Annotated in this window: 107 protein-coding genes and 1 pseudogene (2 of these 108 only partly in view); 65 read left to right on the forward strand and 43 right to left on the reverse strand. The window is 66.9% G+C overall.

Features of this window, described 5'->3' with window-relative positions:
• A protein-coding gene (locus ACFU4Z_RS10640; protein WP_379061298.1) for a GPP34 family phosphoprotein crosses the window boundary here: on the reverse strand, window positions 1-516 show its 5' portion. The gene continues 174 nt to the left of window position 1, outside the view; the window shows 516 of its 690 coding nt (coding positions 1-516); its start codon is at window positions 514-516; its stop codon lies beyond the left edge, outside the window.
• A gap of 180 nt (window positions 517-696) precedes the next feature.
• Window positions 697-1251, reverse strand: coding sequence for a hypothetical protein (locus tag ACFU4Z_RS10645; RefSeq protein WP_379061300.1), 555 nt, complete (start codon window positions 1249-1251; stop codon window positions 697-699).
• Between the two features lie 172 nt (window positions 1252-1423).
• Here ACFU4Z_RS10645 and ACFU4Z_RS10650 point away from each other — a divergent pair, with 172 nt between their 5' ends.
• Window positions 1424-2035: a hypothetical protein gene (locus ACFU4Z_RS10650; protein ID WP_379061302.1), complete on the forward strand. Its 612-nt coding sequence runs from the start codon at window positions 1424-1426 to the stop codon at window positions 2033-2035.
• An 85-nt stretch (window positions 2036-2120) separates the two neighbouring features.
• Here the strand turns inward: ACFU4Z_RS10650 and ACFU4Z_RS10655 are convergent, their stop codons facing one another.
• Window positions 2121-3050 carry an SMP-30/gluconolactonase/LRE family protein gene (locus ACFU4Z_RS10655; protein WP_379061304.1) on the reverse strand — a complete coding sequence of 310 codons (930 nt, stop codon included), beginning with the start codon at window positions 3048-3050 and terminating at the stop codon, window positions 2121-2123.
• 156 nt (window positions 3051-3206) lie between these two features.
• On the opposite strand from ACFU4Z_RS10655, the gene ACFU4Z_RS10660 reads away from it, so the two are divergent.
• The 6 genes from ACFU4Z_RS10660 to ACFU4Z_RS10685 all read left to right on the forward strand — a co-directional run bounded on the left by ACFU4Z_RS10660 (window position 3207) and on the right by ACFU4Z_RS10685 (window position 11112).
• Entirely contained in the window at window positions 3207-6344 is a 3138-nt protein-coding gene (locus ACFU4Z_RS10660; protein ID WP_379061306.1) for a BTAD domain-containing putative transcriptional regulator, read from the forward strand.
• Between the two features lie 122 nt (window positions 6345-6466).
• The gene (locus tag ACFU4Z_RS10665; protein WP_379061308.1) at window positions 6467-7831 is read left to right on the forward strand and encodes a glutamine synthetase family protein; all 1365 of its coding nucleotides are present in this window, start codon (window positions 6467-6469) and stop codon (window positions 7829-7831) included.
• Window positions 7812-8567 (forward strand): gamma-glutamyl-gamma-aminobutyrate hydrolase family protein, encoded by a 756-nt coding sequence (locus ACFU4Z_RS10670; protein ID WP_379061311.1) that lies wholly within the window; start codon window positions 7812-7814, stop codon window positions 8565-8567. Before ACFU4Z_RS10665 ends, ACFU4Z_RS10670 begins: the two co-directional genes overlap by 20 nt.
• Window positions 8568-8676: 109 nt before the next feature.
• Entirely contained in the window at window positions 8677-10038 is a 1362-nt protein-coding gene (locus ACFU4Z_RS10675) for an aldehyde dehydrogenase family protein (RefSeq protein ID WP_379061313.1), read from the forward strand.
• Between the two features lie 27 nt (window positions 10039-10065).
• The gene (locus tag ACFU4Z_RS10680) at window positions 10066-10830 is read left to right on the forward strand and encodes a 3-oxoacyl-ACP reductase (RefSeq protein WP_379061315.1); all 765 of its coding nucleotides are present in this window, start codon (window positions 10066-10068) and stop codon (window positions 10828-10830) included.
• A gap of 117 nt (window positions 10831-10947) precedes the next feature.
• Window positions 10948-11112, forward strand: coding sequence for a hypothetical protein (locus tag ACFU4Z_RS10685; protein WP_328404588.1), 165 nt, complete (start codon window positions 10948-10950; stop codon window positions 11110-11112).
• A 22-nt stretch (window positions 11113-11134) separates the two neighbouring features.
• On the opposite strand, the gene ACFU4Z_RS10690 is transcribed toward ACFU4Z_RS10685, so the two are convergent.
• Window positions 11135-11530 (reverse strand): ankyrin repeat domain-containing protein, encoded by a 396-nt coding sequence (locus ACFU4Z_RS10690; protein WP_379061319.1) that lies wholly within the window; start codon window positions 11528-11530, stop codon window positions 11135-11137.
• Window positions 11531-11625: 95 nt separating this feature from the next.
• Window positions 11626-12345 carry an SDR family oxidoreductase gene (locus tag ACFU4Z_RS10695; RefSeq protein ID WP_379061321.1) on the reverse strand — a complete coding sequence of 240 codons (720 nt, stop codon included), beginning with the start codon at window positions 12343-12345 and terminating at the stop codon, window positions 11626-11628.
• 73 nt (window positions 12346-12418) lie between these two features.
• Between ACFU4Z_RS10695 and ACFU4Z_RS10700 the strand changes: the two genes are divergently transcribed.
• From ACFU4Z_RS10700 to ACFU4Z_RS10730, 7 genes are all read left to right on the forward strand, one after another.
• Window positions 12419-13006 carry a TetR/AcrR family transcriptional regulator gene (locus ACFU4Z_RS10700; protein WP_379061323.1) on the forward strand — a complete coding sequence of 196 codons (588 nt, stop codon included), beginning with the start codon at window positions 12419-12421 and terminating at the stop codon, window positions 13004-13006.
• Window positions 13007-13040: 34 nt separating this feature from the next.
• Complete coding sequence (locus ACFU4Z_RS10705; protein WP_379061325.1) at window positions 13041-13697, forward strand: TMEM175 family protein; 657 nt, start codon at window positions 13041-13043, stop codon at window positions 13695-13697.
• An 84-nt stretch (window positions 13698-13781) separates the two neighbouring features.
• Window positions 13782-14969 (forward strand): sensor histidine kinase, encoded by a 1188-nt coding sequence (locus ACFU4Z_RS10710; RefSeq protein ID WP_379061327.1) that lies wholly within the window; start codon window positions 13782-13784, stop codon window positions 14967-14969.
• A gap of 2 nt (window positions 14970-14971) precedes the next feature.
• Window positions 14972-15631 carry a response regulator gene (locus ACFU4Z_RS10715; RefSeq protein ID WP_379061330.1) on the forward strand — a complete coding sequence of 220 codons (660 nt, stop codon included), beginning with the start codon at window positions 14972-14974 and terminating at the stop codon, window positions 15629-15631.
• 90 nt (window positions 15632-15721) lie between these two features.
• Window positions 15722-17155 carry a hypothetical protein gene (locus ACFU4Z_RS10720; RefSeq protein WP_379061332.1) on the forward strand — a complete coding sequence of 478 codons (1434 nt, stop codon included), beginning with the start codon at window positions 15722-15724 and terminating at the stop codon, window positions 17153-17155.
• A gap of 221 nt (window positions 17156-17376) precedes the next feature.
• Window positions 17377-18756: an MFS transporter gene (locus ACFU4Z_RS10725; RefSeq protein ID WP_379061334.1), complete on the forward strand. Its 1380-nt coding sequence runs from the start codon at window positions 17377-17379 to the stop codon at window positions 18754-18756.
• 132 nt (window positions 18757-18888) lie between these two features.
• Entirely contained in the window at window positions 18889-19785 is an 897-nt protein-coding gene (locus ACFU4Z_RS10730; RefSeq protein ID WP_379061337.1) for a TIGR03619 family F420-dependent LLM class oxidoreductase, read from the forward strand.
• Here ACFU4Z_RS10730 and ACFU4Z_RS10735 read toward each other — a convergent pair.
• Both ACFU4Z_RS10735 and ACFU4Z_RS10740 read right to left on the reverse strand, forming a co-directional pair.
• Window positions 19724-19933, reverse strand: coding sequence for a DUF6886 family protein (locus ACFU4Z_RS10735; protein WP_379061339.1), 210 nt, complete (start codon window positions 19931-19933; stop codon window positions 19724-19726). The genes ACFU4Z_RS10730 and ACFU4Z_RS10735 overlap by 62 nt on opposite strands.
• A 4-nt stretch (window positions 19934-19937) precedes the next feature.
• Window positions 19938-20360, reverse strand: a complete 423-nt coding sequence (locus ACFU4Z_RS10740) for a hypothetical protein (RefSeq protein ID WP_379061341.1) — start codon at window positions 20358-20360, stop codon at window positions 19938-19940.
• 175 nt (window positions 20361-20535) lie between these two features.
• On the opposite strand from ACFU4Z_RS10740, the gene ACFU4Z_RS10745 reads away from it, so the two are divergent.
• Window positions 20536-21687 carry an MAB_1171c family putative transporter gene (locus ACFU4Z_RS10745; protein ID WP_379061344.1) on the forward strand — a complete coding sequence of 384 codons (1152 nt, stop codon included), beginning with the start codon at window positions 20536-20538 and terminating at the stop codon, window positions 21685-21687.
• A gap of 108 nt (window positions 21688-21795) precedes the next feature.
• Here the strand turns inward: ACFU4Z_RS10745 and ACFU4Z_RS10750 are convergent.
• Window positions 21796-22971 (reverse strand): annotated as a pseudogene (locus ACFU4Z_RS10750) (transcription termination factor Rho, short form); the annotation flags it as partial.
• Between the two features lie 360 nt (window positions 22972-23331).
• Here ACFU4Z_RS10750 and ACFU4Z_RS10755 point away from each other — a divergent pair.
• Window positions 23332-24189 (forward strand): cyclopropane mycolic acid synthase family methyltransferase, encoded by an 858-nt coding sequence (locus ACFU4Z_RS10755; RefSeq protein ID WP_379061346.1) that lies wholly within the window; start codon window positions 23332-23334, stop codon window positions 24187-24189.
• 27 nt (window positions 24190-24216) lie between these two features.
• Here the strand turns inward: ACFU4Z_RS10755 and ACFU4Z_RS10760 are convergent, their stop codons facing one another.
• The 5 genes from ACFU4Z_RS10760 to ACFU4Z_RS10780 all read right to left on the reverse strand — a co-directional run bounded on the left by ACFU4Z_RS10760 (window position 24217) and on the right by ACFU4Z_RS10780 (window position 28117).
• Entirely contained in the window at window positions 24217-24618 is a 402-nt protein-coding gene (locus ACFU4Z_RS10760; RefSeq protein WP_379061348.1) for a PaaI family thioesterase, read from the reverse strand.
• A 5-nt stretch (window positions 24619-24623) separates the two neighbouring features.
• Window positions 24624-25835, reverse strand: a complete 1212-nt coding sequence (locus ACFU4Z_RS10765; RefSeq protein WP_379061350.1) for an MFS transporter — start codon at window positions 25833-25835, stop codon at window positions 24624-24626.
• A gap of 153 nt (window positions 25836-25988) precedes the next feature.
• Window positions 25989-26669 carry a hypothetical protein gene (locus tag ACFU4Z_RS10770; protein WP_379061352.1) on the reverse strand — a complete coding sequence of 227 codons (681 nt, stop codon included), beginning with the start codon at window positions 26667-26669 and terminating at the stop codon, window positions 25989-25991.
• A 272-nt stretch (window positions 26670-26941) separates the two neighbouring features.
• Window positions 26942-27691, reverse strand: a complete 750-nt coding sequence (locus ACFU4Z_RS10775) for an SDR family oxidoreductase (protein ID WP_379061354.1) — start codon at window positions 27689-27691, stop codon at window positions 26942-26944.
• Window positions 27692-27745: 54 nt separating this feature from the next.
• The gene (locus ACFU4Z_RS10780) at window positions 27746-28117 is read right to left on the reverse strand and encodes a hypothetical protein (protein WP_379061356.1); all 372 of its coding nucleotides are present in this window, start codon (window positions 28115-28117) and stop codon (window positions 27746-27748) included.
• Window positions 28118-28343: 226 nt separating this feature from the next.
• Here ACFU4Z_RS10780 and ACFU4Z_RS10785 point away from each other — a divergent pair, with 226 nt between their 5' ends.
• From ACFU4Z_RS10785 to ACFU4Z_RS10795, 3 genes are all read left to right on the forward strand, one after another.
• Complete coding sequence (locus ACFU4Z_RS10785) at window positions 28344-28919, forward strand: sigma-70 family RNA polymerase sigma factor (protein ID WP_379061358.1); 576 nt, start codon at window positions 28344-28346, stop codon at window positions 28917-28919.
• A gap of 197 nt (window positions 28920-29116) precedes the next feature.
• Window positions 29117-30448 carry an N-acetylmuramoyl-L-alanine amidase gene (locus ACFU4Z_RS10790; protein ID WP_379061360.1) on the forward strand — a complete coding sequence of 444 codons (1332 nt, stop codon included), beginning with the start codon at window positions 29117-29119 and terminating at the stop codon, window positions 30446-30448.
• A 96-nt stretch (window positions 30449-30544) separates the two neighbouring features.
• Window positions 30545-31597, forward strand: coding sequence for a CobW family GTP-binding protein (locus tag ACFU4Z_RS10795; RefSeq protein WP_379061362.1), 1053 nt, complete (start codon window positions 30545-30547; stop codon window positions 31595-31597).
• Window positions 31598-31789: 192 nt separating this feature from the next.
• On the opposite strand, the gene ACFU4Z_RS10800 is transcribed toward ACFU4Z_RS10795, so the two are convergent.
• From ACFU4Z_RS10800 to glp, 3 genes are all read right to left on the reverse strand, one after another.
• A complete protein-coding gene (locus tag ACFU4Z_RS10800) occupies window positions 31790-32227 on the reverse strand; it encodes a molybdenum cofactor biosynthesis protein MoaE (RefSeq protein WP_379061364.1) in 438 nt (145 codons plus the stop codon).
• Window positions 32214-33296 (reverse strand): bifunctional molybdenum cofactor biosynthesis protein MoaC/MoaB, encoded by a 1083-nt coding sequence (gene moaCB / locus ACFU4Z_RS10805; RefSeq protein WP_379061366.1) that lies wholly within the window; start codon window positions 33294-33296, stop codon window positions 32214-32216. The genes ACFU4Z_RS10800 and moaCB overlap by 14 nt, the downstream gene beginning before the upstream one ends.
• A gap of 78 nt (window positions 33297-33374) precedes the next feature.
• A complete protein-coding gene (glp, locus tag ACFU4Z_RS10810) occupies window positions 33375-34580 on the reverse strand; it encodes a gephyrin-like molybdotransferase Glp (protein WP_379061368.1) in 1206 nt (401 codons plus the stop codon).
• A 139-nt stretch (window positions 34581-34719) separates the two neighbouring features.
• On the opposite strand from glp, the gene moaA reads away from it, so the two are divergent.
• Window positions 34720-35778 (forward strand): GTP 3',8-cyclase MoaA, encoded by a 1059-nt coding sequence (gene moaA / locus ACFU4Z_RS10815; protein ID WP_379061370.1) that lies wholly within the window; start codon window positions 34720-34722, stop codon window positions 35776-35778.
• The gene (locus tag ACFU4Z_RS10820) at window positions 35771-36013 is read left to right on the forward strand and encodes a MoaD/ThiS family protein (RefSeq protein WP_379061372.1); all 243 of its coding nucleotides are present in this window, start codon (window positions 35771-35773) and stop codon (window positions 36011-36013) included. The genes moaA and ACFU4Z_RS10820 overlap by 8 nt, the downstream gene beginning before the upstream one ends.
• Window positions 36014-36252: 239 nt before the next feature.
• On the opposite strand, the gene nadE is transcribed toward ACFU4Z_RS10820, so the two are convergent.
• Window positions 36253-37077 (reverse strand): ammonia-dependent NAD(+) synthetase, encoded by an 825-nt coding sequence (gene nadE / locus ACFU4Z_RS10825; protein WP_379061375.1) that lies wholly within the window; start codon window positions 37075-37077, stop codon window positions 36253-36255.
• A 6-nt stretch (window positions 37078-37083) separates the two neighbouring features.
• Complete coding sequence (locus tag ACFU4Z_RS10830; RefSeq protein ID WP_379061676.1) at window positions 37084-37710, reverse strand: TetR/AcrR family transcriptional regulator; 627 nt, start codon at window positions 37708-37710, stop codon at window positions 37084-37086.
• A 131-nt stretch (window positions 37711-37841) separates the two neighbouring features.
• On the opposite strand from ACFU4Z_RS10830, the gene ACFU4Z_RS10835 reads away from it, so the two are divergent.
• From ACFU4Z_RS10835 to eccCb, 6 genes are all read left to right on the forward strand, one after another.
• Window positions 37842-38411 carry an NAD(P)H-dependent oxidoreductase gene (locus ACFU4Z_RS10835; RefSeq protein WP_379061377.1) on the forward strand — a complete coding sequence of 190 codons (570 nt, stop codon included), beginning with the start codon at window positions 37842-37844 and terminating at the stop codon, window positions 38409-38411.
• Window positions 38412-38810: 399 nt separating this feature from the next.
• The gene (nrdH, locus tag ACFU4Z_RS10840) at window positions 38811-39044 is read left to right on the forward strand and encodes a glutaredoxin-like protein NrdH (RefSeq protein ID WP_328404509.1); all 234 of its coding nucleotides are present in this window, start codon (window positions 38811-38813) and stop codon (window positions 39042-39044) included.
• Window positions 39045-39094: 50 nt separating this feature from the next.
• The gene (nrdI, locus tag ACFU4Z_RS10845) at window positions 39095-39556 is read left to right on the forward strand and encodes a class Ib ribonucleoside-diphosphate reductase assembly flavoprotein NrdI (protein WP_379061380.1); all 462 of its coding nucleotides are present in this window, start codon (window positions 39095-39097) and stop codon (window positions 39554-39556) included.
• A gap of 38 nt (window positions 39557-39594) precedes the next feature.
• Window positions 39595-41700, forward strand: a complete 2106-nt coding sequence (gene nrdE, locus ACFU4Z_RS10850) for a class 1b ribonucleoside-diphosphate reductase subunit alpha (RefSeq protein WP_379061382.1) — start codon at window positions 39595-39597, stop codon at window positions 41698-41700.
• A gap of 146 nt (window positions 41701-41846) precedes the next feature.
• Window positions 41847-42218, forward strand: a complete 372-nt coding sequence (locus tag ACFU4Z_RS10855; protein WP_379061384.1) for a hypothetical protein — start codon at window positions 41847-41849, stop codon at window positions 42216-42218.
• A complete protein-coding gene (gene eccCb, locus ACFU4Z_RS10860; RefSeq protein WP_379061386.1) occupies window positions 42211-46566 on the forward strand; it encodes a type VII secretion protein EccCb in 4356 nt (1451 codons plus the stop codon). Before ACFU4Z_RS10855 ends, eccCb begins: the two co-directional genes overlap by 8 nt.
• 49 nt (window positions 46567-46615) lie before the next feature.
• Here eccCb and ACFU4Z_RS10865 read toward each other — a convergent pair whose 3' ends face one another.
• The 10 genes from ACFU4Z_RS10865 to ACFU4Z_RS10910 form a co-directional block, all read right to left on the reverse strand.
• Window positions 46616-47608: an LLM class F420-dependent oxidoreductase gene (locus ACFU4Z_RS10865; RefSeq protein WP_379061678.1), complete on the reverse strand. Its 993-nt coding sequence runs from the start codon at window positions 47606-47608 to the stop codon at window positions 46616-46618.
• A 254-nt stretch (window positions 47609-47862) separates the two neighbouring features.
• The gene (locus ACFU4Z_RS10870) at window positions 47863-48804 is read right to left on the reverse strand and encodes a TauD/TfdA dioxygenase family protein (RefSeq protein WP_379061388.1); all 942 of its coding nucleotides are present in this window, start codon (window positions 48802-48804) and stop codon (window positions 47863-47865) included.
• Between the two features lie 112 nt (window positions 48805-48916).
• Window positions 48917-49243, reverse strand: a complete 327-nt coding sequence (locus tag ACFU4Z_RS10875; protein ID WP_379061390.1) for a 4Fe-4S binding protein — start codon at window positions 49241-49243, stop codon at window positions 48917-48919.
• The gene (locus ACFU4Z_RS10880; RefSeq protein ID WP_379061392.1) at window positions 49240-50826 is read right to left on the reverse strand and encodes an FAD-dependent oxidoreductase; all 1587 of its coding nucleotides are present in this window, start codon (window positions 50824-50826) and stop codon (window positions 49240-49242) included. The genes ACFU4Z_RS10875 and ACFU4Z_RS10880 overlap by 4 nt, the downstream gene beginning before the upstream one ends.
• Window positions 50823-52112: an MFS transporter gene (locus tag ACFU4Z_RS10885; protein ID WP_379061395.1), complete on the reverse strand. Its 1290-nt coding sequence runs from the start codon at window positions 52110-52112 to the stop codon at window positions 50823-50825. Before ACFU4Z_RS10885 ends, ACFU4Z_RS10880 begins: the two co-directional genes overlap by 4 nt.
• Window positions 52109-53455, reverse strand: a complete 1347-nt coding sequence (locus ACFU4Z_RS10890; RefSeq protein ID WP_379061397.1) for an LLM class flavin-dependent oxidoreductase — start codon at window positions 53453-53455, stop codon at window positions 52109-52111. Before ACFU4Z_RS10890 ends, ACFU4Z_RS10885 begins: the two co-directional genes overlap by 4 nt.
• 38 nt (window positions 53456-53493) lie before the next feature.
• On the reverse strand, window positions 53494-54384 hold the full coding sequence (locus tag ACFU4Z_RS10895) for an ABC transporter permease (protein WP_379061399.1): 891 nt from the start codon (window positions 54382-54384) through the stop codon (window positions 53494-53496).
• Entirely contained in the window at window positions 54377-55207 is an 831-nt protein-coding gene (locus tag ACFU4Z_RS10900; protein ID WP_379061401.1) for an ABC transporter ATP-binding protein, read from the reverse strand. Before ACFU4Z_RS10900 ends, ACFU4Z_RS10895 begins: the two co-directional genes overlap by 8 nt.
• A complete protein-coding gene (locus tag ACFU4Z_RS10905; RefSeq protein WP_379061403.1) occupies window positions 55204-56286 on the reverse strand; it encodes an ABC transporter substrate-binding protein in 1083 nt (360 codons plus the stop codon). Before ACFU4Z_RS10905 ends, ACFU4Z_RS10900 begins: the two co-directional genes overlap by 4 nt.
• A gap of 388 nt (window positions 56287-56674) precedes the next feature.
• Window positions 56675-57397, reverse strand: coding sequence for an IclR family transcriptional regulator (locus ACFU4Z_RS10910; RefSeq protein WP_379061405.1), 723 nt, complete (start codon window positions 57395-57397; stop codon window positions 56675-56677).
• Window positions 57398-57795: 398 nt separating this feature from the next.
• Between ACFU4Z_RS10910 and mgtE the strand changes: the two genes are divergently transcribed.
• Both mgtE and ACFU4Z_RS10920 read left to right on the forward strand, forming a co-directional pair.
• On the forward strand, window positions 57796-59190 hold the full coding sequence (mgtE, locus tag ACFU4Z_RS10915; RefSeq protein WP_379061407.1) for a magnesium transporter: 1395 nt from the start codon (window positions 57796-57798) through the stop codon (window positions 59188-59190).
• Window positions 59191-59343: 153 nt separating this feature from the next.
• Window positions 59344-59829: a hypothetical protein gene (locus ACFU4Z_RS10920; RefSeq protein ID WP_379061409.1), complete on the forward strand. Its 486-nt coding sequence runs from the start codon at window positions 59344-59346 to the stop codon at window positions 59827-59829.
• A 62-nt stretch (window positions 59830-59891) separates the two neighbouring features.
• On the opposite strand, the gene nrdF is transcribed toward ACFU4Z_RS10920, so the two are convergent.
• Window positions 59892-60854: a class 1b ribonucleoside-diphosphate reductase subunit beta gene (nrdF, locus tag ACFU4Z_RS10925; RefSeq protein ID WP_379061411.1), complete on the reverse strand. Its 963-nt coding sequence runs from the start codon at window positions 60852-60854 to the stop codon at window positions 59892-59894.
• Between the two features lie 418 nt (window positions 60855-61272).
• On the opposite strand from nrdF, the gene ACFU4Z_RS10930 reads away from it, so the two are divergent.
• Window positions 61273-63393 (forward strand): MMPL family transporter, encoded by a 2121-nt coding sequence (locus tag ACFU4Z_RS10930; protein ID WP_379061414.1) that lies wholly within the window; start codon window positions 61273-61275, stop codon window positions 63391-63393.
• Window positions 63394-63510: 117 nt separating this feature from the next.
• A complete protein-coding gene (locus ACFU4Z_RS10935; RefSeq protein WP_379061416.1) occupies window positions 63511-63909 on the forward strand; it encodes a hypothetical protein in 399 nt (132 codons plus the stop codon).
• A gap of 74 nt (window positions 63910-63983) precedes the next feature.
• Here the strand turns inward: ACFU4Z_RS10935 and ACFU4Z_RS10940 are convergent, their stop codons facing one another.
• The 3 genes from ACFU4Z_RS10940 to ACFU4Z_RS10950 form a co-directional block, all read right to left on the reverse strand.
• On the reverse strand, window positions 63984-64919 hold the full coding sequence (locus tag ACFU4Z_RS10940; RefSeq protein ID WP_379061418.1) for a dioxygenase: 936 nt from the start codon (window positions 64917-64919) through the stop codon (window positions 63984-63986).
• A gap of 213 nt (window positions 64920-65132) precedes the next feature.
• A complete protein-coding gene (locus ACFU4Z_RS10945) occupies window positions 65133-66215 on the reverse strand; it encodes an ABC transporter substrate-binding protein (protein WP_379061420.1) in 1083 nt (360 codons plus the stop codon).
• A gap of 115 nt (window positions 66216-66330) precedes the next feature.
• Entirely contained in the window at window positions 66331-67137 is an 807-nt protein-coding gene (locus ACFU4Z_RS10950) for a VOC family protein (RefSeq protein ID WP_379061422.1), read from the reverse strand.
• A gap of 284 nt (window positions 67138-67421) precedes the next feature.
• Here ACFU4Z_RS10950 and ctaD point away from each other — a divergent pair, with 284 nt between their 5' ends.
• The 9 genes from ctaD to ACFU4Z_RS10995 all read left to right on the forward strand — a co-directional run bounded on the left by ctaD (window position 67422) and on the right by ACFU4Z_RS10995 (window position 77515).
• Complete coding sequence (gene ctaD / locus ACFU4Z_RS10955; protein WP_379061424.1) at window positions 67422-69164, forward strand: cytochrome c oxidase subunit I; 1743 nt, start codon at window positions 67422-67424, stop codon at window positions 69162-69164.
• Window positions 69165-69353: 189 nt separating this feature from the next.
• Window positions 69354-70577 carry a phosphoserine phosphatase SerB gene (gene serB, locus ACFU4Z_RS10960; RefSeq protein WP_379061426.1) on the forward strand — a complete coding sequence of 408 codons (1224 nt, stop codon included), beginning with the start codon at window positions 69354-69356 and terminating at the stop codon, window positions 70575-70577.
• Between the two features lie 157 nt (window positions 70578-70734).
• Window positions 70735-71184 carry a protease inhibitor I42 family protein gene (locus ACFU4Z_RS10965; protein WP_379061428.1) on the forward strand — a complete coding sequence of 150 codons (450 nt, stop codon included), beginning with the start codon at window positions 70735-70737 and terminating at the stop codon, window positions 71182-71184.
• Window positions 71184-71972: a peptidyl-tRNA hydrolase gene (locus ACFU4Z_RS10970; RefSeq protein WP_379061431.1), complete on the forward strand. Its 789-nt coding sequence runs from the start codon at window positions 71184-71186 to the stop codon at window positions 71970-71972. The genes ACFU4Z_RS10965 and ACFU4Z_RS10970 overlap by 1 nt, the downstream gene beginning before the upstream one ends.
• A 477-nt stretch (window positions 71973-72449) precedes the next feature.
• Window positions 72450-73286, forward strand: a complete 837-nt coding sequence (locus ACFU4Z_RS10975; protein WP_364902322.1) for an ABC transporter ATP-binding protein — start codon at window positions 72450-72452, stop codon at window positions 73284-73286.
• A gap of 254 nt (window positions 73287-73540) precedes the next feature.
• On the forward strand, window positions 73541-74380 hold the full coding sequence (locus ACFU4Z_RS10980; protein ID WP_379061434.1) for an NUDIX hydrolase: 840 nt from the start codon (window positions 73541-73543) through the stop codon (window positions 74378-74380).
• 34 nt (window positions 74381-74414) lie between these two features.
• Window positions 74415-75191, forward strand: a complete 777-nt coding sequence (locus ACFU4Z_RS10985; protein ID WP_379061436.1) for an enoyl-CoA hydratase-related protein — start codon at window positions 74415-74417, stop codon at window positions 75189-75191.
• A 177-nt stretch (window positions 75192-75368) separates the two neighbouring features.
• Window positions 75369-76346 (forward strand): class I SAM-dependent methyltransferase, encoded by a 978-nt coding sequence (locus tag ACFU4Z_RS10990; RefSeq protein ID WP_379061438.1) that lies wholly within the window; start codon window positions 75369-75371, stop codon window positions 76344-76346.
• Window positions 76346-77515, forward strand: coding sequence for a class I SAM-dependent methyltransferase (locus tag ACFU4Z_RS10995; protein WP_379061440.1), 1170 nt, complete (start codon window positions 76346-76348; stop codon window positions 77513-77515). Before ACFU4Z_RS10990 ends, ACFU4Z_RS10995 begins: the two co-directional genes overlap by 1 nt.
• Before the next feature lie 70 nt (window positions 77516-77585).
• On the opposite strand, the gene ACFU4Z_RS11000 is transcribed toward ACFU4Z_RS10995, so the two are convergent.
• Window positions 77586-78932, reverse strand: coding sequence for a PQQ-binding-like beta-propeller repeat protein (locus ACFU4Z_RS11000; protein WP_379061443.1), 1347 nt, complete (start codon window positions 78930-78932; stop codon window positions 77586-77588).
• Between the two features lie 269 nt (window positions 78933-79201).
• Here ACFU4Z_RS11000 and ACFU4Z_RS11005 point away from each other — a divergent pair, with 269 nt between their 5' ends.
• Both ACFU4Z_RS11005 and ACFU4Z_RS11010 read left to right on the forward strand, forming a co-directional pair.
• Complete coding sequence (locus ACFU4Z_RS11005; protein ID WP_379061445.1) at window positions 79202-79951, forward strand: acyltransferase; 750 nt, start codon at window positions 79202-79204, stop codon at window positions 79949-79951.
• Between the two features lie 76 nt (window positions 79952-80027).
• Entirely contained in the window at window positions 80028-80573 is a 546-nt protein-coding gene (locus ACFU4Z_RS11010; RefSeq protein ID WP_379061447.1) for a DUF1697 domain-containing protein, read from the forward strand.
• A gap of 9 nt (window positions 80574-80582) precedes the next feature.
• Here the strand turns inward: ACFU4Z_RS11010 and ACFU4Z_RS11015 are convergent, their stop codons facing one another.
• Genes ACFU4Z_RS11015 through ACFU4Z_RS11025 form a run of 3 tightly spaced genes read right to left on the reverse strand, consistent with a single transcriptional unit; the run spans window position 80583 to window position 84255 of the window.
• A complete protein-coding gene (locus ACFU4Z_RS11015) occupies window positions 80583-81845 on the reverse strand; it encodes a glycosyltransferase family 4 protein (RefSeq protein ID WP_379061449.1) in 1263 nt (420 codons plus the stop codon).
• Window positions 81842-83446 (reverse strand): 1,4-alpha-glucan branching protein domain-containing protein, encoded by a 1605-nt coding sequence (locus tag ACFU4Z_RS11020; RefSeq protein WP_379061451.1) that lies wholly within the window; start codon window positions 83444-83446, stop codon window positions 81842-81844. The genes ACFU4Z_RS11015 and ACFU4Z_RS11020 overlap by 4 nt, the downstream gene beginning before the upstream one ends.
• Window positions 83443-84255, reverse strand: coding sequence for a class I SAM-dependent methyltransferase (locus ACFU4Z_RS11025; RefSeq protein ID WP_379061453.1), 813 nt, complete (start codon window positions 84253-84255; stop codon window positions 83443-83445). The genes ACFU4Z_RS11020 and ACFU4Z_RS11025 overlap by 4 nt, the downstream gene beginning before the upstream one ends.
• A gap of 189 nt (window positions 84256-84444) precedes the next feature.
• Between ACFU4Z_RS11025 and ACFU4Z_RS11030 the strand changes: the two genes are divergently transcribed.
• From ACFU4Z_RS11030 to ACFU4Z_RS11055, 6 genes are all read left to right on the forward strand, one after another.
• Window positions 84445-85230, forward strand: a complete 786-nt coding sequence (locus ACFU4Z_RS11030) for an electron transfer flavoprotein subunit beta/FixA family protein (protein WP_379061455.1) — start codon at window positions 84445-84447, stop codon at window positions 85228-85230.
• Window positions 85231-85266: 36 nt separating this feature from the next.
• A complete protein-coding gene (locus ACFU4Z_RS11035) occupies window positions 85267-86223 on the forward strand; it encodes an electron transfer flavoprotein subunit alpha/FixB family protein (protein ID WP_379061457.1) in 957 nt (318 codons plus the stop codon).
• Between the two features lie 283 nt (window positions 86224-86506).
• The gene (locus tag ACFU4Z_RS11040; RefSeq protein WP_379061459.1) at window positions 86507-86971 is read left to right on the forward strand and encodes a hypothetical protein; all 465 of its coding nucleotides are present in this window, start codon (window positions 86507-86509) and stop codon (window positions 86969-86971) included.
• A 167-nt stretch (window positions 86972-87138) separates the two neighbouring features.
• Window positions 87139-87756 carry a PadR family transcriptional regulator gene (locus ACFU4Z_RS11045; RefSeq protein WP_379061461.1) on the forward strand — a complete coding sequence of 206 codons (618 nt, stop codon included), beginning with the start codon at window positions 87139-87141 and terminating at the stop codon, window positions 87754-87756.
• Between the two features lie 56 nt (window positions 87757-87812).
• Window positions 87813-88835: an ATP-binding cassette domain-containing protein gene (locus ACFU4Z_RS11050; RefSeq protein ID WP_379061463.1), complete on the forward strand. Its 1023-nt coding sequence runs from the start codon at window positions 87813-87815 to the stop codon at window positions 88833-88835.
• A complete protein-coding gene (locus ACFU4Z_RS11055; RefSeq protein WP_379061466.1) occupies window positions 88832-89593 on the forward strand; it encodes an ABC transporter permease in 762 nt (253 codons plus the stop codon). Before ACFU4Z_RS11050 ends, ACFU4Z_RS11055 begins: the two co-directional genes overlap by 4 nt.
• Window positions 89594-89751: 158 nt before the next feature.
• On the opposite strand, the gene ACFU4Z_RS11060 is transcribed toward ACFU4Z_RS11055, so the two are convergent.
• Window positions 89752-90450 (reverse strand): MHYT domain-containing protein, encoded by a 699-nt coding sequence (locus ACFU4Z_RS11060; protein WP_379061469.1) that lies wholly within the window; start codon window positions 90448-90450, stop codon window positions 89752-89754.
• Between the two features lie 13 nt (window positions 90451-90463).
• Between ACFU4Z_RS11060 and ACFU4Z_RS11065 the strand changes: the two genes are divergently transcribed.
• On the forward strand, window positions 90464-90592 hold the full coding sequence (locus ACFU4Z_RS11065; RefSeq protein WP_379061471.1) for a hypothetical protein: 129 nt from the start codon (window positions 90464-90466) through the stop codon (window positions 90590-90592).
• Window positions 90593-91196: 604 nt separating this feature from the next.
• Here ACFU4Z_RS11065 and ACFU4Z_RS11070 read toward each other — a convergent pair.
• A complete protein-coding gene (locus ACFU4Z_RS11070) occupies window positions 91197-92315 on the reverse strand; it encodes a LuxR C-terminal-related transcriptional regulator (RefSeq protein ID WP_379061473.1) in 1119 nt (372 codons plus the stop codon).
• 153 nt (window positions 92316-92468) lie between these two features.
• Here ACFU4Z_RS11070 and ACFU4Z_RS11075 point away from each other — a divergent pair, with 153 nt between their 5' ends.
• Window positions 92469-93923 (forward strand): FAD/NAD(P)-binding protein, encoded by a 1455-nt coding sequence (locus tag ACFU4Z_RS11075; protein WP_379061475.1) that lies wholly within the window; start codon window positions 92469-92471, stop codon window positions 93921-93923.
• Window positions 93924-93977: 54 nt separating this feature from the next.
• Here ACFU4Z_RS11075 and ACFU4Z_RS11080 read toward each other — a convergent pair whose 3' ends face one another.
• Window positions 93978-94835: a LysR substrate-binding domain-containing protein gene (locus ACFU4Z_RS11080; RefSeq protein ID WP_379061477.1), complete on the reverse strand. Its 858-nt coding sequence runs from the start codon at window positions 94833-94835 to the stop codon at window positions 93978-93980.
• A 111-nt stretch (window positions 94836-94946) separates the two neighbouring features.
• Here ACFU4Z_RS11080 and ACFU4Z_RS11085 point away from each other — a divergent pair, with 111 nt between their 5' ends.
• The 4 genes from ACFU4Z_RS11085 to ACFU4Z_RS11100 all read left to right on the forward strand — a co-directional run bounded on the left by ACFU4Z_RS11085 (window position 94947) and on the right by ACFU4Z_RS11100 (window position 99426).
• Window positions 94947-96212 carry an NAD(P)/FAD-dependent oxidoreductase gene (locus tag ACFU4Z_RS11085; protein WP_379061479.1) on the forward strand — a complete coding sequence of 422 codons (1266 nt, stop codon included), beginning with the start codon at window positions 94947-94949 and terminating at the stop codon, window positions 96210-96212.
• Window positions 96213-96439: 227 nt separating this feature from the next.
• A complete protein-coding gene (locus ACFU4Z_RS11090; RefSeq protein WP_379061481.1) occupies window positions 96440-97267 on the forward strand; it encodes a GNAT family N-acetyltransferase in 828 nt (275 codons plus the stop codon).
• A 5-nt stretch (window positions 97268-97272) separates the two neighbouring features.
• Window positions 97273-98343 (forward strand): lysophospholipid acyltransferase family protein, encoded by a 1071-nt coding sequence (locus ACFU4Z_RS11095; RefSeq protein WP_379061483.1) that lies wholly within the window; start codon window positions 97273-97275, stop codon window positions 98341-98343.
• A 363-nt stretch (window positions 98344-98706) separates the two neighbouring features.
• Entirely contained in the window at window positions 98707-99426 is a 720-nt protein-coding gene (locus tag ACFU4Z_RS11100; protein ID WP_379061486.1) for an FHA domain-containing protein, read from the forward strand.
• A gap of 67 nt (window positions 99427-99493) precedes the next feature.
• Here the strand turns inward: ACFU4Z_RS11100 and ACFU4Z_RS11105 are convergent, their stop codons facing one another.
• On the reverse strand, window positions 99494-100156 hold the full coding sequence (locus ACFU4Z_RS11105) for a serine protease (protein ID WP_379061489.1): 663 nt from the start codon (window positions 100154-100156) through the stop codon (window positions 99494-99496).
• Between the two features lie 232 nt (window positions 100157-100388).
• Window positions 100389-100628 carry a hypothetical protein gene (locus tag ACFU4Z_RS11110; protein WP_379061491.1) on the reverse strand — a complete coding sequence of 80 codons (240 nt, stop codon included), beginning with the start codon at window positions 100626-100628 and terminating at the stop codon, window positions 100389-100391.
• Between the two features lie 405 nt (window positions 100629-101033).
• Here ACFU4Z_RS11110 and ACFU4Z_RS11115 point away from each other — a divergent pair, with 405 nt between their 5' ends.
• The 6 genes from ACFU4Z_RS11115 (at window position 101034) to ACFU4Z_RS11140 (ending at window position 108764) form a co-directional block, all read left to right on the forward strand.
• On the forward strand, window positions 101034-102260 hold the full coding sequence (locus ACFU4Z_RS11115; RefSeq protein WP_379061493.1) for a cysteine desulfurase family protein: 1227 nt from the start codon (window positions 101034-101036) through the stop codon (window positions 102258-102260).
• A 1-nt stretch (window position 102261) separates the two neighbouring features.
• On the forward strand, window positions 102262-103386 hold the full coding sequence (mnmA, locus tag ACFU4Z_RS11120; RefSeq protein ID WP_379061495.1) for a tRNA 2-thiouridine(34) synthase MnmA: 1125 nt from the start codon (window positions 102262-102264) through the stop codon (window positions 103384-103386).
• 121 nt (window positions 103387-103507) lie between these two features.
• Window positions 103508-104569, forward strand: a complete 1062-nt coding sequence (locus ACFU4Z_RS11125; protein ID WP_379061680.1) for a methionine synthase — start codon at window positions 103508-103510, stop codon at window positions 104567-104569.
• Window positions 104570-104722: 153 nt separating this feature from the next.
• Entirely contained in the window at window positions 104723-106801 is a 2079-nt protein-coding gene (ligA, locus tag ACFU4Z_RS11130; RefSeq protein WP_379061681.1) for an NAD-dependent DNA ligase LigA, read from the forward strand.
• Between the two features lie 149 nt (window positions 106802-106950).
• A complete protein-coding gene (locus tag ACFU4Z_RS11135; protein ID WP_379061497.1) occupies window positions 106951-107649 on the forward strand; it encodes an SDR family NAD(P)-dependent oxidoreductase in 699 nt (232 codons plus the stop codon).
• Window positions 107646-108764 (forward strand): S-adenosylmethionine:tRNA ribosyltransferase-isomerase, encoded by a 1119-nt coding sequence (locus tag ACFU4Z_RS11140; protein WP_379061499.1) that lies wholly within the window; start codon window positions 107646-107648, stop codon window positions 108762-108764. Before ACFU4Z_RS11135 ends, ACFU4Z_RS11140 begins: the two co-directional genes overlap by 4 nt.
• Here the strand turns inward: ACFU4Z_RS11140 and ACFU4Z_RS11145 are convergent.
• Complete coding sequence (locus tag ACFU4Z_RS11145) at window positions 108761-109123, reverse strand: hypothetical protein (RefSeq protein WP_379061501.1); 363 nt, start codon at window positions 109121-109123, stop codon at window positions 108761-108763. The two genes, ACFU4Z_RS11140 and ACFU4Z_RS11145, sit on opposite strands and share 4 nt — an antisense overlap.
• A 322-nt stretch (window positions 109124-109445) precedes the next feature.
• Between ACFU4Z_RS11145 and ACFU4Z_RS11150 the strand changes: the two genes are divergently transcribed.
• The 3 genes from ACFU4Z_RS11150 to ACFU4Z_RS11160 all read left to right on the forward strand — a co-directional run bounded on the left by ACFU4Z_RS11150 (window position 109446) and on the right by ACFU4Z_RS11160 (window position 111793).
• Entirely contained in the window at window positions 109446-110690 is a 1245-nt protein-coding gene (locus ACFU4Z_RS11150) for an ATP/GTP-binding protein (RefSeq protein WP_379061503.1), read from the forward strand.
• A 144-nt stretch (window positions 110691-110834) separates the two neighbouring features.
• On the forward strand, window positions 110835-111179 hold the full coding sequence (locus tag ACFU4Z_RS11155) for a hypothetical protein (RefSeq protein ID WP_379061505.1): 345 nt from the start codon (window positions 110835-110837) through the stop codon (window positions 111177-111179).
• 95 nt (window positions 111180-111274) lie between these two features.
• The gene (locus tag ACFU4Z_RS11160) at window positions 111275-111793 is read left to right on the forward strand and encodes a GNAT family N-acetyltransferase (protein WP_379061507.1); all 519 of its coding nucleotides are present in this window, start codon (window positions 111275-111277) and stop codon (window positions 111791-111793) included.
• Here the strand turns inward: ACFU4Z_RS11160 and ACFU4Z_RS11165 are convergent.
• Window positions 111790-112440 (reverse strand): amino acid-binding protein, encoded by a 651-nt coding sequence (locus tag ACFU4Z_RS11165; RefSeq protein WP_379061509.1) that lies wholly within the window; start codon window positions 112438-112440, stop codon window positions 111790-111792. The genes ACFU4Z_RS11160 and ACFU4Z_RS11165 overlap by 4 nt on opposite strands.
• A gap of 262 nt (window positions 112441-112702) precedes the next feature.
• Here ACFU4Z_RS11165 and gatC point away from each other — a divergent pair, with 262 nt between their 5' ends.
• Together gatC and gatA are read left to right on the forward strand one after the other, a co-directional pair.
• A complete protein-coding gene (gene gatC / locus ACFU4Z_RS11170; protein WP_379061511.1) occupies window positions 112703-113002 on the forward strand; it encodes an Asp-tRNA(Asn)/Glu-tRNA(Gln) amidotransferase subunit GatC in 300 nt (99 codons plus the stop codon).
• On the forward strand, window positions 112999-113540 hold the 5' end (the start) of the coding sequence (gene gatA, locus ACFU4Z_RS11175) for an Asp-tRNA(Asn)/Glu-tRNA(Gln) amidotransferase subunit GatA (RefSeq protein ID WP_379061513.1). It continues 985 nt past the right edge of the window; 542 of the gene's 1527 nt are visible here — the first part of the coding sequence; the start codon lies at window positions 112999-113001; the stop codon falls past the right edge of the window. The genes gatC and gatA overlap by 4 nt, the downstream gene beginning before the upstream one ends.

Raw genomic sequence — 113540 nt, forward strand, 5'->3', positions numbered from 1 at the left:
AGCGTGCACGAGGGAAATCAGGGCGGCCGTGCGGTCGTCGGGTGTCGTTCCGTCGACGACGACGGCACGGACTCGCGTCATGATCGCGGCTTCGACAGCGGGATCGGCGGGCTTCCAGAGGGTGGTCGGGAAGAGGCCGAGGATCTTGCCTTTGGCCTCGGTCAGGTAGCCGGCTCCGGCGAGGTCGTTGAGCAGGGCGTCCTGCAGCTTCTCGGCTCGGCTGCGCCAGGAACCGAATCCGGCGACTTTGCCTACCGCGTCTTTGGGTTTGCGTCCGTCGGCGACGGTGACGAGGTCCGCGAGCCGAAGGTCCGCGGGTTGCCGTCCGGTCGCGACCAACCGGCCGGGTTTGTGCTCGGGATCGCCTGCCTCGGTCAGGCGCAGCGCCCCGCTTAGCGTGAGCTCGACTATCGCCGCGCCTGCCAGCGCCGCGCCCACCCGAGTGCTGTCCACCGACTTCTTGCCGGTGTCGTCATCGAGTGCCAGCAGTAGAAACTCTTCCGCAAGCGTCAGCATCCCGGTCCCCTATCTGTCGCGTCGCCACAGCGGCCGGACAGTGGAAACTTCCGGCCCGACAACCAGTCTGCCAGCGCGCTCGCGCGCACACGTCGATCCGCTTCGTGCGCCTGCTCGATTCGGGGCGCCGCGCCCGCCGAACCGGCGGGCCGCACTGTCGACGATTCGATCGTCAGCCGATCACGGCGTGGCGAAGCCGATGAGGGCGCCGATGCCCGCGCCGATCGGAATCGTGACGAGGGCGCCGACGCCGCCGAGGAAGAAGCCGATCACCGCGCCGATGCCGGCGCCGACAAGAGCGCCGATGCCGGCGTTGTACTGCTTGCGCGCGAGAGTGTCGGTCTCGTCGATGAATTGGGCGTTCTGCTGGGTGTCGACCTGCGCGCCGATGGGCGTCAGCGTCAGGGTGCGGCCGGCATCGCTGATCTGTGGCGTCAGACCGAACTTCGCGCCGGCCGTCTGAAAGGCCAGCGGCAGTGTCACGACGACATTGCCCGCGCCGTCGGACAGGGTGACGGCTTGTGCGTCGCCGGTCAGCGCGAAGCTGCCCGCGGCGACAGTGGTGATCACCCCGCGGCCGTCCGCGGCAGGCGCTGCCGCGTACTCGATCCCGTGCTCGACGCCGCGCACCGCGGTCTCGGTGGCAGGCGCGGGTTGCGCGTTGACAGTTCCCGCGGTGAGTCCGGTGGCCCCGATCGCGAGCAGGGCGGTAGCGGCGAATGCATTGACCTTCATCGTGTTTCCCCACTTCTTGTTCCGGCTGCGAGAGCCGATTCGTCCCCATCCGGCCGGATCTCGGCCCCACCCATCTTCGCCCGTACACCGTCCTCGACGGGTCCTTTTGCGAATCTCGCCACGAGTCACCCGCGCGGTAGCGGTTCACGCGGGAACCGTTGCGCCACTTCAGATGATCTTCATCAACGGTAACTCTGCTGTAACCGTTCGCAGCGGGCAGATCACATACCGGCATGTGAGCATGGGCGAAAGATCTTATCGGAGAAAGGAAATCGCCCCCGTGGGTCAGTTCTGCAGAGCAGTTCTACTCGATGCTGACCATAAACTGATCGGTTATCTGGAGCCCGGCGCGCAGTCGGTGGGTCGCGCGTGGATCGGCGACGACTTCGTCCAGGGCGTGGAGCGCCTGTTGGCCATGCCGGCACGGGTGGTGTGGGCCGGGCGCCACGCCCACCGCCATATCGGCGAAACCCTCTACGAAACGGTGGTTTCCGTCGCGCCGCTGGTCGGCCCCCGTCGCGGCTTCATCGGCCAGTACATGCTCAACCACGACCAGTACTCCTACGTGGACAAAGCCACAGTCCTCGAAAACGACGACCGCTACCGCATCCACCCGCTGCCGGTCCTCACCGCCGAAACTCCCGACGATGACCCCTGCCTGCGCGGCGCGCGCACCACCGGTGACCCCGCGCTGATCGGCTTGTGGGCTCGGAACCTCATCTCCACCAGCGACACCGTCCCTCCCGGCTTCGATCTCCTCAAATTCGACCTGGTCCAAGCGTGATCCGTGGCCCCGACGAGTGACACACGGTGGAGACGCTTCTCGATGTTTGCCGCAGCCAGGTGCTACTCGTCGCTGCCGCCGGGCGTTATGGAGTGGCGCCGGGGTCGAATCCGCCGGGGATTTCGTAGACGGCGCCGGTGAAGGTAGCGGCGAAAAGGCGGCCCGCGGAGAAGCCTTCGGTGCCACGGCCGTAGGTGACGACACTGGTCAACGGGTTGCCGCTGGCGAGGATGCAGTATTGACCTGGTGCGTCGATGCGGATGACCTGACCGGCGGTGTCGAGCGGGACGACGGGGCGATCCCGGGAGTCCAGTGTCAGCCCGTCCGGTGCGGCGAACGCATCGCCGCCGCCGAGGTCGAGCAGCGACTGGGGTGCGCCGGGGTCGGCGGTGGGTATCCGGCTCACCCCGGGGTCGACGAAGGTGCGCCCTACATAGAGGTATTCGTCGTTGCGGCCGAGCACCGCGCCGTTGGCGCTGGGGAAGCTCGCCCAGTCGGGCTGGACGATACCGTTCGGATAGACCCGGCCGATGTGGCTGCCGAAATCGTTGGTGGTGTACACGATGCCGTCCGCGCCGACATCCATGCCGTTGGCCGCGCTGAGTCCCGCCGCGAAGGGCCGCATGGCGCCGGTGTCCGGATCGAGCTGCACTATCCCCGCGTGCCGCAGGCTGTCGCCGGCCACGACCCGCGCGTCGGCCCCATAGCCGACCAGCAACTTCTCATCCGCCGTCCAGGCGAGTGCGCCTGCGCCGCCACTGGGAACCGTCGCGATGGGCACCGGCGCCGCCCCCGGCGTATCGATCCGATACACCCGCCCGCTCAGCAGATCGGTGGTGTAGGCCCGGCCGCGCGCATCGACGGTCAACCCCTCCAACGCCCCCGATACGAACCCGACCCTGATCGTGGGTTGTCCCGCCCCCGCGCAGACGGGGGCCGCGCTCGCCGCCGGCGCCGCAACCGCCGACACAGCGGCGAATGTCATCGCCGCCAGGATGACTGCCGATTTGCTCATGCTGCTCATTCCACACCTCCGGCAGGTTCGATGTGTTCGATTCGTCCTCGAAGACCGGACTGGCTGGCGCAGGTTCGATCACCAGCGGTTAGCTGATGAGCTGCCCGATGCTCGAACAGTTACCACTCAGGTCAGGTGGTGCGGCAAGCTGGGTGGGTGCGTGTGTTGGTGCTCGGGTCGTTCGAAGTGCGTGGGGATGACGATCGGCCGGTGGAAGTGGTCGGTGTCAAGGTGCGGGCGTTGGTGGCGCGGTTGGCGATGGAGCCGGGGCGAGTGGTGTCTGCCGATGCGCTGACCGAGGCGATTTGGGGAGACCGCCCGCCCGCGAACGGGGCCAATGCGCTACAGGCTCTGGCGTCCCGGGTGCGCAGGGTGATCGGCAGTGCCCGGCTGGAGGGGCGGTCGCCGGGATATCGGCTGGTTGTCGACGACGGCGATGTCGATGCGGTGCGGTTCGAGCAGTTGGTTGTGGTGGGGCGGCAGGCATCGGGGTCCGATCCGGCGCAGGCGCTCATGATGTTGCGCGAGGCAGAGGCGCTGTGGCGGGGGCCCGCATTGGGTGACCTGCTCGAATTGCATTTCGCCGCCGACGCGGCGACGCGGCTGGACCAGTTGCGGCTTGCGGCCACCGAAGATCGGCTCGCGATCGAGATCGCTTCGGGCACTGACATTCTCGACGAACTGCGGCCGCTGGCAGACGCGCATCCGCTGGCGGAGCGGTTGCAGGGTTTACGAATTCGCGCACTGTATGCCGCGGGCCGCCAGGCCGAGGCGCTGCGAGCCTACGACCGGACCCGCGACCAACTGGCCGACGAACTGGGCATCGACCCGTCCGCCGAGCTGACCGACCTGCACCTGGCGATCCTGCGTCAGGACCCCGACCTGCCGACGCGCAGGCGACGCACGAATCTGCGCGCGCAGGTGACGAGCTTTGTCGGGCGGGAGGACGACCTCGCCCGGATTACCACAACACTGGGAACGGCTCGGCTCGTCACAGTGGTCGGCCCCGGCGGTGCGGGCAAGACTCGACTCGCCGTCGAGGCGGCCGAGCATGCCGACGCACCGGGCGGCATCTGGTTGGTCGAGCTGGCGGCGGTGACCGACCCGGTCGAGGTGGCCACCGCGGTGTTGACCGCGATCGGTGTCCGCGAGGTAGGTCTGCTCGACCAGCCCGCGGGCGACGCGACGGCCAGGCTCGTCGAGTTCTTCACGCGCCAGCGTGCCATGCTGATCCTCGACAATTGCGAGCATCTGATCGAAGCCGTCGCCGAGCTCACCGATCGATTACTCGGAGCGTGTGCGCAACTGCGCATCCTCGCCACCAGCCGCGAGCCTCTCGTCATCGGTGGCGAGAACCTGCACCCCCTCGCCGCGCTGCCCTGGACCGCGGATTCGGTAGCCGATCCAGCCGAGTATCCGGCGGTGCGATTGTTCGTCGACCGTGCGCGTGCGGTCCGCCCCGACTTCGCCGTCGACGAGGCGAATGCCGATGCGGTGGTGGAGATCTGCCGCAGGCTGGACGGCATTCCGCTGGCGATCGAGTTGGCCGCGGCTCGGATGCGCGCGCTGAACGTCCAGCAGATCGCCGCCAAGCTGGACGATCGTTTCGCGCTGCTCGGCAGCGGCAGCCGCACGGCTCCGGCTCGGCATCGGACCTTGCGCGGGGTCATCGAGTGGAGTTGGGCGCTGCTCTCATCCTCGGAGCGGGAGTTGGCGATGCGACTTGCGGTATTTCCCTCCGGTGCGAGCCTGGACGCCGTCGACGACATCGACGTGTTGACCGACCTCGTCGACAAGTCGCTGGTGGAACGCGCGGGCACCCGCTACCGCATGCTCGAGTCGATCCGTTCCTACGCGCTCGAACAGCTGGCGTATGACGGTCGCGGTCCGCTGCTGCGCGACGAACACGCACGCTATTTCCTTCGCCTCGCCGAAGCGGCCGACCTTCGATTGCGCGGCGCCGACCAGTTGACGGCCTTGGCGCTGCTCGATGCCGAGCGCGAAAACATCATGGCCGCACTACGATTCGCCGTCGAGAGCGCCGATATCGACCTCGGTGTGCGGCTGCTGGCGTCGATGTTCTGGTACTGGGGCCTGCGCGGCATCCAGACCGAGCGGCTGCAATGGACGCGGGCAGTGCTCGATATCCCCGGCGCGGCCGACATCCTTACCTCGCAGGACGGACCGCATTCGCCCGTGCCGGACACTCACCGTGCCGTGCTCTTCGTCCTCGACGGCCTGATGCAGTACGAGACCGGCTCGGCCGAGGTCGGTGCGCGGGCCGTGGCGCGGGGGATCGAACTCGGCAGGCGCGCAGGCGGTTCGGCCGGTGCGCCGGGGCAGACGGTGTTGTTGGTCGCGCCGACGTTCCTCGAGGGCGGCGCGGGTGCGCGTGCGGTGGCGGACTCGCTGCGCGAGCTGTCGGGGTGGGAGCGGGCGATGACGCTGCTGCTCGCGACCATGGCGGCGCACGCGAACGCAGACCTGGTGTTCGACCAATTGGCCGAAGCCAGGCGCGAATTCGAGATGCTCGGCGAGCGCTTCGGGCTGGCCTCCTCGCTGCGCATGCTCGCCGGCCAACGGCTGCGCCGCGGTGACTCCGCGCGCGGGATCGCCGAGCTCGCCCAGGCGGCGGAGGTGATGGAGGAACTCGGCATCGCCGGTGACTGCGCGGAGATTCGCGCGGAGTTGGGCGCGGCACTCGTACGTGCCGGTGAACTCGATCATGCACAGGTCGCCTTGCAGGAGGCGCGCCATCACGCCGCCGCGGCGGGGGAGCCGCGAACCTTGGCCTACGTTCGAATGGCGGAGGCGGAGTACGAGATTCATCGGGGACACAGTGCTGTCGCGCTGCGTGAACTCGATCGGGCAGAAGCCGGTTTCGCCGGCGCCGCGCTCGGGGCCCGGGCGCGGATGGTGTGCGCCGGACTGCGCGCCTTGGTCGCGGTGCAGACAGGCGACACCGCCATGGCCCGTCGAACGCTGGATCGAGCGGTCGCGGCCTGCGCCGATACCGCGCAACCGGAGGACGTGGCGGTCGTGACGCACATGTACGCCGCGATCGCCGTGCACGACGGTGCGCCCGGCCGGGCAGCCTTTCTGATCGGTCTCGGCGCGGCGCTGATCGGCATCGAGGACCGCCGAGGCTATGACAACCTCCTGCGCCCAGCGGCACGCGCCAGAGAGCTGCTGGGCGCCGACGAATTCGCGAAGGCATACGACCGAGGGGCCGCGCTCACTCGCGACGCCGCGATTCGAGTACTGTGCGCCGATCCGCTGGCGACGAGTGCCTGACGGCGGGGCCGGTGTGGTGGTTCGAGTTGTCTGCGACACCGCTGTCGGTTTTGTGTGTCCCGTCACCCATGGCCTCCTTTTGCTCTAGCGTTGGCACGGTTGAGCACCGAGAGGGGTCGTGGATGCGGACGGGGATGCTGGGGCTGGTGGAGCTGCGCGAGCGCGTCGAGGAGGGGACCCTCGACACGGTGCTCGTCGCGATGACCGACATGCAGGGCAGGCTGCAGGGAAAGCGGTGCGCGGCACAGTATTTCCTGGACGAGGTGATCGGGCACGCCACCGAGGCCTGTGACTATCTGCTCGCCGTGGATGTGGAGATGAACACCGTCGACGGGTATGCGATGTCGTCGTGGGATACCGGATACGGCGATCTGGTGCTGCGGCCCGACCTGAACACATTGCGGCTCGTGCCGTGGCTGCCGGGCACAGCGCTGGTGCTCTGCGATGTCGAGCATGTGCAGCCCAAAGGTGTACCCATCGCGCCGTCGCCGCGGCAGGTGCTGCGGACACAGCTGGCCCGGCTGGCGGAACATGGGTTGCGGGCATTCGTCGGGACCGAACTGGAGTTCCTGGTCTTCGACGACAGCTTCGAATCCGCGTGGAACGCGGGCTATCGCGGTCTCACACCGGCCAATCAGTACAACGTGGACTATTCGCTGCTCGGCACCGCGCGGATCGAACCGCTGCTGCGGCGTATTCGCACCGAGATGGACGGCGCTGGCATGTATGTCGAGTCGGCGAAGGGGGAATGTAGTCCCGGGCAGCACGAGATCGCATTCCGCTATGACGAGGCATTGGTGACCTGTGACAACCACAGCATTTACAAGACCGGTGCCAAGGAGATCGCCGCACAGGAAGGGCGCAGCCTCTCCTTCATGGCGAAATACAATGAGCGCGAGGGTAACTCGTGTCATATCCACATCAGTTTGCGCGGCGAATCGGGTGAGCCGGTATTCGCCGGTGACGGCGCGGACGGCACCTCCGCCCTGATGCGGCATTTCATCGCGGGACAGCTGGACTGCCTACGCGAGTTCACCTACCTTCTCGCGCCGAACATCAACTCCTACAAGCGCTTCGTGCCTGGCAGCTTCGCACCGACCGCGCTGGCCTGGGCCCGGGACAACCGAACATGTGCGCTGCGCGTGGTCGGCGCGGGGGCTTCGCTGCGCATGGAGAATCGGGTTCCCGGCGGCGACGTCAATCCCTACCTCGCGGTGGCCGCGTCTATCGCCGCTGGTCTGCACGGCATCGAACGGCGGCTGCCGCTCGAACCGGAGTTCCACGGCAACGCCTATCGGTCCCAGCGTCCGCGGGTGCCGCACACGCTGCGCGAGGCGGCCGAGCTGTTCGGTGACAGCAAGGTCGCGCGTTCGGCGTTCGGTGACGACGTGGTGGACCATTATCGGAATGCGGCAGAGGTCGAGCTGGATGCCTTCGAGGCCGCGGTTACCGATTGGGAGCGAATCCGTGGTTTCGAACGACTATGAGGATGCCGGTGGCGCAGGGCAACGTCCGGTAATCGGGCTGTCGACCTATAGCGAGCCGGCTCGCTATGGGCCGTGGGATGTCGAAAGCGCGGTTCTGCCACGCAGCTACATCGATATGGTGGAGCGGGCGGGCGGGGTGCCGGTGCTGCTGCCGCCCGCGGGCGTCGCGCGACAGGAAGTCGTCGCCGGGCTGGACGGATTGGTATTGACCGGTGGGGCCGACATCGACCCGGCTCGCTACGGTGCGCCACCGGATCCGCAGACCCTGGGCACCCGTCCGGACCGCGACGACTTCGAGTTCGGCCTGTTCGAGCTGGCTCGTGCCGCCGCAATACCGACACTCGCGGTCTGCCGCGGTCTGCAACTGGTGAATGTGGCGCTGGGCGGCACCCTGATCCAGCACCTGCCCGACGTGCTCGGGCATACCGACCATTCGCGCACTCCTGGCGTGTTCAATATCGTTCGAGTGTCGACGGTGCCCGGCAGCCGGGTCGCCGCCATCGCAGGGCCGGAGTTGAAGGCGCACTGCCATCACCATCAGGCCATCGACGTGCTGGCCGCCGACCTGGTCGCGGCCGCGCATGCGACCGACGGCACGATAGAAGCGGCCGAGGCGAGGACCGGTTCGTTCCTGGTCGGCGTGCAGTGGCATCCAGAGGAGAACGCCACCGACCGCAGGCTGATGCGAGCCCTGGTCGAGGCCGCGGCCGCACACCGCGGCGAGCGGGCCTCGTGAGCGGGCGTCAGCGAGACAATCATGGACACCGCACGCCATAGCGCACACCGCAACGACGTGTCGGCGGCGGCATCGTGCGTATGACGGCCTACCGAAGGGAGCTGATTCGATGACGACGGCCACCGTGGTCAACCCTGCGAACGAGCAGGTTGTCGCAACGATCGAGGCGACGACCGAGGCGCAGACCGACGCCGCCATCGAGCGCGCGCACCGGGCCGCGGCGCAGTGGCGCGAGGTCGCGCCCGGCGACCGAGCCCGACTGCTGCGCCGATTCGCCGACGTCGTCGACGCGAATCTGGAACAGCTGGCACAACTCGAGGTCGCCAACGCCGGGCACACCATCGGCAACGCACGCTGGGAGGCGGGCAATGTCCGCGACGTGCTGCACTACTGCGCAGGCATTCCGGAACGACTGCTCGGCAGCCAGATTCCAGTGCCAGGCGGGGTGAACATCACCTTCCACGAGCCGCTCGGCGTGGTCGGGATCATCGTGCCGTGGAATTTCCCGATGCCGATCGCGGCATGGGGCTTCGGGCCCGCGCTCGCCGCCGGAAACACCGTGGTGCTCAAGCCCGCCGAGCTGACCCCGCTGACGGCGATCCGTCTCGGCGAACTCGCGATCGAAGCCGGCTTGCCCGAGGGTGTGTTCCAGGTGCTGCCCGGTAAGGGGTCGGTCGTCGGGCAACGGTTCGTCACGCATCCCGCGGTCCGCAAGGTCGTGTTCACCGGTTCCACCGAGGTGGGCAAGCAGATCATGGTCGGCTGCGCGCGGCAGGTGAAGCGGGTGACTCTGGAATTGGGCGGTAAGAGCGCGAATATCGTGTTCGCCGATGCCGACCTGGAGCGGGCGGCCGCGACCGCACCCTACGGGGTCTTCGACAACGCCGGGCAGGACTGCTGTGCCCGATCGCGGATCCTGGTGCAGCGCAGTGTCTTCGATCGGTTCCTCGAGCTGCTGGAACCGGCCGTGCGCGGCGTGCGAGTCGGTGACCCTGCCGACGAGGCCACCGAGATGGGCCCGCTGATCTCGGCGGCACACCGGGCGCGGGTCGCCGCGTTCGTCGAGCCTTCGACCAAGGTCGCCTTCACCGGTGACCGGCCCGACGGGCCCGGATTCTGGTATCCGCCAACGGTTGTGCTGCCCGGTGCGCCGACCGACCGGGTGCTCACCGAGGAGGTGTTCGGCCCGGTGGTAGCGGTGGTGGCTTTCGAGGACGAGGCCGACGCCCTGCGGATCGCGAACGACACCGAATACGGTCTTTCCGGGTCCATCTGGACCAGCGATGTCGGCCGTGCGCTGCGGGTTTCGCGTGGCGTCGAGGCCGGGAACCTCTCGGTGAACTCGCATTCTTCGGTGCGGTACTGGACCCCGTTCGGCGGTTTCAAGCAATCGGGGCTCGGTCGTGAGCTGGGGCCGGACGCCGCGCTCGCCTTCACCGAAACCAAGAACGTCTTCATCGCAACCACCTGAGTCAGCACACGTCGAAGAGGAGACACGTTGCAGCGCTTACAAGATCGAGTCGCCGTCGTCACGGGCGGCGGTAGCGGGATCGGCCTCGCCACGGTCCGTCGCTTCGCCGCGGAGGGCGCCAAGGTTGTCGTCGCCGATATCGACGCCACCGCGGGTGAGGCCGCGGCAGCGGCGGTCGACGGACTCTACGTGAAGGCCGACGTCACCAATGAGGCCCAGGTCGAGTCGTTGTTCCAGACCGCGGTCGACACCTACGGCGGCCTCGATATCGCCTTCAACAATGCGGGAATTTCGCCGCCGGAGGACGATTCCATCCTCACCACCGGCATCGAGGCGTGGCGGCGGGTGCAGGAGGTGAATCTGACCTCGGTGTACTTGTGCAGTAAGTACGCCATCGGCCACATGCTGGAGCGCGGCAAGGGTTCGGTGATCAACACCGCGTCGTTCGTCGCGGTGATGGGCGCGGCGACCTCGCAGATCTCCTACACCGCCTCCAAAGGCGGAGTTCTCGCGATGAGCAGGGAGCTCGGTGTCCAGTTCGCCCGCAACGGGATTCGGGTCAATGCGTTGTGTCCCGGCCCGGTGAACACGCCGCTGCTACAGGAGCTGTTCGCCAAGGATCCCGAGCGCGCCGCGCGCCGCCTGGTGCACATCCCGGCGGGGCGATTTGCCGAACCCGAGGAAATCGCCGCGGCCGTGGCCTTTCTGGCCAGCGACGACGCCTCGTTCATCACCGCGTCGCAGTTCCTGGTGGACGGCGGCATCTCGGGCGCCTATGTGACTCCGCTCTAGCGGAGTGCGCCATGTACTGTTCGACATTCGGCGCAGCTACCTGCGCCGTTGTGGATCGACCGTTGTTCGTGGACGGCATAATTCGCTATTTGCCGCCGATCGGAGGAGGCTCCAGGAATGAGTCAGGAAGACGGGCAAGCACCCGGACTGTTCAGTCACGACGCGGTCCTTGCGGAGACATCTCCCGTCGCGGAGGCCGACGGCGCGGATTTCCGCCCGGTCTTCAGTCGCTCCGATGGTTCGGGCCCGGGTGCGTATCTGCCCGCGGATGATCTGAAGTAACGCCCGCTGTGCTGTTCGGCGCTCAGGACGCGCCGAACAGCTCCAGCAGTTCGGTCTTACCGAACATGGCGGCCGCCTCCCGCGCCGACGGCGTGCCCGCATCCGGATCCGCGCCCGCCGCGAGCAGGGCCCGCAAGATCTCGGTTTCGCCCTTGAAAACGGCCCCAGCCAACGGAGTTTGCCCCTTATCATTGGCGCGATCCGGCTCGGCTCCCCGCGCGAGCAACGCCGCGACAGCCTCCTGATGGCCGTGATACGCGGCCAGCATCAGCAGCGTGTCGCCCCGATCATTGGTGAGATTCACCGGCACCCCGGCATCCACATACCCGCCGAGCGCCTCGGCCGCACCCTGACGGGCCAGATCGAAGACCTTCGTCGCCAACTGGATCAACTCGGGATCAATCTCGTCACCACTCATCCGTCCATTCCTACCCGCACGAGCAGCCTTCTCGCGAGTGGGACATGGTTGTGGCCGGTCTCGGCATTCGCCGCAGCGATGTCCCGCTCGCCGACCTATCGCGGTGTACCGAGGCGCGCGCCGCCGTCGACGCGAATCACGATGCCGGTGGTGAAGGTATTGCCGACCAGGAATTCGATCGCGTCGGCGACCTCGTCGGCGGTGCCGACCCGGCCGACGGGCGTGGTGGCGGCGATGGAGTCGAAGACCCCGGTGCGGGTGTCGTCGGGCAGGAAGCTCCACCAGTCTGTATCGATGACGCCCGGTGAGACGGCGTTCACGCGCAGCGGTGCCAGCTCGACCGCAAGGACCGGGACCATGGCTTCGACGCCTGCGTTGACGGCGGCCAGTGCTGCGGTGGTCGGCATTGCCCCGCCCGCCGATGCCGCGGACACCAGGGTGACCGAGCCGCCCGTGGTCAGGTAGGGGAGCGCGGCCTGCACCGTCGCGGTGTGGGCCATCAGTTTTCCGGTGTAGTGCGCGCGCAGCTGCTCTCGGTCGATCTCGCGGAACGGGGTGGTTCCTGACGGGCCGGTCACCGTCACCACCAGGTGATCGATGGGCCCGACCTCGGAGAACAGGCGCGCGAGGTCGGCCTCGTCGCGGGCGTCGACCCGCTGACCGGTGGCTGCGGCGCCCAGTTCCGTCAGCGCGGCGGCGAGTCGTTCCTCGTTTCGTCCGGCGATGACCACGTCCATGCCGTTCTTCAGTAGTCGGCGTGCGGTGGCCAGCCCGATGCCCGAAGTTCCACCGACGATGACGACCTTGTTGCTCACAACAGCCTCCTGAATTACGAACCTCTGTGTCTCGAAATATAAACGAGGCATGGTGTCTTGTAAAGTGATGCGCATGACAGGGACCCGGGGACGCCCCCGCAGCGAGGAAGCCAGGCGCGCGATCCTGCATGCCGCGCTCGAGCTGTGTGAGCGCGACGGCTACCAGGACCTGACCATCAAGGCGATCGCCGACGCCGCGGGAGCCGGGCGGCAGACCGTGTACCGCTGGTGGCCCGACAAAGCCTCGATCCTCATGGAGGCTCTGGTCGACCTCGGTCGTGAGCACGAGACGGCGCTGGTCCCGGTCGGTTCCGCCGATGTGCTCGGCGATATCGAACAGCTGCTGACGACCACCTACGAGCTCGCGCGGAAGGTCACCGGACCGGCGCTCGTCGGGCTGATGGCCGACGCGCAACGCGATCCCGTGCTGTCGAAACGATTGCAGGACACCGTGATCGGACCGCGTCGTGCGGCGCTGCGGGCGGTATTGCAGCACGGCGTCGATGCCGGCGAATTGGTCGCGACGGTGCCGCTGGACCTCGTCGTCGATTTCGCCTTCGGCGCCATGTGGTATCGGCTGCTGAGCAGGCATGCGCCGGTCGACGCGGCCTTGGCGCGCGAGGTCACCGCGGGCATTGCCGCGATGTTCGCGCAACGCTGAAAATTAGTGGCGATCAAGGGGTTACGCTGCGCCAATGGATGATGAGGAGCTGGTCCCGAGGGGACAGTTGTCGGGTACCGCCCGAGTAGAAGCCTTCAGCGACGGCGTGATGGCGATCGCCATCACGCTGCTGATTCTGGAGATCAGATTGCCCGAGTACGAACCGGGGCATCTGCTCGGCGCTCTCGGTCATATCTGGCCGTCGTACGTGGCCTATCTGGCGTCGTTCCTGACGATCGGTGTGATCTGGATGAACCACCATGCGTTCTTCAGCAGGGTGCGCCATGTCGATCACGTGCTCCGCTGGTGGAATCTGATGCTGTTGCTCGGCGTCTCCGTGTTGCCTTTCCCCACCATGGTTCTCGCGGAGCACGCCGTGCACGGCTCGGGCAACGACGCCAAGGTCGCCGCCGCGTTGTACGGCATCGCCGGTGTCATGATGACCGTGCCATGGGCGCCGCTGTGGTGGCGATTGGTGAGCAGGCCCGAACTGCTCGAACCCGCCTTCGATTCCGCATTCGCCCGGCGTGAGAGCGTGCGTGCCTACCCGGGCATCGTGATCTACGCGATCTGCATCGGCGTCGGCCTCATCCAGCCGGTGGCCGCCCTGATCCTCTACCTCGTCGTCGCCATCTTCTACGGCTTCACCAGCCAGGGCTGGGGGACGAAGCCGGGCGACGACTTGGACTAGCTCGGCGCTCGCCCGTCACGGTGAGGGTCGGATCACTCGGACGAGTGAGGCGCTCGTGGGGTGCTCGGGAGACACTGGATCGCTATGGATATTCGGAGTGCGGTCTCGGGCGCGGTCGGCGCCGCCGACACGGTGGCACGGCGGGTGACCGAGCGGGTCCGGGCCTTTCCGCCGGGTCTGCTCGACGCCGTCATCGCCGCCGCGGTGACGATCGCCTCCGTCGGGCCTGCCGTGGTCGACGGCGCCTCGTGGTGGATCGTCGGCCTCTCGGTGCTGGCCTCCGCTCCTGTCCTGTGGCGTCGGCGCGCGCCCATTCCGGTGCTGCTCGTCGTCGGTCCTGCCATCACCGTGCTCGCGTGCCTGCACGCCATGCCGACGCTGCCCTACGGCACCATCGTCTGCGCGTACACGATCGCCGCCTACAGTCCGACCGGGCGGCGTCGCTCGGCACTGGTCGGGGTGAGTGTCGGCGTCCTTTTCTCGCTGGTCGTCCCCAACGAGAGCCCCGACTCCTACGGCTACGCCGCCATGTCCTTTGCCACCGCGTGGGCGCTCGGCACCGGAGTGCGCGCCAGGCGCGCGCAGATCGAGATGCTGCAGGAGCGCGCCCGTCGGCTCGATGAGGAGCGGGTCGCCGCGGTGGACCGGGAACGATTGCGGATCGCGCGCGATATGCACGACATCGTCGCGCATTCGGTCGGGCTGATGATCGTGCAAGCCGAGACGGGGCCGCTGCTGACCAGGGTCGATCCGGCGCGGGCCGACGCGGCCTTCGCGGGCATCGCCGAGACGGGCCGCGCAGCGGTGCAACAGCTTCGGCACAGTCTCGGCGCATTGCGCGGCCGGACGGTCGACCTGCCGCATCAGCCCGGCATCGATGCGATAGCCGACTTGGTCGAGATGTCGCGGCGCAGCGGGCTGGCCGCCTCCTTCGAGGAATACGGGCCGCGCCGCTCGGTGTCCGGCGAGGTCGCGGTCACCGCGTATCGGGTGGTTCAGGAGGCGCTGACGAACACCGGGAAGCACGCGCACGCCACCTGCGTGCGGGTGTCGCTGCGGTGGTCGGAGGATCGATTGATTGTCCGGGTGTCCGACGACGGCCGGGGCGATGCGGGCACGGGCGGGCCGAGCGCGAGCGGGCCGGGAACGACCGGGCACGGTCTGCTAGGGATGCGCGAACGCGTCGGCGGCTCCGGCGGAACACTGCACCACGGACCGTCGAGCAGCGGCTTCGATGTCGCCGCCGAACTACCCATCGCACAGGAGAGTTGAGCATGCGGGTGCTCGTTGTCGACGATCAGGACCTCTTCCGTGCCGGCTTCCGGCTGATCCTCGACGCCCAGCCCGACATCACCGTGGTCGGTGAAGCCGCCGACGGGCTGGAGGCGATCGAGCAGGCCGTCGCCTTGGCGCCGGACGTCGTGGTCATGGATGTGCGGATGCCGCGGCTGGACGGAGTCGGCGCGACCCGGCGCATCTGCGCGGAGACCGATGCGAAAGTGCTGGTGCTGACCATGTTCGACCTCGACGAATACGTCTACGACGCGCTGCGAGCCGGCGCGAGCGGCTTTCTGCTCAAAGATGTGCGCCGCGAGGAATTGGTCGAGGCCGTTCGCGTGGTCGCCGCGGGGGAGGCGCTGCTCGCGCCCACCGTCACTCGCCGACTCATCGCCGACCTGGTCCACCGCGGCCATTCCCGCCCCGAGCTGGTCAGACAGCTCGACGACCTGACCGAACGTGAACGCGAGATTTTGCGCAGGCTCGCCGCGGGGTTGTCCAATGCCGAACTCGCCGCGGCACTTGTGGTCAGCGAGCACACGGTGAAGACCCATGTCAGTTCGGTGCTGACGAAGTTGCGGCTGCGTGACCGCGTGCAGGCCGTGGTCTTCGCCTATGAGGCGGGCCTCGTCATCCCCGGTCGCACCCGAGAGTGAACCGGAGACCGCTCGTCTCGGCGATGCGGTGGTCCGGTCGACACGAGGAGCATCGGATCGCATCCGATCAACGATCCGTGGAGTTCCTCGATGAAGCGTTTCCTGACCCTGGCCGCGGCGGTCCTGTTGTCCGCGCTGCTGTGGCGCTACGGCACCGGCCTGCATCCGTTGCCAGGCGTGGCATTTATCGCGCCGTTGCCGGTGCTGCTGCTCGCCCCGCGAGTATCGGCGGTCGCGGCGTTTCTCGCGGGTGCCCTGTCGTGGCTGGGTGGCGGACTGCAGCTGTGGCCCTACTTCACCGAGACCTTGGAGCAGCCGGTTCCGGTCACGGTGCTGCTCCTCATCGTCACCGCCGGTGTATCCGGCGTGGTGGTGGTCATCATGCGCGCGTTGCTGCTGCGCGGCCGTCCCGGCCTCGCGGTGCTCGCGCTGCCCGCGGGCTGGGTGAGCTTCGAGTTCCTGCTCGCGGTCATCGGGCCGTTCGGTGCGTGGTGGAGCATCGCCTACACCCAGGCCGACGTGCTGCCGCTGGTCCAATCGGCGGCGCTGACCGGACCGTGGGGCATCACATTCCTGACCCTGCTTGTCCCCGCGACCATCGCGGTGCTCGCCGCGCCCGCGGTGACGCACGCTCAGCGACTCCGCGCCGCCGGTGCGAGCGCCGTGGTGCTCGTCGCGTTCGCCGTATTCGGGTTCTGGCACTCGGCCGTTGCGCCGGAGCGTGACCAGGTGCGAGTCGGCCTTGTCGCGCTGTCCCAGCCGCCGGACTACATCGCGGTGGACTCGCCGGACGGCCGGGACATGGTGGCGCGCGCGGTCATCGAGATCGAACGGCTCGCCGATCAAGGTGTGCGAGCTGTGGTGTTCCCCGAAAAGGCCTGGCGTGCAGACGAATCGACGCTGCCGTTGCTGGCGGGCCCGCTGACGGATGTCGCTATTCGCCGCGACATCCACGTCGTCGCGGGATTGATCCTCACTACCCATGGCGCCAGTGTCAACGCCGCGATCGACTATCCGTCCGGTGTGGTCTACGCCAAGCATTACCTGATCCGCGGGCTGGAGGACGAGTTGCGACCGGGCATCCAGTGGCAGCGTGTGCCCGGCGAACCATGGGCGCTGGCAGTGTGTTTCGACCTGGATCGACCATCCCTCGTCCGTGAGAACCGGCGCCAAGGCGCGACCTTGCTGCTGGTGCCGGCGCTCGACTTCACCGAAGACCGCTGGCTGCACAGTCGGATGGCGGTGATCCGCGGCATCGAATCGGGCGTCGGCATCGCACGGGCGCCGCAACTCGGTGAATTGGTCGCCAGCGATTCGCGCGGTCACGTCCTCGCGTCAGTGGAAACGGATATCACGATCACGCGCTCGGTGGCGGCGTCGATTCCACTGGACTCCGGCACCACGATCTACGTGCGGTTCGGCGACTGGTTCGGGTGGTGGTCGGTGCTGGCGTTCGCGATCGCGATAGCCGGTGCGTGGTGGCCCCGGCGTGGGCGGTCCGGCGGCCGGTCTCGATGGCGATGAGGTGCCCGCACGGCTGAGACCCGATTCGCCTCGTGGTGACGACGCTCACAATGGGCGTTGTTTGCGCAGGTCGCAACGGCCATGTCGGCGGGTGGTCAGGGCAGGGTCGGGTTTGCCGCCCGGGAAACGCGGGTATCGGTTGGTTTCGTGCTGAAACTCTGACATTCGGAGCGGGCTGTCACGAAATGATGTCCGCTGGGATGGCGGGAGAGGAGGCGTACATGACTGATCGCGCAACCGAGGCGATACCGTTACGGCGCTCCGTCGCCGCCTCAGCCATGGGCAACGCCACCGAATGGTTCGACTACGGCGTGTACGCCGCGACGGCCACCTACCTCACCGACGCGTTCTTCCCCGGCGACCTCGGCACGCTGGGAACCATGCTCGGTTTCGCCGTGTCGTTCGTGCTGCGTCCGCTGGGCGGCATGGTCTGGGGACCGCTCGGTGACCGGCTCGGCCGAAAAGTGGTGCTGGCCACCACCATTCTGTTGATGGCTGCCGCGACCGGCGCCATCGGCCTGCTGCCGACGCACGCGCAGGTCGGCTGGTTCGCGCCGGTCCTGCTCATCGCGCTGCGCGTCGTACAGGGCTTCTCCACCGGCGGCGAATATGGCGGCGCGGCAACATATCTGGCCGAAACCTGTACCGACAAGCGGCGGGGTTTCTATGGCAGCTTCCTGGAGTTCGGCACCCTGGGCGGGTTCGTCGGCGGCTCCGCGGTGGTGCTGGCCTGTCAGCTTGTCGTGGGATCGGATGCGATGCACGAATGGGGCTGGCGCGTGCCGTTCCTGCTCGCGGTGCCGCTCGGCCTGATCGGCTGGTATCTGCGGTCGCACCTCGACGAATCCCCGGTGTTCACCGAGGTCGCCGAGCAGTCGCACCCCAAGGGCGGCCTGCGCGAGTTGATGACCACCTATCGGCGCGAGGTGCTGACCCTGGCGGGGCTCGTCGTCGCCCTCAACGTGGTGAACTACACGCTGCTGACCTACCAGCCGACCTATCTGCAGCACACCATCGGCATGGGCGAGTCGGCCACCACGGCGATGATGCTGATCGGTCAGCTGGTGATGATGGCGGTGTTGCCGTTCTTCGGCCGATTGTCCGACAGCGTCGGCCGTCGCCCGATGTGGCTGTTCTCGCTGGTCGGTCTCGCCGTGTTCGCCCTCCCGATGTACTGGCTCATGGGACAGGGAACCGGTTGGGCCATCACGGGATTCATCGTTCTCGGCCTGCTGTACGTGCCGCAGCTCTCGACCATCAGCTCGACCTTCCCCGCGATCTTCCCCACCCACGTCCGCTACGCGGGATTCGCGTTGGGCTACAACGTCTCCACCGCGGTATTCGGCGGCACCGCCCCGCTTGTCAACGAAGCCGCCATCGAGGCCACCGGTTGGTCACTGTTCCCCGCCGCGTACATGGTCGGCGCCTCACTGATCGGCCTGTTCGCCTGGACGTTCCTGCGCGAAACCGCGGGAACCTCTTTGCGTGGCACCGATGTCCCCGATGCCAACAGCGGCGAGCTACCGATCGTCGCGACAGCCGCGACCGCCCCTCCTCGACAGCCGCTTCAGCCACCACATCAGGTGATCCCAGCCGAATAACCCGGAGGCACCACGAACGGGACATGACGCAGCGGCCGCTCGCCGGGCCTGCGCCATGTCCCGTTCGTCGTGATGATCGGGTGGTGATAACGGGGTGATGGGGCGGTGGGCGGCGTTTGGTAGGACGGGGGGATGAAGATTGGCGTTTCGATACCGCAGCATGGCGCGCACGCGCATGAGGGTCATCGGGTGGCGGAGTTCGCGGGGGAGATGGAGAGAGCGGGGGCGGACAGTCTGTGGGTCGGTGAGCGGCTGATCGCGGCGACGAATCCGAAGGTCGGCTACGGCGGTGGTCCCACGATTCCGGAGGAGTTCAATGCGGTGCTCGATCCGTTCCTGCTGCTCGGCATGGCGGCCACGACGACCGAGCGGGTGCGGTTGGGCACCAATGTGCTGATCGCGCCGCTGTATCGCCCTGCGCTGCTTGCTCGCTCGCTGACCACGATCGACGTGGCGAGCCGGGGCAGGCTGGTGGCCGGTTTCGGAATCGGGTGGTCACCGGAGGAGTACGAAGCCGCTGGTGTGCCGTTCACCAAGCGCGGAATTCGGCTCGAGGAGACCCTGGACGCGCTCGAGGCGATCTGGACCACCGATCCCGCGGGCTACACCGGCACACTGGTCTCGGTGCCGGAACATCGCGCCGAACTGAAGCCGGTGCAGCGTCCACGACCGCCGATTCATCTCGCAGGATTCACTCCGGCCAGTCTGGAGCGTGTAGGTCGCCGGGCCGACGGTTGGTTGCCGGTGGTGCCGGTGCCGACCCCACCGGATTGGGGGTCGCGACTGCGCGCGTTGCGCACCGTCGTCGACACGGCTGCGGAGCAGGCCGATCGTGATCCGGCCACCATCGAGACGATCCTGCGGGTCAATGTTCGAGCCGGCACGCCGACCGAGCAGATCGCCGAGACGATCCGCCGCGTCGCCGCCGACACGCTGTTCGATGATTTCTTCGTCGATTTGATGTACGTCACCGATTCCTACGACAGCACCGTGGAAACGGCGATCCGCCTGCTCGACCTGTTGCGCTGAGTCGATCGGAGCTGGACGCCAGCCGCTTCGTGCAGTCGACTGCCCAGACATACGCCTCGGGGCGTGGTGTCGCCGTGCTGCGCGGAACGAATCGCCGGATGGTCGGATCCTTGGAGAAGTGCAGTACCTGACCAGGTTCGGGGTACACGCGCCTACTCGTCCGCTGGCCGATCGATGTCGTCCTCCGCGGGCCAGTCCGGCTCGATGATCAGCCGGCCGCTGCGCAGCACCTCGGCGTACTGCTCGGCGACGAGATCCGCCGGGTAGCTCGGCCAATAGGAGACGGCCCCGGTCGACTTGTCGATGACGCTGACCGAGCCGCCGATGGCGGGTGGCAGCGGGGGCGTGTGCGGGTCGGTCCCTGGCGGCGGCGGGAAGATCGCGACAACGGTGTAGCAACAGTCGAATTCGGTGAGCAGGTTCGTGATGCCCCACTCGGCGTCGTCATCGCCGGACAGATAGTGATCGGCGATGCGCTCGGCCTCGGTGGGATCCACCGGCGTGCTGGCCTTGGTGGCGTAGGCGTGGATGTCCATGTTCGTCTGACGCGTCCCGGCGGCTAATGGTTCCCGCATCGGCCGGATTCGGAACAATGTGCGGCTCAATGAGACTGGACCAGCGGTATTGTCATCGCCGCCGGAAAATCTTTCGCGTCCGCCGACCGGGGTGCCCGGGTTTCACCGAACGCGCAGAGCGGTGCGGCCGGTATTCTGCACGAGCAGCGGTTCCGCTGGACCGAGAGGTGTAACGATGTGGGTTCCGGTCACCGGATTCGTTGGCTGGACGGTGACCGGTTACGTCACCGCGGTTCTGGTGGGCCGGCTGTTATTCGTCCGGGAAACGATCATCGATCGGCTGATGAATCGCACGTTCCTGTGGAGCCTCGCCGGGCTGCTGCTGTACCGGTGCACGATAACGCCCCAGATCGCCAGTCTGGCGAATCAGCTGGCGCTCGGCTGCATTCTCCTCGCGATGACGAACCTGCACGGTATCGGCAAGTTCGCCGATACCGGCGGCGATCCGAGCGCCGTATGGCGGTGTCAACGCTTCTACAGTTGCGTCGCGGTCGCCGCCACCGCAGTGATCCTGCTGGCCGGGACCTCCGCACGGAATGACGGCCGGCTGCTGGACCTGGGCTTGGACAGGGAGGGCATTGCCGTCGGATACGCGTTCGGCATTCCGCTGACGATCAACACCTTCGTGTACTTCCGGGCAGGCGTTCGCGAGCTTCGGCGCGGCGATCTGTCGGCGCGGGAGACCGTCCTCGGTCATGCCTTGGGTGTCGGCGTCTTGTACATGTGGCTCACCGAGACGGTCTCGATCGCCCAAGCGAGCACCGGATGGCCTGCCCTCGGCCCGCAATTGCCGCGGATCGAGGCGGCGGCCACCCTGTGCGTCGGGTACTACGCCACGCTGACCGCCGTCCCGCTGGTCATCCTGCTGATCGCGAGGGCGGGCCTGGATCCTGCCGCGCGATCCTGCCGTCGGCTGCAGCCATTGTGGCGCGATCTCACTGCCGCCGTACCGGAGATCGTGCTGTCCTCGGCTGCTGATGAGTCGACCGGTGCCGACGCTCGTCTGCTTCGCATGACCGTCGAGATACGCGATGCACTGATGCACCTCGGGCCGTACTTCTCTGCCGAGTCCGACGCCACGGACTTCACGCGCACCTCCGGGTCCGGATCGGGGTGGGAGCCGACGCAGTACGCCCACCGTCTCGCAGATGCGGTGCGCGCCAGGCGAAGTGGGCTCATAGCGGAGCATTCGGGAAATTCACGGCGGCCACCACTGAGCGCCCAAGATTTCGACACCGAGCTACGGCTCTTGCTCGACCTGGCTCGCGTCTGGCCCGGGGCTCACGCGGTGGAGGGGGCCGGCGTGCAGAGGCGGGTCGGAACGTAAACGCCCGGCCGTCCCTGCATCCCCCTCCGAACGCAGGCCCGACCGGGCTGAGATAAACAATGCCTCGGAGGGCTTGACATGCGCTTAAAGGAGCCTTAAGAGTGGCCGTCAGCGGCGGGGAGTGTTGAGCTGGGTGAGGAACTCGGCGTTGGTCGGGGCCTTGCGCAGGCCTTCGAGCAGCAGATCGATGGCCTGCTGGCCGTCTATCGCGGTGAGTGTTCTGCGCAGCAGGTGGGTGGCCGCCAATTCCGTTGGGGCAAGTAGTAATTCGTCCTTGCGGGTGCTGGACTGGGCGATGTCGATGGCGGGGAAGACGCGGCGGCCTGCGGTGGCGCGGTCCAGTTTCAGTTCGGCGTTGCCGGTGCCCTTGTATTCCTCGAAGATCACCGTGTCGGCCAGCGAGCCGGTTTCCACCAGCGCGGTGGCGATGATGGTGAGCGAGCCGCCGTTCTCGATATTGCGCGCCGCGCCGAGGAATCGTTTCGGTGGCGCGAGTGCTGCGGCGTCGACACCGCCGGAGAGCACGCGACCCGAGGACGGGGCGGCGTTGTTGTAGGCGCGGGCGAGGCGGGTCAGCGAGTCGAGCAGGACGACCACGTCGCGGCCCATCTCGACCAGCCGCTTGGCTCGTTCGATGGCGAGCTCGGCGAGCGCGATGTGCTCGCGGGGCGCGCGGTCGAAGGTGGCGGCGGCGACGTCGGCGGGCACCGACCTGGTCAGGTCGGTGACTTCCTCGGGGCGCTCGCCGACCAGCACCAGCATCAGTTCGCACTCCGGATGGTTCTTGGCGATGCCGTGCGCGATAGCCTGCAGTACAGAGGTTTTGCCCGCCTTCGGCGGTGCGACGACGAGTGCGCGCTGGCCCTTGCCGATGGGCATGACGAGGTCGGTGACCCGGGTCGTCATGGCATGCGGTTCGGTCTCGAGGCGCAGGCGCTGATTCGGGTAGATCGGGACCAGATCGGCGAAGTCCGGCCGAGATTGTGCGCGGCGCGGGTCCTGCCCGTTGACCGTCTCGATCAGGTGCAGGGGGTCGAGTTTGTCGCCACGCGTGCCGGGCTGAGCGGTGCCGATGATGAAATCGCCACGGCGCAAACCGTATTCGCGGATCAGTCGGGGCGGGACGTGGATATCGCGTGGTCCGGACAGGTAGCCGTCCACGCGCAGGGCGGCGTTGCGATTGTCGACGATGTCGAGGATGCCGCACACGGAGCGTTGTTGCTGCTGTCCGGGCTCGCTCACCGCGATCCCGTCGGGTGCAGAAGTGTTGTTGTTCATGGTGTTTCTTTCTGAATGGTGTGTGTGGGGCTACGGCGAAAGCCGTGACAGGCAGCGGTCGAATGCACGCTGCGAGGAAGATCTCTTGCTTCCGAGGGAAACGATTTCGAGGTGGCCGAATGGGCCGATACGGAAAAGGAATCTCAAAATGTCTTGGTGGGAGGTACTCCTACATCCACTGCAGAGACACCGGTGAGACTACACGCTCGAACGTCTGTGCGCAATTGATCAAGGTCACAGCCCGGCTACGGAAGGCGCCCGTGGTGGTCTGCTCGGGCACGGATTCACAACTTTCGCCGAATGCTGAGAACGGCTCGACGGCGTGTCGCGCTTTAGCCTGTGACCAGAGATGGCAGGAGATACGCGATGACCGACCTCAAACCGTTCTACCAGCAAGTTCAGGCGCACTACGACGTGTCCGACGAGTTCTACCAGCTGTTTCTCGACCCATCGATGACCTACAGCTGTGCGTATTTCGAGCGCGACGACCTGACGCTCGAGCAGGCCCAGCTCGCCAAGATCGACCTCGCGCTCGGCAAGCTGGGCCTGGAACCCGGCATGACGCTGCTCGACATCGGATGTGGCTGGGGCGCAACGATGTTTCGTGCGGCGCAGCAGTACGGCGCGAAGGTCGTCGGGCTCACGCTGAGCCGCAACCAGTTCGAGCACGTCCGATCGGAGATCGGCCGGCGGGGCCTCGCGGACGTGGAGATTCGGCTGCAGGGCTGGGAGGAATTCGAGGGCAGCGCCGACCGGATCGTCAGCATCGGCGCGTTCGAACATTTCCGCCGCGAGCGGTACCCGGCATTCTTCGAAGTGTGCCATCGAATGCTGCCGCCCGACGGCCGGATGCTGCTGCACACCATCATCGGGCACACCCTTGCCGACCTGCGGCGCATGAAGATTCCGGTGACGCGGGAGGATGCGCTGTTCCAGATCTTCATCAAGCGACAGATCTTCCCCGGCGGGCAGTTGCCGCAGGCCCCCGAGGTGACCCGGTTCGCAGGCCGGGCCGGGCTCGGCACCGAGCGAATCGATGCGCTACGGCTGCACTATGCGCGCACCCTCGACCTGTGGGCGCAAGCGCTACGACACCGGCACGACGAAGCGGTGCGGATCGCGTCGGAGGAGATCTACGAGCGGTACATGAAGTACCTCACCGGGTGTGCGGCGTACTTCCGCAAGGGGAACATCGACGTCATGCAGTTCACGCTGGTGAAGTAGGCTGCGGGCGTCGGCCCGCGGCGCCGATCACAGAACCGCTTGGGTCTGCGTCACTTTCGCGACGAGCTTGTCCGCGGCATCACGGATTTCGGTCTCGACTACGATGAACGTACGCCCCGCGTGCAGCGGCCGCGCGGAGGCGATCGCATGACCGGATCGCACGGCCCGCAGGAAGTTCGTCTTCGACTCGACCGTCGTCGTGCCCTGCTTGCCCTCCGGCAGATTGAGAAACGCGCATACCGCGGCGGTCGAGTCAGCCAGCGACATCAGCACACCGCCGTGCAGCACACCGCCCAGTGTGCACAGCGACTCGTCCCACGCGATCCGGCTGCGCACCAGGCCCGGCCCGTGCTCGAGCACTTCGATGCCCAGCCGTTCGGTGAACGGCATGGACTGATGGAAAAGCTTGGTGCCCGTCTCATCGATCATGGAACTCAGCCTGCCCGATGGGTCCGTCCTGCGTCGATTACCCCTGAGGTAATGACGAGCACGAGCAGGGCGGTCGCACCGCCGAGCAGCATCACGGTCGAGGGTGCGGTGCGGTCCACGATCACGCCGCCGACCAGCGCGCCGAGAGAGAATGTCGCCTGGAAAGAGGCGGTGAACAGCACCGAGGACACTTCCGCTGCGCTGTGCGCCGCGGCGGCGAACCAGGTCTGCAAGGCCACCGGCACCGCGCCGTACCCGATACCCCAGATGATCAGCAGCAGCGCCGCACCCGTTTCCCCTCGCCCCAGCAGCGGCAGCGCCAGCGTCGCGCAGGCTATCAGCGCCGCCGCGCCGCCGAGCGTGGTGCGTGGGCGGCGGGCGACCAGCGCGCCGCCGAGGAAGTTGCCGAGGATGCCCGCGCCGCCGTAGATCAGCAGCAGCATCGTGATGGTGGCCGCGCCGACACCGGTGACCTGGTCCAGGAACGGCGTCACGTAGGTGTAGGTGCCGAACTGCGCCAGCACCACGAAAAATGTTGCCAGCAGGGCGGATCGAATGCCGCTGCCACGGAGCCCGTCACGCAATGTCGACAGGCGAACGGCCTGGACGGCAGGCAGCGGCGGCAGGGCGATCAGCAGCAACAACAGCACTCCGGCCGACAGGATGCCCAGCACTACGAAGGCCGCGCGCCAGCCGGCCAGGCTGCCGACGAGGGTGCCCGCGGGCACACCGAGCACTGAACCCAGCGGAACCGATGCGAAGATCACCGCCGTCGCGCGGGCCACCGACTCGGGTGGCACCAGCCGTCCGGCGAGCCCGGCCGCGATCGACCAGTACCCGCCGATCGTGATGCCGATCAGCACCCGGGAGACCAGCACGAGCCAGAAGTCGGGCGCGATCGCGGCGACGGCATTGGCCAGCACCAGCACGAGCGTGCAGGCGCACAGCAGCAGCTTGCGGTCGATGCGCGCCGCCGCCACGGTGATCAGGGGCGCGGCCACGGCGGCGAGCAGGCCGGGCATGGTCATCATCAGCCCGGCCATGCCGTCGGAGATGGTGAAGTCGGCGCCGATCGAGGTCAGCAATCCGATCGGCAGGATCTCGGTCGTGACGATCGAGAAGATGCCGAGCATGACGGCGACGACCGCGAGCCAGCGCAGCAACGGCGGCCGGATTGTCGTCGCGCGGGGTTCGGGGGAGACCAGGACGGTGGACATGCGATCCAGTTCAGCGATCGCGGCCGACGATTTCCGGCGGGATTGCGACATCACCGTGCCGTGCGGGGTCGCGGGGTAGGTGACAACAACACCGATGCCCGGCAGGCGACGGGGAAGTGGGCGTCACCTGCCGGGCATCGGCGTGGGGTCTTACTACGCGTAGACCGCGTTGTAGAACTGGATCGCGCTGGCGATGCCGACCGGGACACCGACCAGGATCATGCCCGCGGCAGCGCCGAGGGTGATGCCGACGCCTGCGCCCGCGATGCACAGGCCGATCGGGCCCGCGAAGAAGGTCGGAACAACCAGCGGCGCACCGATGACGGCGCCTGCCACGCAGCCGAGGCCGCCGCCGACGATCGTGCCGACCAGCGTGCCGACCGCGGTGGCGAGACCGAACTGGGTCGCGGCGGTGCTCAGCGCCGTGTTGAAGTCGGCGCCGGCGACTTCCTTGGCGACCGGCTGCAGCATGGCGGCAGGCCGGGCATCGGCCGGATCGGTGCTAGGCGTGAAAGTTGCTGTGTTGCCTTCGACTTGGGCTGCGATCGGCCATTCCATACCGTCTTTCAGGTAGGTCAGCGGCATTCCGGCAACCAGGCGTCCCTCACCGTCCAACACCTGGAATTGCGTGCCCCGAGTTGTCAGCGACCCCATATCGGTCTTCAGCACAACCGAATTGTCGACCACATTGGCGGTGTAGTGGATGCCGGGCAGGATGTCGGTCTGGACAGTCGATCCGGGAGCTTGGGCGGGCTGGGCGTAGGCGGTGCCGCTCGTGATCCCGACGGCCGCGATAACCAGCACAGATGCGGCAGCGAACTTCTTCAGCTTCATGTATGTCTAACACTTTCCTCAGCAGGAGCACCTTCGGCCCACAAGGGGATCGAGCCGGCGCGGCTCATAAACAAGAACCTTTCAGAAGGCTCGTCCCGCTTTGTTGCGAAAAGGTAACGAAACCCATAAGGGAACCGTCAATTCGAAGTGAAATATGTTAAAGGCGCATTAATTCAGACATTTAGCTAACTTTTAGCATCCGATAATGTGGCGGAGGCCACGCTATTCGGAAATCTTTGTGACCTGCGACATCCAAATATTCGATATGAAGCTCAGCCGATTCGAGCGACCACTGAACCGGGCAGGCGCGGCAGCACCAGATCGATCAGGCGCCACGGCCATCCCGGCACGCAGGCCCTGGTCTTTTCCCGTTCGATCGCGCTCACCATCGCTGCCACGCCCTTGTCCAGCGGCGCCACCATCCGTGCGTCGCCGGCTTTGGCGGCCATATCGGTGGCGATGAAACCGGGCAGCAGGGTCGTGACGGCGATCGGTGATTTCGCCAGGTCCACCACGAGCGCCTCGCCGAGCGCTGCCAGTCCGGCCTTGCTCGCCGAGTAGGCGGCCTTCTTTCCCGGGAGCCCGCGTACCGCGCTCATCGAGGACACCAGCACCAGGTGCCCGGAGTTCTGCGCGCGGAAGATTTCGAGCGCCGCCTCGGTCTGGGCGAGCGCGCTGACGAAATTCGTTGTCGCGGTGGCGAGATTGGCATCGGCCCGTCCGCTGCCGATCACCGCGCCCTTGCCGATGCCCGCATTCACGATCACCCGGTCGAGGCCGCCGAGTTCATCGCGCAGCTCGCCGAACACCCGCGGCACCGCCGCATGATCATCGACATCCAACGCGCGGACCGCGACCTCGATCCCGGGATGTGCCGCGACGAGCTCGTCGCGCAACGACTCCAGTGCGTCGACCCGCCGCGCGCACAGTGCCAGGTCGCGTCCCTTGGCCGCGAAGTCGCGCGCCATCGCCGCGCCGAGCCCGGCGCTCGCGCCGGTGATCAGAATCTTGCTCCTCGTCATGGATGCCGACCCTAGCCAGGCGAGCCGATAGGCGTCTCGATCGGTCGCGCTGGTTCAGCCGCCGAACGAGCCGGTCTGTGGCTGCGGGGGCAGCATGTGCCATGGGCCGCAGTTCACGGTCTTGAAGGCGACGTCGGTCGCTTTGATCTCGGCGCGCACCGGACTGAGCCGGGTGAATTCGTTGTTGATGATGTAGTGCTGGTCGGTGTTGTCGCCCTCCACCTTGCGCAACCGCCGCCAGTCGCAGCCGTTGGCCTTGTCCTGGGTGCCGGGGGCCTCCCAGGTGCCGGGAGAGATGTCGACGCCGACCAGGTAGAGGCCGTCCCCGGGCATGGTGTTGGCAGGGACGGCGGCGGCGGTGCCCGGACCCAGCAGTGTCACCGCGGAGGCCATGGCTCCGGCGATCATGAGCGTGCTTGCGCGCATGGCGATTTCTCCTCGAATCGTGCTCTTGCCGCCTGTGAGCAGCTGACCTGCGGGGATCCCCGAATCTCCCGGGAAAGATCTACCAGAGCCGGTGATGGATTTCGGCTGAATCGGAGATTTCCGTCACGGCGCGACACTTCGCACATCACGCGGTGACGGGCGGTATGCGCGGAATCCGCATGCGACGGGCGTTGTCACCCGGCGTCGTCGCCGCGATATCCGTTGTATGAGAAGTATTCGGCCGGTCACCGGTATCTCGGACCAGCGCTCCTTCTGTGGAGACCGCTGCGCGCGGCTGTGTACGGATGACGGCATTGCCGCGGTACTGACCGCGGATCGAGCGCTGCTGCACTGGCGGGCGATGCGCGGACTCGGCGACTCCGGTCTTGCCGAACAGGCCGTGCAGGAGACGTTGCTCCGGGCGTGGCGTTCGTGTGCCCGTTTCGACGCGGGCAAAGGCACCATTCGCACCTGGCTGCTCGCGATCCAGCGCAACGTGATGATCGATATCGGCCGTGCCCGCGCCGCCCGCCCCGGCGACACCGGATGGGACGAGGTCGCGGAGCTCAGTGATATCCGCTACGCCGACCCCGACTTCTCTGAGGGCATTGTCGACGGACTGCTGGTTGCGCAATTGCTCTCGCGGCTGCCCGAGTCCCAGCGCGAGGCGGTGGTGGAGGTGATCCTGCGCGACCGGGCGTATCAGGACGTGGCTGACGACATCGGTGTACCGGTCGGCACGGTGAAGACTCGGGTGCACTACGCGTTGCGCTCGCTGCGGCGGTTGCCGATCGGTGCCTGAGCGGGCCCTGCGCGGGTTGACGCGATCGCGGCCCGACCCGGTTGCGCCGGTCTGATCAGGCACGATTGCCTGCCGCGATGGTCACATTTCGGTAACGGAGCTTGCTTTGCTGGTGCCTGCGTTGCGAGAGTTAACCACTGGGTTTGGTGTTACTAGTGGGAAGGGAGGGGCGCTCCATTCCGGAGCGCCGACCGAACATGAAGCCAAGCATCATCAAGGCCGGTTTCTGCAGCGCCGTCACGGCGGCGGTGACAGTGACACTCTCCGGGCTGGTCCCGGTCACCGCACACGCCGCTCCGGCGTCGCCGGACATGGCCAATAAGCTCGCAGGCAAGACGGTATTCCTCGACCCGGGCCATCAGGGGCCGAATCACTCGGAAAACTTGGCGCGGCAGGTGGACAACGGCCGCGGCGGCACCAAGGACTGCCAGACCACCGGCATGACCACGGTGAACGGCATACCCGAGCACACCATCAACTGGAACGTGACGCAGCTGGTGAAAACCTCACTGGAGAGTCTCGGCGCGCGGGTGGTGCTCAGCCGCCAGGACGACACCGGCTGGGGCGGCTGTGTCGACGAACGGGCGAAGGCCGCCAATCAATCCGGCGCCGATGTCGCGGTGAGCATCCACGCCGACAGCGCCCCCGCACAGTTCCGTGGCTTCCACGTCATCATTCCGGAGCTGCCGATTCCCGACGCGAAGGCGGATCAGGTCCAGTCGGGCCCGGGTCTGGTCGCCTCGAAGTCGATGCGCGACGCGTACTTGAAGGAAGGCTTCCCGTCCGCCACCTACGCGGGCGTGCAGGACGGTCTGCAGACCCGCGCGGACGTGGCGGGTCCCGCGCTGACCACGGTGCCCGGTGTGTTCGTCGAGATGGGCAACGGCGGCAATACCGAAGACGCTGCGCTGCTGGAGAGCTCGGACGGGCAGCTCAAGCACGCCATCACCATCACCACCGGACTGGTCGGCTATCTGCTGGGTGCGCCGTCGCCGGTGGGGCAGACCGGCTCGGCCGCCGACCGTCCGGCCGCGGTGCTTTCGCCGAGCACACCGCACGTACAGTCCGCACCGAAGGCCCAAGCGGTGCCGCAGTCTGTGCCGCAGGCTCAGTCTGCGCCGGAAGCTCAGTCTGCGCCGGAAGCTCAGTCTGCGCCGGAGGCTCAGTCTGTGCCGCAGGCTCAGGCGGCACCCCAGGCTCAGGCTGCGCCGCAGGCTCAGGCCGCACCAAAGGTACGGTCCGCACCGCAGGCGCGTACCGCACTTGTGCCGAACGCGCCACAGGCCGTTCCTGCTTCGCCGCAGTCGCAGGCATCGCCGCAGTCACCAGCCGCGCCACAAGCGCAGGGCACCGCGCCTGGCAAAAAAGCGCCAGGTGCGAGCACCTCGCTGAGCGGGCTCGTCGGCACGGTCATGCAGATGCTGCTCCCGCTGGCCAGGTCGCTCGGCATGGACAACTCGGTGGTCACCTCGGAGCTGATCAACCTCGCCTACACTCTGGCCGCCGCGCTGGTCGGCCCGTCCAAGTAGTCCGCATACCGCAGCCGAACGCCACCCCCGCCACTTACCGGGGGTGGCGTTCGGTCGTGCGGTGATGTGTCGAGGGCGCGCACTAAGGTGGGCCGGGTGGCTGACCGGATTCCACTTCTGATCGTCGCCGGATTCCTCGGATCCGGGAAGACGACGCTGCTCAACCACCTGCTGCGCAACAACCGTGGCACGCGGATCGGCGTGGTGGTCAACGACTTCGGCGCGATCAATATCGATTCGATGTTGGTCGCCGGACAGGTCGACGCGATGGTGTCGCTCGGCAACGGATGTGTCTGCTGTGCGGTGGACGTCAGCGAGCTCGACGAACTGTTCACCCGGCTGGCGGAGCCGCGCGCCCGGATCGATGTGATCGTGGTCGAGGCCAGTGGTCTCGCCGAACCGCGCAACCTCATTCGGATGGTGGTCGGCAGCGAGAACCCGCGCATCCGGTACGGCGGACTCGTCGAGGTCGTCGATGCCGAACAGTTTCCGGCCAGCCGGGCACAACACCCCGAGCTCGCCGCACACCTGCGGCTCGCCGATCTGGTGGTGGTCAACAAAGCCGATCGGGTGCCGCAGCCGGACCTGGAGCGGTTGCGGCAGGAGATCTCCGACCAGATCGGGCAGGTACCGGTGTACGCGACCACGCACGGCCGCATCGATCCCGGGCTGCTGTTCGACGAGCCGATGCGCGAAGCGCCGCGCGTCGCCGAGCAATTGAGCTTCGACGAGCTGCTCTTCGACCACGACCACGACCACGACCACGACCACGACGCGCACGACGACCACCGGCACCTGCACGACGACTACACCAGTGTGAGCTTCACCAGCGAACGGGAACTTGACCCCCGTCGCCTCATCGGCTTCCTGGAGGACCCGCCGCCCGGCCTGTTCCGCGCGAAGGGCTTCGCCGCGTTCGGCGTCGCCGCGGAGCGCCGGAAGTTCGTCCTGCACATGGTGGGCAATCACATCGTGTTCGAACCGGACAACTGGCGTCGCGGCGAGCCGCGCACCACCCAATTGGTGCTCATCGGCGCGGGATTGCCCACCGAGACGGCGCTGCGGCGATTGCACGAGACGGTCCACACGGCCGCGGAGCCGCTCGATCCACAGACCATGCTCGGCGTCTGGCGCTACACGCCGCACTGAGTTCCTGCTCGGGCCCGCGCCCGTCCGGCGCGGCGCGCAACGACATTGGCGTGTTCGGCTCGAAACTGGCGTGTTCGGCTCTTCCACGTCCGCGGCGTGGACCAGAGACTGGCTGACGTGCCCGCCGCGCAGGCACGTGCGCAATGGAGCGAACACGCCGCGCGGCGTCGGTTCGAGTGCACAGCGGACCGCTCACCCGCAGGCATTCACCCATTCCGACAGGCCATCGGCAAACAGCTGGCGCTTCCAGATCGGTACCTCGTGTTTGATCCGGTCCACCAATTCCGCACAGGCGGCGAACGCCTCGGCGCGGTGCGGCGCCGCGACCGCGACGACGATCGCGCGATCGCCGACGGTCAGCGCACCGATGCGGTGCACGGCGGCGACCGGAAGGCCGGAGGATGCGGCCAGCTCGGTGCAGCAGTTCCGCAGGAACCGTTCGGCGTCGGGATGGGCCGAGTATTCCAGCGCGGAAACGGCTTGTCCGCCATCGTGGTTGCGGACCTTGCCGGTGAACACCACGACTGCCCCGTGCTCAGGTCCGGTGACCGCCGCCTCGACCTCCGCGGGATCCAGCGGCTGATCGCTGATGGCCGCGAGGCGCACGGCCGCGTGTTCACTGGTTGTCATGGTTGCCGCCTCCTGCTACTTGCGCGAGCAGATGATCCAAGAGCGGCTCGAGCACCGCCATACCGTCTTTCACCCCGCCCGGCGAACCGGGCAGGTTCGCGATCACCGAGCGCCCCGCCAGTCCCGCGACGCCGCGACTGAGCGCGGCGAGCGGGAATTTCGCGGTGCCGCGCTGCCTGATCGCCTCGGCGACGCCGGGTAGTTCGCGATCGATGATGGCCAGCGTCGCCTCGGGCGTCGCATCGGTGGGGGAGGCGCCGGTCCCGCCGGTGGTGATCACCAGCGACGGCGCGAGGCGCAGCGCGTCGGCGAGGCCGACGGCGATCTCGGCGTCGGCGTAGACCAGTGGTCCGCGTACCGCGAAGCCGAGTCCGGTGAGCCATTGCGTGAGCACGGGTCCGGTGGTGTCGATTCGGCTGCCTGCCGCGACGCCGGTCGAAGCGACCACCACCACGGCCGAACGCGGTTCGGCATCCGAAATAGCCTGCTGCGCTGCGTCACTCGGAACCTCGCCCGCGTGAGCCGTGCCGGACACCTGCTGCCGGCCGCTTTCGGTCGGCGGGACAGGTGCTGCCGCAAGGGATTGCGTCGTTTCGTCATCGGCACGCACCCAATGTCCGTGCTTACCGCCTTCTTTGGTGAGCAGTCGCACGCCGTTGAGGGTCGCGGCGGGGTCGACCGCTTTCACCATGTCGTGCAGGGTGAGCCCGGCGACGGCGACCGCGGTGAGGGCCTCCATCTCGACGCCGGTGGGGCCCTTGGTCTTCGCGGTGGCCTCGATCGTGATGGCGGTGTCGGTGAACGCGAACTCGACCTTGACCGACGAGAGCGCGAGCTGATGGCAGAGCGGGATGAGCTCCGAGGTCTTCTTCGCGCCCGCGATGCCCGCGATTCTGGCCGTGGACAGCACATCGGCCTTCGGCATGTCGTCGGCTCGCACCAGCGCCACCACCTCGGCAGTGGTCTGCAGCTCACCAGCCGCGACCGCGATTCTGGTGGTGTCGGTCTTCGCGCTCACATCGACCATGCGGGCGCGGCCCTCGCGGTCGACATGGGACAACTCACTCATGATGTCCACATTGGCACAGCGCCGCCGCGGCGGGCGAGGTGACCTCCGCGCCGTCGTCAAGTGACCGGGCGTCGGCGTTCACAGCGATCGGACGACCACGGACGCGCCGGCCGGGACCGAGGTCGCCTCCGCAGGGATATCAATCAGTACCTCCGCCCATGCCATTCCGGCGATGAGGTGCGATCCCGGCCCGGAGACGGCCTCGACGCCTGCGTCGGTCACCCGGCCGCGCAGGAACTGCCGCCGCCCCGACGGCGATTTCACCGGTTCCAGCAGCGGCAATTCGCGGGTGAGGACCTCGGGCAGTCCCGCGAGCCTGCGCAGGATCGGCCTGGCGAACACCTCGAAAGACACCATGGTGCTGACCGGATTGCCGGGGAAGCTCAGTACCGGAACGCCGTCGACGACGGTGAGGCCCTGTGGGCCGCCCGGCTGCACCGCGATCGAGCCGAATTGACCGCCGAGCGGTTTCAGCACCTCTTTGACCACTTCGAAATCGCCTTTGGACACGCCGCCGGAGGTGAACACGATATCGGCGGATTCCGTTGCGGCAGTAAGTAATCGGCGGAACACCCCAGGGTCGTCGGTGCTGTGCTCGACGGCGGTGACCAGCACGCCGTTCGCGGTGAGCGCCGCCGCGAGCGCGATGCCATTGGAGTTGTAGATCTGCCCCGGCTGCAGTGGCGTCCCGGCGGGGACGAGCTCGTCGCCGGTGGTCAGCACCGCCGCGCGGAGGGGCCGCAATACCGGCACCGAGGGCAGACCGACGGCGGCCAGTGCCGCGATGTGCCGGGGCGCGAGCCTGGTTCCGGCCGCAATCAGCAGCTCGCCGGCGCGCACGTCGGTGCCCGGCTCCCGCACGAATTCGCCTGCGCTGCGGCCGCGTTCGATGGTCACCATCGTGCCATCGGTGTGCACGTCCTCCACGGGAACCACACAGTCCGCGCCGGGCGGAATCGGCGCGCCCGTCATCACCTTCATCGCGGCGCCAGGCGGCAACGGCGTCGCACCGGGACTGCCTGCCGCGACGACACCGGCGACCGGCAGCAGCACCGGGGCGACCACGACGGTCTCCGACCGCACCGCATACCCATCCATGGCGGAGTTGCGGAAGACCGGCAGGTCGACCGGCGAGTGGACATCCGTGGCCAGTTGCCTGCCCAGCGCCGCGGGCACCGGGGCGGATTCGGCCGTGCGCGCCGCCAGCGGTCGCAGCAGCTGTTCGATGGCGTCCCGGTAGTCGTCGACGGACCGGACCTGGGACGTGGCGGGCCGAGAGGTCATGTGGTCAGCCTAATCGCCGACCCTGGCGAGTTCTCTTGTCGCTTCGCACGAACGCTCACCCGCTGATCTCGGCGTTTGTGAGGTCGAGTTGGTGTGGTCCGGCCCTAGGCGACACTGATAGAGCGGTCATAATAGAGAGGTGACGTTGGTCCAGATGGGGATTCCCGCCGTGCGGTCTGGGCGGCCCTCGCTCGATGGACGCCCCGACACGCCGTTCCTGGTGGACCGATTCGGCCGTACCGCCCGCGATCTGCGGGTGTCTATCACCGAGAAATGTTCACTGCGCTGCACGTATTGCATGCCCGAGGAGGGTCTGCCCGCGATTCCGCACGAGGAGTTGCTGACCGTCGAGGAGATCGTGCGACTGGTCGTGCTGGCCGTGCGCGAACTCGGGGTGCGCGAGGTGCGCTTCACCGGCGGCGAGCCGCTGCTGCGTCGTGACCTCGAACGGATCATCGCCGGTTGTCACGAACGCTTACCCGGGATCCCGCTGGCCATGACGACCAACGGTGTCGGTCTCGCTCATCGCGCGCGCGGTCTTGCGGCGGCCGGGCTGAGCCGGGTGAATGTTTCGCTGGATACCGTCGACCGGCTCGGCTTCGCCAAGCTGACTCGCCGCGACCGCCTCGAGTCGGTGTTCGCGGGCATTCGCGCGGCACGGGACGCGGGCCTGGCACCGATGAAGGTGAACGCTGTCCTGATGCGTGAAACGCTGCCCGGCGCGGCGGATCTGCTGCGCTGGTGTCTGGACGAGGACTGCGAGCTGCGCTTCATCGAGGAGATGCCGCTCGACGCCGACCACGAGTGGGCGCGCGCCAATATGGTGACCGCCGCCGAACTCCTCGATGTGCTCGCCGCACGCTTCGACCTCACCGAGGCAGGCCGGTCGGATCCGTCGGCCCCCGCCGAGACCTGGCTGGTCGACGGCGGCCCCGCGACGGTCGGCATCATCGCCACCGTCACCCGCAAGTTCTGCGACACCTGTGACCGCACCCGCCTCACCGCCGACGGCATGCTCCGTTCCTGCCTGTTCAGCGATCAGGAATTCGATCTGCGCCAGGCATTGCGCTCCGGCGCCGACGACATCGAGATCGCCACCATCTGGCGCGGCGCCATGTGGAATAAATGGGCAGGTCACGGCATCGACGCCGACGATTTCGTCCCCCCGGAACGCACGATGGGAGCCATCGGTGGTTGAGATCCGCTATTTCGCCGCAATCGCCGACGCCGTCGGCAAGGACAAAGAAACCCTCGACTTCCCCGCTGACGCAACCATCGCGGACCTGCGCACCGCCCTGGCCGAGTCCTACGGCCCCAACCTGGACAAAATGCTCGCCGTCTGCGCCTACCTGATAGGCGACGAACTAACCCGCGACCCCTCCACCCCCCTGACCCCCCGTGTGGATGTCCTGCCCCCCTTCGCGGGCGGCTGAAAAGCCCGGCCCAACTCTCACCCCAAGCCTCGAGCCACCAACCAGCCCCACCCCACCCGTGTCATCCCCCGCTGCAGTCACAACATTCACAAGCGACACGAGCGCAGTGAAATGGCGGCTCCCACCCCCGAACCAACCGCCATTCGACTACCCTCGGGGCCGAAAATGGTTGGGACACAACCACGGCGATCTCGATGGCCGCCGCGCTCGTGTCGGAGCCGCGCGATGGGGTGTATTTGTCAGCGCCACCAGGTGTCGAGGGGGGTGACCGGGACGGTGCGCTTGTGGCGGGTGTTCTGGAAGATCGTCTCCAGTTTGGCGGCGACCTCGGGAGTGATGTCTTTGCCTTCGAGGTAGTCGTCGATCTCGGTGTAGCGCAGGCCGAGCGCTTCCTCGTCGGGGAGGGCGGGGCGGTCGTCTTCGAGGTCGGCGGTGGGGACCTTGGACCAGATGCTGGCGGGTGCGCCGAGCTCTTGGAGGAGGGCGGCGCCCTGGCGTTTGGTGAGGCCGGTGAGCGGGGTGATGTCCACGCCGCCGTCGCCGTACTTGGTGAAGAAGCCGGTGACGGCTTCCGCGGCGTGGTCGGTACCGACGACCAGCAGGTTCTGCTGGCCCGCGATGGCGTACTGGATGACCATGCGTTCGCGCGCCTTGATGTTGCCGCGGACGAAATCGCGCAGGTCGGGCACGCTGAGACTGCGCGCGGTCTCGGCGGCGACCGCATTCGCGCCCGGACGGACATTGACCGCCACCGAGCGGTCGGGCTGCACGAACTTCATCGAGATCCTGGCGTCGGCCTCGTCGGCCTGCACACCGTAGGGCAGCCGCACCGCGACGAAGGTGGCCTCGACGCCGTCGGCGCGCAGCTCCTCAGCGGCCAGCTGGCACAGTCGCCCGGCCAACGCACTGTCCTGGCCGCCACTGATGCCGAGCACGAAACCTGTTGCGGGGGTGGCACGCAAGTAGTCCTTGAGGAAATCGATGCGGCGGCGCACCTCGATCTTCGGTTCGATGCTCGGTTGGACGCCTAGTTCAGAGATGATCTGTTCACGCAAGGACTGCATGGCAAGTCACTGTACTGGCGTTTGCGGTGTGACAACACGCCGAACGAGCGCTTCCCAGTTGTCGCCGATCTGTTCGCGCGAGTAGCCGAGGGCGTGCATCTGGTGCATCACCAATGCCGCGCTGAGCGCACCGAGCAGCGCGTCGGCGACCAGCGGTATGTCGCCGAGGACCTCCGCCTGCCGCAGCAGCATCGACACATGGGCCTTGAGTAACAGGTAGGGCGGTCCCGAGAACCGTTCCCCGGTCTCCGCCGCGCGATACAGCTCGCCTTCGACTTCGATGTCGAGCAGCCGCGCCCGGCCGAAGGCGATCAGCCGGTCCTGTGGTGGCGCGCCGGGCCCGAGGGGCGGGGGTCCGTACATGAACCCCTGCTGATACTTGATTTCCGAATGGTCGAGCAGGGCCGTCATGAGCCCCGCCCGGCTGCCGAACCGGCGGAAAACGGTGCCCTTGCCGACGCCCGCCCGTTTGGCGAGCGCGTCCATGGTGAGGCTGTCCACCCCTTGTTCGCGCACCAGTTCTTGCGCCGCGTCCAGCAGTAATCGTCTGTTGCGGGCGGCATCGGCGCGTTCGGTCGGCTCGGGTGTGCCGAGCAGGGGCGCGCCGACGCCGAGCAGTGGACGCTCGGGCATCGACCCGCGCGGCGGGTGTGTGCTGTAGCTCACAAGACCCTCATCGTCTCCAAAGGAATGAAATCGGACCGTGGTCCGGTTAGTGTCTCATGAAAGCCCGGACACCAACATTCAGTACACCAGGAGTCGTCATGAGTCAGACCCGGATCCTTACTCTGGTCGGCAGCCTTCGTGCCGCATCCATCAATCGACAGCTTGCCGAGGCTGCGGTGCAGACCGCGCCCGAGGGTGCTGAGGTCGCCATCTACGAGGGGCTCGCCGACATCCCCTTCTACAACGAAGATCTCGATGTTCCCGGTTCGGTGCCCGCCGCCGCCCAGGCGTTGCGTGACGCGGTCGCCGCGGCCGACGGCCTGCTGCTGGTGACGCCCGAGTACAACGGCACGCTGTCGGCCGTGTTGAAGAACGCGATCGACTGGGCCTCTCGTCCGTACGGCGCGGGCGCGCTGAAGGATCGGCCGGTCGCCGTGGTGAGCGGATCGATCAGCCCGAACGCGGGGCAGTGGGCGCACGGTGACGCGGTCAAGGCGCTCGGCGTCGCGGGCGCCAAGGTTGTGGAATCCGCACACCTGCACTTCGGCACCTTCGGCCAGCGGTTCGGCGACGCGCACCCGCGCGAGGATGCCGAGGCGCTGACCCAGCTGGCAGGCACGGTGCGCGAGCTCGTCGTCGCCGCGCGCGGTGTGCTGGTTTCCGCCTGAGCTGCGGTAAGTCCGCAAGCTTCCCGAAGGGCCACCCTCCACTCGGTGCGGGGTGGCCCTTCGGTATGCAAAGAAATGTTTGCTGAAAGAGAGCTACGGTACAAAATTGTGATCTGCGCCACGGTCGTGTCAGGTTGCGAATCGAGTGTCCAGGTACTTACCGCGTAGGAATTTCATCAATGTGGTTCGCAACATGTCGTGTTGTATGAATCTGTCGGCCACTAGGTGTAGTGTCTTCCGTACTGGAGAACGGCGCGAGGCCCGAGGCGAAAAGCATCGGTGCGAACCGGCTGAGCAGGGCTTTCGAGATCGGATCCAGGAGTTTGCGCAGCGTACATCGGATCATGCACTGCATACGGATCACAGGCTGTGGATCAGGCATAGGAGAGAGGGACACCATTGACCATCACCGTGTACACCAAGCCCGCTTGCGTCCAGTGCAACGCGACCTATAAGGCCCTCGACAAGGTCGGGGTCGACTACGAGGTCATCGACATCTCCGAGAACGACGAGGCGCGTGACTACGTCATGGCCCTGGGCTACCTGCAGGCGCCGGTCGTCGTTGCCGGTGAGGATCACTGGTCGGGCTTCCGGCCGGATCGCATCAAGTCGCTCGCCACTGTCGCGGCCTGACGCCACCGATCGTTTCCGTTCATCCGAATGATGGAAGAAGGGAGTCGGCCATGTCCGAAGGGACAGCGCTCGTCTACTTCTCCAGCGCTTCGGAGAACACACATCGTTTCGTCGAGAAGCTGGGTATCCCAGCGACTCGTATACCACTGCACACCGCCGATTCGCTGCGCGTAGACGAACCCTACGTGCTGATCGTCCCCACCTACGGGGGCGGTCGGCACGTACTGGGGGGAAACAGATCCGACAAGGATTTCGTGCCTAGGCAAGTCGCCAAGTTCCTCAACGATCCGCACAACCGCGCCCTGCTGCGCGGTGTCGTCGCGGCGGGAAACACGAACTTCGGCGATACGTACTGCTATGCGGGAGAGGTGATCTCACGCAAGTGCGGGGTGCCGTACCTGTATCGCTTCGAACTCATGGGAACCGCTGAGGACGTCGAGCGCGTCCGAGAGGGATTGGGATTGTTTTGGCAACAGCAACGACAGCACCGGCCGGAAAAACGGCTCGCTTAGAGCAGCCCCCGGTACGGGGCGCGGAAGCCGGCGAGGTCATGGACTACCACGCCCTCAACGCGATGCTGAACTTGTACGGCCCGAACGGCGAGATCCAGTTCGACAAGGACCGCGAGGCCGCACACCAGTACTTCCTGCAGCATGTCAACCAGAACACCGTCTTCTTCCACAACCTGGACGAGAAGCTGGACTACCTGGTCAAGGAGAACTACTACGAGGCAGAGGTTCTCGACCAGTACAGCCGCCCGTTCATCAAGTCGCTGTTCCAGCAGGCCTACGCCAAGAAGTTCCGGTTCCCGACCTTCCTCGGCGCGTTCAAGTACTACACCTCGTACACGCTGAAGACCTTCGACGGCAAGCGCTACCTGGAGCGGTTCGAGGACCGCGTCTGCATGGTCGCGCTCACCCTCGCCGCCGGTGACGAGGCGCTCGCGGGCAAGCTGGTCGACGAGATCATCGACGGCCGCTTCCAGCCCGCCACCCCGACCTTCCTCAACTCCGGCAAGAAGCAGCGCGGCGAGCCGGTGTCCTGCTTCTTGCTGCGCATCGAGGACAACATGGAGTCCATCGGGCGCTCCATCAACTCCGCGCTGCAGCTGTCCAAGCGCGGCGGCGGTGTCGCCTTGCTGCTGAGCAATATTCGCGAGCACGGCGCGCCGATCAAGAAGATCGAGAACCAGAGTTCGGGTGTCATCCCGATCATGAAGCTGCTCGAGGACTCGTTCTCCTACGCCAACCAGCTCGGCGCGCGTCAGGGCGCGGGCGCGGTGTACCTGCACGCGCATCACCCCGACATCTACCGGTTCCTGGACACCAAGCGCGAGAACGCGGACGAGAAGATCCGCATCAAGACCCTCTCGCTCGGTGTGGTGATTCCCGACATCACCTTCGAGCTGGCGAAGAAGAACGAGGACATGTACCTCTTCTCGCCGTACGACGTGGAACGCATCTACGGCAAACCGTTCGCCGATATCGATGTCACCGAGAAGTACTACGAGATGGTCGACGACAAGCGGATCCGCAAGTCGAAGATCAAGGCGCGCGAGTTCTTCCAGACCATCGCCGAGCTGCAGTTCGAATCCGGTTACCCCTACATCATGTTCGAGGACACGGTGAACAGGGCCAACCCGATCGCGGGCAAGATCACCCACTCGAACCTGTGCTCGGAGATCCTGCAGGTCTCCACGCCGTCGGTGTTCAACGACGACCTGTCCTACGCCGTGGTGGGCAAGGACATTTCGTGCAACCTCGGGTCGCTGAACATCGCCAAGACGATGGACTCACCCGACTTCGCGCAGACCATCGAGACCTCGATCCGGGCGCTGACCGCGGTGTCCGATCAGACGCACATCTACTCGGTGCCCTCGATCGAGCAGGGCAACAACCAGTCCCACGCCATCGGCCTCGGCCAGATGAATCTGCACGGGTACCTGGCTCGCGAGCGGGTCCACTACGGTTCCGACGAGGGCATCGACTTCACCAACATCTACTTCTACACCGTGGTCTACCACGCGATTCGGGCGTCGAACCTGATCGCCGAGGAGCGCGGGACCTACTTCGGCGGCTTCCCCGAATCCAAGTACGCGTCGGGCGAGTACTTCGACAAGTACACCGACCAGGTGTGGGAGCCGAAAACCGAACGCGTGGCACAGATCTTCGCCGACGCGGGCGTGCGCATCCCGACCCAGGACGACTGGCGTGAGCTGAAGTCCTCGGTCATGGAGCACGGCATCTACAACCAGAACCTGCAGGCGGTCCCGCCGACCGGCTCGATCTCCTACATCAACCACTCGACCAGCTCCATACACCCGGTCGCTTCGAAGATCGAGATCCGCAAGGAAGGCAAGATCGGCCGCGTCTACTACCCGGCGCCCTATCTCGACAACGACAACCTCGAGTACTACGACGACGCCTACGAGATCGGCTACGAGAAGATCATCGACACCTACGCCGCGGCCACCCAGCACGTGGACCAGGGCCTGTCGCTGACCCTCTTCTTCAAGGACACCGCAACCACCCGTGACCTCAACCGCGCCCAGATCTACGCCTGGCGCAAGGGCATCAAGACCCTCTACTACATCCGCCTGCGCCAAATGGCCCTGGAGGGAACCGAAGTAGAGGGCTGCGTTTCCTGCATGCTGTAGTCGCGCGCTGCCGACAAGGGGCGGTCTCCATGGGAGGCCGCCCCTTCGCGTGTATCCGGTCGGCCGTCGCTTCGCGTTCGAATCCGTTGTCCCTGTGGTTAGAGTGATCGCACTACGGTGAGTGCGGGGCGACTGGAGGGGCAGCGATGAGTGACGTTGTGCTGGTGATCAATTCCGAGCGGCGTCGAGATCCTGAGTGGCTGGACCAACTGGCCGACGAGCTACAGGAGGATCTGCGGCAGATCAGGGGACTGGCCGTTCGGAAAGCGACCACGTCCGCCGCGACGGGCGCGAAGTCCGGTGCGCTGGAGCAGATCGGCCAGCTCGTTGCTTCCGGTGGGGCGATCGGAACCACGGCGTGGGCAATCCGGGACATCGTCATCAAGTTCCTCGATCGGACCAGGGCGACGTCGGTTACCGTCAAACGCGGTGACCGGGAGGTCACCATCGTTCGACCGAAGGACGGCCAGGTCGACGAGATCGTCGATCGGATCCGCGACGTGCTCGACAATGAATAGTCCTACCGGTCGCCGGTTGGCACTGTTCATCGCCAACGACACCTACCATTTCGAGGGTCTGCCTCGGCTGTACGCACCGGTCTCCGATGCCGAACAGCTGCGAGAGCTGCTGCGGGACCCGGAAATCGGTGGTTTCCGGCCGACCGAAATTCTGACCAACGAATCCAAGGCCGAGATCGAACGCAGTATCGAGCGACTGTTCCGCGGCGCGGAGCCGGAGGACGTCGTTCTGCTCTACTTCTCCGGCCACGGCCTGCGGACCAGGCAGAACCTGTATCTGGCGACCAGCAACACCGACCCGCAGTTGCTGAGCAGCACCGCGGTGTCCTCGACATTCATTCGGGAACTGATCAGGGAGTCCGCCGCCGCCGCGAAGATCATCCTGCTCGACTGCTGCTACAGCGGCGCGTTCCTCGGCGCGGACGTGGTCAAGTCCGCGCCGAATATCGACGATGTCGGCCGGGAACTCGCCGCGGGCGACGGGATCTGCGTGCTGACCGCCTCCAGCGCGGTCGAGACGGCCGAGGACGGGCGCGCAGGCTCGGATAAGTCCGCGCCGCTTTCGGTGTTCACTTCGGCTCTGGTGAAGGGCATCGGTACCGGACTCGCCGACAATGGCAGCGGCCTGATCGGCACGCACGACTTGTGGACCTATGTCAGCGCCGATGTGCGCAGCCGGACGAGTAGACAGACCCCGAACCACTACGGCGTCTTCAAGGACGAGGTCTACGTCGCCCGCGTCCGGCGGAAGTACTCCGCCGTTCTCGAGGTAGGTGACCGAGTGCAGCTCGGTGGTCTGCTCGGCCGGCTCGAACGCGATCCGGCCACCGGCCTGCGCGCGGAGAACTGGTGGGGGACAGGAAGACTCAAGGTGCCGATCGGTCAGGAGCGGCGCGCGGACGGCGCTCCAGGCGAGACGGTGTGGCTGGACCTGGCCGGCGCAGACGGCAATCTTCTCGTCGTCGGCCGCGCGGGCTCGGGAAAGAGCACGCTGCTGCGCACGCTTGCCGGATCGCTTGCCCTCACACACACCTCGAACGAGGCGCAGATCTACGTGCTGGAGTCGAGTAACCGCCTTGGCTCGATGAGCGCGCTGCCGCACGTCGCGGGTGTGGCGGGCGACGATGAACCCGAGCAGGTGCGGATGCTGCTGGAAACGATCACCGGCGCGATCCGCAGTCGCAAGAAGCTGTACCGGGACAACAGCATCGATTCCCCGGCCAGCTTGCGCGCCGCACGGTCACTGCTGACCGACGGGCCGGTCGCCGATGTGTTCCTGCTGATCGATCGGTGGGGCGACTTCCGTGAGCACATACCAGAATTCGACAACACGATCCGGCAGGTGGCCAGCGCGGGACCGGAGTACGGCGTGCACGTGGTCGCGACGGTCCGCGATTGGAGTGAAGCTCCGGACTGGCTGGGCGATCTGCTGCCCGCGCATGTCGAACTGCGGTTGCACCGCCCGGCCGAGTCGCGGATCAACCCCGAGCGTGCCGCGCGGCTGCCCGACGGTCCCGGCTGGGCGCTCTACGGCCAGCGGCCATTTCGCATTGCCATGCCGGATCTGCGCGAACTGCAACCCGATTCCGTCGGCATGTCGGACATGACCGATGGCGCGGCCGAGTTGGTGAGTCGCGTGGTCGGCGCGTGGCCGACTCCGGCCGGTGCGTCCGGTCCGCAGCGTTCGCCGTTGGACGGCGAGGTCGACTTCGCTGCCCTCTTCGGCATCGGCCAGGACGACCGGATCGTCCTCGATGAGGCGTGGCGTTCCAGGACCGGTCGCGACCGGCTCCGAATTCCCATCGGGGTCACGCACACCGGAGAAACCGTGGAGCTGGATCTCAAGCAGGCCGCTGAAAGCGGCATGGGCCCACACGGTCTGGTGGTCGGAGCCGTCGGATCGGGCAAGTCGACGCTGCTGAAGAATATCGTCGCCGGACTCGCGGTACGCCACTCGCCGGATGTCGTCAACTTCCTGCTGATTTCATTCAAGGACGCGGAGACGTTCGATGGTTTGGCCGACCTGCCGCATGTTTCGGCGTTGGTCGACGATCTCGAAGCAGATCTCTCGCTGGTCGATCGGCTCGGCGAATCGATCACCGGCGAGGTGCAACGCCGACAGCAGCTGATCCGGTCGGCGGGAAACTTCAACAATATCGACGAGTACGAACGAGCACGGGTGACCGGATCGCCACCGGACCCGGTGCCGCAGGATCCGCTGCCTGCTCTGGTCATCATTGTCGACGAGGTCGCCGAACTCCTTTCACAGAAGTCGGGATTCGGCGATGCCCTCGGCATGGTTGCCCGACTCGGTCGGTCGTTGGGAATGCATCTGCTGCTCGCGACGCAACGCCTGGACGGGTACCGGATCGGCGCGATCGAGAGCCAGCTGTCCTATCGAATCGCGCTGCGAACCTTCTCTGCCAACGAATCCCGTTCCGTGCTCGGCACGCTGGATGCGTACCAATTGCCGAGCACGCCGGGGCTCGGATACCTGAAATACGATTCTTCCGACCCCGTTCGCTTCAAAGCTCCGTACGTGGCGCGGCCGGAACGTGATGTGCACGGCACCGGCACCGGTGCGAATGTTCAGCGCACTTTGCTCGATGCTCTGGTCGAACACCTGCGCACGAGAGCGCCACGCGCGCACCAGATATGGCTGCCGCCGCTGACAGTCCCGGCGACGATCGGCACGCTGGTGCAGAACTCCGCCGTCGCGCACGGTCGACTTCGCGTGCCGGTCGCTGTCATCGATGATCCGTACGCCCAGCGGCAGGATGTGCTGACGGTGTCCTTGGACGGCGAGCACGGCAATATCGCGGTGTTCGGTGGCCCGGGGGCAGGCAAGTCGACCGCGCTGGCGGCCGTTGTCATGGCGACGGCCGCGACGCATACTCCGGAGCAGGTCCAGTTCTATGTGCTCGATTTCGGTGAGGGGTTGTTCGCCGGTCTCGCGGGTATTCCGCATGTGGGATCCGTCGCGAGCAGGACGGACGCGGATCGCGTACGGCGCACGATAGCGGAGCTGACCGCACTGTTGCATCGGCGTGAGGAGTACTTCGCCGCGCACAGCATCGAGTCGATGGTCGAGTTCCGCAGTCGCAGAGCCGATGTCGATTCGCTGCCGGTCGGGCATCAGGCCGCATCCCCGATTCTGCGTGAACCGTTCGGGGACGTATTCCTGGTGATCGACGGCTGGCGAGAACTGTTCCAGCAGTTCGAGGCCTTGGAACCCGAATTGAACCTTCTTGCTGTCCGTGGCCTCCAATACGGCATCCACGTGATCCTGTCGGCCGCCAGGTGGGTGGACATCCGCCCGGCCGTCAAGGAGCGCATCGGTGTGGGGGTGGAGCTGCGGCTCAGTGACCCGAACGATTCCGATATCAGCAGGCGCGCGGCGGCGCTCGTGCCGCACGTACCCGGCCGCGGGTTGATTCGAGGGCCTGCCGGAGCTCAGCACATTCTGATGGCGCTGCCGCGCCTCGGCTCGAGTACGGACGCCCAGACATTGTCTCTCGGTATCGGTTCGGCTGGTCGGAAACTCAGCGACGCCTATCCCGGCCGACGCGCACCGGAAATTCGGATGCTGCCCGCGCGGATCGACCGATCCGAGGTATTGGCCGCCGCCGACGCACTGGGGATCGATCAGAGCGGGAGCCGCGTCGTCGTCGGCGTGCGGGAGTCCGACCTCCAGCCGCTGGTACTGGACTTCCAGAGCCAACCCTTGTTCTTGGTTTTCGCCGACGCCGGCGCGGGTAAGACGACACTGCTACGCAACATCGTCGCCGGGATAACCGAGCGGGCCGCCGCAGAACAGGTGCGCATTGTCCTCATCGACCCTCGGCGAACCATGCTGGATGCGGTGGATATCGAATACCGTTCGGGGTACTCGAAGTCGTCGCTCGAGGCGGCCGATATGGCGGCTCAGCTCGCCGATGTCATTGCTCGCCGGCTGCCGGGGCCGGAGGTGACGGCACAGCAACTTCGCGAGCGCAGCTGGTGGAGCGGTCCCGAAATATTCGTTGTCGTCGACGACTACGACATGGTGGTGACCAGTTCCGTGAATCCACTGACGCCGCTGGTCGATGTGCTCGCGCAGGCCGGCGACTGTGGTGTCCGTCTGATCCTGGCTCGGCGCACGGCAGGCGCCAGCCGCGCCATGTACGACCCGGTGATCAGCCGCATGCGAGACCTCGGCGCGGACGCGTTGGTCATGAGCGGGTCCAGAGACGAGGGCAAATTGATCGGTGACGTTCGCCCCTCCCCGATGCGCCCTGGCCGCGGCACATTCGTCACTCGTACCCGTGAGCCGGAGCTGGTCCAGATCTGCGAACTGCCCCGAGAGTAAGGGCAGGAGAAGGGGTGGTCTCCGCGTTGGAGACCACCCCTTCGAGTGCTCATGCCAGCGCGGGCGCGACCTCGCGCTCGAACAGTTCGATGCCCGAGGTGTCGTAGGCGGCTTCGGGGAAGTTGAAGATGGCGTACCCGAGTCCGAGATCGCGGACCTTGGTGAGGTTCTCGATGATCTGCTCGGGCGTGCCGACCGCGGCGGCGCCCCGGTAGAGATCGTTGACATGAGTCGCGGCTTGATCGGCGCCGACGAAGGGGCTCAGGCGGGCTTGCAAGGCGGCGAGGCGTGCTTCGACCTCGGCCTCGGTGGACCCGATGGCGACATTGAAGTTGGAGGTCCGCACGATGGCGTCGAAATCGGTGCCGACGTCGGCGCAATGGGCGCGCAGGATCTCCGACTTGTGGGTGAACTCCTCGAGATTGCCGCTGAAGTTGGTGTAATCGGCGTACTTCGCCGCGATCCGCAGCGTCTTCTTCTCGCCGCCGCCCGCGATCCAGAGCGGAATCCCGCCCTCCTGCAACGGCAGCGGACGCACTATGGCGCCGTCGACCTGGTAGTGCTTGCCGTCGAGGGTGGCCTTGCCCTCGGTCCACGCCTGCCGGAAGATCCGCACGCCCTCGTCCAGGCGTCCGAGACGTTCACCCGCCGACGGGAATCCGTAGCCGTAGGCGCGCCATTCGTGCTCGTACCAGCCGCCGCCGATGCCCATCTCGACCCGGCCGCCGGAGATCAGATCTGTCGTGGCCGCGACCTTCGCCAGGTAGGCCGGATTGCGGTAGCTGATCGCGGTACACATCTGCCCCAGCCGAATCCGCGACGTCGAGGCCGCGAACGCCGCCATCAACGTCCACGCCTCGTGGGTGGCCTCGTCGGTCGGCGTCGGCACGGTGTGGAAATGGTCGTACACCCACAGCGACTCCCAGACATCACCGGCGTCGGCCCGCTGGGCGAGATCGCGCATCACCCCCCACTGCGCCGCAGGGTCGATACCGACCAGGTCCAGTCGCCAACCCTGCGGGATGAAGATGCCGAAGCGCACAGATATCTCCTTCATGTGTTTACTCGAAAATCTAGCCGCGATCGGTCACCGGCGTCGGACACCGGCCGACGGTGTGGCGGCCGCACAAGTCCGCCGACGCCCCGCAAGGCGCGCCGGACCCGGCTCACTGTCCCGGGTAACCAGCGGCCGGGCAAGAGTTCGACGCCGCGTGCGTCCAACGTCGGCGCGGTGACAGTGCGGAGCCGGCCGAGTGCCCCTGCAGCACTCGACCGGCTCCACTGACCGGCGTCGGCTCAGGCGCCGGTGAATTGTGCGCCCGAGATGGACGTCGAGGCCACCCCGTCGACGCCGACCGGGATGTCACCCTCGAGGGTGGTGCGGTACAGGACCCTGGTGACATCGAGATGATTCAGGTCGCTCGGCGCGAGATGCGCGGTGGCCCGGTTGTCCCAGAACGCGATGCTGCCCTGCTCCCAGCGGAATCGCACGGTGTAGGCAGGCTGCGCTATCTCGTCGAAGAGCAGCTTCAGCAGTGCGTCGCTCTGGTTGGGGCTCAGCCCGATGATGCGGGTGGTGAAGCCCGGGTTGACGAACAGCGCCCGTTCCCCGGTCACCGGATGCACTCGAACCACCGGATGCTCGGTGACCAGCGGTGCGGCGGCTACCTTCTTCGCGTAGTCGCTATCGGCGTTCCACACCGGCCTGCTGCCACCGAACCGGTGCTCGGCTCGCAGGCCCTCGACGAAACGCTTCAGCGATTCCGGCAGGTTCTCGTAGGCCGCGACGAGGTTCGTCCACTGGGTGTCACCACCGTGCACGGGGGCGATGTCGGCGCGCAGGATCGATGCCGCGGGCGGGTTGATCAGCGGAGACACATCGGTGTGCCAGAAGTTGGTGTAGCTGAATTTCCGTACGCCGAAACGCTTTTCGTACAGCCGGCTGTCGACTGCGAGGATCTCCGGGTACTCGGTCGGCGCGTCGTCGTCGTAGGGATGTGACGGGGTGACCGCGCCGAATCGCCGGGAGAAGGCGATCTGCTCGGCGTGGCCGATGTGCTGGTCACGGAAGAACAGCACCTTGTACTTGTGCAGCGCGGCGGTGATGTCCTCGACCTGCTGGTCGGTGAGGGACTCGCGCAGATCGACGCCGGAGATTTCGGCGCCGATGTGTCCGGCGACCGGGGCGATCTGCACGGTGTCGGTGGTGGTGGTTGTGGTGTCGTGCACGGCAGTCATGGGAACTCGCTCAGTGAATCGGGATGGGTGATGGGCGCGGGTCGATCTCCCGCGCAACAGGCGCTGCGGCACACGCGCATGAAGTCGATGACGCGCCGTTTCGTCAAGGGCGTCACGGCAATTCCGGTCCGATCGCATAGCGGGCGCCGAGGCGTCCGCCGCCCCAGCCGAGCGCCTTGCGGTAGCTGCCCAAGAGCTCGCGTTCGATCAGGTACGTCTCGTCGCGCTGGATGTCGTCGGGCGGCAGTGGCTCGGTGCGCGCCGCGACGAACAACGCGTCCACGGGGCAGTAGGCCTCGCACATGAAGCACGTCTGGCAATCGGATTGCCGTGCGAGCACCGGGATCCCGTCCGCACCTCGATCGAAGACGTTGGTGGGGCACACCTCGATGCACTTGTCGCATCCGATGCACCGGTCGACCGAAACCACCTCGATCATGCCGGTACCAACTGTGCTCGGGCTCCGGCGAGGAAGGCGGGCTCGGGCGCGGTCCACACCTCGTCGAGCCCGCCGGTGATCAGTCGATGGTGCTGGGCCGGATCGAGGTCGGGGAACTCCTGGCGGCGCGCCATTCCGCGGGACTCGGTGCGCGTGAGCGCCGCGGTGTACATCCACCGCGCGTGCGCGGTCATCGCCGCTGCGGAGCGGACCTTGGCGGTGTCGGCGCCGGTCAGGCCCGTGCGCGCCTGCTGCCACAGCTCGTGCAGCGCCGCCAGAGCGGGCCGCAGCCGATCGCCGTGGCGCAGGTAGTTTTTGTCGTAGGGCAGCACCTCCCGCTGCACCGCGGTGACGACCTCGGCCGGTCGGAGGTCGGCATCGGGTCGCCCGGTGGGCCGCAGCCCGACGCCGCCCGCGCCGAACCGCCGACGATCGTCGACCGAATTGCTTTGGTGCAGTGCGTAGTCCGCCGCTGCGGCACCTGCCCAACTGCCCGAGGACATCGCCCACGCGGCGTTGTGGCTGCCGCCGCCGGTGAACCCGCCGCAGATCAGCTCGCGGGTCGCGACATCGCCTGCCACGTAGAGACCGGGAACGCTGGTCGAGCAATCGCGGTCGGCGACGCGCACGCCGCCGGTGCCGCGCACCGTGCCCTCGAGCAGCAGCGTGATCGGGAAGCGGTCGGTGAACGGATCGATGCCGAGCCGGTCGAAAGTGAGGAAGAAATTCGGCTGCCCGAGTCGCATCGCCCGGCGTTGCGCTGGATCGGCCTGGTCCAGGGTGCAGTACACCGGCTCGCTCAACAGCGCTCGCGCGATCGCGGAGCGCCCGCCCTTGCTCGACGCGCCGGCCAGCGGCTCTCCGTTGCCCAGGTAGAAGGTCGCGAAGGAGTAGTACGCGGTCTTGGTCACCGAGGTGAACTCCGGGGCGATGGCGTAGGCGTTGGAGAATTCCATGCCGGAGAGCTCGGCACCCGCCTCGACGGCCATCAAGGCGCCGTCGCCGGTATTGACGTTGCAGCCCAACGTTTTCGACAGGAAGGCGCACCCGCCGGTCGCCAGCACGACGGCGCGGGCGGCGATATCGATGTACGTGCCGTCCGACAGCCGCTGCAGGCGGGCTCCGGCCACCGCGCCGTCGGCGTCGGTCAGCAGTTCGATCGCGGGCGTGTGGTCGAGGATCCGCACCCCGGCGCGCCGCACCCGAAGCCGTTGGCGCTTCATGTATTCCGGGCCCTGCACGCCCGTCCGCAGCGGCTGTCCATCGTGGCCGACCGGGAACGGGTAGCGGCCGATCTCGGCGAGTTCGTTCACTCGAGAATATGTTTCGTCCAGCACTCGTTCCATCCACCCCCGGTCGGCGAGATAGCCGCCGAGAGCCTCGCGGCTGGCCATCGCCTTCTCGCGCAGCTCCGGCTCCGGCCGGACATACCAGATCCCGGTCCCCGCGGCGGCCGTCGCGCCGCTGCTGCCACAGAATCCCTTGTCCGCCAGTGCGACCGAGGCGCCTGCGGCCGCGGCCTTCAGTGCGGCCCAGGTGCCTGCCGGTCCGCCACCGAGGACGAGAACATCGAGTTCGGTCATGATGTCACCTTCTGCTGCAGGAGATCCGATTGCCGGAGCCCGGGGTGTTCCGAAGAGTCGTGGCCGCGGGGCAGGTCCCGGTCTTCGGCGGGACGCGGCCACGGGACGTACTGCGGGATATACCGGCCCATCACCGTCGCGCCGAGCGCGGAAATCCCGCCGATCGCCAGGACCGAGACCGCCAGTGGGGCAGCGGTCGCCAGTGCGGCGATCAGCAGTGGCCCCGCGAACGCGCCCGCGTCGTGGTTGAGCCGCCATGCCGCGAGGAACTCGGCGCGGATCGCGGCGGGCGCGACGTCCGCGCCGAGGACCATGATCAGCCCGTTGCTGATCCCGTTGCCGATTCCCATGACCACCGCGACAATTCCCAATGTGGGTGCCGAATGTGTCAGTGGCACAGTGAAATACGCGATCGCAAGGATCGCGAGCGAGGGGACCGCGATGAAGCCGCGGCCGAAGCGGTCCATCACATGCCCGGCGGGATAGGCGAAGACGACCTCCAGTGCCGCACCGATGCCGAAGATCAAACTGGCTGTCGCCGCGCTCATCCCGACGTGATCGGCCCACAGCGGCAAGATCGCATCGCGGGATGTGCGCGCCACTCCGAGCAGCAGCACACCCGCGCCCAAGGTCGACAGCACCCGCCGATGCAGGCGTGCGACTTCGAGCAGCGATAGCGGCGGCTCCTTCTCCTGCACAACGCTTCCCGGCACGGGCCGCACCATCAGCGCGCCCGCGACAGCGAAGGCGACCAGCTCGACCACGAACCCGCCCCTGGTACCGAGGCCGAGGATAGCCACCGCGCCGAGGAAGGGACCGACGAAAAAGCCGAGCCGCATCGAGCCGCCGAACAGCGACATCACTCGCGCGCGGCGCTCGAACGGAATGGCCTCGGCCAGGTAGGTCATCCGCGCCAGGCCCCAGACGGCATTGGACAGCCCGACGATGAGCAACCCCGCGCACAGCATCGGAATGTTCTGCGCGAGCAAGCACACCAGCACGCCGACGATCCCGACCGCGGTGCCGCCGATGATCGAGGTCCGCTCGCCGACCTTGGCCACCAACTGACCCGCGGGCAGATCGCCGAGCACCTGACCGAGCCCGACCAGCGCCACCGCCAGTCCCGCGACGGCCGTGGAGGCGCCGAGGTCGAGCGCGGTCAGCGTCATGACCGGTGCGCCCGCCCCCATGCCGATGCCGCGCGCCAGGGTCGGCAGGTAGACCGAGAACATCAGGGGCCGAAGAGAATCCGCGGCAGGCAGCCCCGATTCCGGATCGGCGGTCATGCGCTCGCTTCGGTCTGCACCTCGGCGAACTGGCTTTCCACCGATTCGAGTCCGTAGTGCCCGCGCAATGTGTCCGCCTCGTAGTCGGCGCGGAAGAGGCCGCGCTCCTGCAGGATCGGCACCACCCGCTCGACGAACACCTCCAGTCCACCCGGCAGATAGGGCGGCATGATGTTGAAGCCGTCCGCCGCGCCGTTCTCGTACCAGGTCTGCAGCTCGTCGGCGATCTGCGTCGGCGTGCCCGCGAACGAGCGGTGGCCACGACCACCGCCCAATTTCCCGATCAGCTCACGCACCGTGAGGTGTTCGTTCTCGGCCAATTCCTTGACCAGGGTGAACCGGCTCTTGCCGCCTTCGATTTCGGTCACCGACGGCAGCGGTGGCAGCGGTGCGTCGAGTGCGTGCTCGGTGAGATCGACGCCGAGCAGCCGCGACAGCTGACCGAGCGCGTAATCGGGTGAGATCAGGTCGGTGAACTCCCGCTCCAGCGCCTCGGCCTCCGCCGTGGTGTCGGCGATGTAGGGCACCAGTCCTGGCAGCACCTTCAGCTCGTCGGCGGAGCGCCCGTATTTCGGCAGCCGAGACTTGAGATCGCGGTAGAAGGCCTGTCCCTCGGCCAGCGTCCGCTGCGCGGTGAACACCGCCTCGGCGTATTGCGCGGCGAATTCCTTACCGCTCTCCGATGATCCGGCCTGCACGAGCAGTGGCCGTCCCTGTGGGCTGCGCGGCGAGTTCAACGGCCCGCGGACCTTGAACCGGGGACCGTCGTAGTCGACGGTGTGCACCTTGTCCGGATCGGCGAACACGCCCTCCTCCGGGTCGAGGACGATCGCCGAGGATTCCCAGCTGTCCCACAATTGGATCGTGACGTCGACGAATTCCTGCGCCCGTTCGTAGCGGCGGGCATGCTCGGGGATGGCTTCGAACCCGAAGTTGAACGCCTCCTCCTCGCTGCCGGAGGTGACGATGTTCCAGCCCGCCCTTCCGCTGCTGATGTGGTCGAGCGAGGCGAACTTGCGGGCCAGGTTGAACGGTTCGTTGTAGGTGGTGGAAGCCGTGGCGATCAGCCCGACCCGCGAGGTGGCCGCGGCGATGGCGGCCAGCAGCGTCACCGGCTCGAAGACCGCCAGCGTATTGCGTTTGATGCGCGGCCCGACCGCGAGGCTGTCGGCGAAGAACACCGAGTCGAGCTTGCCGCGCTCGGCGATCCGTCCCAACTCTTGGAAGTGCTGCACGTCGAGCACCCGGTGCTCTTCGGTGCGCGGGTGTCGCCACGCCGCCTCGTGGTGTCCGACTCCCATCAGAAAGGCGTTGAGGTGGAATTGTTTACGAGATGCCGACATCGGTGATTGTTCCTTTGGTACGGGCTCGGATGGCCGGGTCAGGCGTTCGATTCGATACGCCAGCGCGAGAAATGGCGTTCGAGTGCGACGAGCACACCGTTGAAGACGAGGCCGAGTAGGGAGATAGCGAGGATTCCCGCGTACATGTTGGGAATCTGGAAGTTCTGCTGGGCCGCGGTGATCAGATAGCCGAGTCCCGCTCGAGCGCCGACCATTTCGGCGGCGAGCAACACGAGAATCGAGCCCGCCGCGGCCATGCGCAGGCCGGTGAAGATGGACGGGAGCGCGGCGGGCAGGATCACCTTCTGGAACAGCCGCAGCGGTGACAACCCCAGCGATACTGCGGATTTGATGAGCAGTGGGTCCACGGTACGCACACCGGTGATGGTGTTGAGCAGGATCGGGAAGGAGCTCGCGTACACGACGAGCGCCACCTTCGAGGTTTCCCCGATGCCGAGGATCAGCACGAACACCGGAAGCAACGCCAGTGCGGCGGTGTTGCGGAACAGCTCCAGTATCGGGTTCAGGAAGTCGGAAACCGGCTTGTACCAGGCGATCGCGACCCCGAGCGGCACCGCGAAGGTCAGCGCGATCGAGTAGCCCGTCAGCGAGCGACCGAGACTGGTCGACACATGCGTCCACATCTCGCCGCTCTGCACCAGGTCGATGAAGGCCTGCGCGACCGTGGTGAACGGCGGCAGGAATATTTCGTCTACCAGCCCCCACGCCGGTGCGAACTGCCATATCAGCAGCAATGCGGCGAACGCGGTGGACGGCTTCAGCACGCGCCAGCTGAGCTTGCCCGCCGCGGCGAGCGCCCGCCAGCCGATCGAGGGCCCGGCCTCGGCCGCGTCGGCCGGGGCGGGTTGGGATGGCACGGCCACCTGGAGCCGAGGCGGGGGAGCGATGAGTTCCACTGCGCTAGACATGGGTCAGCCTCTCGGTGTCGGATGCGACGGGGGTGCTGCGCTCGGGCGCGATCTCGCTCTGCAGGAGCGACCAGATCTCGTGCCGATACCCGCGGAAGAGTTCGGTCGACCGGATGTCTTCTGCGGCGTTCCTGTCGATGTCGACATCGAGCACCGCCTTGATGCGGCCCGGTCGCGCGGTCAGTACCGCGACCCGCTGGCCGAGATACACCGCCTCGTCGATGCCGTGGGTGATGAACAGAATGGTCTTGCCGGTTGCTTGCCAGATGCGTAAAAGTTCGTCCTGCAACGATTCCCGGGTCTGCGCGTCGAGCGCGGCAAACGGCTCGTCCATCAGCAGCACCTCCGGGTCGAAGGCGAGACTGCGGGCGATGGCGACGCGTTGCTTCATGCCACCGGACAGTTCGTGCGGGAAGCGGTCGCCGAACCCGCCGAGTCCGACCAACTCCAGATACTCCTCGGCACGTTCGCGCCGGGCTCTGCGCCGCAAACCCTTTGCCTCTAGGCCGAATTCGATATTCGCACGCGCCGTGCGCCAGGGGAACAGCGCGTATTGCTGGAATACGATGCCCCGGTCGAGTCCTGGGCCGTCGATCGGCTTGCCGTCCAACAGGATTTCACCGGACGTGGGCTTGCTCAATCCACCGAGCAGATCCAGCAGTGTCGATTTGCCGGATCCGCTCGGCCCGACCAGGACGAGGAACTCGCCCTCGCGCAGGTCCAGCGAGATGTCCTCGATGGCGGTGAACTTCTCGTGTGAACCACGGATCGGAAATTGCTTGTTGACGTGAGTGAGCGAGAGTTTCGCTGTGGTTGTCGTCATTTCGCTGCCACCGCTTCTCCGGTCGGTCCGCTCTCGGCCTGGAAGGTGCCGTTGGAGTACGGGTTGTACTTATTGGTGAACAGATCGTCGACCTTCAGCTGTCCTTCTTTGAGCTCGCCATTTCGTGCCAGCCAGTCGATCCATATCTGCAGTTCCTTTTCGGCGATCACGCCACCGGGAACGGGAATTCCCGCGCTCTTCCAGTACTTCAGCAGGTCGGTGTTCTCGTTGCGGCCACGCTTTTCGATGATCGTTCTGAATCGCGCGACCACCTCGTCGCGCGGAGTGATCTGCAGCCAGCGGGTTGCCCGTGCGGTCCCCTGGACGAAGTCCGCTACCGCCTCGGTGTTCTTGGCGATGTAGTCGTTTCGGAAAACGTAGGTGCCGTAGTCGAACTGTCCGAATAGCGCCTTGTCGGTGTAGAGCGGGTGGATGCCGCCGCGTTCGACGGCGGTTTCCCGGAAAACGCCACCCAGGGTGCCGACCTCTACCTGGCCCTTGCGCAGCGCGTCCTCGGTGTTGGCGGGCGGCAGCACAACCAGCTGGACCTGCTTGATCTCGCTCTCGGTGAGGCCCTGCTGATGCAGCCACTCCCGCGTGATGAACTCGTGGTGCGCGCCGAGGGTATTGACGCCGACCTTCTTGCCGATGAGATCGCGTGCTGATTTGATATCGGAATCATCGCGGACGAAATATCCACTGAACGACTTCTCGTCTGCGCCATAGGAACTGAGCACCGAGGTGACCTTGGCGCCACCGGAGATCAGCTTCACGACGGCGCCATTGAACGCGCTGCCCACCTCGACCTGGTTGGTCGCGGCCGCCTGAATATTGGCGGGCCCACTGGTGGTGTCACCTTCCCAGTGCAGTGCGATCTTGCTGAAGTAGCCGAGATCCTCCGCCAGCTCGTACGCGGTGACCTGGCCGGTGCTGCCCTGATACCGGATGACGGCCTTGCCGTCGGCAGTGGTGGCCGGTTCGGACTTGCCGCACCCCGTGAGGACGGTAATGCCGGTGAGCAGGGTGAGGGCGGCGGCGAACGCTCGGGTTCGGCGGCGCGGGGGTGCGGAGGACGCCATGATGTTGTTTCCTTCGATGAAAATGCGCTGCGCGGAACGAAATAGGCATGCGGCAACGACAGTGGAGTCGCTGAAATCGCGACTCGAGGATGTGTCGGAATCTGGAAAACGCGAGCCGGACCGGTGCGGAAGATTGTTCCGCCGGGCTCGTCGCTGCGTCAGGGGCGACAGATCCCGTGCGGAACCCGCATGAGGTCGATCGCGCGGCGGCGGATCAGCGCTGTGGGTATCAACACGTCGAGACTTTCGTGAGCTGTGGTGCGGGTCGGGCTGTGGCTTTCCATGGTGTGGCCCTGTGGACGGGGAAACAACGGCCATTCCACATTGTGAAAATCGGCGTGAGTTTATCTCCGGCACAGTGGTATTCCTGCTACTCGGTATCCGGTGCTCAGCCCGCCGTGGCTGCGCCGTTCTGCACGACCCCGCCGATGCGCACGGCGATCTGACGCATGGCGGGCAGGATTTCGCGGACCAGTTCGTCGTTGAGCCGCGCTGAGCGGGCTTGCACGCTCAGCGCGCCCCAGACCTGCTTGTCGGCACCGAATACCGGTACCGCGATCGAGCGCACCGGATCATCACTCTCGAGCTCCTCAAGCGCGAAACCCTTGCGCCGCACCAGATCCAAGTCCTCGGCGAGACGTCGGTCCGCGGGCGTATAGGCGAGCAAGGCGCGCCCGGCCGCGCTGGATCGCAGCGGCTGCCGCGGGCGCGGCAACTGATGCGAACAGAAGAGCACCGGCGGACGTGCGTGGAAGACGGTGACGGCGTCGCTCGAATCGGCGACGCTGAGACTCGCGGTGATCTTGATCCCGGCGGCGAGGGCGTACATATGTGGTGCGGCCGAATCGATGCCGAGCCGGGTCAGCGCAGGCCGCGCCAGCGTCGCAAGGCCTTGCCCGACCCGGTAGCGGTCGTTGGCCGGGTCCTGCTCCAGCAGCCTGCCGCGGACCAGGGCCTGGGCGAGACGGTGCGCGGTGCTGACCGGAACACCGGCCAGATGCGCCAATTCGCTGATCGAGAGCTCGGGATCGTCACCTTCGAAGCAGTTCAGCAGGTGGATGGCTCGCTCGACGGCCTGAGACCCCGAACGTGGCTGATCGGTGGTGCCCATGGTGATTCCTCGGGTCCGGATGCCGGTCCGGCGGCGGGTGCGGACCTGGCACACACTTTCCCGGGCGGGCTGTGGTCGAGCAATAGTTCGACGCCCGATGCGTCTAATGGCGGCTGCGGTGGCGGCGATCACTCGTGGTGAGTTGTTCCACCCCGGCATGTATCCTGCACAAGGACGTCATCGCGTCCTTTCGGTGTTTTCGGTACATGGCGTGGACGCAGAGATCCGCGGCAACGACTAGAAGGAGGTGGGGTTGCCATGCGCAGCGAACCTCCGAGTCGAAGGCCGCGCGGCGCCGCCCTCTCGTACTCATAGCTCGTACGCGACAGCAGGGACCGGCGCCCGCGGTGTGAATCACACGCGTCTCATTCACCTCCCGCTCTGCTGAGGACTTCCCTATGTCGCAGACCGAACTCATCGATGCACGCTCGACGCTGTCCGAATCGCTGCCCGACGTCGCGTTGCCCGACGTTTCGTTGCAGGATGCCGTCGACACCCACCGCGTCGACGCCGCGCTCGAATGGCTCGACAACCACCCGCCGCACGTCATCGCCGACCAGCTCGCCCGCATGGACGCCGTCCAGGCTGGCATGGCCTTCCGGCTGCTGGACAAGGATCTGGCGCTCGCTGTGTTCGAAGAACTCGAACCGGTGGACCAGCAGCAGATCCTGCAGGGCCTGCGTGACCAGACCTTCCGCGAGCTCGTCGAAGGCATGGACCCCGACGACCGGGCCAGGATGTTGCGCGAGGCGCCGGCGAAGGTCGCCAAGAAGGTGCTCGCGGGGCTGAGCCAGCGCGAGCGCCGGATGACCGCCGCGCTGCTGGGCTACCCCGAGGGCTCGGTCGGGCTGTACATGACGCCGGAAGTTGTTGCGCTGCCGCGCAATCTGAGCGTCGCCGATGCATTGCAGACGGTGCGTATCAAGGGCATCAACGCCGAGACGGTGTACACGCTGCCGGTGGTGGACTCGGGCCGCCGCCTCACCGGCATCGTGGAGCTGCGCGAGCTGGTGCTGAGCCGGCCGGACACGATGGTCTCCGAACTCGTCGTCACCGAGCCGGCCTTCGTGCGGGCCACCGACTCCGCCGAGAAGGCGGCGCGGCTGATGCGCGAGACCAACGACATCAACCTGCCGGTCGTCGACAGCGAGGACCGGCTCGTCGGCCTGCTCACCATCGACGACGCGGTCGAGGTCATCGAGGCGGCCGACAGTGAGGACGTGGCCAAGCAGGCCGGATCCGCGCCGTGGGAAGGCCACTACATGGCGGCGGGGGTGTTCCAGCTCGCGCGCTATCGCGCGTTGTGGTTGCTGCTGTTGCTGCTCGCGGCGACCTTGACCGTGAGCGTCACCGACTTCTTCTCCGGAACTCTGGAGCAGGCCGCGCATCTGGCGCTGTTCATTCCGCTGCTCATCGGTGCCGGCGGGAACGCGGGCGCGCAAGCGGCCACCTCGTGCGTGCGTGCGCTCGCCGTCGGTGAGGTGCGCGGTTCGGACTTGCTCAAGGTGATCTGGCGGGAATGCCGGGTCGGCCTGGTGCTCGGCGGCATGCTGGCCGGTGCGGGCGTGATCATCGGGGCATTGTTCGTCGGGGCGAAGATAGCGCTCGTCGTCGGCATCACCCTGATCCTGATCTGCGGCTGGGCCGCTACCATCGGCGGCACCATGCCGCTGCTGGCCAAGCGCCTGCGCATCGACCCGGCCGTGGTCTCCGCCCCCATGGTGACCACTCTCGTCGATGCCACCGGCCTGATCATCTACTTCACCACGGCCAAGATAGTTCTGGGCATCTGACCGAATTGCGAAGGGGCCCTCGGGCTCTCGTCGACGCGTACCCGTCGGCAGCTGCTCTGGTTCGCTTCGGGAAAACACTGGCATATGCCAGTGTTGTCGATTATTGTCGAACACGTTTTCGATGCCGTAGTGAAGAAGGGGAGGGCTCGACCCATGAGTAGCAGCGGGAAACCACTTGAACAGCGTGTATACGAACTAGAACTATGGCGTGATCACCAAATCACCCGGGATACTGTGACGGTGACGCAAATTCACGAGCAGCTGGCCGCGATCCACACCGGTATCGCCGATATCCACACCGATATCGGTGATATCCACACCGATATCGGTGATCTGGACGGCCGCTCGGTCGCCTCGCGGTTGATTTCGATGGGCGTCGACATCGGCAATATCGCATCGCGCCAAGAGGCGATGGCGTCGCGTCAGGATGTGATGGCGTCGGGGTTGGAGGCGATGGCGTCGCGTCAGGATGTGATGGCGTCGGGGTTGGAGGCGATGGCGTCGCGTCAAGATGCGATGGATCGCAGGCTGATATCGGTAGAGGCGGATGTCAGCACTATCAAGGTTGATGTCGGTGGGTTGAAGACCGACGTTGCTCAAATTCTGCGAATTCTGCAGAAGCCCAACGGCGACACGTAGTTTCAGGCCATCGAGAGTGCCGGTGCCCTGCCGCTGCTGGTTCGCAGCGGCAGGGTGCGCGGTCAGAACTCCCAGTCGGCGTCTTCGGTGTTGACTGCCTTGCCGATGACGTAGCTGGAACCAGAGCCGGAGAAGAAGTCGTGGTTCTCGTCGGCATTGGGCGAAAGCGCCGACAGGATAGCGGGATTCACGTCCGTCTCGTCCTTCGGGAACAGACCTTCGTAGCCCAGGTTCATCAGGGCCTTGTTGGCGTTGTAGCGCAGGAACTTCTTGACGTCCTCGGTGAGGCCCACCTCGTCGTAGAGGTCCTGGGTGTACTCGACCTCGTTGTCGTACAGCTCGAAGAGCAGCTCGAAGGTGTAATTCTTCAGCTCGTCGCGCTCGGCCTGGCCGATGAGCTCGAGGCCCTTCTGGTACTTGTAGCCGATGTAGTAGCCGTGCACTGCCTCATCGCGGATGATGAGCCGGATCAGGTCGGCGGTGTTGGTGAGCTTGGCCCGCGAGGACCAGTACATCGGCAGATAGAAGCCGGAGTAGAACAGGAAGCTCTCCAGCAGGGTGGAGGCCACCTTGCGCTTGAGCGGATCGTCGCCGTTGTAGTACGCCAGCACGATCTCGGCCTTACGCTGCAGGTTTCGGTTCTCCTCCGACCAGCGGAACGCGTCGTCGATCTCCCGGGTGGAGCACAGCGTGGAGAAAATGGAGCTGTAGCTCTTGGCGTGCACCGACTCCATGAACGCGATGTTGGTGTACACCGCCTCCTCGTGCGGGGTCAGTGCGTCCGGAATCAGGCTCACCGCGCCGACGGTGCCCTGAATGGTGTCCAGCAGCGTGAGGCCGGTGAACACGCGCATGGTCAATTGCTTCTCATCGGCGGTGAGGGTGTTCCACGACGGAATGTCGTTGGACACCGGCACCTTTTCGGGCAGCCAGAAGTTGCCGGTCAGTCGGTCCCAGACCTCGGCATCCTTCTCGTCGGGCACCCGATTCCAGTTGATCGCCGACACCCGATCGATCAGTTTCATCCTGCCTCCACACCCTTCCCGAGCACGCTGCCGTCACGGAATTGCTACCCACTGAACACTACTCCTAGTGGGTGACAAGTCTATGCAGCACAACACCTTGTGTCGCAGCGGTGCGTATCACTGTGGCGCAGATACGCCCATGACCACCGCATGCGGGACTCATTGTCCGTCATGACCCGTGATTCGAGCGCATCGGACCCGGCGCGTTCCGATCGATCGCCGACGGTTTGCCTACCGCTGTGTTCCGGTGCCGGGTCGTGACGGATCGCATGGTCTGCGCCCCGTCGTACGGTTAGCTGTCCTTCGATCCGCGAACTCGGCGCCGCTTTCGCCGGTCGCCGATCACGCCCGGCGCCATGGACTCCGGAATACCCCGGCAGTAGCATCGGTGCCAACGTGTGGTGACCGAGGGGGCCCGATGTCCGCACCGACCGATCCCGACATGACCGACCTGGTCGGGAAACTTGCGCGAATACCGAGCGGTCGCCGCGGCAAGTGGGTGGTCCTCGGGGTCTGGATCATCGCGTTGATCGCACTGGGCTCCTTCGCGGGAAAACTCACGGGTGCGCAGAAGAACGACAGCGTCACCTGGCTGCCCGACAGCGCAGAATCGACGCAGGCATTCAAGCTGGCCGAGAAATTCGGCAACAGCGAGCATGTTCCTGTCGTGCTGGTCTATGAACGGACCAGCGGTGTCACCGATGCGGACCGGGCCGCGGTCGGCGCGGACGCGGCCCGGTTCAAGCAACTCGAGCACGTCGTCGTCGACACTGTGCTCGGCCCGATCCCCTCCGGAGACGGCCAGGCCGTGGAGATCCTGCTGCCGATCGACATGGGCACCGAAGGCTGGACCCGGCTGACCGACGTGGTCGCCGAGATCAAGGACGGCGCGGGTGATCGGCCGGAGGGATTGTCCTTCTACGTCACCGGGCCCGCTGGATACGCGGCGGAATTCGGTGCGGCGTTCAAGGGCGTCGACGGCCTGCTGCTGTACGCCGCCGCCGCGGTCGTCATCGTCATTCTGCTGCTGACCTATGGGCCGATGCTGTGGGCGCTGCCGCTGATCGCCGCGGGGTTCGCGCTGACGATCGCGCAGAGCGCCGTGTACGGCGCGACCCAGCTCGGCCTGACCGTCAATGCGCAGAGCCAGGGCATCCTCACCGTCCTGGTATTCGGCGCGGGCACCGACTACGCCCTATTGCTGGTGGCGCGCTATCGAGAGGAACTGCGCAGGCACGCGGACAAACACGAGGCGATGGCCGTCGCGCTGCATCGGGCCGGACCCGCCGTGCTCGCCAGCGGTTTCACCGTGATCATCGCGATGCTGGCGCTGCTGGTCGCGGAAATGAACTCCACCAAGGGGATCGGTCCGGTCTGCGCGATCGGCGTCGCGGTCGCGCTCGCGGCGATGCTGACGCTGCTGCCCGCACTGCTGGTCATCGTCGGCCGCTGGATCTTCTGGCCGCGCCACCCCGATTTCGGTACCGCCGACCACACCGAGTCCGGTCTCTGGGCGCGCATCGGGCTGTTCATCGCGGATCGACCGCGTCCGGTCTGGATTGTCACCGCGCTGGCGCTCGTCGGGCTCGCATTCGGGGTCGTCGGGCTGCAGTCCAATGGCATCGCGAACAAGGATTCGTTCGTCGGCTCCTCAGACGCGGTCACCGGAACCGAAGTCCTGGAACGCCATTTCGACGCCGGCATCGGTCAGCCGGTCATCGTCATCGCGCAATCCGCTCGGGCCGACGCCGTCGCCGCCGCTGTGCGCGCGACACCGGGCATCACCGCGCCGACGCCGCCGATGGTCAAGGACGATCTGGTCTACATGGAGGGCACGCTGTCCGATCCGCCGGACAGCAAGGCCGCGGACGCGACCGTCGACCGCGTGCGCGCCGCCGTGCACGCGGTGGACGACCAAGCCGAGGTCGGCGGTGGCACCGCGATCGTGCTGGACATCAAACGCGCAGTCGCCCATGACAATCGGGTCATCGTACCGGTGGTGCTCGCCATCGTGATGGTGATCCTGATGGCGCTGCTGCGCGCGGTCCTGGCGCCGATTGTGCTCACCGCGACCGTGGTGCTGTCGTACTTCGCGGCACTCGGGTTGAGCCGCTGGATCTTCGACCTGGTCGGGTTCGTCGGCACCGATGCCGGGCTGCCATTGCTCGCGTTCGTATTCCTGGTGGCACTGGGCATCGACTACAACATCTTCCTGATGTCGCGGGTCCACGAAGAGGCGAAGAAGCACGGCACGCGCAACGGTGCGCTGATCGGTTTGTCCGCGACCGGCGGGGTGATCACCTCGGCCGGGCTCGTGCTGGCCGGCACGTTCGCGGTCTTCGCGACCATGCCGGTGGTGACGTTCGCCGAGATGGGCATCGTCATCGCCATCGGTGTTCTGCTCGACACGGTGATCGTCCGCTCGATCCTGGTGACCGCGCTGACCCTGGATATCGGCGACCGCATCTGGTGGCCGAGCGCCATGGCACGTCCGCGAACAGAAACGGTGACCGAATCGGTGATCAGCGTCGGCAAGTAGCCGCACCGCCGGTCGCTCACGCGAACTCGCCCGATGACCTGCGCCGATTTCGGCCGTGTACCGGATACGTTGAGGCGGATAGGCGATTACCACGCGTTTCGAAAAGGAGTGTGTGTTATGACCAGTCCCGCCTCGACCCCAACACGTCCGGCGCTCAATGACATGACGATTTTCGCGGGCGTCCTGATCCTGATCACCGGCCTGCTGCACCTGATGGCGGCCATCGCCGCCATCGCTGGGCGCGACATCTTCGTGGTGACCGAAGACCAGGTGTTCCTGGTCGACGTCTCCGTATGGGGATGGGTCCACCTGGTGATCGCGGCGCTGATCATTATCGCGGGCATCGGCGTCGTCACCGGCAAGACCTGGGGTTACCTGGCAGGCATCGTGATGGCGTCGGTCAGCATTCTGGACAACTTCCTGTTCGCCCCGATCTATCCGTTCTGGGCATTGGTGATCATCGCCATCGACATCCTGGTGATCTGGGCGCTGGCCCGCCAGCTCAGCGCCGGCTGACACAGACGCCGCCCGGTTTCCGGCCTCGGCCCCTGAGTCCTATCCAGAACGGGACTCAGGGGCCGAGTCGTCTCTCACCTACCCCCTGGCGGTGGGCCACCGGGGCCGCCCGGTGGCCGACCCGGGCCGTTATCGGACCGAGTGCTCTGCGACTTCTCGGCGACACCCACGGTGAGCGCGACCGACATCCCGGACGCGGGTGTACCGGACACGGTGGCAAGTTCGGCGTCCCAGCCGTCACCGAAGACGTTGTCCGAAGCCAGCGAGGTGTCGGCGAGGTTGGGGATGCTTTTCGCATAGCCGGAGTCGTAGGCGTACACCGCGGCGCAGGCGTCCTGGGGGAGAGCGATCTGCGAGGTGAGCCGGGCATTATCGCCTGCGACGGCCACCGCGAGCGAGTCGTAGACCTCGAAATGAATGTGGGTCCACCGGCCGGAATAGCAACCGGGGAAGACGGATTCGAAGGTGACCTTGCCATCGGCGTCCGCCACCTGGACGCCGCGCAGATAGTTCTGGGCGGTGGCGCCGTCGCTGTACAACGAGTACTTGCCGTCCCGATCGCAATGCCACAGATACACGGCCATGCCCGCGCCCGCCGCGCCATTGTTTGCCAGGTCTTGCAACGCCAACTCGAGCGTCATCGGAACACCATGGGCGACACCGGAATACGACCCGAAGCTGCCGGTGATATCGCGGCGCACAACGCCGGACTCGATGAGCACATTGGGCCCGTTGGATCCGTCGCCCGGATAGGGGCCCGCCGTCTCCTGCGGAATCGCGGTCGCGGTCCCGGTTGCCGCGACGGTCGCGGACGCAGTGCCCGCAGCGGTCGTGCGAGTGGTTGTCGACGCGCACCCCGCCGCGACCGTCGCCGCTCCTGCGACACCGAAGAATGTCAGTGCACTGCGGCGCGACATCACCTTCATATCGTGCCCGAGCCCGAGCCCGAGCCCGAGCCCGAGATCGTGCACTTCGACGCCGTCGCCACGGTGTGCATGGTGTGCGCTCACTGAGTGTCCTTCCATCGTCACAACATGTTGTCCAGTGCGAGGTTATGGAGGGGTGCTCGGGAGTGTCTGGGTTCCTGCTGGGAGTCCTCTGTGAGACGGTCTACTCGCCCGTTTCGGGCGTGATGCGGGGGATATCGGCACCGTCGCTGGCCCTCGTCCGCGATACGGCGATTGTTCGGCGATCGAGTCCGAGCGCGATCGAGTCGAGCTCGGTCAGTCGGTGACGAACCCGTTGAGTGTGCCGCGGATGTCGGTGAGCAGTGCGCGCGCGGCGGTCAGGCCCCTGCCGTGCCAGACGGAGTCCTCGACGGCGAAGACACGGTGATCGGTGGCGGCGCCGAGTTCTTTCCACGCGTCGCTGCGCAACACGGTTTCGCCGTGCTTCTTGCCTGCTTCGCCCGCGAAGATCACGTAGATGAGATCGCCTTCGACCTTGTCGAGATCGGCGGCGTCGATGTCGAAGGAGGGACCGCGCTGCACGGCCGGGCGCTGCACGCCCGCGTCGGCGAGCACTCCGCCCGCGAAGCTGTTGTCGCCCTGGACCTGGTCCTGGTCGGCGGTGAACCGGACGACCGACGCCTGAGTCTGGTTGGCGATGACCGCATTACCGGTGTCGACGGCCTCGGTGCGGTAGTTCGCCAACGCGATGGTCGCGGCGTTACTGCGGCCGAGACCCGCTGCGAGCCCGGTGAATTCGGCCTGCCAGCCGCTGGTGGTGCCGACCAGGACAGTGGGTGCGATGGCCTGCAATGCGTCGAAACCGGCTGTGCCCGAGGGCAGATCGCCGATGATCACGTCGGGACGCAGCTCGGCGATCTTGGCGAGATCGGGCTGTGCGGCGGTGCCGACGGCGGGAATCTTGTTGACGCCGTAGCCGAGATAGGCCGGGTGCGGGGCCGGTCCGTCGTCCGTGGTCGCTCCGACGACGCGCTCCCACAGGCCGAGCGCGCAGGTCGCGTCCAGGGCCGCGGTGGCGAGCACGACAATGCGCTGCGGGTCCGCGGGCACCTCGGAGACGCCCGCGGCATGGGTGACGGTGCGGGTGCCGCTCGCCGCATCCGGCGCGCTCGGCAGTGCGCACGCCGTGGTGGTGTCGCGTTCCAGCCCGACCACACCCGCGCCCGCGATGTTCGTCGTGGTCCGCACGATCGAGGCGGCGTCGTCGGTTTTGCTGCTGCAACCTGCCACGAGGACGGCCGTGCACAGCGCGGCGACGGCCGCACTTCGGCGACCGAGCGTGCCGTATCGGATCGAGTCCATGTGGTTTCGGGTGCGAACAAGGGCGCTCACCGGCATGCGGGTGAGGGTACATGCGTCGGCGGTCGGTGCGGTGCGAGGCCACCACGCGGCGCGGCCGCAGAGAAACTGTGGCGTGGATTACCTGGGGCCGTGAGCCGGGTGTCTCGCAAGCTCAGGCCGTTTCGCCGCCGATGCTGAATCGAGCGCCGGTCGGGTCGACGACCCCGACCATGCGTCCATAGGGCGAGTCCATCGCCGGGACCAGTACCGCGCCACCCAGTTCGACCACCTTCGCGGCGGCCGCGTCGACGTCATCGGCGCCGAAGTACACCTTCCAGCCTGCGGGTGCGCCCTCGGGCATGAATGCCGACGCGTCCATCACACCGCCGAGCATCGGGCTGGTCGAATGAATGGTGGTGTAGCGGAATTCCGGTGTGTCGGCAATGGTGAACGGGTCCTGCCAGCCGAACACGTCGCGGTAGAAGGCCAGCGACGCTTCGTAGTCGCGAGTATGCAGCTCGAACCAGGACGGGGCGCCCGCATGGTTGCTCCATTTACCGCCGGTGACGAGGCCGAGTGTCTCGAAGCCGCCGAAGGTGCCTGCCTGCCAGATGCCGACGCCTGCGCCGCCGACATCGCCGAGCACCGCCATCGCGCCCACATCGCCCACGTCCATGGGCGGTACGACAACAGTGCCGCCATGGGCCACCGCAGCGTCGGCCGTCGCCTTGGCATCGGCGGCGGCGAGGTAGACCGTCCACTGGTCAGGGCTCTCGACGCCGTCCGCCGTCTTGCCCATCGCGCCCGCGACGGCCTTGCCGTCCTTGCGGAAGGTGATGTAGCCACCGAATTCTTCGCCTGCCCGCTCGGCGGTCCAGCCGAACAACTCGCCGTAGAAGGCGATCGCGCGGTCGGGATCGGCGGTGTAGAGGTCGACCCAGGTCGGGTCTCCGGGCTTGTGGGTCGCGTTGTCTGTCATGAGTGATCTCCTGGCCAGGGGGTGGGAACACCTGTCACTGATGCAGACGTGCGCCGCGTCCGGAATTCATCGGCGCGGCAGTGCCGGGCGAGCGAGATTCCGGCACAGGGCAGCGGGCGGGCGGATCAACGAAATACGACAGAGAGTAGGACCCGAGCGGACGGCTGCGGCAGCACCGTTTACGATTCCATGAGCGCAAGCGAACCGTCGTCTGTCTCGGCACCGAGATCGGCGCATGAAGCGGAGCCTGCGGAGCGACCTAAAGGCACCTTTCAGGAGGATCAGTGACTGCCGTAGAGCCAAAGCCAGTCCCTCAGTTGGAAGCGACTCGGCCGTATCCGGCTCGGACCGGGCCCAAGGGCTCGTTCCTCTACAAGATGGTCACCACCACTGACCCCAAGGTCCTCGGCACCATGTACCTGGTGACCGCGATGAGCTTCTTCCTCGTCGGCGGTCTGATGGCGCTGATGATGCGCGCCGAACTGGCGCGTCCCGGCCTGCAGTTCCTCTCGCCGGAGCAGTTCAACCAGCTGTTCACCATGCACGGCACCATCATGCTGCTGTTCTATGCGACCGCGATCGTGTTCGGCTTCGCCAACATCGTGCTGCCGCTGCAGATCGGTGCACCCGACGTCGCCTTCCCGCGGCTGAACGCGTTCAGCTACTGGCTGTACCTGTTCGGCGGCACCATGGCGACCGCGGGCTTCATCACCCCGGGTGGCGCCGCGGACTTCGGCTGGACCGCCTACACCCCGCTGACCGACATTCTGCATTCGCCGGGTGTCGGTGCCGACCTGTGGATCCTCGGCCTCGCGGTGTCGGGCCTCGGCACCATCCTCGGTGGCGTCAACATGCTGACCACCGTCGTCTGCCTGCGTGCCCCCGGCATGACGATGTTCCGGCTGCCGATCTTCACCTGGAACATCGCCGTCACCAGCGTGCTCGTCCTGCTCGCCTTCCCGCTGCTGACCGCCGCGCTCTTCGGCCTCGCCTACGACCGTCACCTCGGTGGGCACATCTACGACCCCGCCACCGGCGGCATCCTGCTCTACCAGCACCTGTTCTGGTTCTTCGGGCATCCCGAGGTGTACATCATCGCGCTGCCGTTCTTCGGCATCGTGTCGGAAATCTTCCCGGTGTTCTCGCGCAAGCCGATCTTCGGTTACACCACGCTGGTCTACGCGACGCTGGGCATCGCCGCGCTGTCGATCGCGGTGTGGGCCCACCACATGTACGCCACCGGGGCCGTGCTGCTGCCGTACTTCTCGTTCATGACCTTCCTGATCGCGGTCCCGACCGGTGTGAAGTTCTTCAACTGGATCGGCACCATGTGGCGCGGTCAGCTGACCTTCGAGACGCCGATGCTGTGGTCGATCGGCTTCCTGGTGACCTTCCTCTTCGGTGGTCTCTCGGGTGTCATCCTGGCCAGCCCGCCACTGGACTTCCACGTCACCGACAGCTACTTCGTGGTCGCGCACTTCCACTACGTGCTGTTCGGCACGATCGTGTTCGCGACCTTCGCGGGCATCTACTTCTGGTTCCCCAAGATCACCGGTCGCATGATGGACGAGCGTCTCGGCAAGTGGCACTTCTGGACCACCTTCGTCGGCTTCCACACCACGTTCCTCGTCCAGCACTGGCTGGGCGCCGAGGGCATGCCGCGGCGCTACGCGGACTACCTGCCCGGCGACGGGTTCACCACGCTGAACACGATCTCCACGATCGGTGCGTTCATTCTCGGCGCTTCGATGCTGCCGTTCGTCTGGAACGTCTTCAAGAGCTTCCGCTACGGCGAAGTGGTCACCGTGGACGATCCGTGGGGCTACGGCAACTCCCTGGAGTGGGCGACGACCTGCCCGCCGCCGCGGCACAACTTCTACGAATTGCCGCGTATCCGGTCGGAGCGTCCGGCGTTCGAGTTGCATTACCCGCACATGGTCGAGCGCATGCGCGCCGAGGCCCACGTGGGCTGGGGTTCGGGCAAGCACGCCACCGAGGTGCACGAAGGCGCCCTCGCCAAGAACTAGCCGCCGCACTGGCGTAGCGGCAACGAAGTAGCATTCTCGAGTGTGCACCTGCTGGTGACCAGCAGGTGCACACTCGTTTGTGGAGCGCATCCCGCACCGTCGGCGATGCGTACGGCGACAATGCGGTCGGCGCAGTGACAACGAGGTCCAGCTCAGCGACGGCAAACACTCGGACTTGGAGCACATCAGTTGGCCGACACCACAGTTCTCGTCACCGTCACCGGGCCCGACCGGCCCGGTGTGACGTCCGTGCTGCTCGCGGCGATGTCGCGGCACCAGGTCAGCCTGCTGGACGTGGAGCAGGTGGTGATCCGTGGCCGCCTGACACTCGGGGTGCTGGTCACCTGCCCGAATGACCCCGAGGCATTGCAGGACGAGCTCGAAGAGGCGATGAACACCGTCGGCATGCATGTCGACGTGGAGGTCGACGCCGAGATCGGCAGGCAGCCGATGTCCACGCACGCGGTGGTGATTCTCGGCAGCCCGGTGACCGCGCGCGCGTTCAGCTCGGTGTCGCGCCAGCTCGCGACGCTCGGCGCCAATATCGACACCATCCGCGGCATCGCCGACTATCCGGTGACCGGCATGGAGCTGCTCGTCACCGCGACCGACACCGATGCCGACGCCGACGCACGGCTGCGCACCGCGCTGGCCGAGGTCGCCGTCGCCGAACAGGTCGACGTCGCGGTGGAGCGCGCGGGCCTGGCGCGCCGCGCCAAGCGGCTCATCGTGTTCGACGTCGACTCGACCCTCATCCAGGGCGAGGTCATCGAGATGCTCGCCGCGCACGCGGGAGTCGAGGACGAAGTCCGCAAGGTCACCGAGGCCGCCATGCGCGGTGAGATCGACTTCGGCGAATCGCTGCGGCAGCGGGTGGCGACGCTGGAGGGGCTGGATGCCTCGGTGATCGATGCGGTCGCCGATCGGATCGAGCTGACGCCGGGCGCGCGCACCACCATCAGGACGCTGCGCAGGATCGGCTTCCGCTGCGGCGTGGTGTCGGGCGGCTTCCGTCAGGTGATCGAACCACTCGCCCACGAGCTGGAATTGGACTTCGTGCAGGCCAACACCTTGGAGATCAAGGACGGCAAACTGACCGGCCGGGTCGTCGGCGAGATCGTCGATCGGGCGTTCAAGGCGACCGCGCTGCGCAAGTTCGCCGCCGAGGCCGGAGTGCCGATGGAGCAGACGGTGGCGGTCGGCGATGGCGCCAACGACATCGACATGCTCAATGCGGCGGGCCTCGGCGTCGCCTTCAACGCCAAGCCCGCGCTGCGCGAGGTCGCCGACGCGGCGCTGTCGCATCCCTACCTGGACGCGGTGCTGTTCATCCTCGGCGTCACTCGCGACGAGGTGGAAGCTGCCGATGCTCGTGACGGCGGTGTGCGCCGGGTGCCCCTCGCCGGTAGGTGAGCGCTGTCATCGGTGCTTCGACCATGACTCCGACGACTCGCTGGAATACCGTCCGGCACTCGCCCGTTCGTGTACGCGAGCGGTGTCGGTGGCCGGGGACAAGCAGTTCGTGTCGGTAGGCTCGCAGAAGTTGATCATTCGTCGATCGGAGGCTGCGGTGCGAAAGTTCCTGCTGGTGCTCGTTCTCGGCGCGACACTCGTCGCGTGCGGCACGAACGACTCCGACTCGGAGACGAAGGGAACTCCCTCGGCGCGGCCGACCTCGCACCCGGCGCATGACGCGCTCGCGGTGACCGATTCGAACAACGACCAGGAGCGGACGCTGCGGATCGGTCAGCAGCTCGTCGTGTCGCTGCCCGCGAATCCGTCCACCGGCTACACGTGGGGGCTGGGTGAGCTCGAGCGGAATGTGCTCCGGCAAGACGGCGAGCCGGACTATCTCCCCGCCTCGAATGTGCCGGTCGCGCCCGGGTCCGGCGGTACCGCGGTGTGGACCTTCGTCGGAAACAGCGTGGGGGTCGCGCATTTGACGCTCGACTACACACGACCGTGGGAGCAGGGCATCGACCCGGCGCAGAAGTTCTCGTTGACGATCAAGGTGGAGTGATGACGGGTTCCCCGGAATGTGGTGCCGATGTCCGGGACGGCAGCGAAACAGACACCGGTGCAGCAGGATTCCATTTCCGGCATGCGGAGCTCGCACAGGGCTACGGTGGCGCGGGAGATCCGGACGATCCGGCCATGGTGCAGGCGATGCAGATGGTGTTGCACATTCCGAAGGCCGATCCACCGCGCCGCAGCGCGCTGCTCGAGGCGGCCGCCGCGGCGAGCGTCGCGCTGTGTCTGGACGAGCGGGTCGGGCCCGGTGGGGAGTGGGAGCAGCCCTACCTCGGGTGGAAGCGATCGCGGATCCGGAAGGTGGCCCGCCGTGCCCGGGGCGCGCAGTGGCTGGCGGCCGACGAGGTGCCCGGGGTGACAGTCGATGTCGACGGCGCTCAGGCGCGAGCGCTGGTGCCGGGACCGGTGGGTGCGGTGGATCCACGGATCAAGCGCCTGCAGATCGGCGGCACCGATCTCGAGCACGACGATCCTGGTCCCGCCGATCCCGGACTGCCTACGCTGTGGGTGAATTCGGAGCTCGGCATGACTCTTGGCAAGGCCGCCGCACAGGTGGGGCATGCCAGCATGCTGCTTGCGGGCGCGTTGCCCGAGGAGCAGGCCTATCGATGGTCGCGATGCGGATTCCGGTGCGCGGTAAGGGAAGCGGACAAGGATCGGTGGGCGGCGCTGGTCGACCAGGTGCGACTCGGCACCGCGGTCGCTGTACGCGATGCTGGATTCACCGAGGTCGCGCCGGGTTCTCTGACGATTATCGCGGTACCGGGATCGAAGTGAACTGTCCCGGGGCCTGGACGGTATATCCCTCCGAAAGGGTTGACGTCGTCCGCAGCCGGGACGACAGTGGGATGGCTCGGTGTCCAGGTGAGCGCCGGGACCGGGTTTGCTCGCCGCTTGCTTTGATGCGGAACGCCACCGATTTCGGGGCACTACCGATCTCGCTTCTCGGCACAATGGGGTTCGCAGCGCGCATATCTGGGTACTGAGACGGAACAGGACCGCCCGCACGTAACTCGCCGGAGGACCGCATGATGACAACGCTGTTGGTGATTCTCGCCGTATGGGTAGTCTGCTCGATTCCGCTAGCACTGATCTTCGCTCGGCTGTTCCGCTCGACGAAGTCCACGCCGCTCGATCCGTCGAAGGCCGCCGCCCGGCCGGTGGACGAACTCTCGGCCGTGCGTCGTCGCAAGATCGCCAGGTCGGCGATTACGCCATGGGTCGGTCGTACGAGCGCGGCACATTTGGTCCAAGATGGAGCCCGTGCCGCAACCGGATCCCGATCTGCTCATTGATTTCACCGACGTGACCATCCGACGCTCGGGTCACACCCTCGTCGGTCCGGTCACCTGGCAGGTCGAGCTAGACGAACGCTGGGTCGTGCTCGGCCCCAACGGTGCCGGCAAGACCTCCCTGCTGCGGATGGCCGCCGCCGAAGTACATCCGACCTCGGGGATTGCCCACTTGCTCGGTGAAGTGATCGGCAAGACCAACGTCAGCGAACTACGCCCGCGGATCGGCCTGTCCTCGGCCGCGGTGGCCAGCCGCATTCCGCGCGACGAAAAGGTCAGCGATCTGGTGGTGTCCGCGGGCTATGCCGTGCTGGGGCGCTGGCGAGAGCGCTACGACGACCTGGACACCGACCGGGCCATCGATATGCTGGAAAGCCTCGGCGCCGAACACCTTTCCGATCGCACCTACGGCACCCTCTCCGAAGGCGAACGCAAGCGGGTCCTCATCGCCCGCGCGTTGATGACCGACCCGGAACTGCTGCTGCTGGACGAGCCCGCCGCCGGACTCGATCTCGGCGGCCGCGAGGAACTGGTGGAACGCCTCGGCGACTTGGCCGCGGACCCGGACGCGCCCGCCATGGTGCTCGTTACCCACCACGTCGAGGAGATCCCGCCCGGCTTCACCCACGGCTTGCTGCTCAACGAGGGCGCGGTGGTCGCGCAGGGCCTGCTACCGGAGGTGTTGACCGCCGACAATCTGAGTGCGGCCTTCAGTCAGTCCATCGCCCTCGATCGAGTCGACGGTCGCTACTTCGCCCGCCGCTCGCGCCGCTTGGGGCGGCATCGCTCGCGGCAGTAGGCCGCGCAGTTTCGCAGCTTCGGACCGCCGATTTCGCCGCGTGGGCTGTTCGGTGGCTCGCGAACACTGCGGCGTCGAGCCCGGACTGCTCGGCGCGAACGGCATTCGACCCGCCTGGGAACATGTCCTTCGAATAGTGACCGGTGCCGAGTGCGAGCTGCGCTCGCCCGGCGATCGGCGGCGAGCCGCCGCGCTCGATGCGCTGACCCGGATGGGCAGGCGACCCAGCACCAAGCAGGCGCTAGGGTGCAAGGGTGAGTGAGACAAACGCGCAGGCTGACTCTCAGCCGCAGGTGCCGTCGCCCAAAGACGCGTCGACGGTCATGGTGGTGCGAGACGGTGCCGCGGGACCAGAGGTGTTCCTGCAGCGCCGGGTGGGCGCGATGGCGTTTGCCGCAGGGATGACGGTTTTCCCCGGCGGTGGCGTCGACCCCTCGGACGGGACCGCGGATATCGAGTGGGCCGGCCCGGAACCCGCATGGTGGGCCGCGAAATTCGGTACCACGCAGGCGCGTGCCAAAGCGCTGGTGGCCGGCGCGGTGCGCGAGACATTCGAAGAATGCGGAGTGCTGCTCGCGGGGCCGACCGCGGACAGCGTCGTCTCGGACACGGCAGGCTACCGCGATGCCAGAGGGCGGCTGGAACGCCGTGACGTGTCGCTCGCCGCCTTCCTCTCCGAGGAAAAACTCGTGCTGCGCGCGGATCTGCTGCGGCCGTGGGCGAATTGGATCACCCCGGTGATCGAGCCACGCCGCTACGACACCAGGTTCTTCGTTGCCGTGCTGCCCGAGGGGCAACTGGCCGACGGAGCCACCTCCGAGGCCGAGGAGGTGCAGTGGCGTACGCCTGCCGAAGCGCTGGATCGCTGGCGGTCGGGCACCGACATTCTGCTGCCGCCCACCTGGGCGCAGCTCGTCGCGCTGAGCGAGTTCGCTTCCACCGCGGACATTCTCGCCGCCGAGGTGGTCATCGACCCGATCATGCCGGTGCTGTCGGCGGTCGAAGGACGTCAGGTGCTGACCTTCCCCGACAATCAGCGCTACTTCGCCGACCTCCCGGATCAGAGTCGGCTCAAGGGATCCGTGCGCAAGTGAGGAAACCGGCGGCTACCCGGTAGCGTGGCGTTCCATGGCCGAATTCGTGACCTTGGATCTGCCCGAGGGTGATGCCGCGCGTGGCGTGGCCGTGCTCCGGATCGCCCGCCCGCCGATGAACCAGTTCACCGTACAGCTGGCGCGGGAAGTGGCCGCGGCAGCCGAAACGGTCGCCGCGGACACCCGCGTCGCGGCGCTGGTCGTCTACGGCGACGAGCGGGTGTTTTCGGCGGGCGACGATCTCGCCGAACTGGCCGGGCTCGACCCCGATCAGGCCGCCGCCATGGCAGCCGATCTGCAGACCGCGCTCGGTTGCCTGGCCAAGATCGGGCAACCGACGGTCGCCGCGATCAGCGGCTACGGCCTCGGCAGTGGGCTGGAGCTGGCGCTTGGCGCCGACCGGCGCATCATCGGTGACAACGTCAAGCTCGGGTTGCCGCAGATCCAGGCCGGTTTGATTCCGCTCGCGGGCATCCGCAGGCTGTCGCTGTTGATCGGCCCCGGCCCCGCGAAGGACCTCGTCTACACCGGCCGCTTCGTCGAAGCGGAAGAGGCGCTCGCGCTCGGCCTCGTCGACGAGGTGGTCGCCCCCGATGACGTATACACCGCCGCGCTGCGCTGGGCCGAGCAATTCATCGGCGGCCCGGCTCGCGCGCTGTCGGCCGCCAAGGCAGTCTTCGAGGCGGGTCCGCACGGCCTCGACCGCGCGCGGACGGAGTGGGCCGATCTGTTCACCACGGAGGACCGGGAAATTGGAACGCGTTCCTACCTGGCCGACGGTCCGGGGTCCGCGGCGTTCGTCGGCCGCTAATCCGGCGGATCCCCAGCTCCGTCAGCGCAACACTCGGCTGCGGTTGCACGCGGGTACGTCGCTGAGCGCTCCCGAAACCGGAGCGGGTTCTCGACAGTGGGACCCGCACCGCGAATTAGGCGGCACTTACTACTCCGCTGACGACTGGCACCGGCGGGTTAGATAGGCTTGCCGACCATGACGGTACGTTCCGACGACCCCGCGCCGAACCCGCATGCCACCGAGGCCGAGGTCGAAGCAGCGCTCAAGGATACAAAGCTCGCCCAGGTCCTGTACCACGACTGGGAAGCCGAGACCTATGACGACAAATGGTCGATTTCCTATGACGAGCGCTGTATCGAATACGCCCGCGGGCGATTCGACGCCGCCGTGGGTGCCGCCCCGCTGCCCTACGAGCGGGCGCTGGAACTCGGCTGCGGCACCGGCTTCTTCCTGCTGAACCTGATGCAGGGCGGCGTCGCGAAGTCCGGTTCGGTCACCGACCTTTCGCCGGGCATGGTGAAGGTCGCGCTGCGCAATGCGCAGAACCTCGGGCTCGACGTCGACGGTCGCGTTGCCGACGCCGAGACCATCCCGTACGACGACGACACCTTCGACCTGGTCTGCGGGCACGCGGTGTTGCACCACATCCCGGATGTGGAGCTGGCGTTGAAGGAATGCCTGCGGGTGCTCAAGCCGGGCGGACGTTTCGTCTTCGCCGGCGAGCCGACCACGGCGGGCAACTTCTACGCACGCTGGCTGGGCCGGATCACCTGGAAGGCCACCACCTCGGTCACCAAGCTGCCCGCGCTGGCGGGCTGGCGGCGGCCGCAGACGGAGCTGGACGAGTCCTCGCGTGCCGCGGCGCTGGAAGCGGTCGTCGATCTGCACACCTTCGACCCGCGCGAGCTGGAAGCCATGGCGTCCTCGGCGGGCGCGGTCGAGGTGAAGGCGACCACCGAGGAGTTCGCCGCCGCACTGTGGGGCTGGCCGGTGCGCACCTTCGAGGCCGCGGTGCCCGAGGAGAAGCTCACCATGGGTTACCGCCTGGCGATGTACAAGGCGTGGCTGGGGCTGAGCTGGGTGGACGAGAACGTCATGCGCCGTGTGGTGCCGCGCCAGTTCTTCTACAACGCGATGATCACCGGCGTGAAGCCCGGCGCTTCCGCGAAGTAGTGGGGTACAGCTTCGGCACCGAGGATGTCACCTTCCTCGGCAGTGCGGCGGGTATCGCCGCGCTGGCCGAGGTGGACGGGCTGGAGCTGACCACCACGACGCACCTGCGCGATCTCGAGCGGGTGCGCCGTGCACACGGCGACCGCGCCGCCGCCCTTGTCGAGACCGTGCGGCTGCGCCGAAGAGCCGCCACGAAGCTCTCCGATGCCGGGGCCTGGCTGTTCACCGATGACGCGCTGCAGCAGGCCACTCCGACCCTGGTGGCCCGGCACCGCGCCGCGCGGCTGGCCGATCGGGCCGTGCACGACGTGACCTGCTCCATCGGCGCGGAACTCGCCGAGCTGGCTCGTGCCTGCCCGTCGGTCATCGGCAGCGATCTGGACGATGTTCGCCTCTCGATGGCCGCGCACAATCTGGCAGCCGCGCGAAACGTGGTGCTGGCCAAGGCGGATGCCCTGGTGTCCTGCAGTGTCGGCACGGTCGTTATCGCCGACCCCGCCCGGCGGGCCGATGGCCGCCGCACTCACGATCCGGCGAAACTGCAACCACCCCTGCCCGACCTGCTTGCTGCCTACCCAGGGCGCGATCTCGCCGTGAAATGTGCGCCCGGACTGGATTTCGATCGACTCGACTGGCCGGGCGAGGTCGAAGTGGTGTCATTGGACGGAGCCGTGCGTGAGGCCTGCCTGTGGTCGCCGGGGCTGGCCGAGACCGGCACCCGCCGGGCGACGGTCCTGAACTCCAACGGCGAATCCTGGACGCTCACCGACGCCGAGCCCGACCAGATTCCCGAACAGGATCCGGGGGAGTGGATCATCGACCCGGACGGGGCCGTCGTGCGTGCCGGCCTGGTGCGCCACTACGCGGCGAAACACGGTCTGTGGCAATTGGACCCGCGCATCGCCTACCTCACCGGCGACCAGGCGCCCGATGGTGTGCGCGGCTTCCGGATCATCGATCGGCTGGAATACCGGGAGAAGAGCCTGCGCACCGAGCTGCGCAAGCGCGAATGCGGGCCGCTGGAGATTCTGGTGCGCGGTGTCGATGTCGATCCCGATCAGCTGCGCCGTCGGCTGAAACTGTCGGGCTCCCAGCCTTATACGTTGGTCATCACGCGAATCGGGCGCACCGCGGCCGTTTTCCTCTGTATCCCGCAAGCTCCCGTCTAGCGTAGCCGGATCGGTCATCGAAACTCGATGACCGGGCACTCGGCCGGACGGGCGCGGCAATCAGAGCTGACTACCGGTCGGGCTTGAAAACGAAGAGCTCGCCGATTCGAGTGGCCAGGACGATTTCGCCATCGGCGCCGATGGAGGTGCCGGTGGTGCTGCCCTTGGCGTCGGGCATGACATCGGAATCGACGGTGGCGCCGGTTTTGGTGTCGAAGGTGATCAGGTTCAGGCCCTCGCCGATGGAGGCAGCCGTGTAGCCGGTGCTGCCCGCGGTCTGCACAGGCGTGCCGCGGAGGGCGAGATCCTTACGCTCCCATGCGATCTCGGTGGAGTCACCCTTGTCTCGCATGGCGAGCAGGTAGCCGTCGTCACCGGACGGGATAATGAGGCCGTCGCCGGAGACCGAGATGCCGCCGCGAGGCGTCCACTCCAGGGTGTGGGACCACTTGGTGCGGCCGTCGGCGGTGTCGACCGCGATGAGGCGGTTGCTGTTGTCGCCCACATAGACGGTGCGGCCGTCGGCGGACAGGGTGGGACTGGTCGCGCTGCCATCGATCAACAGGTCAGCGCTCCACTCCTGCTGGATCTTGTTGTTCGCGTAGCGTAGCCCGACCAATGCGGCGGGCTTGCCGGGCTTCCAGAGCGTCAGGAAGAAGCGGCCGGTGTCCGGGTCGACGGCGGAGATGTTCGCGACCGGGCACTGCGGTCCGCCGGTGCGGCAGTCGTCGAGGCCCTGCCCCGCAGCGGGGCGGACCAGGTCCGGATACTCGAGAAAGTCGGGCTCCCCCAGTAGCTGCATGGTGGGGACCACACGCGCACCTGTCTGCCGTGACAGCACGTCGACCTGGCCGGACTGGCTGATCGACAGCACATTGCCGTCGCCGGTGAACTGCACCGAAACCGGAACTCCGGCAACGGGCGTGCGCCAGCGCGGCTGCCCGAGGTAGTTGAACGAATTCACCCCGGCGGGTGCGTTCACGCCGTCGTCGCCGACATAGACATTGGTGGCGCCGTCGACTATCGACGGCGCGGAGATCGCGTTCGGGCCCAGAGCGTTGCAGAAACGTTTACGGCCACTGCGCATCTGGAAGGAGAAGATGGCGCACCCGGCCGAGGCGCGGGTGGTCAGGAACATCTGTCCTTCGGCGCCGATCGTGACGGCCTCCTCGACCGGACCGCCGATAGGACGCGACCAGCTCAGCGATACCTTGCGCGAGCCGGTAACCGGACTCGTGCCGCCGTTGCGACCGTCGTAGTGCGCGGAGGGCCAGCCTTTGCCCGGGCCGACGGTGATGTCGTCGATGTCGGTACCGCAGCCTGCCAATGCCAGCGCGCCGACGATGGCCAACGATCCCACCGCGTGCAGCCGGGACGGTCGCCACCTGGATGGATCCAGTACGCTGCCGCTTCGCACCTGCTGCACTCCTGTCGTCGTTGGCCGCTCGCACGAGACTAAAGCGTGTCGAACCGCAGCGCGATCACGTCCAGGGGAGGGTGTCCACGTGCAGACTCGAGGGCGCTGTCGCCGGCGCACGAGACACTGTAACGGAGGGACATCCGAGGGGTGTGCGCGTCCCGTCAGTGTCGACGCGGGTGGTCGCGGGCCGTATCGCGCAGGCGGATAGGCTCTATCTGTTGCGGCCGGGCCGGACGCGACCCGAAGGACCACGAAGGAGACCGTTCGTGACGAGCATGTGGGGCGCACCGTTGCGCTCGCGGTGGCGCGGATCGCGCCGTCGGGATCCGCTGCAGGCGCGTTTTCTGACCGTAGCTTCGCTGCGCTGGGTGCTCGCCAACCGGGCATACACGCCTTGGTATCTGGTGCGCTACTACCGGCTGTTCAAGTTCAAGGCGGCCAACCCGCACATCGTGCTGCGCGGCATGGTCTTCCTCGGCCGTGGGGTGGAGATCCACGCGACACCGGAGCTTGCCCGGATGGAGATCGGTCGCTGGGTGCACATCGGCGACGGCAACGCCATTCGCTGCCACGAGGGTTCGCTGCGCATCGGCGACAAGGTGGTGTTCGGCAAGGACAACGTCGTCAACACCTACCTCGACATCGAGATCGGTGAGTCGACGCTGGTCGCGGACTGGTGCTACATCTGCGACTTCGACCACCGCATGGACGACATCAACATGCCGATCAAGGATCAGGGCATCGTGAAGAGCCCGGTGCGCATCGGCCCGGACACCTGGATCGCCGCGAAGGTGACCGTGCTGCGCGAGACGCGCGTCGGCCGCGGTTGTGTGCTCGGTGCGCACGCGGTGGTCAAGGGTGAGATCCCGGACTACAGCATCGCCGTCGGGGCCCCGGCCAAGGTCGTCAAGAACCGCAAGGAGACGTGGGAGGCGGGCGCTGAGGAGCGCGCGAAATACGTTGCCGCGTTGGAAGATATCGCGCGCAAGAAGAACGGCGTCACGCAGTCGGCGTAGCCGTGCCGCCGGCGGCGCTCGACCCGCTGGCCGGGCGGACCGATGTCTGTCGGGCGCGATCGGTACGGTCGGCGCTATGAACAGGTACGCGGCGCTGTTGCGCGGGATCATGCCGACCAACCCGAACATGAAGAACGAGAAGCTGCGCGCGGTCTTCGAGGGTCTCGGGTTCGAGAAGGTCGCGACGCTGCTGTCGAGCGGCAATGTGGTGTTCCACAGCACCGACACCGACATACCGGAGTTGGAAGCGCGCATTCAGGATGCGTTGAACAGCGAGCTCGGCATTCCGGGCGGCACGATCATTCGCAGCTACGAAGAACTGCGGGATCTGCTCGATACCGATCCGTTCCCCGGCCTGACGCACGGTCGCGAAACCTATCTGACCGCGACCTTCCTCAAGCAGCCGCCGCCGAAGATCACCGAGGAGCTGCAGAAGCGCGGCGAGCCCGGCGTCCGCATTGTCGGCTACGACGAGAAGGCCCGTGTCGTCCTCTCGGTCATCGACAACACCGAGCCGCGTACCCCGGACTACATGGCCTGGATGGAGAAGACCTACAGCAAGGAGATCACCACGCGCACGTGGCTCACCATCCAGAAGGTCGTGAAGAAGCTGGAGGCCTAGTCGCGGCGATCAGACGGGCTGGTTCGGATCGCGTTCGGGGAGTGGGCGTTCCACGATCGTCGGACGGCCCATCGGATTGCGGACGCGGCGTTTCGCGGACTGGTAGACCTGGATCGTCTCGGCGGCGACGACGTCCCAGGCGAAGTCGGCGGTGAGCCGTTCGCGGGCGGCGTAGGCGCGATCCTGGGCCGCCGCGGGGTCGTCGAGCACGGCACGGACCGCGTCGACGAGGCCGTCCACGTCGGCGGGTTCGAAAGACGCGCCCGTGACACCGTCGACGACGAGTTCGCCGAGACCGCCCGCGGTGGAGGTGACCAGCGGGATACCCGCCGCGGCCGCCTCCAGCGCGACGATGCCGAACGGTTCGTAGCGGCTCGGCAGCACGATCGCGTCGGCGCCGTGCAGCCAGCCGAGCAGCTCGTCGTGGCCGAGCTGTCCGGCGAAAGTCACCGCGCGCGCCACCCGGTGCACCCGGGCCCGCTCGCGCAACCACTCGAACTGGGTGCCGGCACCGGCGACGGTCAGCGTGGTGCCGGGGTGCGCGCGCCGGATCCTCGGCAGCGCCGCGATCGCGTCTTGCACGCCCTTCTCGTACTCCAGCCGCCCCACATACAACAGCCGCGGCGGGCCGGTGCGCGGTGCGCGCGGACGGAAGGTCCATGCGCCGACGTCGATGCCGTTGCGGATCACCCGCAGTGGAATTCGCTCGGGCCCGTAGAGCCGTTCCACCTCGTTCTGCATCGAGGCCGAACAGGTGATGAGCGCGTCGGATTCGTTGGCGAGCCACCACTCGACCGAGTGGACCTGCTTGTTGACCCGGCCCGATACCCAGCCGCTGTGCCTGCCCGCCTCGGTCGCGTGCAGGGTCGAGACCAGAGGCACGTCGTAATACTCGGCGAGGGCGATCGCGGGATGGGCGACCAGCCAATCGTGCGCGTGCACGACGTCGGGGACCCAGCCGTCACCGATGCCCGGCTTGTCGAGCGCGACACCGGCCCGCACCATCGCGTGCCCCATGGCCAGCGTCCAGGCCAGCATGTCGTCGCCGAAGTCGAAACACGGCGGGTCCTCCGCGACCGCGACCACCAGCACGCCATCGGCGATGAAGGAGTGGGTGGGATGGGTCGAGGAGTCGGTGCCGGTGGGGCGGCGCGACAGCACGACGACCTCGTGGCCCGCGGTGGCAAGCTCGATCGCCAGGTGATGCACGTGCCTGCCCAACCCGCCGACCACAACCGGCGGGTACTCCCACGACACCATCAAAATCTTCATGCATGTCCTTCTGAGGCGGAGCCTTGGTCCGCGGCGGGGCCTGGTCCCGGTGCAATTTCCGGCGCGGCAGCGTGATGACCGGACCCCGAGTCGGCAAGTCGCCGTGCGTCCACACCGGGGAAGAATCCGTCAGCCGCACCCCATCCTGCCGCCAATTGCTGTGCTTTGGCGACTTGACCCGCACCGACCGCGGCCGCGATCTCGCGCACGGCATGCGCGTGCCGGTGCGCGCGATCCCTCGCGTAACCCGCCGCGGAGTCCTTGCTGACCATGAAGGCCCAGTCGCTGGACACGGTGAGGATGGCCTCGCGCAGCAGCTGGTCGGCTACCTGGTCGCGCAGTTCGACGCCGCCGTCCGCGGTCCGCATCTTGTCGACCGTGTCGAGGGTGAGCCGCACGATGTCATCGTTGAGTTCCACCAGGTCACGGACCTGGTCACCGGCCCAGACCCGCCAGTCCTTGCCGGAGCCCCACGACGAATCCGCCAGCGGCACCGGCTCGCCGACGAACCCGCGTTCGCGGGCATCGGCGAGGGTGCCGACCTGCACGCCTGCCTCGGGCAATGCGCGCAGCACCTGTTCGAGCCACTGCGGACCCTCGTGCCACCAATGGCCGAACAGTTCGGTATCGAAGGCGGCGACGACCAGGGCGGGACGGCCGATCCGCTCGGATTCGGAGATCAGCCGCTCGCGCACGGTCCGCACGAAATCGTCGACATCGCGGGTGATCGCGGCGGCGGCGAGCTCCGGGTCATACGGCGCCTTGTCCGGGCCCGCCACCGTCTTGCCGGTGACGCGGGAGGGCTTGAGACCCGTCGCGTGGTCATAGTGATGAAAGTCACGGTAGGCGCTGTGCCCCGGGTAGCCGGACTTGGGTGACCACACCCGGTAGCTCACCTGGAGATCGCGCCCGAAGGCCACCACATCGGACTCGCGAACGGGTCGTCCGAGCGAGGTGTCGCCGCGCAGCGCGGGACCGTCGACCATGAAATGCGTCACACCGGCGTCGGCGTATTCGGTCTCCATGCCGGGGGTGTAGCCGCATTCCGGCGCCCAGATCCCGGCCGGGGTGTGGCCCAAGCGCTGCTGTGCGTCGACGAGGCCCTCGGTGAGCTGGAAGGCGCGCAGCCGTGGGTCCAGCAGCGGCTGGAACGGATGCGCGAGCGGACCGCCCAGCAGCTCGATCGCGTCGGCGTCGATGAGGGCCCGCCAGACCGGGGCCGCGCCGTGCCGCCAGCGCTGTTCGAAGTCGGCCAGTGCGGCGGTGGCCAGCCGGTGTTCATGCCTGCCGAGCGCGGTGTTTCCGGCCATCGCGGCCTCGTCGGCACGCAGCTGCCAATTGCCCAGCCAGTGGTGCATGCCGGACAGGCAGTGCGGATCGTCGAGCTGGGCGGCGAGCACCGGGGTGATCCCCAGGCTCAGCAGATGTGAACGTCCTTCGGCGGCCAGGTTTCTCAGTACCTCGGCGACCGGAAGGTAGGACGCGGCCCAGGACTGATAGAGCCATTCCTCGCCGACCGGCCAGCGGCCGTGATGGGCGAGCCAGGGCAGGTGGGAATGCAAGACCAGAGTGAACTGGCCGGGTACGGCCGATCTGCTCAAGGCTTCACCGCGATGGCGACAAGGTCGAGGCTGGCGTCGATGTCGTCGGTGAGCAACGCGAAATCGTCGATGCCGACAGCCGCGACGTCGGCGGTCAGCTCGGCGGGCCAGGGCTCACCGGCGAGCGCGCGTTCGATCTGGGCGTCGATGAACGAGCCGCCGTGTTTGGCGTCCAACGCTTTCAGGCTCGGGCCGTGGTGCACGCCGGTCATCAGCGTGACCTCGAATCCGGCCTCGACCAGCAGTTCGGTCAGCTCCGCGGCATTCAGTTCTCTGGTGTGGAACGGGTTGAGCGGGGTGTCGCGACCCGGTGAGAAGGTGATCCGGTTGGGGGTGCTGATGAGCAGCTCGCCGCCCGGCCGCAGCACCCGAAGGCATTCGCGGATGAACTGGCCCTGGTCCCAAAGATGTTCGATGACTTGGAAATTCACCACCACGTCGACCGCGTCGTCGTCGAGCGGGAGCGCGGCGAGATTGCCCTGAAGCATCTCGACGCGTGGATAGCGGGCGCGCACGTGCGCGACCGCGCTGCTGTCGTAGTCGAGACCGATGACCTTGGTGGCCACGTCGGCGATCATGTTCGCGCCGTAGCCCTCCCCTGATCCGGCCTCGAGCACAGTCTTTCCCGCGCACCGCTCCAGCAGGCGCGCGTAGACGATCTCGTGCCTGCGGAACCAGTAGTTCTCCTCGGCAATGCCGGGTACGGTGCGCTCGCCGGTCAGCGGCAGCGGCTCGAGGTCGCCGGTGGTCGACTCGGGAGTAATGCCCGGTGGGGTGCCCACTGCGGCAGGGATCACAGCCTCGCTCATCCGTCCGACGTTACTGGTACAACCGGCGCACGATATCGCCCGGACCGGTGTTGTGAGAGAGAAGCGGTTAAGTTACCCATGAGTAACTTAACGTAGGGTAGTGTCACGCCCTGAGCTACTCAATGGACGTACGGCCCGCTCGTGCGACCACCACAACGTGCCCCCAGAACAGGAGGTCGACGAAGACCAATGCCGAACATCGTCGTACTCATCAAGCAGGTTCCCGACACTTGGTCCGAGCGCAAGCTGACCGATGGTGACTTCACGCTCGACCGCGAGGCTGCCGACGCCGTCCTCGACGAGATCAACGAGCGCGCCGTCGAAGAAGCGCTGCTGATCAAGGAGGCCCAGGGCGGCGAGGTCACCGTGCTGGCCGCCGGTCCGGACCGTGCCACCGAGGCCATCCGCAAGGCGCTGTCCATGGGCGCCGACAAGGCCATCCACGTCAACGACCCGGCGATCCACGGCTCCGACGCCGTCCAGACCGCCTACGTGCTCGCCGCCGCGCTCGGCCAGGTCGAGGGTGTCGAGCTGGTCATCGCGGGCAATGAGGCCACCGACGGTCGCGCGGGCGCTGTGCCCGCGATCATCGCGGAGTACATCGGCATCCCGCAGCTCACGCACCTGCGCAAGCTGGTCGTCGACGGCGACAAGATCACCGGCGAGCGCGAGACCGACGAGGGTGTCTTCAAGCTGGAGGCCACCCTCCCGGCCATCGTCAGCGTCACCGAGAAGATCAACGAACCGCGCTTCCCCTCCTTCAAGGGCATCATGGCCGCGAAGAAGAAGGAAGTGCAGACCCTCACGCTGGCCGACCTCGGTGTCGACCCGGCGACCGTCGGCGTCGCGAACGCGGGCACCACCGTCACCGCGGCCACCCCGAAGCCGCCGCGCACGGCGGGCGAGAAGATCGCGGACGAGGGCGACGGCGGCAGCAAGATCGCCCAGTACCTCGTCGGTCAGAAGATCATCTGATCCGCCCGCTCGAGACTGCTTAGGAGAGAACACAAAATGGCAGAAGTACTTGTGCTCGTCGAGCACGCCGACGGTGCGATCAAGAAGGTCAGCACCGAACTGCTCACCGCCGCCCGCGCCCTCGGCGAACCGGCCGCCGTCGTGCTCGGCTCGGCCGGGACCGGCGAGAAGCTGGCCGACGCGCTGGCCGCGGCGGGCGCCGAGAAGATCTACATCGCCGAATCCGACGATGTCGAGAACTTCCTGGTGACCCCGAAGGTCGACGTGCTCGCCGCACTGTCGGAGTCGGCCTCGCCGGCCGCCGTCATCGTCGCCGCCACCGCCGAAGGCAAGGAGGTGTCGGGTCGCCTGGCCGCCCGCATCGGCTCCGGCCTGTTGGTGGACGTCATCGATGTCAAGGCCGACGGCTCGGCCGTGCACTCCATCTTCGGTGGCGCGTTCACCGTCGACGCCAAGGCGACCGGCGACGTGCCGGTGATCTCGGTGCGCCCCGGCGCCATCGAGGCCTCGGCGCAGGCCGGTGCCGGTGAAAAGGTGACCGTCGAGGTCCCGGCTCAGGAAGAGGGCGTCGTGCGCGTCATCTCCCGCGAGCCGATCGTCGGTGGCGACCGTCCGGAGCTCACCGAGGCGAGCATCGTCGTCTCCGGTGGCCGTGGTGTCGGTTCCGCCGACAACTTCGCGGTCGTCGAGGCGCTCGCCGACTCGCTGGGCGCCGCTGTGGGCGCCTCGCGTGCCGCGGTCGACTCGGGCTACTACCCGGGTCAGTTCCAGGTCGGCCAGACCGGTAAGACGGTCTCCCCGCAGCTGTACATCGCACTCGGTATCTCCGGCGCGATCCAGCACCGCGCGGGCATGCAGACCTCGAAGACCATCGTCGCGGTCAACAAGGACGAAGAGGCTCCGATCTTCGAGATCGCGGACTACGGCATCGTCGGCGACCTGTTCAAGGTCGCCCCGCAGCTGACCGAAGCGGTCAAGGCGCACAAGGGCTGATAGCTCCGCGCTGAGCGTTTCCCAAGTGGCCCCGGCTGGAAACAGCCGGGGCCACTGACATTTTCACGCTCGCCGCGACAATGCGCACCGACTTGTCGCCTGAATTCGATGCTATGGCATCGCTATCGACATGTCCCAGCCGATGTCTGGCGCACCTCGCTACTCCGGCGGTCGGCCACCGTGCCGGGGCAGTGTGGGTGTACGACCACGCGTCTCCCGAAATGCGCTGGCTCGCAGGTCACTTCACCGGGGCGCTCTGTCGATATTCGCCGCCCTCGTGTTCGTGTCGCTGGGAGTCGTCGGCTGTGGCTCGGAGAGTTCGTCGCCGATGGAGGCCGGCGACTGCGGCTATTTGGTCGACCCACCGGGCCGTGATCGGTTCGACTTCCGAAAACGTGGTTGTGACAACCCTGAGGCGGCAGTGCGGGTGGTGCGCGGCTGGAATGTGCAGCACTGCCCTGCGGGCGAGTTCGAAGAGTACGACTCCCCACGGCGGGGCCGAACCAGCTACATATGCCTTCAGCTCAATGCCGCGCTCGGCGACTGTTGCACCGAAGTCCAACTCACGATGCGACTCACCACGCTGCGGAAGATTCCGTGCACCCAACCCGGTGCCTTCCAGGTGAACGCCAAGCTCGACTCCCGCGATGGCGGCGTCTGCACCACGACCGTCAGGAAACGGCATCCTGGTACGAACACGTTGATGCACTCGAACAAGAGCTACTGCCTGCACCCGATCTCCCAGTGAGAACACGACGCCCACGGTTGCGGGGTCGCCGTCTGGATGTGCATCACCCAGCAAGGCCAGACGCGCAACCGCCATCGGTATCGCGGAATCGCGCACCCGCCGGGTTGAGCTAAATGGCCGCTCACGGGCCGCGCTCGGGTCGCTCGCGGGTGCGATAGCCTGCGAATATGGCTGTTCCCACGACTCGGATGTTGGTCCTCGCGGTGGTGCGGTTGCTCGCGCCCGTGCATGGCTATGACGTTCGGCGCGAGTTGTTGTCCTGGCATGCGGACGACTGGGCGAATGTGAAGCCCGGTTCGGTGTATGGGGCATTGAACACGTTGCAGCGCGACGGCCTCATCGCGGTGGAGGGGGTGGGGCAGGAGGGCGCACGGCCGGAGCGGACCACCTATCGGATGACCACCGAGGGCGAGAAGGCGTTCGGGGACATGCTGCGCGAGGCGATATGGACCTCGGAGCAGGCGAAGAATCCGTACTTCGCGGCGGTGGCGTTGATGCCGTACCTGCCGAAGGAGGAAGTCGTCGCCGCGATGCGCGGACGGATTCTGAAGTTCGAGTCTGATCTGGTCTTTCTGGAGCGCGAGGAGCAGCGGATTCTCGCGGGCTCCGGCGATCCGACGGAGTACGAGCCATACCACGTCGCGGACGCGATGCGGTTGGCGGCCGATCACGTCAGGGCCGATCTCACCTGGTCGCGAAAGACATTGGAGCGTATCGAGAGCGGTGAGCTCGATGTCTGGTCGGCGTGGGCGCGGGTGGACGGGGGTCCCATGACCACAAAATGATCAACTATGAATAGTAAAGCTTGACTATTAGTTCGATCGTTCCTACCGTTGTCGGTGTGGAAACGATCGAATCGGTTCGTGACCGCACCGCTCCTTCGGTGATCCGAGTCCGCGGGCTGTCTCGCACCTTTCACGCCAAAACTGGTCCCGTGCAAGCGGTTACGGGCATCGACTTCGATGTCTGCGACGGCGAGATCCTCGGGCTGCTCGGCCCCAACGGCGCGGGCAAGACCACGACGCTGCGCATGCTCAGCACCCTGATCAGGCCGACCTCGGGCGAGGCGACCATCGCCGGTGCGGATCTGCGCGCCGAACAGCGAACGGTGCGCTCACGAATCGGCTACGTCGCCCAGGGCGGCACGACCAACGACGGTGAACTGGTCATCGACGAATTGGTCTTGCAGGCAAGGCTTTTCGGACTGAGCAAGGCGGCGGCGACCCACAATGCCGAGGAGTTGATGGCGGCGCTGGAGCTGGACGGGCTCGGTGGCCGCAAGTGCGCTCAGCTCTCCGGCGGCCAGCGCAGGCGGGTCGACATCGCGCTCGGTCTCGTGCACCGACCACGACTGATCTACCTCGACGAACCGACCAGTGGCCTCGACCCGCAGAGCAGGGCCAACCTCTGGGGGCACATCCGGCGCCTGCGCGAGCAGGGCACCACGGTCGTGCTCACCACCCATTACCTGGAGGAGGCCGACGCGCTCTGTGATCGGGTGCTGGTCATGGACCACGGCGGCATCGTCGCGGAGGGTACGCCCGACGAGCTCAAACGGCGGATCTCCGGTGATGTCGTCAGTCTCGAAATCGACGACGACCACACGGATCTCGCACTCGAGATCGCTCGAGCGGTGCTCGATGTGCGGTCGCTGGTGCGCACCGACGGTGTCGGTTCGGACCGGGCCGGGGTCACGCTGCTGCACCTCACCGTCGAACGGGGTGACGCCGCGGTCGTCCCGCTGCTGCACGCGCTCGACGCGCGCGGCATCACCCCCGGCGCGCTCACCGTCAAGCGCCCGAGCCTCGACGATGTCTTCCTCACCATCACGGGACGTTCGCTGCGCGAAGGGAATCGGTCATGAGGTTCCTGCGCGAGACCGGATTGATCTTCTGGTCCCAGCTTCGTGCGAATCTGCGCAATCCGGTCTGGGTGCTGATCGGGCTGTCGCAGCCGATCCTGTACCTGGTGCTGTTCGGTCCGCTGGTCAAGGGCATCGCGGCCGCGCTGGGGCCCGATACCGACCCGTGGCAGGTGCTGACACCGGCGCTGGTCATCCAGATCGGGCTCTTCGGCGCGATGTTCGCGGGCTTTTCCATCGTGATGGAGTTGCGCGCGGGTGTGGTCGAGCGCCAGCGGGTCACCCCGGCAAGCCGGGCCGCGCTGCTTCTCGGCCGCGTTCTCAAGGACATGGTCGTGCTGGTTGTCCAGGCGTTGGTGCTCGTGGCGGTGGCGATGCTGGCCTTCGGATTACGTCCGGACACACGGGGATTGGTGGCATCGGTGCTGCTGATCGCGGTGATGGCCGCCGGTCTCGCCGCGGCGTCCTACGCGCTAGGGCTGTGGGCGAAGGCGGAGGACACCCTGGCGTCGGTGCTCAACAGCATCACTGTTCCGCTCATGCTGCTGTCGGGGATTCTGCTGCCGATGACCCTCGGCCCGACCTGGTTGCAGAACATCGCCAAGGCAAATCCGTTCTCGCACACCGTCGACGCCGCGCGGGCGCTGTTCCGTGGCGATTTCGGCGCCTCGGAGGTGTATCTCGGCAGCGGGCTCACGGTGTTGGTCGCGGTGGTGTTGATGGTGCTCGGCGCGCGCAGCTTCGCGCGGGAGAATGCCTGATCAACATCGGTGCGGGCCTGCAGACCTGGTTGTCGCGGTCAACAGGACGAAGAGCCCGATCTTCGAGATCGCGGACTTACGGCATCGTCGGAACAGTTCAGCCTTGCCTTCGTCCGCATGGTCGCCGCGGCGGCAGGACCGGTCGCGGCCACGAGGAGTCAGCGCTGATCCGGCATTTCTCGCCGCGGCCACTCGCGGCCGCTTCGGGGCAGATCGGCGGCAGCGGTTGCCAGTGTGGAGGATTTGCGCCGGGTGGCCACGGACTGGGCGGATCGGGGCTGGGCAGCAGCGGGCCGGGCAGATGCGGGGAGTGGATCAGGCTTGCTGAGTTCGTCGAGTTCGGCCAGCCCAACCACCGCGACCAACATTATGGTGATCACGGTGACGGTCAGGATCAGCGGTGTGATCAGCTGCATGGGGTCGGCGCCGTTGGGGGGCATGTCATGCTGACCGACGTGCTGGGCGTGCATCGACGCCATTCCGGTGTAATGCATGCCGCACACCGCGAGGCCCATGATCAGCGCCGCGCCGATAGTTGCGCCGAAGCCGCTGACGTGCAGCATGAACCATAGCGCCGCGGTCGCCGCGACCACGGCGATCACGAGCGACAGCGCAACAGTTCCGAGGTTGTATCCCACGGTCGCATCGGTGTTCATCGCATGCATGCCCAGGTAGTGCATGGCAGCCACGCCGAGCCCGGTAATCGCACCGCCGATCGGCAGCGCAAGGACTTCCCGTCCCCAGCGCACGACGACCGACAGCCCGATCCACACCACCACAATCGCCACGGCCGCGCTGAGTAGCGTCATCGGCACGTCGTAACGAATGGTTCCACCGCGGATGGAGAAGCCGAGCATCGCGGTGAAATGCATGACCCAGATACCGGCGCCACCCAGGGCAACCGCCGCGGCGATGAGCCAGCCTGCGGGCCAGTACGACGATCGGGCGTGCACCGCGCATCGAAGGCCGAGCATCGATCCGGCGACGGACATGATGTAAGCCAGAACGGGGGTCACCCACCCGTTACTGAAGTGATCTAGTTCCAGCACGCATCCGCTCCGTGGCCACTAACCGGCTTCTTGCCAGCAAATCGACTGCGACCATAGCGCAACTCAACGAGAGTTGCATTATGCAAATTTCACATTGCGTGATTGCGCTGCGCGCCCTGCTGGAGTCGTCACTCGGTTCGGGGCGACGGCGGCGGTTGTACCGGGAGTCTCTTTGAATCTATGTCGCGGTAGTGGTGGCACGGTTCGCCATGAGGCTTACCGCCTGCTGGGCCGGTGGCTCGCACTGAACGCCGCGGTCCGCGTCATCCGACCCGGTGAGCAACCACGATGGAGCACTTCGCCAGATCTACGCGCTAAGTACCGGCAAATCGCAATGCAAGACAACAGCAAATCCATCAGCGACCGATCCACGTGATCGCGAAGTCCCTGCGCGCCTTCGCCTTCGACGGGCACGCGGAACGGACAGCCGCAGCAGTACGAGGATCCAGCATGTCCGGGCACTGGGTAGGTTCTGCGCGACGGCCACGTCGCGGTGGAGGGGCGAGGCCAGGAACAGCTCGAGTGCGCGTTCGAGTGCTCGGTCGATCATTCAGCTAGCTTGCCTCGACGTCCAGCACTCGTAAGGTCGCGCGGGCGATGAGGGGTTCGAAGTGGTCGGTGAACAGCTTCGCGACGAGTTCGCCGCGGCTGGTGACACCGACCTTGTCGAAGACGGACTTCACGTGGTCGCGGACAGTGTGCGCGGAAAGGACTAGCCTGGCGGCGATTTCGCCGGTGGACAACCCGCGGGCGATGAGTTCGGTGACTTCCAGCTCGCGGCGGGTCAGTTCGTAGGCGGCGACCACCAGGGACGCGACATCCGATGGCTTGGCCGGTTCGATGACCAGCGCTGTCATTCCGGCGTTCCCGTCGGCGTCACGCAGGCACGAGGCGTGGCAGACCAGCCAGCGACCTGTCGCGGTCCGGATGCGGATCCGCGTGCTTTCGCCGGTCAGCCGAGCCCGGCCCGCGGTACTGAGAATCCAGACCGGCAGCGGCAATTCGATGCCGAGCGAGGTCGGCGTCGACGGGCCCCGGGGCATCTGCGCGAGCAGGTCACGAGCCTCATCGTTGATCGAAATCAGGCCGCCGGCCGCGTCGAAGAGGAGCATGCCGGGAGCAATGGCCAGGGTTGGCGACGACTGTGCCGCCGGTTGTGCGAAGCTGCGCAATCGCCGCGCCATCGGGGCGGACAGCGTGTGCACCAGAGCGATGTCCCTGGCCGAGAACGGCTTTCGCCCGCGCTCACGGAACAGGCTGAGCTGACCCCACGGTTGCCTGTCGACGCGCAGCACGGCGCGCAGTTCGTCCTCGAAACCACGCGGGCACATGAAATTCCGGTACAGCGGGCTCAACGTGGGGCGATCACCTGTCACCTCGCGTAGCCCGGCGACCGGAATCGCGGCTCGTGCAAGGTCGCGGAAGAGATTCACGTGCTCGGCGAAAAGTTCTGATTCCCAATAGGTTCCGCAACCACTCTCGTGCAGGTTCTCCACCCGCACCGGTGCGGCAGTCAGCCCGTTGATCGGATCGGTGGCCACCCAGACGGCGGCGTCGAAGGGCGCGAGCCGGCGCAGCCGGGCCGAAGTTTCCGCGAACAGCGCGTGCGCGTCGGGAGCGTCTGCGATGCCGGTCAGCAGGGCGCCGACCGCGTGCGGAGTCGGGGTGGTCATGTCGCCATCCTGCTACCGCCCGCGCGTGCCCGCTATCCCCCATGTGAGGGGAATTGACGCGCCGCCATCGAAATTCCCGCATTCGCGGGATATCGCCTGGGCCGCGGTCGGATGAGGCTCGACACGACAAGACACGAGTTGAGGGAGATCATCATGCGGATTGGAATCGTCGGCGGGGGCGCTGCGGCGGTCGGCCTGCTGGACACACTCGCCGGAACCGACTCCGCGCGCGGCCGCATCACGGTGTTCGACGGTTCGTCCGCGGTATGGCGAGGTCGTCCGTACCAGTCGGACCTGGAGGCGGTGCGGGTGAACGCCCCGCCTGCCTTGATGTCGGTGCGCGTGGGCGACCAGGCGCACTACGCGCGCTGGCTGCAAGCCCGAAACGATGCGGCGAGCTACCTCGACGAGGGGCTCGGGCAGCCACTCGTGCCGCGCGGCGTATACGGCGAGTATCTCGAGCAGAGCGCGCTGGCCGCCATCAGGCGGTTGCGGCGCGCGGGGTGGCAGGTGAGCGTGGTCAATGCGCGCGTCACAGGGTTCGCCGATGACGGCGGCACCGTCCTGCACACCGAAGACAGGGGCGCCCATCCGCTCGATCGCGTCGTGCTCTGCGTCGGGAGTGGCCGTCCCCGTGACCATTACGGCCTCACCGACGCCCTGGGGTACGTCGACGAGCCCTACCCGCTCGAGCACACACTCGCCACCGTCCGAGCGGACGCGCACGTCGCGGTCATCGGCAGCGGCCTGACCGCGGTCGATATCGCCGCCGCGCTGACTGCGAACGGCCATACCGGGCCCATCAGCCTGCTCTCCCGCGGCGGCGTTCTGCCCTACGTCCAGCAACGCCCGCTCCCCCTCGCCCCGCGGCACCTCACCCCCGCTAACGCGGTGCGAAAAGCTGAACAAGGCACTGTCACCTTCGCTCAGTTGGTCGAGCTCATGCGGGCTGAACTCGCCGATCTCGGACAGGATTTCGACTCCTTCGCCACCGAAATCCGGGACACCGGCACCGAGGAACCCGTCGCTCGCCTGCGCCGCCAACTGGCCGAGGTCGACTCCCCGCACCAGGGCCGCCGCCTGCTGACGATGGCGATCCGCACCATCGGCCCGATCCTGTGGCCCATGCTCGCGGAGAGAGACCGAGCAATGCTGCGCACCGAACACTTCCGCACGGTCAGCAGCCTGAGCTCTCCGATGGTCCCGTACAACGCGAGAATCATGCTGCGCATACTGGATTCGGGTCAACTCCGACTCCGCTCCGGGCTCACCAAGATAGAGGCCCGCCCAGGTGGTGGATTCACTGTGTTCGACGACGCCGAATGGACCGCTGACGCCGTGTTCAACGCTGTCAACCCGCCTGCCTACACCACACCCCAGGAAAGTGAACCCTTGGTCAGCGCGCTCCTCGCCGCCGGCGCGGCAGAACTCGCCCCCTCCGGCGGCCTCCGCGTCGAACCAGGAACCCGACGACTTCTCACCGCGGGCCGCCCGAGCTCTACCTGGCACGTCCTGGGCAACCTGGCTGCCGACTCCATGTTCATCGCCACCAACCCACCCGGCCTCGCCGCCGAAGCGGCCGCCTTTGCCGACCATCTCACCTGCTGACCAAGGGAGATGGACAGACTATCGCCGGTATCTACGTGGTGGACGGCAGACGAGTCAGCAGCGGTGCAGGGCGGTGAGGAGGGTGGTCAGGGTGGGGGAGCGGCGGGCGTCGGTGCGCAGGACCGCGGACACCGGGATGCGGAGGCGGTGTTCGGTCAGCGTCAGCACCACCAATCCTTCGGTCGGGCTGTCGGCGTAGAGCACGGTCCAGGCATCGGGGCGGTTGATCAGTTCCATCGTGGCAGTGTGGTCGGGTGGGATCGGTGGGCCGAAGGTCGGTCCGGTCGGCAGGTCGGCGAATGCCGTTCGAATGATGGTGTGCAGCAAGACCTGTTCCTGCTCGGGGGGCAGCAGCAGCGGATACGGACTCAGTTCCGCCAGTGTGACTTCCTCGCGTGTGGCCAGCGGGTGTCCACTCGACGTGGCGATCACCAGATCCTCGACCCAGAGTTGTTCGACGGCCAGGCCGGGCTGATCGACGCTGCCTCGGATGAGCGCCATATCGCAGTCGCCGTCGGCCACCGCGGTGATCCGCTGCCGGAACGGCTTGATGACGAACTCGATCTCGGCGTCGGGGTGGGCGGCGCGGGCGCCCGCAATCGCCGTGAGGGATCGAGTCGCGAAGGACATGTTGGCGGCCAGCCGGATGCGGTGTCCGGAAGTGCGCACCGTGGCACGGATGGCGGACTCCAAGCTGAGCATCTGCTTAGCCAGGGGAAGTAGCCGTGTGGTCGCGTCGGTCGGCACGACAGCCCTGGTCGAACGCTCGAAGAGCTGCACGCCGAGGTCGCGTTCCAGCCGGGCGATCTGATGGCTGATCGCCGATTGTGAGATGTAACACCGACTGGCGGCTCTGCTGAAGCTGAGCTCCTCGCAGACTGCGACGAAGTAGGTGAGCTGGCGAAGCTCCACGTCATCTCCAATTCATGAGCAATCTAGATAAGAGTCATCTACATTATGCGCCTGAACACGTGAAATATCTGCGCTTCGAATGACGGTTGGTAATGAGAGAAGGAGGCTGTCATGGAACACGCAGATGTTGTCATCGTTGGATCGGGATTCGGGGGGCTTGCCGCCGCTAAGCAATTGGCCAAATCGGGTATCAACTACGTACTCATCTCGAGCACGCCGGAACATCTCTTCCAGCCACTGCTCTACCAGGTCGCGACGGGTGTGCTGGCTTCCGACGAGATCGCGCCGCCGATCGCCTCGGTGCTGCGACGACACCGGGAGGCCGACGTCCGGCTCGGCAAAGTGGTCGGCATCGAGCCTGCCACTGCGATCCTCACCTACGAGCACGAGGGGGTGCGTCGGCAGATCCGGTACGGCTCGCTGATCGCCGCCACCGGCGCTTCGCAGTCCTATTTCGGGCGCGACGACTTCGCCGACAAAACTTTCTCGCTCAAGACCATCGACGATGCGAGGCTGCTTCGCGCCCAGATCGAGCGGGTCTTCGCCGAGGCCGCGGGCGCGGACGAGGAGACACGGGGCAGGCTGCTCAGCTTCGTGGTGGTCGGCGCGGGCGCGACCGGCGTCGAGGTCGCCGGTCAGTTGAAGGAACTCGCGAAAAGGCATTACCACCAGGAAGTTTCGGTAACCCTGGTGGAGGGCGCCGGTGAGGTGCTTCCGCCCTTCGGCGGCGGGCTCTCGGAATACGCGAAGAAATCGCTCACCAAGAGCGGCGTGGAGGTGTTGCTCGGCACCTTCGTGACCGACATCGAGCTCGGCAAGGTAACGGTCAAGGACAGCGACGGCGTCGAGCGCAGGATCGCGGCGGAGACCGTGGTCTGGTCGGCGGGCGTGCAGGCGGGCGGCTTCGCGACCCTCCTCGCCGAGGCCACCGGCGTCGAGACCGACCGGGCCGGAAGGCTTTTGATCAACCCTGACCTCACTGTCGGCGGCCACGCCGACATCTTCGCCATCGGCGACATGACCTCGCTCAACGGGTACCCAGGGCAGTCGCCGGTCGCCATGCAGGAGGGTCGGCACGCCGCCGACATCATTCGCAGGAAGAAGCGGCCGGGCACCCCGTTCAAGTACTGGGACAAGGGCAGCATGGCGGTGATCAGCAGGTTCAGCGCGGTGGTGAAGCTCAACGATCGCATCACCTTCCGCGGCGTGATCGCCTGGTTCATGTGGCTTGCCGTACACCTGCTGTATCTGGTCGGCTTCCGCAACCGCTTCGCGGCGGTGGCCTCGTGGCTCGTCGCGTTCATCGGAACGGGTCGCCCCGGCTTCGACGAGGTGGAGCGGCCTGCGGTGCGAACTCTGGAACGCACCGCCGCCTGACCGCACGTCACGGCAATCGCGCTGTCCCCGCTCATGGGGCAGCGCGATTCTTCTGTGCTCGATAGGTCGGCGAGCAGGCACAAGGCGCGGTTCGGATGCGGGCGCGGGAACGAAATACGACCGTCCGGTGAACGGCCGGTGTGACCATCATCGCGTTCACCGAACCGGCATCGACGCGACACTTCGAGGTTGCTCCGCCGCAGTTTCGGGCTGGCTTCATCACGGATATGACTATTTCGTCCGTGTTGACAGCCCCGGCTCGACAGACGGAATCCGGGGTGGAGCGGTCCCGGTATTCATTGGTCGTTTCCTCCGACGCCGAGCACCGCACGGCGGCTCAGCGGCTGCGCTACGGCGTGTTCGCCGGCGAGCCGGGCTTCCGGATTCCCGACAATGGCACCGGCCTCGACGCCGACCGATTCGACGAGCACTGCGATCACCTGCTCGTCCGCGACGATGTCACCGAGCAGTTCGTCGGGTGCTACCGAATGCTGCCACCGGACAAGGTGATCGCCGCGGGCGGGTACTACACGGCCACCGAATTCGATCTGAGCCGGCTCGATCCGGAAGGCAACCGGATCGTGGAGATGGGACGCGCCTGCGTGGTGCCCGATCACCGCAACGGCTCGGTGCTCACCCTAATGTGGGCGGGCATCCTGCACTACATCCAGCTCACCGGATACGAATGGGTGATGGGCTGCGTGTCCGTGCCGATGCAGGACACCCCCGCCGACCCGGCCGGGGTGAACGTACGCGGCGTCAGGGACATGCTGCTCGGCAGGCACGGCTCCGATCCGGAACGGCGGGTGCATCCCCACCGGCCGGTTGTCGTCGACGGTCTCACGTTGGACGAGATGACGCCGCCCTCGCGCCCCAAGCTGCCCCCGCTGCTGCGCGGCTACCTGCGCCTCGGCGCGGAGATCTGCGGCGAGCCCGCACACGATCCCGATTTCGCGGTCGCCGACTTCGTCGCGCTGCTCGGGCTCGACACGATCAACACGCGCTACCTGAATCGATTACAGGACGCCGCGAACGCACTCGACGGGGGACGGTGAGGTACATGGTGTTCGACGCGCCGCCCGCACAGCGCACCGCACACGCGTGGATGCCGTCGAGCCCGTGCGGGCCCGGCTGCATCGAGCAGATCGATGAGGTCGGGACCGGCCGGGTCATCGCCCGGCTGCTCGGCGTGGCCGCGTTGCTGGTCAGCTTCCCGGTGGTGAACGTCGCCACCCCGCGCGGGAGGCGTGAGCAGCTCCAGCGGCGCTACGCTCGCATGGTGCTCGGCTGTCTCGGCATGCAATTGCGCGTCGTCGACAATCGGGTGACGACCTCCGGTGCGCGCAGTGCGTCCTCCGACGCACGTTTCGCCGAGCGCGGCGAGGGCGTGCTGATCGTCGCCGGTCACATCGGCTGGACCGACGTGGTCGTGATGGCCGCGGTGCAGCCCCTCGGATTCGTGGCGCGCGCGGACATGGTCGATTGGCCGGTGCTCGGCGGTTTAGCGAAGCTGATGCGCGTCATCCCGATCGAACGCGAGCGGCTGCGTGAACTCCCCGGTGTGGTCGCCCGCCTCGGCGCGCGTCTCACGGCCGGTGACCGCGTCGCGGTCTTCCCCGAGGGAACCACCTGGTGTGGCCGCGCGTACGGCACCTTGCGCCCCGCCCTGTTCCAAGCCGCGATCGATACCGGCACCTCGGTTCAGCCGGTCCGGTTGCGCTACGTCGACCGCCATGGCGCACAGTCCACGGTCCCCGGCTTCGTCGGAGAAGACACCTTCGGCAGTTCCGCGAAGCGAGTCCTCAAGTCCGCGGGCATGGTGGCCGAGGTAGTGCTCGAGCCCCTCGAATACCCCGGCCTGGACCGCCGCGATCTGGCTCGCCGCTGCGAACTCGCGGTGCGTGGCACAGAACAATCACGCCACGGTGTGCTGGCCACGCAGGAATGGATCGAGGCAGGCGTCACGCGCGTCCAAGATCCGGAACTCGCGGTGGCCGCGCCCGAGGTCATGGGTCGGCCTGCACGGCGATTGCGTCCATTCCGGCGGAGCTCTCCGCGCCGGGTCGCCGCGGCAGATCACCGGACCGTGTCCGATCCCGCGGAAACGACAGCCATCAGTGCGAACCCGTAAGAGCGCGGTCGACATGCCGGGCGAGCCATCGCAAGGACGCGTCCACCGACGGTCCGTCTAGGGCGGACCGTCGGCAACCAGCCGGTAACTGGAGTTGAAGTAGGTATCGGGACTCGGTGGCTTCCAATGCTGTGGTCGTCGCTCCTCGGGATCACAGTCGCGACCGGATGGTTGAAAAGACACTCAGTTACCGCACTCATGGTCCGGCCGAGGTGCCGAAATGAGACCGCGGGCATGAGCGGGCCCCCGCCCGGGCGCGCAAGTAGTTGAATACTCGTGCAATTGGCGGCGGGATGGCGCATTCTGAGTTAATCGGAAGAGTGCCCATAGTTCATGACGTACCTCGGATTGGGACGACGCATCATGTCCACGCCGCACGGACAACAGGCGCTGCGTTACGAACCGTACTCGATGGCAGGCGAGCGTACGCGGCAACAGTCGGTTGACGGTGCCGTTCTGTCCCATCGTGTCGGCCATGGAATTTGGCGCGAGATTCCACTCGATCCCAACGAGCCCGGCGTGACGATCGGGCGGTCGAAGGCAGCCGACATCACGGTCATCACCGACGCGACCGTGTCGCGACTGCACGCCATCATCGAGCGGGTGTCCGACTGTTGGGTCGTCATCGACAACGGTATGTCGACAAACGGCACCTTCGTCAACGGCGAGCGCATCTCCGGGCGTCGAAAGCTCAACTCCGGCGATACGATCCGCCTCGGAGAATCGGTGTTCTCCTTCACCGACGGCCACCCGTCCGACGACGAAATAACGATTGTCCGGCTCAACTTGCCGACCCGGAATGCGCTGACCGACGCCCAGTACCTGATTCTCGAGGCACTCTGCCGCCCGCACGACGCTCAGACTGCGTACACCTATCCCGCGTCGAACTGGCAGATCGCACACGATCTGTGCCTGAGCGTTGCGACGGTCAAAACCCACATGCGGGCATTATTCAAAATATTCCACGTCGAAGCCTTGCCGCAGAACCAAAAACGCACGCTTCTGGTCGAACGGGCCATCGCGAGCGGCGTCATTGCCAATCACGATCACAACGGATCGGACTTCGGCGGGAGTGTGCGGTGATGTCGGCTCGCGGCCCCATCACCGCGGTGCCGAGCAGCAACTCCTCTCCGGTCGATACGGTGTCCAGCTAGATCGGGTGGAAACCTGCGCCGACGCCACCGCGCGCGTTGATGTCGGCGATGATGGCGGCCATGGTCCCACCGAGCTGCGGTCCGAGGCACGGCACGCTCAGGTATCCGTTGACCATGCCGACGAGCGTGGTTCCGACCGTGACCGGCCCGCCGGAGTCACCGGGTAGGACACAGATCTGCGTCCAGGTCCAGGTGTTGGACCGGAACACATCTCCATAGGTCAGTCCGCAGGTCTGGCCAGTGGTATAGCCCTGCTTGCAGGCGATGTCCGGGAACCGCGCTGGACCGCCCAATCCGGTGATCATCGTGTTACCCACGCGGTTCACCGGTACGACCTTGCCTGGATCGAACTCGATGACGGCATAGTCCATATCGGTGTACGTGTAGGCGAAGGTGCCGACAACGCCGGCGTCACGGTCGGCCTCGGAGACGACCTCGGTACCCGCCTCGCCGCAGTGACCTGCGGTGAGCCCGACCAGTCGATCCGCGGCATCGCGCCCAATCGTGGTGAGTGTGCATATGCCCTGGTCGCCGACGATGATGCCGGAGCCGCCACCCAGCGTCGATGGACCTGCCGCATGCGCGGTGCCTGTTTGTGCTCCGACCAGCATTGCGCCTGCTCCGAATGCAACGGCAGCCCTCGCGAGTTTCTTGAACATGTCCAATCCAATCGTCCGGGCCGCAACTAACCTGTGCGGCGCGAATAAACGTCTGCACATTTCCTGGACGGGGTCTATCGGCACTGCGCCGTCAGGCCCCGTCAGGCGTTCTCTGGCGTGGAATCTGGTTGGAGGTGTGTCGTAGGACGACACTATGACGGTCGCAACACCATCTGGTGTGCGACGCGCGGTGTTGTCGGGATTGTTGTGGTGCTGTCGAGCAGGTCATACGTCAGACAAGGCAGATGCCTGTACCGAACGGGAAGATCGGCGGGACGAAGCAGACCCACCACAGCCATGGGGCCCACCACAACACGGCAGGTTCGACCTGCACAGGGACTGGCTCGGAGGGGGCCACCTGGACAGGCAGAGGGGACTCGGCCGGTGCCGCGGTCGCAACGCCTGAGCCGAGGGCGATCATCGGTGCGAGCGCTACCGCTGCCACGACTACGCGAATTTTGTTCGTGTTCATGATGCTTCCTTCAACTGAGCGCTTCCGGGACGCCCTCCTTCGTTGAAGGCTTCCCGCATGTGAACATCACCAACTCTCCTCGTAGAGTGCGCGGATGATCATCCTCCCGCGGGTTGGAAACACTCACACCTCGGGTGGAACTACAGGGCGTCGTCATCAGGGTGATCGCGAAGACGGGTAGCCGGAGACCCACACCGACACCGCCGCGCTCGACGCCGATCCGCATCTGGTGGACCGACGGCGCGATGCCGACGCCTGACGATCGGCGAAGCTCGCGGCGCGGCTCCGGGAATACCGGAAGGCGGCCGGCGGGTTGCGGATCGTAGGTCGAACGCAGACAAATCGGAGACAGCGGGGGATACCCCCAAGATGTGCAGGTCAAGGCTGGGATAGGCTTTATCGGTCATGAAGTCGGGTTTTTCGGGTCAGCTCAACGGTGCGCCCAAGACGGTCTACCTCGATCATGCGGCGACCACACCGATGCTGCCTGCCGCAATCGAGGCGATGACGGCTGCGCTCGGGCTGACGGGCAATGCGTCGTCGTTGCACGGTTCGGGACGCGCGGCGCGGCGGCTGCTGGAGGAGGCGCGGGAGTCCATCGCCGCGGATCTGGGCGCCAGGCCCTCAGAAGTGATCTTCACTTCGGGCGGCACCGAGAGCGACAATCTGGCGATCAAGGGCATCTATTGGGCCCGGCGCGATGCCGATCCGCGGCGGACCAGGATCATCGCGGGCTCGACCGAGCATCACGCGGTCATCGACACCGTCGAGTGGCTCGAGCAGCACGAGGGCGCACAGGTGACCTGGCTGCCGGTGGACGGGGACGGAGTCGTCTCGCCGCGCACGCTGCGGGCCGCGCTGGCAGAACATGTCGACGAGGTCGCGCTCGTGACCGTCATGTGGGCCAACAACGAGGTCGGGACCATTCAGTCGATCCGTGAATTGACCGCTGTAGCACAGGAATTCGGTGTTCCGATGCACAGCGATGCCATCCAGGCCGCCGCTCAGCTGCCGATCGACTTCGGCGCGAGCGGCCTCTCGGCGGCGAGTTTCGCCGGGCACAAGGTCGGCGGGCCGCACGGCGTCGGGGTGTTGTTGCTGGGCAGGAAGGTGCCGTGTGTGCCGCTGCTGCACGGCGGCGGGCACGAACGCGATCTACGGTCGGGCACCTCGGATACCGCGGCGGCCGTCGGGCTCGCCACCGCGCTGCGCGAGACGGTGGCCGATTTGCCGGCGCGCACCATCGAATTGACCGGACTGCGTGACGAGCTGATCGAGCGGATCCGCGGCATCGTGCCCGATGCGGTGCTCAATGGTCCCGCGGGCGACCAGCGCCTGCCAGGCAATGTGCACTTCACCTTTCCTGGCTGCGAAGGCGATTCGTTGCTGATGCTGCTGGACGCGGCAGGCATCGAGTGCTCGACCGGGTCGGCCTGCAATGCGGGCGTTGCCTCGCCGAGCCATGTGCTGATCGCCATGGGCGTCGAGCCGTGGCAGGCCCGTGGTTCTTTGCGATTTTCGTTGGGGCACACCTCGACCCGCGCCGATGTGGACGCGTTGACGAGGGTGTTGCCCCAGGTGGTTGAACGGGCCAGGGCCGCGGGTCTGGCCGGTGCGAAGGGAGGTGTCTGATATGCGAGTACTCGCCGCGATGAGTGGTGGTGTGGACTCGGCGGTTGCGGCGGCACGTGCCGTCGACGCTGGTCACGAGGTGGTCGGCGTGCATCTTGCGCTGTCGGCGACACCGGGCACGCTGCGCACCGGTTCGCGCGGTTGCTGCTCGAAGGAGGACGCCGGTGACGCACGGCGCGCCGCGGACGTGCTCGGCATCCCGTTCTACGTCTGGGATTTCGCCGACCGCTTCAAGGAAGACGTGATCGACGATTTCGTCGCGGCCTACGCGGCGGGCGAGACGCCGAACCCGTGCCTGCGCTGCAACGAGAAGATCAAGTTCTCCGCGCTCGCCGATCGCGCGGTCGCGCTCGGGTTCGACGCCGTGGTCACCGGGCACTATGCCCGGCTGGCGGACGGGGTGCTGCGGCGCGCGGTCGACGCCGACAAGGATCAGTCCTACGTGCTCGCCGTGCTGACGGCACAACAGCTTTCGCGGGCCATGTTCCCGGTGGGTGACACGCCGAAGCCGCAGATCCGTGAGGAAGCCGCCGAGCGTGGTCTCGCGGTGGCCGACAAGCCCGACAGCCACGACATCTGCTTCATCCCCTCCGGTGACACCCGCGCGTTCCTCGGCGCCAAGATCGGCATCCGGCCCGGTGCGGTCGTCGACAACGACGGCCAGGTGCTCGCGAATCACGAAGGCGTGCACGGGTTCACGATCGGCCAGCGCAAGGGCCTCGGCCTGCCTGGTCCCGCCGCGGACGGTAAGCCGCGCTATGTCACCGACATCGATCCCGACTCGGGCACCGTCCGTGTCGGTTCTGCCGAGGACCTGGAGGTCTGGGGCGTGCAGGCCGATCGCGCGGTCTGGACCTCCGGCGCCGCGCCGAAGGGGCCGATCGAGTGCGTCGTGCAGGTGCGTGCCCACGGTGGCATGGCCCCTGCGGTCGCAGAATCGGTCGGTACTGGACTGACGGTGCGCCTGCGCGAGCCGCTGACCGGCGTGGCCCGCGGCCAGGCGATTGTGCTGTACCGCCCGGATGTCCTCGGTGATCAGGTGATCGGCAGTGGGACCATTTCGGACACGGTGCGCGACGCGGCCGACGAGTCCAACGCGGTGAGCGGCGCGAGCGCGACGCAGTGACCGTCGCCGGTGCACGGCACCAGGCGACATGCGCACGCATGCTTTTCGGCACCCCGGCGTGCGCCGGGGTGCAACCCACGATGAGGCGCGAGCCTCGTACAGAGGTGGCACGGTGAGCGAGATCGCCAAGGTAGCCGGCGAAGTCGACGCGAAAGAATTGGTGCGTATCCCCGGCGGCATCGCGACGGCCGTCGGCTCCTGGCCGGGCACCGATCCACGCGAGGCGGCGACCACCATCCTCGGTGAGCTGTCGGATCTGGCGCATCTGGTGGAGCTGCCAGGTCGCGGCATCGGGGCGGACATGCTCGGCCGGGTTTCCGCCCTGCTCGTCGATATGCGATTCGACACCACGACGCGGGGTTACCGGCTGGCCCCGCGCCCCGGTGCCACGTCCCGGCGCGCACGAGACCTGCTGCGTGTGGATCTCGATGCGCTCGAAGAGGCTTGGGAAACATCGGGTTCGGCGGGCACCGGTCGCATCGTCAAGGTGCAGGCCACTGGCCCGCTGACCCTCGCCGCGCAGGTGGAACTGCCCGGTGGGCACCGTATCCTCACCGATTCCGGTGCGGTGCGCGATGTTTCGGAATCGCTGGCGGAGGGCCTTGCCCAGCATGTGGCGCAGGTGCGCAAGCGGCTCGGCGCGGAAGTGGTTCTGCAACTGGATGAACCGTCGCTGACCGTGGTGCTGGAAGGCTCGCTGCGCGGTCCGAGCATTCTGAATACCGTGCGGGCACTGCCCGAACCGGAAGCGCTCGCGGTACTGGATGCCGTCATCACCGCGCAATCCGCGCCGGTGTTGGTGCACAGCTGCGCCGAAGCGCCCGCGCTGGGTTTCCTGCGCGGGAGCGCCGCCGCGGCGATCGGCTTCGACATGGCCGCCATCGGCACACGCGACCTCGACCACATCGGCGAAATCCTCGACACCGGAAAACGATTGGTTCTCGGTCTGGTGCCGACGGCACCCCCGCCGAAACCGGCGACCTGGCGTGACTTCGCCGAACCCGGCGTCCGGCTCGTCGACCGCCTCGGCTTCCCGCGCAAGACGCTCGCCGAGCGGATGGTGGTCGGCCCCGCGTGCGGATTGGCGGGGGCTCCGCTGGAATGGGCGCGCACCGCACTGCGTCTGTCCGCGGAAGTCGCTCGCGCCTACGCCGAAGAACCGGAATCGCTGACCTTCGACTGACCGTGGGCCGCCATCGGGCCTCCCGATCGGAATCGGGTCATCGAGGGCGGCGACGTGCGGGAACGTGCCATCGAGATGTCGGTGGGCTCGGCTAATGTGCGATGGGTGAGTGACAGCGACAGCGCGGCGGTCCCGGCGACGGCAGAGCAGCGGGTGGAGTGGCAGCGGCGCGCCGACGAAGTTCGCGAGCACCAGTTCCGCTACTACGTGCGCGACGCGCCGATCATTTCCGACGGTGAGTTCGACACCTTGTTGCGGCAATTGCAGGCTCTGGAGGAGCAGCACCCGGATCTGCGCACGCCCGATTCGCCGACCCAGCTGGTCGGCGGTGGGTTCGCGACGGATTTCACCGCCGTCGATCACCTCGAGCGGATGCTGTCGCTGGACAATGTGTTCGACTTCGACGAGCTGCGCACCTGGGCGAGCCGGGTGGAGGCCGAAACCGGGTCGAACCTGCACTACTTGTGCGAGGTGAAGATCGACGGCGTCGCGCTGAACGTCGTCTACGAGAAGGGGCGTCTCGTGCGCGGCGCGACCCGCGGCGACGGCCGCACCGGCGAGGACGTCACACTCAACGCCCGCACTATCGAGGACATCCCCGGCGAGCTGACGCCGAGCGACGAGTTCCCGATTCCCGACCTGCTCGAGGTTCGCGGTGAGGTGTACTTCCGGCTGGCGGATTTCGAGACGCTCAATGCCGCCATCGTCGCCGAAGGCAAACCCCCGTACGCGAACCCGCGCAATACCGCGGCGGGATCGCTGCGGCAGAAGGATCCCGCGGTGACCGCGCGGCGCAGGCTGCGCATGATCTGCCATGGCTTCGGGCGCATCGAGGGATACACCCCCGCCTCGCAGTACGAGGCCTATCGTGCGCTGGCGGCCTGGGGGCTGCCGGTGTCCGAGCACACCAGGCGGGTGCAGGGCATCGACGCGGTGATCGAGCGCGTCGCCTACTGGGGCGAGCACCGCCACGATATCGAGCACGAGATCGATGGTCAGGTGATCAAGGTCGACGAGATGGCGCTGCAACGCCGACTCGGCTCGACCTCGCGCGCGCCGCGCTGGGCGATCGCCTACAAGTACCCGCCGCAAGAGGCGACGACCAAGCTGCTGAACATCGAGGTGAACGTCGGCCGCACCGGCCGCGTCACCCCGTTCGCGGTGATGGAGCCGGTCTCCATCGCGGGGTCCACGGTGGCGATGGCGACGTTGCACAATGCCTCGGAGGTCAAGCGCAAGGGTGTGCTCATCGGCGACACGGTCACCATCCGCAAGGCGGGTGACGTGATTCCCGAGGTGCTCGGCCCGGTGGTGGACGCGCGGACCGGCGCGGAACGCGAGTTCGTGATGCCGTCGAACTGCCCGGAGTGCGGCACCGAGCTGGCACCGCAGAAAGAAGGCGACGCCGATATCCGTTGCCCGAACCAGCAGTTCTGTCCGGCCCAGCTGCGGGAGCGTGTCTTCCATGTCGCGGGCCGCGGCGCTTTCGATATCGAGTCGCTCGGGTACGAGGCCGCGGGCGACCTGCTGAAGTCGGGTGCGATCACCGACGAGGGCGATCTGTTCGACCTCACCGAGGAGCGTTTGCTCACCACCACGCTGTTCGCCAATAAAGACGGTGGTCTGTCCGCGAACGGCAAGCGGCTGCTGGAGAACCTGCATGCCGCCAAGGATCGACCGCTGTGGCGGGTGCTCGTCGGGTTGTCCATCCGGCATGTCGGCCCGACGGCGGCGCGGGTGCTCGCGCGCGAATTCGGCAGCCTCGACCGGATTCAGGACGCATCGGCGGAGGAGCTCGGCGCGGCTGACGGTGTCGGCCCGACCATCGCCGCCGCGGCGGCGGAATGGTTCACCGTCGACTGGCATCGCGCGATCGTCGACAAGTGGCGGGCCGCGGGCGTGCGGATGGCGGACGAACGCGACGAGTCCGTCGAGCGCACGCTGGAGGGTTTGTCGATCGTGGTGACCGGTTCGCTACAGGGGTTTTCGCGAGACGGCGCCAAGGAAGCCATCCTGGTGCGCGGCGGCAAGGCTTCCGGCTCGGTCTCCAAGAAGACCGCGTTCGTGGTCATCGGTGAGGCCCCCGGCTCGAAGGCCGCGAAAGCTGAGGAACTCGGTGTGCCGATCCTCGACGAGGACGGCTTCCGGCGGTTGCTCGAAGCAGGACCGGAAGCGGTGACGCCGGGTGCGGCGGCGGACGCCGCCATCGAGGATGCCGTAGCGGAGGAATAGGGCGGGTCGGTCGCGTCGCGGTCCGTCGTTGCCGCGGTCGCGATCGTGGTTCGTTCGGGGGCCTTGGTGTGCCGATGGTGAATACTTCTTGACCTCAACCTTGGTTCAGGTATGAGGATCGAGTGGTAGGCAACGATCAGGAGTTCACCATGGTTCACCGCCCTACCGCCCTCATCACGGGCGCTTCCGCAGGATTCGGTCTCGCACTGACGCGTTCGCTGGTCGGACGCGGCTGGCGGGTGATCGGCACCGCCCGCCGCGCCGACCGACTCGACGGTGTGCGTGCCGAACTCGGTGACGCCGTGCTCGCGGCGCCCGGCGACATCACCGATCCGGCGCATCGTGCCGAGTTGGCCGATATCGCGCGACGGATCGGATACCTCGACCTCGTCGTGAACAACGCGAGCAGGCTCGGTCCGAGCCCGATGCCGCGACTCGCGGACTATCCGCTCGACGAACTCGAGCTGGTGTATCGCACCAATGTCATTGCTCCGCTGGCGGTTCTGCAGTTCGCGCTGCCGCTGCTCGGCTCCGCCGGTGTCGCGATCGACATCAGCTCGGATGCCGGCGTCGAACCGTACCCGGACTGGGGCGGTTACGGTTCGTCGAAAGCGGCACTCGATCAGCTGACCGCAATCCTGGCCGCTGAGCATCCCGACGTGTCGATTTACGCCTTCGATCCCGGCGATATGCGCACCGAAATGCATCAGGCCGCGTTTCCCGGTGACGATATCTCCGATCGTCCCGAGCCCGAGACCGTCGTTCCCGCGCTGCTGCGGCTGATCGAGGAACGACCGAAGAACGGGCGCTATACCGCAGCCGATTTCGCTACGGGGGTGGCCGGATGACGTCGGTTCTCGCCGACTGGGCGCACGTCCTGCCGCCGGAGCGCAATGCCATCGCGCCGCCGGAGGCGCGCGGGCTGGCGCGCGACGAGGTCAGGATGATGGTGTCCGCGGATCGGCTCACCCACACCAGATTTCGCGAACTGCCACAACACCTGATGCCAGGGGACCTTGTGGTGGTGAACAATTCGGCCACTGTGGCCGCGGCCGTGGACGGCACGATCGACGGCAGGCCGGTCACACTGCACTTCTCCACGTGGCTCGATGCGCGGGCCGAACCCGACGCACAGGTGAACGACACCGCGAATAACACTGCCGCAGATACTTTCGGCGGTTGCACCGGACGGTGGGTGGTGGAAGTGCGCACCGTGGATCGCACGCCGGTACCCGAGGGAGAACTGGACGCGGGCACCGAGATCCGGCTACCAGAAGGCGCGGTGGCCACCCTGCGCGAGCCATGGTTACCCGGTGCGCGCCGACTGTGGATTGCCGAGCTGGCCGGCGACCCGCAACGGCTGCTGGGGCGGCACGGTTACCCGATCACCTATTCGTATGTGCCACAACGCTGGTCGTCGTCGTATTACACGACGGTCTTCGGACGCATCCCCGGCAGCGCGGAAATGCCGAGTGCGGCACGGCCGTTCACCCAGCGACTGGTGCTGGACCTGGTGAGCTCCGGAGTCGCGATCGCGCCGATCACACTGCACACCGGGGTGTCCTCACCGGAAGCGGGGGAACCGCCGAGCCCCGAACGCTTCGCGGTCTCCGCCGCGACCGCGCGCAGAGTCAACGACGCCAAAGCGGCGGGGGGCCGCATCATCGCCGTGGGCACCACGGTGACGCGAGCCCTGGAAACCACCGCGGACCACACCGGGCAGGTCCATCCCGCACACGGGTGGACCGAACTCGTCCTCGGACCCGATCACCCGGCCCGCACGGTCGAGGGCATCATCACCGGCTGGCACGCCCCCGGCGCGTCGCACTTGGATCTGCTCGTCGCGGTGGCAGGCGAACCGGCCGTGCAGGAGGCCTACGCGACGGCCCTGGACGCCGCGTACCTCTGGCACGAGTTCGGCGACAGCGCCCTGCTTTTCGGTGCGGGCGGTGCTCGGAGCTAGGACGGGTTGATGGTCACCGTGGCGTTCAGCTGACCGGCGATTTCGATCCGCCCGCACTGACCGTTGCTCAGATCGAGGTGCCGCGTGGCGGTCTTGGTCTTGCCTGTCTTGATGGTCGCGTCGACGATCACGTTGACCGGCCCCACCGAGCACACCTTGGACAGGGCGGGCGATCCGTCGAAACTGACCGTCCCACCACCCTGACAGGTATTCGTCTCGTTAGTGAAGAAGAGTCGCGCTGTGCCGTCCGGGCACGGCGCCTCGGCGACGGCCTGGGGAGCAGCGACGACGATCGACCCCAAGCCGAGGGCGGCGACGATGGAGCTTCGGACCACAAGACGACGAACGGTCAATTCCATCGTTATCCATCCAATCGAAACAGTTCGCGCAATGAGCACCACGAAGCAACCGTGGCGCCAGCATGCTAACGCGCCCGGCCTACCCCTCGCACCACGAATGGCCCGCGTACCTGCGAAGAACGCAAGAAATCCGGTGCCGATGAGCGATATCCGTTCGCATCGCGCACGGCCGCCGCCCTCGGCGGTTTCCGCTGTTGTGGGCTGCCGATGGCGTGATTTCGAATGCTGGAGCGCAGCGCTCGCGGCCGGATTTCCTGGCATGCGCGGCGCGGTCGGAGGTGGCGGTGTCGCGGCGCGGCGCGGGAGAGGACAGGATGGCGGGATGCTGCGGAGTTTTCAGGTGACCAACCACAGATCGTTGGCGGATCGGCAGGAGTTGCGGTTGACCCGGGGGAGCGGGCCGGTGGCGGTGCCGGTGACCGGGGTGCACGGCGCGAGCGCCGCGGGGAAGACGAGCCTGATCGATGCGCTGGGGCACATGCGGGACGCGGTGCTGAATTCGGTGACGGGGTGGGATCCGTATGCGGGTCCGGTGCGGTGGCCGCATCTCGGCTTCCCCGATCGGCCTTCGGAATTCGTGGCGGGTTTCGTCGCGGAGGGTGTCCCGTACACCTATGGCTTCCAGTTGGACAACGCCGATGTCACGGCGGAGTGGTTGCACGCGCATCCGCGCTCGCGCAAGCGAATCGTGTTCGAACGCAACGGAGAACAGATCAAGATCGGGCCGATGTTCGAGGCCGCGCGTTACGGCATCGCCGCGCTGATCCCGTTGGTGCGTCCGAATGCCTTGTTGCTGAGCCTCGCCGGTCAGATGTACGCCGAAGCGCTCGTCCCCGCCTATCGCTGGTTCTCCTCGATGCTCGAGGTGCAGCAAGGCCCGGCGGCGGCCACGGCGGTCGCTCATCGACTCGGCAGCCATGTCTCGGCGTCCGGCGACAATGCGGTGCGGTTGCTCATGCTGCTGCGCACCGCCGATCTCGGCATCACGGATCTATTGATCGCGGAGAACGACCCGCTGTACGCCGATTACCTCCTGGACCTGGACGGCGATATCGCGGGGACCACCAAACAGCTCGAGCTGTGCGCTTCCTCTCCTGGTCACGCCGACAACCTGTTGCGGGAGAACGGGGTCACCGAGGTCATGCTCGACCGGGAACTGAGCAATCTGAAGTCGGCGCGCGATGCCCTCTACGCCAGGATGGCGGCCCGCCGCGGCGTCGGCCTGAGCCTGGTGCACGCCGGCATCGACAACGCCTTCGACATCACCGACGAATCCACCGCCACGCTGTCGTTGCTGCGCCTGCTGCCCGCCATGCTGGACGCACTCGATTCCGGCCGCGTGCTCGCCGTCGACGACATCGGCGCCGACCTCCCCGCCGAGGAGACCGACCGTCTGATCCAGCTCTTCCAGAACCCGGAAACCAATTCCCGTGGCGCGCAACTGATCTTCACCACCAACAACCGTGCCCTGATCGATCGGGGCAACGGCCGTTCGCAACGAACGCGCACCGCCGTCTGGCAGGTGCGTCGCACCGAAAACGGCACCAGCGAACTCGCGGCTCGGTAGCCGGTGCGCGGTGCGGTCGTCGATCGCGCTGCCCGATCGACGGCCGCACGCGGGTAGGTGCTCGCAGGATCCGGTGGGACAGACCGCGCGCGCCGGGGCCGTGGCGTGATCGGCCGCGGCACCGGGGCCAATAGCATGGTCGACATGCTGGAGTTCGGGATGCTGCTGATCATGGTCACCGCACTGGTCGGCTGGTTGGTGATCTACCTGCGTGGACGCCGGGGGATCCAGCCCGCACAGGCCGAAACGGGTGCGCTGTACCTCACCGGGGTGAGCCCGCGCCCCGATGCCGCCGGCGAACAGTTCGTGACCATCACCGGCAACCTGACGGGCCCCTCGGTCCCCGGGACGGTGGTGTACGGCCGTTTCGTCTGGGACACGAACGCCTGGCCCGCCGTCGGCGACTACCTCACGGTCGTCTACCCGCCGGGCAAACCGGAACGCTTCCAGCTCGCCGACCCCGGCGCCCGTCCGGGCCTCGGCCACTGACCGCCGCGCGGGCCGGGCTGACGGCGGCTGTGAGCCAGGGCACTGCTGCCCGGCTGTGACGCAGCGCGCACGGCGGCGAATGCGAGGATGCCGGTATGAATGCTGCCGGTAGGGATCCGAAGGACGAGGTCGTGGTTCGGACCGCCCGGCCGGACGAGTACGACGCCGTCGGCGAGCTGACCGTCGAGGTGTACGTCGGCGAAGGGTATGTAGTCCCCGGCAGCCCTTACGCCGCGGAGCTTGCCGACATCACGCATCGGGCAGCGTCGGCGCGGGTGCTGGTTGCCGCGCACGGCGACCGCGTTGTCGGGTCGCTGACCGTGGCCCGGCCCGGTACACCGTATGCCGAGATCGCTCGGCCGGGGGAACTCGAGTTCCGCATGCTCGCGGTCTCGAAGACGGCGCGCGGTCTCGGCGCGGGAACGGCGTTGGTGCGCACCGTAATCGATATCGCGACCGCGGAATCGTTCGGCGCGGTGGTCCTCACCACGATGCCCGCCATGATCGATGCCCGCCGAATCTATGACCGCTTCGGATTCGTGCCTGTGCCGGAACGGGATTGGCGCACGCCCGCGGGCGAGCAGCTAACCGTGCTGCGCCTGCGGCTGTCCTAGCCCAATACGGTCGCGATGATGCCGGCCAGGTATCCCAGCCGCGCGACCTCGGAGGGGCGGAAGTCGGGGCCGCCGGGTCGCCCGAGCAGCAGTACCTTGCCGGTGTTGCCGAGCGGGGCGGCGGCCAGCTTGGTGTCCATGTCGGTCCAGATCTGCGGGACCCACTCGGCCTCCGGATCGAGGACGGCGGGCTTCTCCAGCGGCATCCACGGCGCCGAACCGGCCTGGGTCTCGGGGGCGCTCGGGCTGCCGACAACGCGGTAAGCGCCCTGCGGACCCATGTCGATGACGGTGCTCCAGCCGACCCGCAGCACCCGGGGCACGCCGTCGACGAGCACCTGCAGCCGGTCGTCACGGGCGCTGGCGACCTGGTCGATCAGTTCGAGTTCGCGATGAGTGTCGAGCACGCCGGAGTACGGGCGAATGGAATCCACGCGCACATCGGGGATCGATTCGGCGGCGGTGATCAAGGTGTCGGGCAACGCGCCCTGCGGCACCTCGACGACGAGGTCGTCGATCGCGAAGCCCGCCCCGCGCTCCACGACATCCAGCGACTGTATGTCGGCTCCGACGGAGCCCAGTGCGAGCGCGAGCGCACCGAGGCTTCCCGGTCGATCTGGAAGTTGCACGCGGAGCAGGTATGACACGTGCTTTCCTTTCCTTGGCAGCCGAGCGTGGTGAACGGATACCCGGGTCACGCAATACTTACACCCCGAAGTGCCGGTTATCGACTCGAAGCCCGGCAGGTGATCGATACCACTCGGCGATTTCCGGCGAATGCGGCGTGTCACGCTAGTACGCGAGGTGTGTCGTCGTGCGTCCGGCTCCTGTGGAAGCGGGCCGCCGACGAGTCGCTAGGCTGTGCGTGGCCTATTAAGCACGCTCAACAATGCCGAAAGGGGTTCCGCGGTGCCCGCCATCTCCCGCGACGAGGTCGCACACCTCGCCCGGCTGTCCAGGCTCGCCCTGTCCGAGTCCGAACTGGATCAGTTCGCCGGTCAGTTGGATTCGATCCTGAGCCACGTGCGGACCATCTCCGAGGTCGCCGCCGCCGATGTCCCCGCCACCTCCTCGCCCAACCCGGCGACGAACGTGATCCGCCCCGATGCGGTCGTGCCGTGCCTGACTCCGGAGCAGGCGCTGTCGGGCGCCCCCGCGGTCGAAGAGCAGCGGTTCCTGGTGCCGCAGATTTTGGGAGAGGCCGAATGAGTTCAGCATCGGGTAGCGATTCGGTGAGCGGCGGCGGTCGGGAGACGGGTGGGCGTGAGCTGACGACGCTGTCCGCGGCCGAGCTGGCAGCCAAGATCCACGGCCGTGAGGTGTCCTCGGTGGAGGTCACTCAGGCGCACCTGGATCGGATCGCGGCGGCCGACGGCGAGATCAACGCGTTCCTGCACGTCTCGGGGGAGCAGGCGCTCAGCGCCGCGGCCGCGGTGGATTCCGCGCTGGCCGCGGGCAACGCGCCCGCGTCGCCGCTCGCCGGAGTTCCGTTGGCGCTCAAGGACGTGTTCACCACCACCGACATGCCGACCACCTGTGGATCGAAGATCCTCGAGGGCTGGGTCTCGCCGTACGACGCGACGCTGACCACCCGGCTGCGCGACGCGGGCATCCCGATTCTCGGCAAGACCAACATGGACGAGTTCGCGATGGGCTCCTCCACCGAGAACTCCGCGTACGGCCCGACCCGTAATCCGTGGGACACCAGCCGGATTCCCGGCGGCTCCGGCGGTGGTTCGGCGGCCGC

This window comes from Nocardia sp. NPDC057440 (assembly GCF_042802915.1).
Classification (GTDB): Bacteria; Actinomycetota; Actinomycetes; order Mycobacteriales; family Mycobacteriaceae; genus Nocardia.

Bases quoted from the DNA above. Each gene is read 5' to 3' on its own strand.
- mgtE (WP_379061407.1), top strand. From the start codon at position 57,796: ATGTCGCAGACCGAACTCATCGATGCACGCTCGACGCTGTCCGAATCG.
- ACFU4Z_RS10880 (WP_379061392.1), bottom strand. From the start codon at position 50,826: ATGACCGAACTCGATGTTCTCGTCCTCGGTGGCGGACCGGCAGGCACC.
- mnmA (WP_379061495.1), top strand. From the start codon at position 102,262: ATGCGAGTACTCGCCGCGATGAGTGGTGGTGTGGACTCGGCGGTTGCG.
- ACFU4Z_RS10895 (WP_379061399.1), bottom strand. From the start codon at position 54,384: ATGTCTAGCGCAGTGGAACTCATCGCTCCCCCGCCTCGGCTCCAGGTG.
- nrdE (WP_379061382.1), top strand. From the start codon at position 39,595: ATGGACTACCACGCCCTCAACGCGATGCTGAACTTGTACGGCCCGAAC.
- ACFU4Z_RS11145 (WP_379061501.1), bottom strand. From the start codon at position 109,123: ATGGAATTGACCGTTCGTCGTCTTGTGGTCCGAAGCTCCATCGTCGCC.
- ACFU4Z_RS10985 (WP_379061436.1), top strand. From the start codon at position 74,415: ATGGCCGAATTCGTGACCTTGGATCTGCCCGAGGGTGATGCCGCGCGT.
- ACFU4Z_RS11070 (WP_379061473.1), bottom strand. From the start codon at position 92,315: ATGACCACCCCGACTCCGCACGCGGTCGGCGCCCTGCTGACCGGCATC.
- moaCB (WP_379061366.1), bottom strand. From the start codon at position 33,296: ATGAGTGAGTTGTCCCATGTCGACCGCGAGGGCCGCGCCCGCATGGTC.
- ACFU4Z_RS10720 (WP_379061332.1), top strand. From the start codon at position 15,722: ATGAAGCGTTTCCTGACCCTGGCCGCGGCGGTCCTGTTGTCCGCGCTG.
- ACFU4Z_RS10920 (WP_379061409.1), top strand. From the start codon at position 59,344: ATGAGTAGCAGCGGGAAACCACTTGAACAGCGTGTATACGAACTAGAA.
- ACFU4Z_RS11100 (WP_379061486.1), top strand. From the start codon at position 98,707: ATGTCCACGCCGCACGGACAACAGGCGCTGCGTTACGAACCGTACTCG.
- ACFU4Z_RS11010 (WP_379061447.1), top strand. From the start codon at position 80,028: ATGAACAGGTACGCGGCGCTGTTGCGCGGGATCATGCCGACCAACCCG.
- ACFU4Z_RS11045 (WP_379061461.1), top strand. From the start codon at position 87,139: ATGGCTGTTCCCACGACTCGGATGTTGGTCCTCGCGGTGGTGCGGTTG.
- nrdI (WP_379061380.1), top strand. From the start codon at position 39,095: ATGTCCGAAGGGACAGCGCTCGTCTACTTCTCCAGCGCTTCGGAGAAC.
- ACFU4Z_RS10975 (WP_364902322.1), top strand. From the start codon at position 72,450: ATGGAGCCCGTGCCGCAACCGGATCCCGATCTGCTCATTGATTTCACC.
- ACFU4Z_RS10665 (WP_379061308.1), top strand. From the start codon at position 6,467: ATGCGGACGGGGATGCTGGGGCTGGTGGAGCTGCGCGAGCGCGTCGAG.
- ACFU4Z_RS10745 (WP_379061344.1), top strand. From the start codon at position 20,536: ATGTGGGTTCCGGTCACCGGATTCGTTGGCTGGACGGTGACCGGTTAC.
- ACFU4Z_RS10885 (WP_379061395.1), bottom strand. From the start codon at position 52,112: ATGACCGCCGATCCGGAATCGGGGCTGCCTGCCGCGGATTCTCTTCGG.
- ACFU4Z_RS11155 (WP_379061505.1), top strand. From the start codon at position 110,835: ATGCTGGAGTTCGGGATGCTGCTGATCATGGTCACCGCACTGGTCGGC.
- ACFU4Z_RS11035 (WP_379061457.1), top strand. From the start codon at position 85,267: ATGGCAGAAGTACTTGTGCTCGTCGAGCACGCCGACGGTGCGATCAAG.
- ACFU4Z_RS11065 (WP_379061471.1), top strand. From the start codon at position 90,464: ATGACCCAGATACCGGCGCCACCCAGGGCAACCGCCGCGGCGATGAGC.
- ACFU4Z_RS10650 (WP_379061302.1), top strand. From the start codon at position 1,424: ATGATCTTCATCAACGGTAACTCTGCTGTAACCGTTCGCAGCGGGCAG.
- ACFU4Z_RS10765 (WP_379061350.1), bottom strand. From the start codon at position 25,835: ATGTCCACCGTCCTGGTCTCCCCCGAACCCCGCGCGACGACAATCCGG.
- ACFU4Z_RS11060 (WP_379061469.1), bottom strand. From the start codon at position 90,450: ATGCTCGGCTTCTCCATCCGCGGTGGAACCATTCGTTACGACGTGCCG.
- glp (WP_379061368.1), bottom strand. From the start codon at position 34,580: ATGACCTCTCGGCCCGCCACGTCCCAGGTCCGGTCCGTCGACGACTAC.
- ACFU4Z_RS10910 (WP_379061405.1), bottom strand. From the start codon at position 57,397: ATGGGCACCACCGATCAGCCACGTTCGGGGTCTCAGGCCGTCGAGCGA.
- ACFU4Z_RS10830 (WP_379061676.1), bottom strand. From the start codon at position 37,710: ATGCCCGAGCGTCCACTGCTCGGCGTCGGCGCGCCCCTGCTCGGCACA.
- nadE (WP_379061375.1), bottom strand. From the start codon at position 37,077: ATGCAGTCCTTGCGTGAACAGATCATCTCTGAACTAGGCGTCCAACCG.
- ACFU4Z_RS10710 (WP_379061327.1), top strand. From the start codon at position 13,782: ATGGATATTCGGAGTGCGGTCTCGGGCGCGGTCGGCGCCGCCGACACG.
- ACFU4Z_RS10945 (WP_379061420.1), bottom strand. From the start codon at position 66,215: ATGCCGGTGAGCGCCCTTGTTCGCACCCGAAACCACATGGACTCGATC.
- ACFU4Z_RS10715 (WP_379061330.1), top strand. From the start codon at position 14,972: ATGCGGGTGCTCGTTGTCGACGATCAGGACCTCTTCCGTGCCGGCTTC.
- ACFU4Z_RS11025 (WP_379061453.1), bottom strand. From the start codon at position 84,255: ATGAGCGAGGCTGTGATCCCTGCCGCAGTGGGCACCCCACCGGGCATT.
- ACFU4Z_RS10675 (WP_379061313.1), top strand. From the start codon at position 8,677: ATGACGACGGCCACCGTGGTCAACCCTGCGAACGAGCAGGTTGTCGCA.
- ACFU4Z_RS11075 (WP_379061475.1), top strand. From the start codon at position 92,469: ATGCGGATTGGAATCGTCGGCGGGGGCGCTGCGGCGGTCGGCCTGCTG.
- ACFU4Z_RS11030 (WP_379061455.1), top strand. From the start codon at position 84,445: ATGCCGAACATCGTCGTACTCATCAAGCAGGTTCCCGACACTTGGTCC.
- ACFU4Z_RS11105 (WP_379061489.1), bottom strand. From the start codon at position 100,156: ATGTTCAAGAAACTCGCGAGGGCTGCCGTTGCATTCGGAGCAGGCGCA.
- ACFU4Z_RS10755 (WP_379061346.1), top strand. From the start codon at position 23,332: ATGACCGACCTCAAACCGTTCTACCAGCAAGTTCAGGCGCACTACGAC.
- ACFU4Z_RS10930 (WP_379061414.1), top strand. From the start codon at position 61,273: ATGTCCGCACCGACCGATCCCGACATGACCGACCTGGTCGGGAAACTT.
- ACFU4Z_RS11150 (WP_379061503.1), top strand. From the start codon at position 109,446: ATGCTGCGGAGTTTTCAGGTGACCAACCACAGATCGTTGGCGGATCGG.
- ACFU4Z_RS10890 (WP_379061397.1), bottom strand. From the start codon at position 53,455: ATGTCGGCATCTCGTAAACAATTCCACCTCAACGCCTTTCTGATGGGA.
- ACFU4Z_RS10645 (WP_379061300.1), bottom strand. From the start codon at position 1,251: ATGAAGGTCAATGCATTCGCCGCTACCGCCCTGCTCGCGATCGGGGCC.
- ACFU4Z_RS10655 (WP_379061304.1), bottom strand. From the start codon at position 3,050: ATGAGCAAATCGGCAGTCATCCTGGCGGCGATGACATTCGCCGCTGTG.
- ACFU4Z_RS10900 (WP_379061401.1), bottom strand. From the start codon at position 55,207: ATGACGACAACCACAGCGAAACTCTCGCTCACTCACGTCAACAAGCAA.
- ACFU4Z_RS10935 (WP_379061416.1), top strand. From the start codon at position 63,511: ATGACCAGTCCCGCCTCGACCCCAACACGTCCGGCGCTCAATGACATG.
- ACFU4Z_RS10800 (WP_379061364.1), bottom strand. From the start codon at position 32,227: ATGACAACCAGTGAACACGCGGCCGTGCGCCTCGCGGCCATCAGCGAT.
- ACFU4Z_RS11085 (WP_379061479.1), top strand. From the start codon at position 94,947: ATGGAACACGCAGATGTTGTCATCGTTGGATCGGGATTCGGGGGGCTT.
- ACFU4Z_RS11090 (WP_379061481.1), top strand. From the start codon at position 96,440: ATGACTATTTCGTCCGTGTTGACAGCCCCGGCTCGACAGACGGAATCC.
- ACFU4Z_RS10690 (WP_379061319.1), bottom strand. From the start codon at position 11,530: ATGAGTGGTGACGAGATTGATCCCGAGTTGATCCAGTTGGCGACGAAG.
- ACFU4Z_RS10700 (WP_379061323.1), top strand. From the start codon at position 12,419: ATGACAGGGACCCGGGGACGCCCCCGCAGCGAGGAAGCCAGGCGCGCG.
- ACFU4Z_RS10730 (WP_379061337.1), top strand. From the start codon at position 18,889: ATGAAGATTGGCGTTTCGATACCGCAGCATGGCGCGCACGCGCATGAG.
- ACFU4Z_RS10950 (WP_379061422.1), bottom strand. From the start codon at position 67,137: ATGACAGACAACGCGACCCACAAGCCCGGAGACCCGACCTGGGTCGAC.
- ACFU4Z_RS10870 (WP_379061388.1), bottom strand. From the start codon at position 48,804: ATGACTGCCGTGCACGACACCACAACCACCACCACCGACACCGTGCAG.
- ACFU4Z_RS10780 (WP_379061356.1), bottom strand. From the start codon at position 28,117: ATGCGCGCAAGCACGCTCATGATCGCCGGAGCCATGGCCTCCGCGGTG.
- ACFU4Z_RS11140 (WP_379061499.1), top strand. From the start codon at position 107,646: ATGACGTCGGTTCTCGCCGACTGGGCGCACGTCCTGCCGCCGGAGCGC.
- ACFU4Z_RS10970 (WP_379061431.1), top strand. From the start codon at position 71,184: ATGACGGGTTCCCCGGAATGTGGTGCCGATGTCCGGGACGGCAGCGAA.
- ACFU4Z_RS10705 (WP_379061325.1), top strand. From the start codon at position 13,041: ATGGATGATGAGGAGCTGGTCCCGAGGGGACAGTTGTCGGGTACCGCC.
- ACFU4Z_RS11160 (WP_379061507.1), top strand. From the start codon at position 111,275: ATGAATGCTGCCGGTAGGGATCCGAAGGACGAGGTCGTGGTTCGGACC.
- ACFU4Z_RS10740 (WP_379061341.1), bottom strand. From the start codon at position 20,360: ATGCGGGAACCATTAGCCGCCGGGACGCGTCAGACGAACATGGACATC.
- ACFU4Z_RS10875 (WP_379061390.1), bottom strand. From the start codon at position 49,243: ATGATCGAGGTGGTTTCGGTCGACCGGTGCATCGGATGCGACAAGTGC.
- ACFU4Z_RS11015 (WP_379061449.1), bottom strand. From the start codon at position 81,845: ATGAAGATTTTGATGGTGTCGTGGGAGTACCCGCCGGTTGTGGTCGGC.
- ACFU4Z_RS10770 (WP_379061352.1), bottom strand. From the start codon at position 26,669: ATGAAGCTGAAGAAGTTCGCTGCCGCATCTGTGCTGGTTATCGCGGCC.
- ACFU4Z_RS11115 (WP_379061493.1), top strand. From the start codon at position 101,034: ATGAAGTCGGGTTTTTCGGGTCAGCTCAACGGTGCGCCCAAGACGGTC.
- ACFU4Z_RS10775 (WP_379061354.1), bottom strand. From the start codon at position 27,691: ATGACGAGGAGCAAGATTCTGATCACCGGCGCGAGCGCCGGGCTCGGC.
- ACFU4Z_RS10790 (WP_379061360.1), top strand. From the start codon at position 29,117: ATGAAGCCAAGCATCATCAAGGCCGGTTTCTGCAGCGCCGTCACGGCG.
- ACFU4Z_RS10785 (WP_379061358.1), top strand. From the start codon at position 28,344: ATGAGAAGTATTCGGCCGGTCACCGGTATCTCGGACCAGCGCTCCTTC.
- ACFU4Z_RS11055 (WP_379061466.1), top strand. From the start codon at position 88,832: ATGAGGTTCCTGCGCGAGACCGGATTGATCTTCTGGTCCCAGCTTCGT.
- ACFU4Z_RS11135 (WP_379061497.1), top strand. From the start codon at position 106,951: ATGGTTCACCGCCCTACCGCCCTCATCACGGGCGCTTCCGCAGGATTC.
- eccCb (WP_379061386.1), top strand. From the start codon at position 42,211: ATGAATAGTCCTACCGGTCGCCGGTTGGCACTGTTCATCGCCAACGAC.
- ACFU4Z_RS10855 (WP_379061384.1), top strand. From the start codon at position 41,847: ATGAGTGACGTTGTGCTGGTGATCAATTCCGAGCGGCGTCGAGATCCT.
- ACFU4Z_RS10990 (WP_379061438.1), top strand. From the start codon at position 75,369: ATGACGGTACGTTCCGACGACCCCGCGCCGAACCCGCATGCCACCGAG.
- ACFU4Z_RS10685 (WP_328404588.1), top strand. From the start codon at position 10,948: ATGAGTCAGGAAGACGGGCAAGCACCCGGACTGTTCAGTCACGACGCG.
- ACFU4Z_RS10760 (WP_379061348.1), bottom strand. From the start codon at position 24,618: ATGATCGATGAGACGGGCACCAAGCTTTTCCATCAGTCCATGCCGTTC.
- nrdF (WP_379061411.1), bottom strand. From the start codon at position 60,854: ATGAAACTGATCGATCGGGTGTCGGCGATCAACTGGAATCGGGTGCCC.
- ACFU4Z_RS11095 (WP_379061483.1), top strand. From the start codon at position 97,273: ATGGTGTTCGACGCGCCGCCCGCACAGCGCACCGCACACGCGTGGATG.
- ACFU4Z_RS10905 (WP_379061403.1), bottom strand. From the start codon at position 56,286: ATGGCGTCCTCCGCACCCCCGCGCCGCCGAACCCGAGCGTTCGCCGCC.
- ACFU4Z_RS11110 (WP_379061491.1), bottom strand. From the start codon at position 100,628: ATGAACACGAACAAAATTCGCGTAGTCGTGGCAGCGGTAGCGCTCGCA.
- ACFU4Z_RS10725 (WP_379061334.1), top strand. From the start codon at position 17,377: ATGACTGATCGCGCAACCGAGGCGATACCGTTACGGCGCTCCGTCGCC.
- ACFU4Z_RS10835 (WP_379061377.1), top strand. From the start codon at position 37,842: ATGAGTCAGACCCGGATCCTTACTCTGGTCGGCAGCCTTCGTGCCGCA.